The sequence below is a fragment of the Reyranella sp. genome, assembly GCF_004297265.1.
GTDB lineage: Bacteria > Pseudomonadota > Alphaproteobacteria > Reyranellales > Reyranellaceae > Reyranella.
Genome location: NZ_SCUT01000021.1, coordinates 55,676 through 161,951 on the forward strand (window position 1 = coordinate 55,676; position 106,276 = coordinate 161,951).

Genomic DNA, 106,276 nt, shown 5'->3' on the forward strand with positions numbered 1-106,276 from the left:
CGCGTAGGCGAGGTAGGTCTCGAGCAGGCGCTCGAACTTCAGGAACGGCTTGTCGTAGAAGGCGACGTAGTCGACGTCCTGGAGCTTGATGCCGGCACGGTCCAGGCAGAACTGGACCGCGTTCTGCGGGAAGCCCGCATCGTGCTTCTTGCGGGAGAAGCGCTCTTCCTGAGCCGCACTGACGAGATGACCATCCTCGATGAGCGCGGCTGCGCTGTCGTGATAGAAGGCCGAGACGCCAAGCACCCGCATGGAAGTGTCCTTACCCGCCTAGAACAGCGTGTAGATGAAGGGCGCGATCGCCGAACCCTTGGTGAGAACGATCAGGCCGCCGAAGATCACCATCATGACCAGGATCGGCAGCAGCCAGAACTTCTTGCGCTCGCGCATGAAGGCCCAGAGTTCGACGAGGATGGAGCCCATGGATCGGTCCTTTCGGAATCAGAACTGGTTTTTCATGGATTGCGGCGGCGGGCCCGGCGGGGACCGGTCGATCCAGTAGCTCTTGGCGTTCCGGTCGAGCTTCAGCCGCAGGAAATCCTTGCCGAACGCGCGCATGATGAGACCGATCGGCATGATGGTGACGAAGAACAGCAGGCCGAGGATCAGCGGGTTCATCACCTTGTAGAGGAGCAGGCCGAACTTCAGCCACAACCGGTTCAGCGGCCCGAGCGCCTTCGGATAAACGAGCGCCACGACCAGGAATGCCGCCGCAACCGGCAGCATCCATTTCCACGCCGCACCATGCTCCGTGCCGTGGTTCCACAGGTTGATCGCGCTCAGGATTCCGAAGAACCCCGCGAAAACGAACCCGAAGCTGCGGTCGGAGCCCGCCTTGACGTGCTCCTCGCGCGAAAAGTCCTCATGAAGCTGGCTGGTCGCCATTTACCGAGCGTTCTTCAGTTGATTGGGGCTCTTAACTCTCTGATCCCAAACGCCAAGTCAATCGGCGACCAGCAGGGAGTGGCTATTCCGCCGCAACCGAGGCGAAACGATGGGTCAGCAGGGCCTCGAGCGTCATGCGCCAGACGGCGGCCGCCCGGTCGAAGCTCAGCCCGTCGCGGCGGCGCAGCACGATCCAGGCGTCGAGAGACAGGGCGGCGCCAATGGCGTCCGCCAGTTCCTCCCGGGCCTGCTCGCCCAGGCTCGCGAATTCCGGGGCGAAGGCCTCGAAGGTGGACTTGCGCAGCTCCAGCTTGAAGGCATTGCCGCGCTCGATCAGGGCCGGATGGTCGACGAACTGGCCGGCGGCGACCCGCAGCGGGACGATCTTGTCGAACACTTCGGCAAGGCCCTGGACCACCGAGGCGACCCGCTCCGCCAACGGGCGGGAGTCAGAGGCCTGCTGGGGAACCACGATGTCCTGACCGATGGCGTCCAGAACAGTTACGAAAAGTGACTCAACGTCGCCGAAATGCTGGAAAACCGAGCGGACGGAGACGTCGGCCCGGCGGGCGACGGCCACCACGGTCGGCGCCGTGCTGGTCTCGGCGATCATGACCTTGGCGGCTTCGATGATCTTGCGACGGGTCTCGGCGGCGCGACGATTGCGGCCATCGGGACGGGCCGTCCCATTCGAGTCCGTTCCTGCTGCCACTACCGCCACTGCGTTGCCGCGCGGCATCACCGCTGCTTCGCTCATGTGTCTGTTCCTAATCCGGAGTTCAGGCTGAGATGGTCAAGGGACGACCGCTCGCCTATGGAGGGCGTGAGATAAGGGCCGACTGCGGCAGCAACAAGGTAAAGACGGTCGCACCATGATGAATACGAGCCATGCAAAAACCCCGCTCGCGGTCCTCTGGGACTTCGGCGGGGTGATCCTCTCCAGCCCCTTCGACGCCTTCAATCGATACGAGACCGAGGCCGGGCTTCCCAAAGATTTCCTGCGCGGGCTCAATACACGCAATCCAGACACCAATGCCTGGGCGAAAATGGAACGAAGCGAGGTTTCCCTCCAGGGTTTCGTCGACCTGTTCGAGGAGGAGGCCCGCCTCCAGGGACACCGCGTCGAGGGCTGGAAGATTCTGCAGGCACTAAGCGGCGACATTCGGCCGCAGATGGTCGAGGCCCTGCGGCGCTGCAAGGCCACGTTCCGGGTGGCCTGCATCACCAACAACATGAAGGCCGGCGAAGGGCCGGGCATGGCGCGCAGCCCGGAGAAGGCCAGGGCCGTGGCTGAAATCATGTCTCTTTTCGAGCATGTCGTGGAATCGAGCAAAGTCGGCCTGCGCAAGCCCGACCCGCGCATCTACCAGCACGCCTGCGACCTGCTGGGCGTGCCGCCGGACCGCTGCATCTACCTCGACGATCTCGGCATCAACCTGAAGCCGGCGCGGGCACTGGGCATGCGCACCATCAAGGTCGTCGATCCCGACCTCGCGATCGACGAATTGCAGGCGATGGTGGGGATTCCGCTGCGAGGCTGATGCCGTGAAACGCACCGCCTCCCCGATCACGGCGAAATATCTCCAGAACGCCGCCGTGTTCTATCTCGAGCGGTACGCCAGTTCCGCCGAGGGGCTGAGGCGCGTGCTGCGGCGTCGGGTGTCGAAGGCGCGGATGCTCGAGGCGCCCGTGATGGACAATGTCGAGGAGGCGATCGAAGCCGTCGTCCGGAAATTCGTCACGGCCGGCCTGCTCGACGACAGGGCCTTCGCGCAGACCAAGGCGCGCGCCCTGCACCGCCGCGGCGTCTCGGGCCAGCTGACACGCCAGCGCCTGCAGGTGGCCGGTGTCGGGCGCGAGGACGTCGACAGTGCCCTGGCCGCCCTCGACGACGAGCTCGGCACCGATCCCGCCCGGCGTGAAATCCAGGCTGCCGTGGCCTTCGCCCGCCGGCGCCGGCTCGGTCCCTTCCGCATGAAGGATCGCGAGGAAAAGAAAGCGCGCGACCTCGCCTCGATGGCGCGTGCGGGCTTCTCCTACGAGCTCGCCCGAAAGGTCATCGACGCGATCGATCCCGATTCTCTGGACGAAGCCTGAACGGCTCGCCATGGTTCCCGCAACGAGGCACGAATGACCGTCACGATCTGGCACAATCCGCGCTGCAGCAAATCGCGGCAGACTCTCGACCTGCTGAGGAGCAAGGGCGTGGAGCCCACGATCCGGGAGTATCTCAAGGAGCCGCCGAGCAAGGCGGAGGTGGAGAAGCTCGTCACTCTGGTCGGCGGCGATCCACGCGAGTTGATCCGTGACGGCGAGGCCGAGTTCAAGGCGCTCAAGCTCAGGAAGGCGGACCTCACCAAGGCCGGGATCGTCAATGTGATCGCCGAGCATCCCGTGCTGCTGCAACGCCCGATCGTCGTGAAGGGTGCGCATGCCGCGATCGGCCGGCCGCCCGAGGCCGTCCTCCCTCTCCTGAAATGACGCCATGACCGGACGGCTTCGCCTCTGGTCGGGCTACGTCCTCTTCTTCTACGTCGTCACCCATCTCCTCAATCACGCGCTGGGCCTCGTCTCGCTGCGCGTCCTCGAAGAAGGGCGGCACTGGTTCACCTCGGTCTGGAGCAATCCCGCCGGCCAGACGGTGCTCTACGGATCGCTGTTCGCCCACTTCTGCCTCGCATTGTGGTCGCTCTACCGACGGCGTGCGCTGAAGCTGTCCCGCTGGGAATGGACGCAATGGATCCTCGGCATCATGATCGTACCGCTTGGCGTCGTTCACGTCGTCGGCACGCGTGTCGCGCACGCACTTTACGATGTCGAACCCGGCTATCCCTGGGTCCTAGGATCGCTCGTCGCCGGCGGCTGGACGGGTATCTTGAGGCAGTTCTCGCTGCCCCTCTTCGTCTGGATGCACGCCTGCATCGGCCTGCACTTCGCGCTGCGCCTGAAACCCTGGTACCGGCGGTGGCTGCCCTTCCTCTACGGCTTCGCGCTGCTGGTGCCGGCCGCGAGTCTCGCCGGGACCGCCGTGGCCTTGCGGGACGTGGCCGAACTCGCCGAGCGTCCCGGCTTCCTGCAGATGCTGTTCGAGCGTGCGCGCGCGCCGACACCCGATCAGGTCGCCGACCTCTACATGATGGCGTCGGTCCTCCAGAACACCGCCCTCGCTTTGCTGATCGCCGTCTTCGCCGCCCGACCCTTGCGCGATCTCTGGGACCGGCGCGCCGGCGTCGTGCGTCTCGACTACGGCGAACGGCGCAGCGTGACGCAGCCGACCGGCCTGTCGATCCTGGAGATGAGTCGCGTCGCCGGCATTCCCCACGCCTCGGTCTGTGGCGGTCGCGGCCGCTGCTCGACCTGTCGCGTTCGCATCACCGGTGACGACCGCCACCGGCTGCCGCCTGCCTCTTCCGAGGAGGCGAAGGTGCTGGCGCGCATCGGCGCCCCGGCCAACGTGCGCCTCGCCTGCCAGCTGCGGCCCCCGCCCGGGCACTACCGGGTGGCGCTGCTGCTGCCGGCCGCCGCCGGACCGGTCGAGGCCTATCGTCGCCAGCCGCAGGCTCACGGCGGCGAGCGCTATATCGCCGTGCTTTTCGCAGACATCCGCGGCTTCACGACGATCTCCGAGGGCAAACTTCCCTACGATGTCGTGTTCCTGCTCAACCGCTACTTCCGGGCTACGGGTCAGGCCGTCGAAGCGGCCGGTGGGCGTCTCGACAAATTCATCGGCGATGGGGTGATGGCGATCTTCGGCCTCGACAAGGAGCCGCGGCTCGCGTGCCGTCAGGCGCTCGATGCGGCACGGCGCATGGCGCTCGCGCTCGACGATCTCAACGAAGCGATGTCCGGCGATCTCGATCTGCCGCTGCGCATTGGCATCGGCATTCATGCCGGGCCCGCGATCGTCGGCGAGATGGGCTATGCGCGCGCCGCCCAGATCACCGCGATCGGCGACACGGTGAACACCGCGAGCCGGCTCGAATCGCTCACCAAGGAGTTGGGCGTCGAGCTGGTCGTGTCGCAGGAGCTGCTGGACCGTGCCGGCATCGATCTCGGCGAGGTGCCCCGCCATGAGGTCGAGATCCGCGGCCGCCAGGGACGGCTCGCCGTGCGGGCGGTCGCCAAGGCGGCCGATCTCACGGCAATGTCATAAGATGTTCGTTGTCCAGCGTGCCGACCGGGCGAGAATCCCGCGACCTTCAGGAGGTAATTCCATGCGCGCCCTTTTCCTTGCCGTCGCGATGACTGTGACCACCATTGGCCTGTCCCTGCCCGTCCAGGCCGCGGGCGGCGGCTCGACGGATTCGACACCGGCGAAGCCGGTCGACGCGAACTTCACGCGCGCCAAGGCGATGATCCAGGCCGGGGACTACCAGGGCGCCCTGCCGTTGCTGCAGCAGGTAGTAACGAAGGATCCGAAGAATGCCGATGCCTACAACCTGATGGGCTTCGCCACGCGCAAGTCGGGCAACCCCAACGGCTCGCTGCAATACTACCAGCAGGCGCTGGCGATCGATTCCCGCCACATCGGCGCCTATGAATATCTCGGCGAGGCGTACCTGATGCTGGGCCGCCTGCCGGAGGCCGAGCAGCAGCTCGCCCGCCTCGACTCGCTCTGCACCTTCGGCTGCGCCGAATATCGCCAGCTCAAGGCCGCCGTCGCCGACTACAAGGCCGGCAAGCGCCCGACCAACTGACCCCTTGCCCGGCGTGGATTGCCAACGCCAACCCTGCGGTGTGACAATACTGTAGGGGGATACAATAGATGAAGTTTGACGGATTCAGCTTCGCCGGCCGGATCAATCGCGCCAAATACTGGCGCATCAAGGTCGGGTTGTTCTTCGCGAACTTCTTCTTCCACATCTGGGTGGCCACACAGTTCAGCCACACGGCACTTCATCGTGCCCCGACGAAGACCGGGGAGTGGATCCTGCTGGGCGGCGTCATCCTCGTGACCCTGGTCACCCTGGTGGTTTCAATCACCACCGATGTGAAGCGCTACCATGATCGAGACAAGAGCGGCTGGTGGGTCTTTATCGTTTTCCTCCCTGTCATTGGCGCGGTGTGGCTTTTGATCGAATGCGGTTTCCTGCCAGGCACCGTCGGTCCAAACAGGTTCGGCCCCGATCCGCTTTCCGGTAGAGTTGTCTAGGCAGCTCGGAGCGAAATTCGAAGTCGCGAAAGGCATCGACGGTCTTTTGCGCTGGCCGCTTCGCCCGCTATGCTGCGGCAAATAAACGCCCGTTCACGCCGCCGCATCGGAGGGCTCCCGCGATGAGCACCGTCACCCCCGTTCCTCTCGTCTTCGGCGATTACGCCCTCGAGGACCGCTACCGGCTCGGCAAGGGCCGCGTCTACATGACCGGCATCCAGGCGCTGGTACGCCTGCCGATGATGCAGCGCCAGCGCGATCTCGCCGCCGGCCTCAACACCGGAGGGTTCATCTCCGGCTATCGCGGCTCGCCGCTCGGCATGTACGACAACGCGCTGTGGGGCGCTAAACGGTACCTGAAAGACAACAACATCCACTTCCAGCCCGGCCTCAACGAGGATCTCGCAGCAACCGCCGTCTGGGGCAGCCAGCAGACCAACCTGTTCCCCGGCGCCAAGGTCGATGGCGTCTTCTCGATCTGGTACGGCAAGGGCCCGGGCGTCGACCGCTCTATGGACGTGTTGAAGCACGGCAACGCCGCCGGCACCTCGCCGCATGGCGGCGTGATCGCGCTGGCCGGCGACGACCATGGCTGCCAGTCCTCGACCCTGCCGCACCAGAGCGAGCAGGTCTTTGCCGCGGCGATGATCCCGGTCGTCAATCCGGCGACCGTCCAGGAATATCTCGACTACGGCATCCTGGGTTTTGCCCTGTCGCGCTATTCGGGCTGCTGGGTCGGCTTCAAGGCGATCTCCGAAACGGTCGAGAGCGGCGCTTCGGTCTGGGTCGATCCCGAGCGCGCCCAGATCATGATGCCGACCGACTTCCAGCTGCCGCCGGGCGGGCTGGGCATCCGCAATCCCGACCCGCCGCTGGAAGCGGAGAAGCGCCTGCACGGACCGAAGATGGCGGCGGTCGCCGCCTTCGTGCGCGCCAACGGCTTCGACCGGACCGTGATCGAGCCGACGGAGACCGGCACCAAGGCCCGCATCGGCATCATGACGACGGGCAAGGCCTATCTCGACACGCGCCAGGCGCTGGAGGATCTCGGCATCGACGACGCCCGCGCCCGCGCGCTCGGCATCCGCCTCTACAAGGTCGGCGTGACCTGGCCGCTGGAGGCCGAAGGCGCGCGCCGCTTCGCCGAAGGGCTGCAGGAAGTCATCGTCGTCGAGGAGAAGCGCTCGAACCTCGAGGACCAGCTTCTGCGCATCCTCTATCACCTGCCGGCCGACCGCCGTCCGGTGGTGATCGGCAAGGCCGACGAGAGCGGCCGCATCATCCTGCCCAGCGAGGGCGAGCTCACGCCGACCGGCGTGGCCATGGTGATTGCCGGCCGCCTGATGAAGCACGAGGGCGAATCGCCCGAGCTGCGCCAGCGCCTCGCGCGCCTCGAAGCCAAGGAGAAGCTGCTGTCGGCGCCGCCGCCCAAGGTCGCGCGCACGCCGTTCTTCTGCTCGGGCTGCCCGCACAACACCTCGACCAAGGTGCCGGAAGGCAGCCGCGCCATGGCCGGCATCGGGTGCCACGGCATGGCAATCTGGATGCCCGAGCGCCGTACCTCGCTGATCAGCCACATGGGTGGCGAGGGCGTGGGCTGGGTCGGCCAGGCGCCGTTCCATTCCGACAACCACATCTTCCAGAACCTGGGCGACGGCACCTATTACCATTCCGGCCTGATGGCGATCCGCCAGTCGGCCGCCGCCGGCGTCAACATCACCTACAAGATCCTGTTCAACGACGCGGTCGCCATGACCGGCGGCCAGCCGCACGACGGGCCGCTCACGGTTCCCGAGATCACGCGGCAGGTCGAGGCCGAGGGCGCGAAGAAGGTCGTCGTCGTCACCGACGAGCCGGACAAGTACCCGATGAATGCGGGCTTCGCTCATGGCGTCACGATCCGCCATCGCGACGAGCTCGACGCCGTGCAGCGCGAGCTGCGCGAGATCCCCGGTCTCACCGTGCTCGTCTACGACCAGACCTGCGCCGCCGAGAAGCGCCGCCGCCGCAAGCGCGGCACATTCCCCGATCCCGACCGGCGCGTCTTCATCAACGACGCGGTCTGCGAAGGCTGTGGCGACTGCTCGGAGAAGAGCAACTGCGTGTCGGTGAAGCCGCTCGAGACCGAGCTCGGCCGCAAGCGCCAGATCGACCAGAGCAATTGCAACAAGGACTTCTCCTGCGTGAACGGCTTCTGCCCGAGCTTCGTGTCGGTGCGCGGCGGCGTTCCCGCCAAGGCCCGCCGTCCGAAGCTCGAGGTGGTGAAGGACGATCCCTTCGCGTCGCTCCCGATGCCGACCTTGAGGCCGCTGAGCGAGGCCTACGGCATCCTGGTGACCGGCATCGGCGGCACCGGCGTCATCACGGTCGGCGCGCTGATCGGCATGGCCGCGCACCTCGAAGGCAAGGGTTGCACGGTGCTCGACTTCACCGGCCTCGCCCAGAAGAACGGCGCGGTGATGAGCCATGTGCGGCTGGCGCCCAAGCCCGAGGATCTCCACGCCGTGCGCATCGCCGCCGGCGGCGCCAACCTGGTGCTGGGCTGCGACATGGTCGTGGCCGCCTCGCCGGCCGCGCTGTCGCGCATCGAGCAGGGCGTGACCAAAGCGGTGATCAACGGCTACGTCCAGCCGGTCGCGGCGTTCGTCATGAACGGCGACATGGATCTCGGCGCCGAGTCGATGATGAAGGCGATCCACGACGCCGCCGGTGACGAGGCCACCTCGTTCGTCGACGGCACCGGCCTCGCTACGGCGATCCTGGGCGATTCGATCGCGACCAACCTCTTCATGCTGGGTCATGCCTGGCAGAAGGGCCTGGTGCCGCTGTCGTTCGAGGCATTGATGCGCGCCATCGAGCTGAACGGCGTCGCCGTCGAGAGCAGCAAGCGCACCTTCAACTGGGGCCGCCTCGCCGCGCACAATCTCGCCGCCGTGCAGGCCGCCGCCAAGCCCGCGTTGCGCATCGAGAAGCCGGTCGCGCGCACGCTCGCGGAGATCGTCTCCAAGAGGGTCGAGCTGCTGACCGCCTACCAGGACGCGGCCTATGCCGAACGCTATCGCAAGCTGGTCGACAGGGTCGCCAAGGTCGAGAAGGACAAGGCGCCCGGCCGCCGCGGCCTCGCCGAGGCGGTGGCCAAGTCGCTCTACAAGCTGATGGCCTACAAGGACGAGTACGAAGTCGCCCGTCTCTACAGCGACGGCGAGTTCCAGAAGAAGCTCCGCCAGCAGTTCGAGGGCAACTACAAGGTCACCTTCCATCTCGCCCCGCCCCTGTTCGCCGATCGCGATCCGGTGACGGGCGAGCTGAAGAAGAGCGAGTTCGGCGCCTGGATGATGCCGGCGTTCCGCGTCCTCGCCTCGCTGAAGCGGCTGCGCGGCGGCCGGTTCGACATCTTCGGCTACAGCGCGGAGCGCCGCATGGAGCGCCGCCTGATCGGCGAGTACGAAGCCACCGTCGAGACGCTGCTGGCCACGCTCGGCCAGGACAATCACGCCCTCGCGGTGCAGATCGCGTCCGTGCCGGAAACGATGCGCGGCTTCGGTCACGTGAAGGAGAAGAACGTGAAGATCGCGAAGGAGCGCGAAGCCTCGCTGCTCGCGGCCTACAAGAGCCCCGCCGCCCAGTCGATCGCCGCGGAGTAAAGCGCCGACGAGTAAGAAGCAGCCGACGCGAAGACGGGACGCCCGCATTCCCTGTTTGGGGTTGGGGAAGGAACGCGGACGTCCCGGTACGCACCGTCGTCCGCGAAGGGAGGCAGGCGGTCGACGTATCTGCCGCTATAAGCCCGTTCGCCTGGGGAAGATAAGCACAATCCAGGCGCGAGAACGCACACCTCATCCATCGTAATGCATGCAGACGACGACGGCGAAAGCGTCAGGCGCGACCGGACTGGGGAGAGAAAGAAGCGAGGTCGAACTTGCCGCCGGGCAGGCCGCGGCCCAGCCGGTCGAGCGCGCGCTGCCACTTGGCGGCGAAATCGGCATCGAACACCAGCTCCGCGTCGGCATCGACGACCAGCCAGGCATTGTCCTGCATCTCGCGGTCGAGCTGGCCCGGCGCCCAGCCGGAATGGCCCAGCGCCAGCCAGGCATTCTTGGGTCCGGTGCCCCCCGCCATGTCCTTCAGGATCTCGAGCGAGGCGGTGAGCGCCATGCCGCCATCGATCAGCAGGGTCTCGTCCCGCTTGTAATCGGCTGAATGCAGCACCAGCCCGCGAGAGGTCTCGACCGGACCCCCGAACAATACCGGCAAGTCCGCAGTCGTCTTGGGCACCTCGATACCGAGCTGCTTGTAGACCTGGCCGAGTGGCAGATCGTCGACCTTGTTGTTCACGATGATTCCAAGCGCGCCATCGTCATCATGCTTGCAGATGAAGACGACGCTCTTCTGGAAGCGCTCGTCCGACATGGACGGCGCTGCGACCAGGAAGCGGCCGACCAATGTGGCGGCAGGAGAGCTGGGCCCGGGCATGGCGTAATGATCTCCTATATCCATGGGGATTGTCCGGCTAAAGATCAAGGACCGGGGCCAGATGGGCCTTCCATGGACAAAAACCCCACCCCGGCCTAGGGTCCGGCAGTTCGTAAAGGCCGCGGTTGGGCGGCGTATTGGAGGAGCTAATAATGGCGAAAGTCGGAGACAAAGTCCCCAGCGCCACGCTGCGCACGATGGGCCCGGAAGGCCCCAAGGCCGTCACCACCGAGGAACTTTTCGCGCCCGGCAAGAAGGTCGTCGCCTTCGCGCTGCCGGGTGCCTTCACCCCCACTTGTTCAGCAAAGCACGTGCCCGGGTTCGTGGCCGAAGCAGCTGCTCTCAAGGCGAAGGGTGTCGACACCATCGCCTGCATTTCCGTGAACGACGCGTTCGTGATGGGCGCCTGGGGCAAGGACCAGAAGGCTGGCGATTCGGTGATGATGCTGGGCGACGGCAACGCCGAATTCACTCAGGCGATGGGTCTGACGATGGACGGGTCGAAGTTCGGCCTCGGCACGCGCAGCCAGCGCTATGCCATGGTTGTCGAGGACGGCACCATCAAGCAGCTGTTCGTCGAGAAGCCGGGTGCCTTCGAGGTTTCCTCCGCCGAGCACGTGCTCAAGAATCTCTAGCCCTGCGCGTCGCGCACGGCCAAGATCGACGGCGGAGCGCAGGCTCCGCCGTTTTCCTTTGGGGTGCCATGAACCCGACAGATCCGCAGCTCTTCAACGGCTTGTTCCAGGTCAACGGCGCCACGCGCCTCTATGGCACGATCGGCGATCCCATCCGCCAGTTGCGCCTGACCGGCGTGATGCCGCAGGTCTTCGCCGCCACCGGCGTCAATGCCGTCTGGCTGCCCTTCGAAGGCGGCCCCGAACTCCTGCCACTGATGCTCGACGCGCTGGCCAAGATGCGCAACCTCGGTGGCTTCACCGTCACCATCCCGCACAAGACCACCATGCTCGACCTGCTGGGTCGCGCCACGCCCCGCGCGACGGCGGCCGGCAGCGTTAATCTGGTGCGCCGCGACCCCGACGGGGTGCTGGCGGGCGACAATGTCGATGGCCTGGGCTTCGTGCACGGACTGGAAGCGCAGGGCCATCGCGTGAAGGGCGCCAGCGTCTGGCTGGTCGGCCTGGGCGGCGCCGGCGGCGCCATCGCGGCCGCGCTGTGCGAAGCTGGTGTCGGCCGCCTCCTGGTTACCGAGATCCAGGAAGCGCGTGCCGGCAAGGCGATCGACCGGCTGCTGAGCCACTATCCAGACGTACCGGTCGCCGAGGTCCAGTCGCCGCCCAAGGGTATCCACATCGCGATCAATGCGACACCCCTGGGGCTGCGCGCCGGCGATCCGCAATCCTTCGACCCGATGACGCTCGATCCCGACGTCTTGGTGGCCGACGTGATCATGAGCCCGGCCGAAACCCCGCTGCTCAAGCGGGCCCGCAGCCACGGACGGCGCATTCACCATGGCCGGCACATGCTCGACCACCAGGTGCCACTCTATCTCGACTGGTTCGGCATCGATGCCAAGGGCATCGACATCACCCGCCTGGTGCGCTCGATCGGCTGAGGCGTATCAAGGGAGCGCGCAACTCCAGTTGCGCTCATGCCTTGCTGAATCTTGAGCGCCACTGGAGTGGCGCGCTCCAATGAGGCTGCCTCCGCCCTACAGCGTGACGCCGCCGTTCACGTGGAGCGTCTGGCCGGTGATGTAGCCGGCGGCCGGCGAGCAGAGGAAGGCGATCAGGGCCGCCACTTCCGCAGGCTTGCCGTAGCGACCCATCGGGATCGACTGGGTCACTTTCTCCATCCCGGCGCGCGGCACGGCGGCATGGGCGTCCGGGTCCTTCTCGATGAAACCCGGCGCGACGCAGTTCACCGTGGCGCCCGAGGCGGCGATATCGACGGCGAAGGCCTTGGCGAAAGCCTCGACGCCGGCCTTGGCCGCGGCCGAGGCCGGGAAGGTCATGAGCCCGCGCGCGAAGGCATGGGCGACGAAGGACGAGACGCCGACCAGGCGGCCCGCCGTCCCGGCCTTGACCAGCCACGGCTTGGCCGCCGTCGCCAGTTCGAAGAAGGCCGCCGTCATGGCGTTCTGGCTGGCGTCCCAGGTCGCACGATCGAGTTCGCCGACCTGCGTGCGGTTCGCGAAGCCGGCGTTGCTCACGATCACGCCGAGATGGCCGAACGCCTTCACGGCCTCGTCGACGAGGCGCGCCGCCGTGCCGGATTCGGCGAGATCGCCTTCGAGGATCAATGTCTGCGCACCCGCGCCGGCGGCGAAGCCGGCGACCCGCTCCAGTCCGGCACGGTTGCGGCGCGCATGCAGGGCCAGTGCCGTGTCGGGCGCGGCCAGGGCGCGGGCGGTTGCGGCGCCGATGCCCGAGGAGGCACCGGTGATGAGGATCACGCGGGACGGAGAAGTCATGGCGACAGGAGTAGAATCCCGCACGACTAGCGGCAAGTCTCGCGCACGACCGGCGCCAGCAGCGCCGCGAAACGGCGCGCGCCCGCGGCGGAGAAGTGTCCCTCGTCGACGAAGTCGGCCGGGCCGAACGCTTCGGGCGAGAGTGCAACGTACGTATCGCCCAGCGCCCGCGCCGTGCGCTCCAGAGCCGCGTTCGACTGCTGCAGCAATTGCGGGAGATCGCGATCGCGCACGCGCGGCAGCCAGCCATAGAGGCCCTCGCCCTTCAGGCGGTCGCGATTGACGACCTGCCCGACCCAGATCGTCGGTGTGCCGCGCAGCCGGTTGATGGCGGAGATCGTGCGGACGTTTCGCTCGAAGATCGCCGACTGGGCCGGATCAGATCCGCTGGCAGGCGGCAGTGCATAAGGATCCTTGCCATAGCGTACCGTGTCGACCTCGGCGGCGACGAGGCGGGCCAGCACCGTGAGTAGCGGCGAGATCGTGACGTTGGAGCCGCCGATGCGCCGCACCTTCAGGGAGTCGACCTGGCTTGGCATGTGGAAATCGGCATAGCCGGCGTCGAGATTGGGGATGTGCGCATTGCGCAGGTCGTTCCAGCCCACGAAGTAGACCGCGCAGCGCGGCGCCTTGCCGAACTTCTCGGGATAGAAAGCCGTTTGCAGCAAGTGCTCGGCCGTCGTGTAGCCCGGAACGCCATGATTGACGACGACCAGCCTGTCCTCACGCAGCGCCTCGTCCAGCCGGTCGGGCCAGGTGTCGCCCTCGCCGTTGCCGATATCGTAGGCCGCCGATCCGCCGAAGGTCGCCACCACACCACTGTCGGCCAGGCGCGCAGGATCGGGATCGCGGCCGCGCGTGCCCTCCGAGGAGTGGCGGATGGCGAGGCCCGTCGCGCTGGTGAAGGCGAGGCCGGGCACCGGCACGGCCTGCAGCAGCGGATGCCACAGGAAGCGCGCCGGCTCGGCGACGACCGGCGGCAGCAGCGATGGCGAACCGGGCGGCGCCAGGGCCCACGAGCCCAGCCCCCAGGCGAATTCGACGCAGGCCAGCACCAGCAGCGTCCCCGAGAAACGCGGCCAGCGCACCGTCAGCACCGCCACCGCGAGCAGCGCCGCCAGATAGAGGAAATAGTCAGCGCGCGGCCCCGCGGGCTTCAGCTCGTCGATCCGGAAGAGCCAGGTCGCGGTGCCGGCGACAGCGAGGATGCCCAAGAGGCTGATGAAGCGAAGGAATTTCGACACGTGTCCAAGCCCGAGACCAGCTGCCCTTCTACGCGCCTACCGACGGATCGAGGAACTGGTTGTTCGCGGGCTACTTGTCGCCCTTCTGCCACGGCCAGCGTCCGCTGACCTCGAGCTCGAGCGCGAAGCTCAGCAGGGTGCGGATCGCGACGATCACCGCGAGGACGGCAAGATTGTACAAAGTGGGTTCTATGGCCACCGTTCCGATGATGTCGGCGATGACCAGGAACTCCAGGCCGAGCAACATGGATCGTCCGAGATCGGCCCGTAGTCCGTGATAGGCATCGTGCGGGGTCGCGCCTCTTCCAATGCGGACCAGGCAAACACCGATCGAGAGGAACGCCCCGGCCAGCAGGATGAGCACGCCGATCGATTCGACGATGTGGCCGGCGGTCGAGGCCAGCACGTCGATCGTCATCGGCATCTCAGACCGCCCCGCGCATCGTCCTCGGCAAACGGCCAGCCGGCCGCCGGGCCGGCTGGCGTCGCTCGAGAGTGCGCCGCGCTTCGTCGAACAGTTCGGCTACCACATCCTCCCTATGGCGCAGGGCATCGAGGGCGAGCGGTATGCCCACGGAGCCAATGCGCCGGATCGTTCTGCCGCCCTGCATCAGCCAGACTTCCAGACGGTCCGTCCTGTGAATGAGCCTGGGATAGGCTCGCGCCGCAGACGGGGGCGATCTGGGCTTGCCTCGTTTCATGGCGCGATCCCGGTTGGCGAAAAATGGACCGTAACCGCGGGAAGCTCGCATGCCTTGACCTGCATCAAGGTTCTTCGGCACGCCGATCTAGTCCTCCGACCGGCCCGACGATCCTCCGAGGCCCTGCAGATCCCCTTTGTTCGCGCGCCGGCGATCCTCGGGCTCGGGGAAGGAGCGGGCAACGGTCTGCTCGAGCAGCGCCAGTTCACTCTTCAACGCCGGCCCACGTGCCGGCGGCAGCCGGTCGACGAGATGTTCGAGCATCGCCCGAAGCCGACGAACGACCTGGATGCTGGTGGCGCCGTACTGGCGCACCTCGGTTACCGCCAAGTCGACGATGTCGTCCCAGTCGGGCGTCGGAAAAACCAACCGCAGCGTCCCGTGCGAATCGTAGACCCGCGCATTGTCGAGATTCTTCTGTCCTGCGTAGCGCAGCAGCCGATGGATCTGATCGAGCGCCAGCACGGCCGTGGTCGGATCGTTGACGGCCGGCGAAAGAGCGCGCGATGCCACGTCCACCATGATGCGGAAGGCGAACATCGGGTCCTGGCGCATGGTGCGTTCCGGCCCGAAGGCGACCAGCCCATTGAGCGCTTCTTCGCTCAGGCGCGCGTCGGACGGATGGATGCGCGCCAGCGGATCGCCGGTCGAGACGAAGTCCCCGATCTGTGGGATCAGTTCGATCGTACAGCCGGCTCTCGCCGCCAGGGCCATGAGCTCGCGGCTACCGAAGGCCAGGAAGGTCCCCGACGGACCGATGCGCTCGACGATGCGGCCCTCGCGCGCCGCGGGTTCCCGGACGATTCCCCGGCCCTCCGCCCGTCCGGCATCGAAGGCGCCCTGGTAGACACTGTCCATCGCCTCCTTGCCGTCGGCGAACACCTTCTGCAGCACCGTCACCGGTCGCAGCCCGAGACCGACTTCTTCCACGAACCAGAAGAAGACGGCGATGGCCAGGACGTTGCCCACGATCGCCAGGACGATCAGGCCGCCGTGACGGATCTGGTCGGTCGTGTTGGCCAGGGCGACCATGGTGATGCCGAAGGCGAAGACAAAGACGCCGGCCGCGACCTTCATCTCCCAGCGGCTGAAGGTCATCCTGATGATGCGCGGCGTGATCTGGCCGCTGGCGAGCTGAATGGCGAGCAGCAGCGCGGAAACGGCATAGACCATGAACGTCAGCATCGAGGAAGCGAACGCCGCCATGGAGACACGCATGCCCTCGACATCGCCCTCGTCGAAGCGCGGCCAATCGGGCGTGGGAACCAGCTCCAGGACGAGTTTGCCCACCAGCCAGGCGATGAGAAGCGCGAGGACGGGGAACAGCCAGAACGACGAGCGCACGAACTCACCCAGACGATAGCGCAGGCGCCAGCTCATGGTGCTTCCTTCAGGACTGCGCGGACGCCGATCGCCAGGAGGTTGTCGGCCATGAACGCGATCACCACCGGCCGGATGGCGGTCTCCGCGATTCCCAGAATGCCTTCCATGCCGCATCGTTAGCCTGCAGGGCCGACACGCGACTTGATCGTTGTCAAAGGAGCGGTACTCCTCGCAGACCCGCGAGGGACCAATTCGCCGCCCGTTCGTTGATCCAGATCAACGTGATGATCGGCGCAACGGTGTCCTAATCGTGCCTCCATAAACCGAGCCTCCGAACCCGCATGACCGTGTCACAAGCCTGGCTGTCGAGGATCGTCCTCGTCGTGCTCGTCGCGGGCGCGGCGTATGCGGGATGGCAATGGCTGCGTTCGCCGTCGCTGCCGCCCGGCTTCGCCAGTGGCAATGGCCGGATCGAGGCCGTCGACATCGACGTTTCGACCAAGCTGGCGGGGCGTGTCGAGGACATCCTGGTCAACGAGGGCGATTTCGTGCGGGTTGGGCAGGTGCTCGCAAACATGGACACGCGGGTGCTGCGGTCGCGACTCCGCGAGGTCAAGGCGGCGCTCGAACAGGCGCGGATCGAGATCGACACGGCACGCTCGCGGGTGACGCAGCGGCAGGCCGAGAAACGCGCGGCGCTGGCCCTGGTGACGCAGCGCCGCACCGAGGTCGACGCGGCGCGGCGGCGCGTGGCGCGCTCGGAGGAGCTGGCGCCGAAGGGTGCCACCGCACAGCAGGTTCTCGATGACGATCGCGCGCGTCACGACGGCGCCAAGGCCGCGCTCGCCGCCGCCGAGGCGCAGGTCGCGGCGGCCGATGCCGCCATCGGAACGGCCGACTCCCAGGTCGTGGGCGCCCAGGCCGCCTACGAGGCGGCGCTCGCCACGATCGATAGGATCCAGGCCGACATCGACGACAGCGCGCTCAAGGCACCGCGCGACGGCCGCGTGCAATATCGCGTCGCCCAGCCGGGCGAGGTCCTCGCGGCGGGCGGCAGGGTCCTGAACATGGTCGACCTTTCCGACGTCTACATGACGTTCTTCCTGCCGACCGAGGCGGCCGGCCGCATCGCCATCGGCAGCGAGGTGCGGCTGATCCTCGACACCGCCCCGCAATTCGTCCTGCCGGCCCGCGTCACCTTCGTGGCGGACGTGGCGCAATTCACGCCCAAGAGCGTCGAAACGACCGTCGAGCGCCTGAAGCTGATGTTCCGCATCAAGGCCAATATCGATCCGGCCCTGCTCAGCAAGAACCTCGACCAGGTGAAGACCGGATTGCCGGGCGTAGCCTACGTCCGGACCGACCCCAGGGTCGATTGGCCGGCCAACCTGGCGGTGAAGCTTCCCCCATGACCGACCCCGTCGCCCGGCTGCGCGGCGTCGGCCTTCGCTACGGCCCGGTGACGGCGCTGGAGGCCATCGACCTCGAGCTGCCGGCCGGAAGCATCGTCGGCCTGATCGGGCCGGACGGCGTCGGCAAGTCGAGCCTGCTGGCGCTGGTGGCCGGCGCGCGCCGCCTGCAGGCCGGCAGCGTCGAGGTGCTGGGTGGCGACATGGCGAGCGGCCGGCATCGCCGCCGCGCCTGCACGCGAATCGCCTACATGCCGCAGGGGCTGGGGCGAAACCTCTACGCCACCCTCACGGTGGCCGAGAACATCGACTTCTTCGGCCGCCTGTTCGGCCATGGCCGGCGCGAGCGCAAACGGCGCATCGACGAGCTGACGAAGGCTACCGGGCTCGCACCGTTCGTCGATCGTCCCGCCGGCAAGCTGTCGGGCGGCATGAAGCAGAAGCTCGGCCTGTGCTGCGCCCTCATTCACGATCCCGACCTTCTCATCCTCGACGAACCGACCACCGGCATCGATCCCCTGTCGCGCCGTCAGTTCTGGGACCTGATCGCCCGCATCCGCGCGGCCCGGCCCGGCATGAGCGTCATCGTGGCGACCGCCTACATGGAGGAGGCCGCCCGTTTCGACTGGCTCGTGGCAATGGATTCCGGCCGCGTGATCGCGACCGGCAGCCCGCGCGATCTGCTCGCGCGCACCGGCAGCACATCGCTCGAGGCGGCCTTCATCGCGCTGCTTCCCGGCGAGCCGGGCCGCGACCACCGGCCGGTCGAGGCGCCGCCTCCCGACAACGGGCACGACGCCGAGGCCGCCATCGAGGTGCGCGGCCTGACCAAGCGCTTCGGCGATTTCGTCGCCGTCGACCATGTCGACCTGCGCATCGCGCGGGGCGAGATCTTCGGATTTCTGGGATCCAACGGCTGCGGCAAGACCACGACCATGAAGATGCTGACCGGGCTGCTTCCGGCCAGCGAGGGCGAGGCCCGGCTGTTCGGCCAGCCGGTCGACGCCCAGGACTTCGAGATCCGCCGTCGCGTCGGCTACATGTCGCAGTCCTTCTCGCTCTACAGCGAACTGACCGTGCGGGAGAACCTCGACCTCCATGCCCGCCTGTTCCACCTGCCCGAGAAGACGATCGCGGGTCGCGTCCAGGAGGTCGCCGGACGTTTCGAGCTGCTCGACGTGCTGGACGCCCTGCCCCCGACCTTGCCGTTCGGCCAGAGGCAGCGCCTGTCGCTCGCCGTGGCGGTGATCCACGAACCCACCCTGCTGATCCTCGACGAACCCACGTCCGGCGTCGATCCGATCGCCCGCGACGCCATCTGGCGGATGTTGATCGACCTGGCGCGCCGCGAGCGGGTCACCATCTTCATCTCGACCCACCTGATGAACGAGGCCGAACGTTGCGATCGCGTGTCGCTGATGCATGCCGGGCGCGTGCTGGTCAGCGACAGCCCGGCCGCGCTCGTCGCCCGGCGCGGCGTCGCCACGCTGGAGGAAGCCTTCGTCGGCTGGCTGCAGGATGCCTCCGGCACCGACGACGCGACAACGGCGGACGTCGCACCGCCGGTCCATCCGGAAGCGTCGACGCCGCCGCCCAGTCGCTCGTTCGAACTGCGGCGCCTGCTGGCCTACTCCCGTCGCGAAGCGATCGAGCTCATGCGCGATCCGATCCGCGCCACGCTTGCCCTGCTCGGCAGCGTCATCCTGATGTTCGTCATCGGCTACGGCATCAACATGGACGTCGAGGACCTGACCTTCGCCGTGCTCGACCGCGACGGCACGACGACGAGCCGCGACTATGCCCTCAACATTGCGGGCTCGCGCTATTTCATCCAGCGCCCGCCGCTCCAGGACTACGACGACCTCGATCGCCGCATGCGCTCCGGCGAGCTCAGCCTCGCCATCGAGATCCCGCCGAACTTCGCGCGCGACATTGCCCGCGGGCGCACGGTCGAAATCGGCGCCTGGCTGGACGGCGCCATGCCGTCGCGCGCCGAGACCGCCCGCAGCTACGTCCAGGGCATGCATGCGAAATGGCTGGCGGGTACGTCACTGGCCATGCCGCTGGCCAATCTCGAAGTACGGTTCCGCTACAATCCCGACATCCTCAGCCTGGTGGCCATGGTTCCGGCCGTGATCCCGATGCTGCTGCTCCTGATCCCCGCCATGCTGACGACACTCAGCATCGTGCGCGAGAAGGAGCTGGGCTCGCTGGTCAACTTCTACGTCACCCCGGTCACCCGGCTCGAATTCCTGATCGGCAAGCAGTTTCCCTATGTCGTCCTCGGCATGGTGAATTTCCTGCTGCTGACCCTGCTCGCCGTGACCGCCTTCGGCGTGCCGTTCAAGGGCAGTTTCGCGGCCCTGGCCGGCGGTGCGCTTCTCTACATCCTCGCCGCCACCTCCATCGGCCTCCTGTTCTCGACCTTCATGCGCAGCCAATCGGCCGCGATCTTCGGCACGACCATCGGCACGATGATTCCGGCGATGGAATTCTCCGGCATGATCGACCCGGTATCGTCGCTGCAGGGCATCGGCGCGGCGATCGGACAGGCCTATCCGATGACGCATTTCCTGACGATCACGCGCGGGACCTTCTCCAAGGCGCTGGGATTCGGCGACCTGCAGGCGTCGTTCGTGCCGCTGCTGATCGCCGCGCCGCTGCTGGTCGGCCTGAGCGCCGTCCTGCTGCGCAAGCAGGAGGCCTGAACGATGCGCGCCGCCAACATCGTCCATCTCGGAATCAAGGAATTGCGCGGGCTCGCCCGCGATCCCGCGATGCTGGCGCTGATCGTCTTCGCCTTCACCTTCTCGATCTACAGCGCATCGACGGCGATGCCCGAGCAGCTCAACAAGGCGGCGATCGCCATCGTCGACGAGGACCACTCGCCGCTCTCCGCACGCATCGCCGACGCCTTCTTCCCACCCTTCTTCATGCTGCCCTCGATGATCGCGCAGCCCGAGATGGACCACCGCATGGATGCCGGGATCGACACCTTCGCCCTCGACATCCCGCCCGAATTCCAAAGGGACCTGCTGGCCGGACGCCGGCCGACCATCCAGCTCAACGTCGACGCCACGCGCATGAGCCAGGCCTTCACCGGCGCCGGCTATGTCCAGAGCATCGTGGCCAGCGAAATCGATGCTTTCGTCCGGCGCTACCGCGCCAATGTTCCGGCATCCGTCGAGCTCACCTTGCGCGCGCGCTTCAACCCGTCGCTCACGATCTCCTGGTTCGGATCCGTGATCGAGGTCGTCAACAACGTCACCATGCTGTCGATCATCCTGACCGGGGCGGCGCTGATCCGCGAGCGCGAGCACGGCACCATCGAGCATCTTCTGGTCATGCCCGTCACGCCGCTCGAGATCATGGCGGGCAAGATCTGGTCGATGGCGCTGGTGGTACTGGCGGCCTGCGCGCTTTCGCTGCTGTTCGTCGTGCAGGGGCTGCTCGCCGTACCGCTCCAGGGCTCGGTCGCCCTGTTCCTGGCCGGCGCCGCCGTGCACCTCTTCGCCACCACGTCGCTCGGCGTGTTCCTGGCGACCGTCGCGCGGTCCATGCCGCAATTCGGGCTGTTGCTCATCCTCGTGCTCTTGCCCCTGGAGATGCTGTCGGGCGGCACGACGCCGCGCGAGAGCATGCCGGAGATCGTCCAGTACCTGATGCTGGCAGCCCCAACGACGCACTTCATCATGCTCGGCCAGGCGATCCTCTTCCGCGGCGCCGGATTCGAGACGGTGTGGCCTCAGTTCATCGCGCTGGCCGTCATCGGCCTTCTCCTGTTCACCATGGCCCTCGCCCGCTTCCGCAAGGCCGTCGGCGAGACGGCCTAGCCGCCGCAACGCGGGGCGTGGGCGCTCCTGCGGCCAGGGGAGGGGCCGATTGGCGACCGCGCCGGAAGGCCTGGAACCCTCCCGCCAGGAGAGGCAAGACCCGAGGAAATCAACCAGATCCTGAGGCGCCAATCGGGAAACACACAATATCCAGTGCCGGGACCTCCTGCTTCAGGGGGCGCGACCTTCGCTTCATTTTTTGTTTATTTCGTTTATTTCGTTTGTTGGACGGGACTGCGGCGCATTCAACGGACTGCCAGGCCTCCTGCCTGGTTGCCCACGTGAAGTTATCGCCTACAGCGATCGTACGTGGCTTTTCAGAAGCCAGACCCTCTACCGCTTCCGTCCTGATCCCAGCTTGTCGTTGTAGTACAGGCCCGACTTGAAGGCCTTCTTCAGATGGTCGTCACATACAATCTGGCCTGTCGGCTTGCCCTCATGCTTCAAACGATAACGGACCTGTTCCCGCGATATCTGCCCCGACCAAGAGCAAGAGTGGGGCGCTACCTGATGGAATATCGCGCCCACACTTCATTTCGCAGGCAACGCATCCCATACGCACACACCATTATACATTGAAACCTTCAAATGCTTTGTGAACGCATTGCCGGTGATATGGGGCTGGTTGTTCAGGTTAGTAGTGAACGTGTGGTCAACAGAACCATCCGAACCTACCGTTGCGCTAGTGCGAGTCCCGCTAGGCGTGACAATTTCCAGTCGATTGCCTTTAAGTACGAAGGTGTAGACCACTGTCTTGGTCCAACCGTTACACTTGTCCTTGCTCGCCTCGGCCGTGTTGAAGGACAGCGTAGAGCGCCACCGCACTGTGTTGGGTGGCGCATTCAGCGTGGCGCCCTGCGCCCCGCTGGTGGAGGGTTGGGCGCCAGCGGGCACGGGGTCCCGCCCCATAGACAGCTCAAACCGCCGGCCGTCCTTAAGCGTGAACGTACCCTGAAGCGTGTTGCCTTTTGACGATAGCTCAACGGCCGAGCCAGCGCCGGTGACGAGCGTAATCGTGTCGGATTGGACAGTACACGCCGTCCGGTCGATGCTTTTGCCTATCTCCTGCCATGTACAAGCCAACACGCCATTCCTATCGACGACGTTGAGAATGCGCCTCGGCTCTCCAAACGGATATCCGTCGATGGCTCCATACCACCTACCCGAGAGCTTGGACTGCTGTGCGTGCGAGGCAGTAGACGCAAGGCAAGCAGCGACGATGAGAGGCCACATCTTCATAGCACGTCCCCAGAGATAGATTGCTTGTATTGCTACTGTCGGAGGTGCTTCTAGCGTCCGATACCACCGAAACTCAAGGCTCACCGTTACTGGGGCAGGCTACGGGAAGAGTTGAAGAAATGCGAAATTGTCTGCGCCAACTGCCACCGCATCCGCACACGCGCGAGACTGGGGGCTAGGGAGGGGCTAACGGCTAGTCCCGCCGAGTAGGGCGTCTATAACAGGCTGATTTTATTAGGAGAAATGGCGCGCCCGGAAGGAGTCGAACCTCCAGCCTTCTGATTCGTAGTCAGATGCTCTATCCAGTTGAGCTACGGGCGCACGGCCGATCCCCGAGGGGTCCGGCGAAGAGGGGCGCACCCTAGTGAAACTGTTCCGGCGATGCAAGCCGAGTCGACGGGGCATCGTGGGCTGCGACCGGGCGCCGCCCCAGCCCTCGAACCGGCCGCGAAACCGCCCCGGCGGAGAGGACCCGACGGCGCCAAGTCGTTCAACGGACTGGGAAAAAGCCGGTCGGTTTTGCTTGCTTTCAATCGGCATGACTGCCATCTGGATTTGGGGCATGTGCCCCGAATCGGCCCTGTTTCGTTCGGGTGCCGCATCGGAGCACCAGAACGATGATATCGGGGCGGGTTCGAGGCCGAAGATGGCGCTAAGAGTTCCACGATCCGCGCTTCTCCTGGCAGCGATCGTCCTCGGCGGATGCACGGAGGGCAGCGTCTTCGCACCGGCCGGCAGCCCTCCTCCGTCGAATACCAATCCCGCCATCACCCAGACCGGCACGCAGACGGTCCGCAAGACCATCGAGCAGCTGCGCAGCGACCAGACCGCGCTCAACAGCGGCATTGCCGCCCAGCAGGGCCAGTTCAACACGACCCGGGCACAACTGGCCACCGACGCGCGGACCTATTCCAGCCTGGTGAGCGGCATCACCTCGCGCCTCCAGGCCGGCACGACTCCGGGCAACCCGGACCTCGTGAACCAGTGGAACGCCGCGCAGGGCAGGCTCGACGCGGTGACCCTGGGCGTCGGCACGCTGAATTCCCTGGCCAGTCAGGTCACCACCCAGGCCTCGGTGGCGGGCTACCTGCTCGAGAACGTACGCCTTGCCTTGATGGTGGGCGGCGCGACCGACGCGGACCATCGCAACCTGCGCGCCATCGAGAGCGAGACGCGGCGCTCGATGCAGCAGATCGACCGGCTGATCGCCGACCTCAACGCCGAGATCGCCCGCGAGAACACGTTCCTGGGCCGCGAGCGCACCAACCTGGCCGCCCTGTCCTACAACGTGAACATCGGCCGCCTCGGCGGCGCGCCGGGCAGCGGGCAAGGCGGCACCGTCACGCCGCAGCCGACCCGGCGGCCCGTTCCGCTCCAGTAGCCCCGCGCCTGGGGCGCAGAGTGACGTCCATGGCCCTTCGCTTCCTAGCCCTTCTCGGCGCGATCTTCGCTTTGGCGCTTCCGGCGCAGGCGCAGGTGTCGCCAGCGGACCAGACCGCCATCCGCGACGTGATCGAGAGGCAGGTCGAGGCCTTTCGCCGCGACGACGGTGCCGCTGCCTTCGGGTACGCCTCGCCGAACATCCAGCACCTGTTCGGCACGGCCGAGACCTTCATGGACATGGTGCGGCAAGGCTACCAGCCGGTCTATCGGCCGCGCGTCTTCGAGTTCCGCGAGATCGTCACTCTGCAGGGGATGGTGACGCAGAAGGTCCACGTGATCGGCCCCGATGGCCGGCCGGTGACCGCCTTCTATCCGATGGCGCAGCAGCCCGACGGAAGCTGGCGCATCGAAGGCTGCACCCTGCAGGCGCCGGACGAACACCAGGCCTGATCGCCCGCATCCTTCATGTCTCGCGTTTCACCCAAGGTGCTGGCGCTGCTCGGCACCCTGACCCTCATGTGGGGTACGAACTGGCCGCTGTTCCGGATCGCGCTCGCCGAGCTGCCGGTCTTCACCTTTCGCACCCTCGTCCTGTTGGCGGGCGTCACCGTCCTGGCAGCAATCCTGCTGGCGCGGCGCGAGAACTTCGCCGTGCCGCGAGACAAGTGGCCGGCGCTCCTGCTCGCGTCGACGATGAACATCGGCATCTGGAACATCGCGACTTCGCTCGCCGTTCTCTACGTCCCCTCGGGCCATGCCTCGGTGCTGGCCTACACGATGCCGCTCTGGGTCGCGGTGTTGGGCTTCGTGGTGTTCGGCCAGAAGCTGACGGGCCGGCTGCTCGCGGCCATCCTGATCGGGGCCGCCGCCGTCGCCGCGCTGATGATTCCCAACTTCCAGAGCTACGCGACGGCGCCGGCCGGCCTGTTCTGGGGCCTGCTGGCCGGACTCTGCTGGGCCGTCGGCACCCTGGTCGTGAAGCGCACGAGCTGGCCCGGCATGGGCCTGTCGCTCACCTTCTGGCAACTCGTGCTGATGCTGCCGCCGATCGGCTTGGGCGCGCTGATCTTCGACGGGCTGCCTGAGCACCTTCCGTCGGTGAAGGTGCTGGCCGCCACGATCTATACCGGCGCCATCCCGATGGCGATCGGCACCTGTATCTGGTTCACCCTGGTGAAGCTGCTGCCCGCGCAGGTCGCCGCGATCTCCTCCATCGCCATCCCGATCGTGGCGATCGTGAGCGGCATCGTGATCCTACAGGAGCCGCTCTCCACCCTGCAGGCGATCGCCATCGGCTCGACGGCGATCTCTCTCTGGCTCGCCCTGGTGCCCGGACGACAGCGGTAGCGGACGACGGCAGTTGCCTCCGGCCGCCGCAATTCCCACATTGGGGCGGGTATTGGAGGCCCGGGCTTATGACGAGAGGCGATCCACGAGACTGGATGTGGTCGGAAGCGCTGCAGATGCTGGCGCAGGCCGAGCGGCTGCATCAGCAGGTATTCAAGCCGCAGACGGCGGGCCGCCTGCGTCCGTGCTGGGAGCCGCCGGTCGACGTGCTCGAGACCGAGCGCGAAGTCCTGATCCTCGCGGCACTGCCCGGCGTCGATGTGCAGAAGGTGGAGGCCGTCATCGAGAACGGCACGCTCGTCCTGTCCGGCGAGCGCACGGTCCCCGCCGAACTCAGGACCGCCAGGATCCATCGCATGGAGCTGCCGCAGGGCCGCTTCGAGCGTCGGGTGGCGCTTCCGCCCGGCGTGTACGGCGAGGTGCGGCGCTTCGAGGCGAACGGTTGCCTCGTCGTGACCCTGGCCAAGGCCGGCACGCGGAGGCAGCCATGAGCCCGCAGGATGACGTGGTCCAGCCCGTGAGCGCGAAGCCCGCGACCGCGCCGGACGCAAAGCCCTTGCCGTCCGATGCGCTGATCGTCGTGCCGGTGCGCGACCTCGTGCTGTTTCCCGAGATGGTGTTCCCGATCAGCGTCGGCCGCCCCTCGTCGGTCGCCGCCATCCAGCAGGCCGTGCGCGAACAGCGCCAGATCCTGCTGGTGCTGCAGCGCGATCCCGCGAAGGAAGAGCTGGCGCCCGCCGACCTCCATGCGGTCGGCACGATCGTCAACATCTTGCGCTACGTCACGACGCCCGACGGCAACCATCACATCGTCTGCCAAGGCGTGCAGCGCTTCCGCATCACCGACGTCGTCGAGGGATACCCGTTCCTGCTGGCGCGCGGCCTGCACCTTGTCGAGCCGACCGGCACCGGGCCGGAAATCGAGGCGCGCTTCCTCGTCCTGAAGCAGCAGATCCGCGACACGCTGGAACTGCTGCCGCAGGTGCCGCAGGAGCTGCGGCAGACGGTCGAGAGCACGACGTCCGCCGGCGCCCTCGCCGACCTCGCCGCCTCCTATCTCGATTCCAAGCCGGAGGAGAAGCAGGAGATCCTGGAGGCGCTCGACCTCGTGCCGCGCCTCGACAAGGTGACCCAGCTCCTGTCCAAGCGGCTCGAAGTGCTGCGCATCAGCAGCGAGATCGGCAAGCAGACCAAGAGCTCGCTCGACGCCCGCCAGCGCGAAATGGTGCTGCGCGAGCAGATGGCCGCCATCCAGCGCGAGCTGGGCGAGGACGATTCGAACAAGCAGGCGATCGCCGATCTCGACAAGGCGATCACCGAGGCGAAGATGCCGCCCGAGGCCGAGACCGCCGCCCGCAAGGAACTGCGCCGGCTGCAGCGCACGCCCGAGGCCTCGGCCGAGCACGGCATGATCCGCACCTATCTCGACACCCTGGTCGAGCTGCCCTGGGCGCTGCCCGAGACGCAGCCGATCGACATCGCCGAGGCGCGCAAGGTGCTCGACGCCGATCACTTCGGCCTGGAGAAGATCAAGAAGCGCATCGTCGAGTATCTCGCCGTGCGCAAGCTGGCGCCCGAGGGCAAGGCGCCGATCCTGTGCTTCGCCGGACCTCCGGGCGTCGGCAAGACCTCGCTCGGCCAGTCGATCGCCAGGGCGATGGGCCGCAAGTTCGCGCGCGTGAGCCTGGGCGGCGTCCATGACGAGGCCGAGATCCGTGGCCATCGGCGCACCTATATCGGCGCGCTGCCGGGCACGATCATCCAGGCGATCCGCAAGGCGGGTTCGCGCGACTGCGTGATGATGCTCGACGAGATCGACAAGATGGGCAGCGGCGTCCATGGCGATCCGTCGGCGGCGATGCTCGAGGTGCTCGACCCCGAGCAGAACGGCACGTTCCGCGACAACTATCTCGACGTGCCGTTCGACCTGAGCCGCGTCGTCTTCATCGCGACCGCCAACATGCTGGACACGATCCCCGGCCCGCTGCGCGACCGCATGGAGATCATCCAGCTCTCCGGCTACACGGCAGGCGAAAAGCTGCAGATCGCCAAGCGCTACCTCATGCGCCGGCAGCTCGAAGCGAATGGCCTCACGTCCGACCAGGCCGGCATCGACGACGAGGCGCTGCGCCTGATCATCGACGGCTATACGCGCGAGGCCGGCGTCCGCTGGCTCGAGCGCGAGATCGGCCGTGCCCTGCGCCATGTCGCGGTGCAGGTGGCCGAAGGCTCGGCGACCAAGGTGCAGATCGGCACGGCCGACATCGAGGGTCTGCTGGGACCGGTGCGCTTCGAGAACGAGGTGGCGATGCGCACCAGCGTGCCGGGCGTGGCCACGGGCCTCGCCTGGACGCCAGTGGGCGGCGACATCCTGTTCATCGAGGCGACGCGCTCGCCGGGCAACGGACGGCTGATCCTGACCGGCCAGCTCGGCGACGTGATGAAGGAGAGTGCGCAGGCGGCGCTGAGCGTCATCAAGAACAAGGCGAAGTCGATCGGCATCGACACGGCCCTGTTCGAGAAGAACGACATCCACGTGCATGTGCCGGCCGGCGCCACGCCCAAGGACGGGCCGAGCGCCGGTGTGGCGATGTTCATGGCGCTCGCGTCGCTGATGACCGGTCGCACCATCCGCAGCGACACCGCGATGACCGGCGAGATCAGCCTGCGCGGCCTCGTCCTGCCGGTCGGCGGCATCAAGGAGAAGGTCGTGGCCGCGGCCGCGGCGGGCATCACCCGCGTGATGCTGCCGGCCCGCAACAGGCGCGACTACGACGACATCCCCGAGGAAGTCCGCAACACGCTCGAGTTCATCTGGCTGGAGAAGGTCGACGATGCGGTGGCGCAAGCGCTGACGCCCGACGCGCCGGATGAGAGCAACGAGGGCTGAAACTCTTTCATGTTCCTCTCCCCCGCTAGGGGGAGAGGAACTTGATGGAATCACGAAATCCGCAGTGACAGCGGCGAGATCTCGTCGCCAGGGCGGTTGGCGTAGTCGAGCTTGACCGAATCGCGCAGCATGCGGGCCTGCGCTTCGGTGAGACGTTCCATGGCGGCCTTCGGATCGAGATGCACGGGATCGCCGTCCTTCAAGACCACCTCGCCGTCGACCAGCACGGTGCGCACCGCCCGGTCGGCGGCATGGAACACGAAGGAGCGCAGCGGATCGCGCGCCGGCTGCATCAGCGGATGCCCGAGATCCACCAGCACGATGTCGGCCATCATGCCGGGCGCGAGTGCGCCGATATCGTCGCGTCCCAGTGCGGCCGCGCCGCCGAAGGTCGCGGCCTCGAAGGCACCGGCGGTATCGAGGCTGCGGATATCCTCGCTCATCAGGCGGCCGGCGACGATCGCGAGCCGCATCTCTTCGATCAGATTGTGCGGCGCGCAGTCGGTGCCGAGACCCACGTTGACACCGTTGGCGCGATAGCGGCCGATGTGATCCATGGCCAGCCCGTAGCGCGCGAAGGGCTGCGGGCAGTGCGCCACCGATGCGCCCGATTCGGCGATCAGGTCGAGGTCCTTGCGCGTATGCCAGTTTATCTGCGGATGATCGTCGAGCAGGATGCAGTGCGCCATGATCGTGTCGCTCTTCATCAGGCCCTGCTCGGCCGCCCACTGGATGGGCGTCCTGTTGTGACGGCGGATCATCTCGCGCACTTCGACCACCGACTGGCCGATATGGGTCGAGAAGCGGCGGCCCGTTTCATCCGCATGCTTGCGTCCCGCGGCGAACAGTTCCGGCGTCACCGTGTCGATCTGCGCCGGGAAGACCACGGCGTCGAGACGCCCCGAATTGTGCGACTGGGCTTCTTCCATGACACGCTTGGCCTTCTCGAACTGGGCGAGGCCCGCCGCCTCGTCCCATTTCCACGTCACGGTCTGCGGTGAGGCCATGCCCCAGCGCGCCGAGGCGAAGGTCGGCGCCGCATGGAAGCGCATGCCGCTCTCAGCCATCGTTTCCAGCCAGCCCTCGAACGGCACGGTGACATCGCAGGCCGTCGTGGTGCCCGCGCGAAGCATCTCGGAATAGGCCATCGTAGCCGCGCCCTGGCGGCCGTCGTCACCCAGGCGAAAGGCCTGCAGGCGCTCCATGAGGCCGGTCATCTGCTGCTCAGGCACGCCATGGTCCTCGCGCACGCCGCGATAGCCGGGCTCGGTCGACGGATGGGAGTGGATGTTGATCAGGCCCGGCAGGGCCAGCATGCCGCTTCCGTCGATCACCGTCTCAGCCGGTCCCGTGGGACGCGTGCCGGCCGGCGTGATCTCGACGATGCGGCCGTCCTTCAGGTGCAGGTCGACCTCGCGTCGATAGACGTGACGCCGTTCGGCACCGTCCCGGACCACGGCCCAGGAGACGTTTCGGATCGAATCGGGCCGCACCGACATGAATTCTGCTCCCGCGAAGGCATGCCTGTTGCATAGGCAGCGCAATGGAACGATAGAATCAGGAAAACAAGAGAACAAGGAGGCAAGTCATGCGGAGTGTGAAATGGGCGCTCGCCGCCGCGACGGCAGCGCTGTTCTCGGTCACGGCCGAGGCGCAGACTCTGAAGGTCGTCATGCATTCGGACGTGAAGATCGTCGATCCGATCTGGACCACGGCCTACATCGTCCGCAACTACGGCTACATGGTCTACGACACGCTGCTGGCGGTCGACGACAAGCTCGAGGTCAAGCCGCAGATGCTGGAGAGCTGGAAGGTGAGCGACGACAAGCTCACCTATACCTTCACGCTGCGCGACGGGCTGAAGTTCCACGATGGAGCGCCGGTGAAGTCCGAAGACTGCATCGCCTCGATCAAGCGCTGGGCGTCGCGCGACGCGATGGGCCAGAAGCTGATGAGCTTCACCAAGGACCTGGCCGCCGTCGACGACAAGACCTTCACGCTGACCCTCAAGGAGCCCTACGGGCTGGTGATCGAGTCTCTCGGCAAGCCGAGCTCGAACGTGCCGTTCATCATGCCCAAGCGCATCGCCGAGACGCCGGGCAACACGCAAATCAAGGAGTTCATCGGCTCCGGTCCGTTCGTATTCCGCGCCGACCTGTGGCGGCCGGGCGAGAAGACGGTCTACGACAAGTTCAAGGACTACAAGCCGCGCGCCGAGCCGCCCTCGGCCCTCTCCGGCGGCAAGAACGTCTATGTCGACCGGGTCGAGTGGATCAACATCACCGATCCGCAGACCGCCGCCAATGCGCTGCAGACCGGCGAGATCGACATCCTCGAGCAGCCGCTGATCGAGATGCTGCCGCTGCTGGAGAAGGACAAGAACATCGAAATCAAGGATCTCAATCCGCTGGGCAGCCAGTACAGCCTGCGCTTCAACGTGCTGCACAAGCCGTTCGACAACGCCAAGATCCGCCAGGCCGCGCTCTACGCGCTGAACCAGAAGGATTTCCTTCTGGCGGCCATCAACGACCCGAAATACTTCAAGGAGTGCAAGGCGCTCTTCATCTGCGGCACGCCCTATGCGACCGACGCGGGCTTCGAGGACAAGCTCGAATCCAACTTCGCCAAGTCGAAGGAGATCCTGAAACAGGAAGGCTATGATGGAACGCCCGTCGTGCTGCTGTTCGCGACCGACACCAACACCGGCCGCCTGACGCCGATCGCGAAATCGCTGCTGGAGCGCGGCGGCTTCGTCGTCGACATGCAGGCGATGGATTGGCAGACCGTGCTGTCGCGCCGCGCCCGCAAGGAGCCGCTGAATGCCGGCGGTTGGAGTGCGTTCATGACCTCCTGGGTGTCGGCCGACCTGCTCAATCCCATCGTCTCGGCCTTCGTCGGCGCCGCCTGCGAAAAGGCCGCGATCGGCTGGCCGTGCGACGCCAGGATCGAGGAACTGCGCGACGCCTTCGCCAAGACGACCGATCCCGCCAAGCGGAAGGAGCTGGCGACCGCGGTTCAAGTTCGCGAGTCGGAGTATCCGACCTTCGCCCAGCTCGGCCAGTTCAACGTGCCGATGGCGATCCGCAAGAACGTCACCGGCAGCCTGTCGTCGCCGGCGCCGGTCTTCTGGAACATCAAGAAGACGCAGTGATTTGAGACGCAGTGAGGACAATGGAGCGCGCAACTCCAGTTGCGCTCAGACCTTCCTCACCGACAAGACATGAGCGCCACTGGAGTGGCGCGCTCCGATGAATCAGCCGAGTTCCAGGCTGGTCACGCCGAACAGGCCGGCATAGTCGACGTCGGGATCCGCGCCGGTGTACATGCGCGCGGTCTCGAAGGAGGGTTTCAGGCCGATCCGTTCGGCAAGCCTCACCGCCGGCTTGTTGCGATCGGGCACGTCGATCGCGACGGCGGTCGCGCCGAGCGTCGTTGCCAGGGCTCCCACCAGCGCAGAGGCGATCTCCGGCGTTGCGCCATAGAGTGGCCCGACGCGCGAAGCTGCCGCGCAGGCGCGCATCACGGCAAAGCCCACGATCTCCCCGTCACGCAGCGCGATCATCGCGGCGCGTTCGGGCAGCGAGATCCAGGAGGCAAGGAAAGAATCCCGCGCCTCGGGAAAGAAACGGCGGTCGTAGGCGGCCAGCCGGTCGAAGCCGATGCTGCGCGCATCGACCAATGCGACACCGGCCGGCGGTTTGGGCGACGGCGGCGCCCCTTCATGGCGGATATTGTTCCAGGCGAGCCGGAAACCCGATTTCCGATAATTGCCCTGCTGCGCGACGACGCCGTCGAGCCCGACGTTGCGTCCCGCGAGCCGCGCCATGCCGGCTCGCCAGACCTGGATACCGTAACCCTTCCCGCGCACCGGCGGCCGGGCGATGTAGAAGCCCAGGAAGCCGAATCCCGCACCGTATTTCACCACGGAAATGCAGGCCTGCGGCTCGCCGTCGAGACGGCCGATCAGGAAGGCGCCGGGGTCCGTGGTGAAGAAGGCATGGGCATCGGTGTTGCCGGGATTCCAGCCTTCGTCGTTGGCCCAGGAGGCCATGCGCTGAACGTCGTCGGCGCTGCCGACCGAGATCTCGAAACTCATGGGCGCGGAGCTTACTCCGCCGCCCGTGCCGTCGCCGCGAAAAAACGGTTCTCCGGTCGCGGCAGGCCGAGATTCTCGCGGAGCGTCGTGCCCTCGTACTCGGTGCGGAAGAGACCGCGGCGCTGCAGCTCGGGCACGACCTTGTCGACGAAATCGTCGAGCCCGCCCGGCAGGTAGGGGAACATGACGTTGAAGCCGTCGCAGGCTTCGGTCACGAGCCACTCCTCCATCTGGTCGGCGATCATCGCCGGCGTGCCCAGCATGCCGAGCCCGCCATAGCCGCCGAGACGGCCGGCGATCTGGCGCACGGTCAGGTTCTCACGCTTGCCGAGTTCGATCACCCGCTCACGACCGCTCTTGCTCGCTTCGGTCTCGGGAATGTCGTCGGGCAGCGGCTTGTCGGGATCGAACTTGCGGGCGTCGACGCCCAGCGCCATCGAGACGGCGGCGATCGAGCTGTCGTAGTTCACCAGGCTGTCGAGGCGCGCGCGCTTCTCCTTCGCCTCGTCGAGCGAATCGCCGACCACCACGAAGGCGCCGGGCAGGATCTTGATGTGATCGGGATTGCGGCCGATCTTCTTCGCACGGCCCTTCACGTCGGCATAGAAGGCGCGCGCGCCGTCGATCGGGCCGCCGGCGGCGAACACCATCTCCGCCGTCTCGGCCGCGAGCTGGCGACCGGCATCGGAGGCGCCGGCCTGCACGATGACCGGCCAGCCCTGAACCGGCCGGGCGATGTTCAGCGGCCCGCGCACCTTCAGGTACTTGCCCTTGTGGTCGAGCACATGCAGGCGCGACGGATCGAAGTAGATGCCGTTCTCGACGTCGCGCACAAAGGCGTCGTCGGCCCACGAGTCCCAAAGGCCGGTCACCACATCGAAGAACTCACGCGCGCGGGCATAGCGCTCGGCATGGGGCATCTGGTCGTCCAGGCCGAAGTTCAGCGCCGCGTCGGGATTGGACGTCGTCACCAGGTTCCATCCGGCCCGGCCCTCGCTGATATGGTCGAGCGAGGCGAAGCGGCGAGCGATCGTGTAGGCCGGCTCGAAGGTGCTGGAGGCGGTGGCGATCAGGCCGAGATGCTTCGTCGCCATCGCCAGCGCCGGCAGCAGGGTCAACGGATCGAACGATGTCACCGTGGCGCTGCGCTTGAGCGCGTCCATCGGCATGTTCAGCACGGCCAGGTGATCGGCCATGAAGAAGGCGTCGAACTTGCCGCGCTCCAGCGTCTGCGCGTACTTCACCAGCGCCTTGAGATTGAAGTTGGCGTCCGGCGTGCCGCCGGGATAGCGCCACGCGGCGGTGTGGATGCTGACAGGGCGCATGAAGGCGCCGAGGCGAAGCTTCTTCTGGGTCATGCCCAGTATGTTGCGCCCGCCGGGCGGACCGGCAAGGCCCGCTCGGACGACAAGAACTAATTCGACGGAAAATTTCTGCCGGTCAGCCGCGCGGCAGTGGCATCTTCTCCCGGCGCCTGGCCTCGCGCCGACGCGTCTCGGCGATCCCCCGATGGATCGCCTCTTCCTCGGGCTTCGGCCGCCAGATGAGCTTCGTCAGCCACAGGATGGCCGGCAGCCCGAGGACGAGGGTCACGATGGCGCCGATGATCAGGATCGTCGTCATGCCCGTCTCTCGTCACACGATCGGCGGATGCTTCTTGTCCGTCCCGGCCACGCGTTCCCAGGCGCGCGCCACCTGGAAGACCGTCGCCTCGTCGAAGTAGCGGCCGACGAACTGCACCGAGACGGGCAGGCCGCCGACCGAGAGGCCGGCCATCATGGCGAGCGCCGGATGGCCGGTGACGTTGAACGGCGTGCGGGCCTGGCGTGGATAGGTGCGCTCGACCTCGGCCGTATCCTCGATTCGGCAGGCTGGGTCCATCGAGCTGGCACAGAGCAGCACGTCGACCTCGCGCAAGGCGGCTTCGACCTCGGCGATCATCTGCAGCCGGCGACGGCTCGCCAGCATGTAGTCGCCCGCGCTCATGAAGGCGCCGGCCATCAGGCGCTGACGGCCCAGCTTCCCGTAGTCGCCGGGACGCTCGCTGAGCCACGGTCCGTGAATCGACCAGGCTTCGCTCTGCAGGATCACGCGGTTCACCGCGCCGAACTCGTTGAGCGACGGCAGGGTGATGGTGCGCACCTCGGCACCCTCGACCTGCAAGCTGCGCGCGACATGCTCCAGCGCCGCCGTGACCTCGGGATTCGCGGGCGTGTCGATCTCGTGGAAGTGGCGCACGAAACCGACGCGAAGCCCGCGCAGGCTGCGTTCGAGCGCGGCGCCGTAGTGGCCCTGCGCCGCCGCGGCGCTGCCGGGATCGAGCGGATCGTGGCCGGCGATCGCTTCCAGCATCAGGGCATTGTCGGCCACCGTGCGCGTCATCGGTCCGACATGGTCGAGCGTGAAGGACAGCGGGAAGACGCCACGGCGCGAGACCAGCCCATAGGTCGGCTTCAGGCCGACAATGCCGCAGCAGCTCGCCGGGTTGCGCACGCTGCCGCCGGTGTCGGTACCCAGCGCCATGGGGAACAAGCCGGCCGCCACACCCGAGCCCGACCCGGACGAGGAGCCACCGGGATGATGGTCGGTGTTCCACGGATTGCGCGCCGGCGGCCACGGCAGGTCGAAGCTCGGGCCGCCGATGGCGAATTCATGCGTGGAAAGCTTGCCCAGCACGATGGCCCCGGCGCCGCGCAGCTTCGCGACGCAGACCGCGTCCGCCGTCGCCATGTTGTCCTGCAGGACCTTGGAATGGCAGGTCGTCGGCAGGCCCGCGACGTCGATGATGTCCTTGATGCCGACCGGCACGCCGTGCAGTGGCCCGCGCAGCCGGCCCGACTGGGCCTCGGTTTCGGCCGCCAGGGCGGCGGCCATGGCAGCGTCGCCGTCGACACGGATGAAGGCGTTGAGCCTGGAGTCGAGCCGCTCGATGCGGTCGAGCAGAGCCTTCGTGAGATCGACGGGCGAGAGTTCCTTCGCGGCGATGGCGCGCGCGGCCGCTCCCACCGTCATCCAGTGCAGGTCGCTCATAGCGTCGTCCCCGCCTTCATCGGCGGCCACGGCTCGGCCGTCGGATCGGCCGGTCGCTTGATCTTCCGCGCCACGTCCGCCGCCTGCCTGGCGGAGATGGCCACATCCTCGGGGAATTCCGCGAGCGCCTTGGCAAGGCCGGCGGAACGCGCGAGCACTTCGATCGTTTCCTTATCCACGCGATATCTCTCCTTCAGCCCTGCAGACGTCAGCACGAGTCGTGCCAGCCGTCCATAGAGGGCATGGAGAGCACGCGCGATCGGGGGGCGCTTGGCTGCAGAGCATACGACGGCAATCTTCGTTGCCGAGCTCATTTTACTGCTCTTCTTCGGACGCCTGATCGGCGAGGCGATGAATCGAATCGGCCAGCCCGCCATCTTTGGCCAGCTCCTCGCCGGGGTGCTGTTGGGCCCCTCCGTGTTCGGGCTGCTGCTGCCAGACCTGAGGGCCATCGTCTTTCCCGACACGCCGGCGCTGAAAAGCATGATCGATGCCGTGTCGCAGATCGGCATCCTGCTCCTCCTCCTGCTCACCGGCATGGAGACGAACCTGACGCTGGTGAATCAAAGGCGGCGGGCCGTGATCTCGACGTCGCTGCTTGGCATCGCGATACCATTCGCGTGCGGCGTCGGGTTGGCCTATGCGTTGCCGATCGAGTTGATTCCCTCGCCCACCGCGCGACTCGTCACCGCCCTCTTCCTCGGTACCGCCCTGTCGATCTCCTCGGTGAAGATCGTGGCCATGGTGCTGATGGAAGTAGGAGCCATCCGGCGCGATCTCGGCCAGCTCATCCTGGCGACCGCCATCCTCGACGACACGCTGGCCTGGGTGATCATCGCCGTCATCTCGGGCATCGCCGCCCACGGGACCGTGAGCCTCGCCGACATCGGCACCAGCCTCGCGCTGACCGCAATCTTCCTGGCGGCAAGCCTGACGGTCGGGCGGCGCCTGGTGGCGCGAATCATCCTGTGGTGCAACGACAACATGACCATCGAGATGCCGGTCATCAGCGCCATCCTGGTGATCCTGCTCTCGATGGCCCTGATGACCGAGCTGATCGGCGTCCACACGGCGCTGGGGGCGTTCATCGCTGGCATGCTGATCGGGCAGTCGCCGATTCTAACCGAGCATATCGAGGGCGAGCTGCGCGGCTTCATCATTGCCTTCTTCAGCCCGGTCTTCTTCGCTGTCGCCGGCCTCGGCATGGACCTGCGCACGCTGTTCGACCCGACACTGGCGCTGTTCACTCTCGCGATCATCCTGGTCGCCAGCATCGGCAAGTTCCTGGGCGCCCTTGCCGGCGGCAAACTGGGCGGACTGACGGGACTGGAGTCGCTGGCCCTGGCGACGGGCCTCAACGCCCGCGGCTCGACCGAGGTGATCATCGCCAGCATCGGCCTGTCGATGGGCGCGCTCAGCAACCAGCTCTACACGATGATCGTCGCCATGGCGGTGGTCACCACCATGATCATGCCGCCCACCCTGCGCTACATGATGGCGCGCGTGCCGTTGCGCGAAGAGGAGTCCAGGCGCCTCGAGAAGGAAGAGGCCGAGCAGCAGCAGGCCGTTCCAAAAATGGAGCGCGCCCTCGTCCTCGCGGATGACAGCGCCAACGGCCGGTGGACGACCTCACTCGCAGGCCTCTTTGCCGGCAGTCTCCGGTTGTTGACGACGATGTTGCACCATCCGCTACCGGACCGAACGACGGAGAAGCCCCTCGCGCAGGACAGACTCACCGACGCGATGCAAATCGCAGTCGACCGCGGGCTGCCCGCCGCGGCCCAGCAGACCCGTCCGGCCGAGAGACCACCGGTCGATCAGCTGCTGCAGGCACGGACCGCAACGGCTGTGGACGGGCTCGAGAAGGAACTCGCCAAGGGCTACAGCATCGCCTTCGTGGGCATCGATCGGCCGGTTTCCCCGGAGGGGCCCCGGTTCGAGGAAAGGCTCCAGAGGATGGTCGCCGCCTTCGATGGCCCCCTTGCGATTATGGTGAACGGTGAGACGGCGGACATCGCGGCCGGCCCCCTCGACATCCTGGTGCCCACCGGCGGCAGCCCCGATGCCCGCCTTGCCACCGAGGTCGCCCTAGCCCTGGCGGCGGCAAGTCACGGAAAGCTGACGGCGCTGCATGTGTTCGATCCCGGCGACGACACGTTGCTTCTGCGCGGCCGCGCGCGGCGGGCCGGCATGTCCGTGCTCGTCGGGGTCCATCGCATGGGCAAGCGCGCAGGCGTTGCGGTCCATGGACTGACCGCGACGAACCATCACCCCGAGACGGAAATACGCCGGGCCGCTGTCCGCGGACGCTACGATCTGATCGTGATCGGCACGACACTCCGGCACGGCGATGCGAAGTTCCTGAGTCCGGGCGCGCTGGCGCTCATTCAGAAGCTGCAGTGTCCCACGCTGCTGGTGATGCGCTGATCGTCGCTCACCGCGTGGGAACGGCGGCCGGCGAGGCGAGACCCGGCGGGTGCTTGTGCCAGGCGCGGCCCTCCACGATCTCCCGCACGCCGTATTCGTAGAGTGCGTTCATGTAGGCTTGGTCGAACTCGCCCTTCTTCGGCGCCTCGAAGTCGCGTCCGATATAGGCGAGGTTGTAATCGACCTTGTCGCGCTGCGAGACGAAGTAGGTCCGCAACACGTCGTTGAAGCCGCTGGCCGCCAGCATCGCCACGATCGCCCGGCCGGCGATCGTGATGGTGCGGCGCTCGGCCATCGCATAGTCCGGATCGAGACGGGCATTGCGGATGATGTAGGCGCGGCGCTCGCGCTTGACGCTCGCAATGTCGATCGACGGCGGATAGAGGAAGAGCTGGGCGATGGCGCCGCCATCGACGTGCAGCTCCTGGTATTTCTTCCCGTCGAGTTCGACGTCGATCAGCACCGGCTGGAAGAGCCCCGGAATGGCGGCGGAGGCCCGCAGTATCTTGCGGAAGAGGTCGAGCGCTCCCGGGCGCCCGCTGGCGGCGATGGCGCCGATGTTCCAGATCACCGGCCGCTGGGCGTCGAGGTCGGTCGTGCCGATCATCAGCAGCCGGCCCTTGTTGTACTCGGCGGCAATGGCATCCAGCATCTTCTGGTCGGCATACTTCGCGATTATCTCGGCGAGCGGTCCCGTATCGGCCATGGCATCGTCGAACAGGGCTGCCGTGAGGCCGCGCATGCGAAAGACCTTGTCCGGCGTCATGTTCGTGTACACGTCGCGCAGTTGCGCATCGTAGTCCGAACCCAGGAAGGCGAAGGGCGCAATAAGGGCGCCGGTGCTGACGCCGGTGACCATCTTGAACGTCGGGCGCGTGCCGACGGCAGTCCAGCCGTTCATGATGCCGGCGCCGAAGGCGCCGTTGTCACCGCCCCCGGACACGGCAAGAAAATAGGCGGGCGGGATCTGCGTCGGCAAAGCCCCCGCGGCACGCAGCGCGGCGGCTTCCCGCGCGCCGGACTTCACGCCCTCTTCAACCATCAGCCTGGCGTCGCCATCGGCGTAGAATCGCGCATTGGGAATGCCGAGCGGCTGCGCCAGATCCGTGTGGGTCCGCGGCACCGCGTCGCCGCGATCCGGAATGGAGCAGCCCGTTCCGACCAGGCACACCAAGGCCAATACAAGAAGCAAGCGAATTGCCGACATGTCCCCTCCCCCGAGGTCTCCGATCAGTCGAGTTGTAGCACCATCGCCTTGAGATAGGCGGTTTCCGGCAGGTTCGGATGAACCGGATGATCGAGTGCCGCGCCGCTGCTCAGCAGGATGCGGCCGGTCCGCTCGGCATCGCGCAGGCCGCGCCGGACCTGCTCGGCAAACAGCGGCGGATCGACGAGATGCGAGCACGAGGCCACGAAGAAGAAGCCGCCCCTGGTGACCAGGGGGGCGGCAAGCCGCACCAGCTTGCGATAGCCCTGCGCGCCGGTCTTGAGGTCCTTGCGGCTCTTCACGAAGGCCGGCGGATCGCAGATCACGACCTCGTAGCTGCGCGGCTTCTCCTTCTCCAGGGCCTCGAACACTTCACCCTTCCGGAAGGACACGATCTTGTCGACCGCGTTCAGGGCCGCCGCCTGCTGGGCCGCGTTGAGGGCGGGCTGCGAACGATCGAGGCAGACCACGGACTTCGCCCCGCGCGTCGCCGCCAGGACACCGAAGCCGCCGCTGTAGCAGTAGGCGTCGAGGACGCGGGCGTCCTTTGCGAGGCCCGCCATGAAGCGCCGGTTGTCGCGCTGATCGTAGAACCAGCCGGTCTTCTGGCCTTCCGAAAGATCGGCCACGAAACGCGCATCGTTCTCGATCAGCTCGATGCTGCCGGCCTCTCCCTTGGCCACGACCACCTCGCGCTTCAGCCCTTCGAGCTCGCGCACCGGCGAATCGTTCTTGAGGACGATCGTCGTCGGCGAGAATTCGGCCTCCAGAGCCTCCAGCAGGACCGGCGTCAGCGCGTCCATGCCGGCGGTATTGACCTGCACCACGAAGGCATCGCCGAAGCGGTCGATGATCACGCCCGGCAGGCCGTCGGCCTCGGCGTGGATCAGCCGGTAATACGGTACGCCGACCAGCCGGTCGCGCAGCGCCGCCGCCTGGGTCAGGCGACGACCGATGAACAGCGCATCGACCTGCGCTTCAGGGTTCGTGCTGAGAACGCGCGCCGCGATCAGCGAATGCGGATTGAAGGTGACCAGTGCCAGCGCCTCGCCGCCGGGCGCGCGCAGGGTCGCCAGGCTGCCGACCGGGATTGCCTTGGCGTCGGCGTCCATCAGGATCTCGTTGGAGAAGGCCCAGGGATGGCCGGCGCGGACGCGGCGATCCTCGCCGGCGCGCAGGATGACGGTGGGGAGCTTCTTCAGGGCCAAATCTATTCTCCTCGGGCGGCGCCATCGCGCCGCGGATCGGCGCCACCCTCCCACCCGTCGCCACTGCGGCGGATGGCGGTCAGGCCGCCTTCATGCCGGCGGACTTGTACTTCATGGCCCAGCGCGCGCAAGGCGGCCGCCTGGTCGGCAATCGGCGTTCCCTCCTCCAGTTCGGTCGCGCCGTTCAGGTTGATCACCCGTGGCAAGTCGACGGCGGCCTGGGCCGACAGGTCCCAGTCGAGCAACCCGATCAGGGCCTGCAGCGTGTCGCCGATGATGCGTGCGCCGCCAGCCGAGCCCAGCGCCGCCACAAGCCTGCCGTCGCGATCGAGCACGAAGGTCGGCGACATGGAGGAGCGCGGCCGCTTGCCGGGCTGCACCCGGTTGGCCACCGGCTTGCCGTCCAGTTCGGGCCGTGGCGAGAAATCGGTGAGTTCGTTGTTCAGGAGGAAGCCGCGCACCATCATGTGGGCGCCGAACGGCGCCTCGATGGTGGTGGTGAAGCTGACGGCATTGCCCCAGCGATCGACGATACTGATGTGGCTGGTGCCGCGCTCGACATAGCCCGGCGGGATGCCTGGACCGACCGGCCCCATGCTGCGGTCCGGCGACATCAGCTTGCGGCGCTCCGCGAGATAGGCGGGCGACAGAAGGCCGGCCACCGGCACGTCCACGAAGGCGGGATCGGCGACGTAGCGGTCGCGGTCGGCGAAGGCGAGCCGGCTCGCCTCGGCGATCAGATGGACGGCGCGAAGATCGTTGGGCGCATCGCGCTGGATGTCGAAGGGCTGGATCAGGCCCAGCACCTGCAGGATCGCGATACCGCCCGACGAAGGCGGCGGCATCCCGCAGACGACCCAGGCGCGATACGGCCCGCACACGGGCTCACGCTTGATCGGCTTGTAATCGGCCAGGTCGGCGGCGGAGAGCGTGCCCGGTCGGGGATGGCTGCGCACGCGGTCGATCATCTCCGCGGCGATCGGGCCTTCGTACATCACGCGCGCGCCTCGAGAGGCGATCAAGCCCATCGTGTCAGCAAGAGCAGGATTGGTGATGCTGTCGCCCAGCTTGCGCGGCGAGCCGTCGGCATTGAAGTAGGTCTCGCGGATCGCCTGCTCTTCACGCAGGGCGGGAATCCTCTGCAGCCACGCGGCGAGACGGGACGAAACTGGAAAGCCATCGCGTGCGGCGGCGATCGCCGGTCCGAACAACTCGCTCCAGGCAAGCTTGCCCTTCTCCCTGTGCGCGAGTTCAAGCATCGCCATGACGCCCGGAACGCCGACCGACATGCCCGAGACCACCGCCTCGCGATAGCCAAGCGGCTTGCCATCGGGCGCGAGGAACATCGTCGGACTGGCACCGGCCGGCGCTGTCTCGCGGCCGTCGTAAACCGTGATGGCATGGCCCGCGCCATCGTAGTGCAGCAGGAACCCGCCGCCGCCAATGCCCGAGGCTTGCGGTTCGACGACGCCCAGCACCATCTGGACGGCGATCGCCGCGTCGACAGCCGTGCCGCCGCGTCGAAGCATCTCGAGCCCCGCGTCGACCGCCAGCGGATGAGCCGCCGCCACCATCGACTGCGGTGCCGCCTGTACGGCCGGCACGCGGACGAGCGTAAGCAGCAGCAGCGCGACACCCAGCAGGCGGCTCGACTTCATGCGCGGCGCGCCACGATGAAGAGGCGGCGGAAGGGAAACAGCGTGATACCGTCGGGACGCGTCGGGTAGGCCTTGCGCAGCAGCGCCGCGTAGGTCTCGTAGAACTCGCTGCGCTCCGGCTCCTGCAGCAGCTCGAGGTAGGGCCGCAGGCCGGTCGACGACGTGTACTGGGCCACCGGATCCTTGCCGGTCAGCGGCTGCTGGTAGATCGTCTCCCAGACTTCCAGATCCGAACAGAGCGGCTTCAGCACGTCGTAGTAGCGCTCCGGTTCCTCGACTCTCACGATCGGGCGCACTTTGGTGAGCTTGTCGCGCCACGGACCGGCCTGCGCCGCTTCATTCATCGAAGCGTGCGAGGGCGCCTCGTGATTGCGCGGCATCTGGATCGCGAGCTGGCCACCCGACGGCAGCAGCTTCACGAGGTCCGGGAACATGTCGATATGGCCGTCGAGCCACTGATAGGCCGCGTTGCTGTAGAGAATGCCGGGCGGCGGGCCGGGCTTGAAGTGGGCGAGGTCGCCCTTCTCGAACGTCACGCGCGCATCGGTCGTCTGATTGCGGGCCTTCGCGAGCATCTCCTCCGACGAATCGATGCCGATGACCGGCGCCCCGGGGAAACGCTCGGCAAGAATGCGCGAGATGTTCCCCGCGCCGCAGCCGAGATCGTAGATCGCATGGCCCGGACGCGCGCCGTTCGCCGGATCGAGCCGCCCCATCAGGTCGAGCGCCGGCCGCGTGCGATGGTCGGCGAACTTCAGGTAGAGATTGGCATCCCACACCGTGGACTTCTGTTCGCTCACGTCACTTCTCCTCGAACGCCTCGTCGATCGGCACGCAATAGGCCGTCGCGATCTTGTTGCCTTTCTGCGCGGCCAGCACGACCGCCATGAACTCCCCGAACATCTCCTCGGTCATGCCCTTCTGGCGCGCCATGTAGCCATGAGAGTTGATGCAGTAGTCGCACTGGTTGGCGACGGAGACCGCGAGATAGATCAGCTCCTTGGTGAGTCCGTCGAGCGTGCCCGGCGCCATCACCGCCTTCATCTCGGCGGCGAAGCGCTCCATCGTGTCGGGGTGGCGGGCCAGCGCCTTCCAGACATTGTTGATCTTCGCGGGATCGCTGCCGCGCGCCTTTGCGATTCCCTCGACGACCGCCTTGGCCCGCGGGTTCATGTCCTCGTACTCGGTCAGCTTGGCCATGCGTGATTGCTCCAGGAATGAAAAGGGCCGGCGGTGTGCCGGCCCCATCTTGGCGTTTTCGCGCCAATTGTCAGTATCAAGCTGGCGCCAGGTTCGGCCTCAGTACATATGCTGTCCGCCGTTGATCGACAGCGTCGAACCGGTGATGAAACCGGCATCGTCGGCGACCAGGAACATCACGCCGCGGCCGATCTCCTCGGCCTTGCCGAGGCGGCCGACAGGGATCTTGGCCACGATCTTCTCCAGCACGTTGGCCGGCACCGCCGACACCATGTCGGTGTCGGTATAGCCCGGCGCGATGGCATTCACGGTGATGCCCTTCGGCGCGCCTTCCTGGGCCAGCGCCTTGGTGAAGCCGTGGATGCCCGACTTGGCGGCGGCATAGTTCACCTGCCCGTACTGGCCGCCCTGGCCGTTGATCGAGCCGATGTTGACGATGCGGCCGAAGCCGCGCGCATTCATGCCGTCCCACACTGCCTTGCTCATGTTGAAGCAGGAGCCGAGGTTGGTGTCGATGACCGCTTCCCACATGTCGCGCGTCAGGCGGCGCATCGTGGAATCGCGGGTGATGCCGGCATTGTTCACCAGGACCTCGACCGGCCCGAGATCCTTCTCGATCTGGGCGACGGCCTTCTGGCAGGCGTCGAAGTCGCAGACGTCGAACTTGTAGACGCCGATGCCGGTCTCGGCCTTGAACTTCTGCGCCGCCTCGTCGTTTCCGGCGTAGGTCGCGGCAACCTTGTATCCCTTGTCCTTCAACATCCGGGAGATGGCACCGCCGATGCCACGTGTTCCGCCCGTCACGACTGCTACCCGTCCGGCCATTTTTTTCCTCCCTCGAGATGACGCCTCTGCAGTCTAGCCGGTTATCCCCCGTCGCGGGCAAGCGTCAGATTGCCGTCACCGGCCGGTTCGAATTGAGCGACGCCGCCGGATAGAGGGCGACGGCGGCACGGCTCTAGAAGCGGCGCCATGAAACCCTTCACCGCCCTGCTCGGCGCCGCCGCCGGGACCCATGCCGCCGACCAGATGGCGCTCGCCACCCTGCCCCTGACCGCGACCCTCGTCCTGGGCGCCGGCCCGGACCTGCTCGGCCTGCTCGTCGCCGCGCAGAGTGCGGCCTGGCTGTTGGTTTCCCTGCCCGCCGGCACCTGGATCGATCGCATGCCGCGCCGCCGCATGCTGATCGTCGCGCTGGCGCTCGGCCTCACCGCCTCCATCGCCGCTGTTGCGGCGGCCGCCACCGGCCAGGTGTTCCTGCTGGGACTCGCCGCCATCGCCGGCGCCTCGGGCACCGTCGTCTATGTGCTGACGTCGGTGTCGCTGCTGCCGAGCCTGGTAGCCGCGAACGACCTGCCCCGTTCCAACGCGCGCCTCGAGCTGGCGCGCGCCGTAGTGAGCCTTGCCGCGCCATTCGTGGCCGGCTTGCTGGCGCAACACCTGTCGCCGACCTGGGGTTATGCGCTGGCCGCCCTCGGCGCGGCCCTGGCGCTGGTCTGCGTGCTGGCGCTGCCGAAGGGGACGGCGCCGACATTCGCGGCCGGCCGCCCGACCTTCGCCAGTGCCATCCGGATCGGCGCCGTCTTCGTCGTCCGCAACGAGCTGCTGCGCGGCATCAGCCTCTGCGCGATCTTCTGGAACTTCGCCTTCTTCGCCCTGCTTGCCATCTGGGCGCCCCTGGCCCTGGGACCGCTGGGCCTCGACCCGGCGCATATGGGCCTCGCCCAATCGACCTACGGCGCCGGGCTGATCCTCGGCGCGCTGGCAGCGCCGGTCAGCGCCCGCCGGCTGCCGCCGCTCGCGACCCTGATCTTCGGGCCGGCCGTATCGATCGTCGCCGCCATCCTCTTCCTGGCAACTCCTTCGGGCAGCGGCTTCGTCCTCGCGGCCGCCGGCTACTTCCTGGTGGGCTTCGGCCCGATGCTGTGGGCGATCTGCCAGACGACGGTCCGCCAGCTCGTGACGCCTTCGCCGCTGATGGGCCGGGTCAATGCCACCGTCCAGACGGCGATCTACGGCGTCCGTCCGCTGGGCGCCCTAGCCGGCGGCTTCGTGGCAGCGCAGGCCGGCCTGCACGCCGCGCTCCTGATGATCGCCCTGGCCTTCGCGCTTTCGACCCTCGTCATCGTTCTGTCACCACTGGCCCGGATGCGCGTCCTGCCGCAGCCCGCGGCAAGCGACGCACAGGCTTGACCCGCAGGCCGGTCCGTCGGACTTTGCCGCCGGAGGTCGTTGCATGATGAAGTTTCTGGGCGCCGCGTTGCTGGCGCTTTCCCTGTCCGCCTGCCAGAACTCGCAGTCGCCTTGGTACAAGGCCTATGGCACCACGTCTTTCCCGGTTGCCAAGGAAGGCATGGCGGCACTCTACATCGTGCGCGACACAGCCCCGCCGGATGCGCCGGGCATCCTCATCTCCATGAGCCGCAATCCCGTCGGCGGACTGACGGGGTCGACCTGGATGCGTCTCGACCTGCCGCCCAATCCCTACGACCTGCGTGCCTTCGGCAGCAGCGAGAGCACCGAGGTGGTCGTTACCGTCGTGGCGGGCGAGACGCGCTTCCTGCTGGCGCAGCCCAAGGGAACCAACGACGCCGAACTCACCTGGCTGTCGCAGGAGGACGGCCGCCGCCTCGTCCGAGCCGGCACGCAGGTCGGCACCTACTACAATCCCTGAACGAAAAACGCCCGAAGGATCGCTCCTCCGGGCGTTCAACTCTGAAGCGTCGACTTGAGATCAGTCGCGCTGGACGCACATGGCGATGCCCATGCCGCCGCCGATGCACAGGGTGGCGAGACCCTTCTTGGCGTCGCGCTTCTGCATTTCATAGAGCAGCGTCGTCAGCACGCGCGCGCCCGAGGCGCCGATCGGATGGCCGAGCGCGATCGCGCCGCCGTTGACGTTGAGCTTCCCGGCATCGAGGCCGAGTTCCTTGCCGACGGCGACCGCCTGGGCGGCGAAGGCCTCGTTGGCCTCGACCAGGTCGAGATCCTTGACCGTCCAGCCGGCCTTCTTCAGCGCGGCCTGCGAGGCGGTGACCGGACCGATGCCCATGATCGATGGATCGACACCGGTGGTCGCCCACGAGACGATCTTCGCGAGCGGGGTGATGCCGCGCTTCTTGGCCTCGTCGGCGCTCATCAGCACCAGCGCCGCAGCGCCGTCGTTGATGCCCGACGCGTTGCCCGCAGTGACAGAGCCGCCTTCCTTGGTGAAGGCCGGACGCAGCTTGCCCAGCGCCTCGACCGTCGTGCCGTGACGCGGGAACTCGTCGGTATCGACGACGACGTCGCCCTTGCGGGTCTTGATCGTCACCGGAACGATCTCGTCCTTGAAGCGACCGGACTTCTGCGCCGCCTCGGCCTTGTTCTGCGACGAGGCCGCGAAGGCATCCTGCTCGGCGCGGGTGATCTGGTACTTCTGCGCCACGTTCTCGGCGGTGTTGCCCATGTGATAGCCGTGGAACGCATCCCACAGGCCGTCCTTCAGCATGGTGTCGACCATCTTGAGCTCGCCCATCTTGGTGCCGTCGCGCAGATGCGCGGCATGCGGCGCCTGGCTCATGCTCTCCTGGCCGCCGACCACCATGATGCTGGCATCGCCATTGCGGATCGCCTGCCAGCCGAAGGCAACGGCGCGCAGGCCGGAGCCGCAGAGCTGATTGATGCCGAGCGCGGTCTTCTCGACCGGGATGCCCGAGTTGACGGCCGCCTGGCGCGCCGGGTTCTGGCCCTGACCGCCGGTCAGGATCTGGCCCATGATGACTTCGTCGACTTCCTCGGGCTTCACCTTGGCACGCTCGAGCGCACCCTTGATGGCGACCTTGCCGAGATCGTGTGCCGGCACGGCGCCGAATGCGCCGTTGAACGAGCCGATTGGCGTGCGCGCTGCGCTCGCGATAACGATGTCCGTCATGAAATCCTCCTTGGCAGGCCGCCCTTGCCGATATTTATAGGCCTGCCGCGCGGCGGGGCAAGGACCGCCGCGCCTCCGGGACCAACGCCTTCATTCCGAACAGCGGCCTGATCCAGCGCCACGGGCGCACCAGACCTGCGTAAATCAACCATGTTCCGGCGAAAGTCGCCACGACCGCCGCGACGAAGCCCAGGAGAGGCGGCGCGCCGATCTGCAGCAGTCCCCAGACGGCGATCACCGTTACAGTCTGATGAATGAGGTAGAAGGGATAGACCGCCTCCGTCGCTTCCGAGAGGAAGGCCGGCCGCCGGACAAGATACCGGCGCGCGAACCCGATGATGGCGAACAACCACGCCATGACGTTGACCGCCGACAGGAGCGCGAAGACCGGCCGGGCCTCGGGCGGGATGGTCGGCCGGACGGTGCCCGCGAAGAAGCCGACATAGAGGATCGCATAGGCGATGAGTCCGACGGCCAGCGACAGGAGACGCTGGCGCTGCAATGCCTCCAACAGGTCGGGGGATCCAAAGATGAAGGCGCCGTAAAGCAGCAGCGCGCCGTAGGAGACGAGCCCGTGCCAGTCGCCGATCAGCCCGTTGATGTTCCAGGAGATCGGCGCGAGCCAGAGGGTCGAGGCGGCGAGAGGCAGGACCATCAGCCACTGCAGACCGAAGCGGGCGGCGGATCGGCCGGCCGTGCCGACGGCCGCCTGTCCCGCCGCCGACCGCGCCCACAGGAAGACCGGCAGCAGCACCAGGGTCAGCACGAGGACGTAGGCTACGAACCAGAGGTGGTGCCAGCTCAGGTTGCCCTTCGGGTAGACCCCGTCGAAGGCGTGCGGCAGCCATTGCAGGAACGAGCCGGTGAACTGCCCGCTGTAGAGCCGTTCCAGATAGACCTGCGGCGGCACGATCACGGCCATGCCGAAGGCCAGCGGCAGCAGCAGACGCTTCAGCCGGTCGCGGACGAAGGCTCCCGGTGTGCGGTTGCCCAGCGCCAGCATGACGGCCGCACCCGAGACCACGAAGATCAGCGGCATGCGCCAGCGGTTCAGGAAGCGCATGGCCTCGCGCAGCCCTTCGAGACTGTCCGGGCTGGTGACGTGCCAGGTCCAGCCCGACCAGGCCATCCCGGCGTGATAGAAAATCAGCAGGCCGAAGGCGAGGACCCGGAGCCAGTCGAGATCGGCACGACGGGTGGCAAAGGCGGCAGGTTGCATCGCGAGGCTCCCAAGGGGGCGGTTGCCACGACCTACTCTTCAACCCCGTGATTCGGTGTCGTTTTGTGACGACCGGCGCGTCCAATGGGACGACCGGCGAGAGTCGCGGGACGTTCGGTCAGGCCCTGACCGGCGCCAGCGCCTCGAAGCGCTGGCGATAGCGCCGGCTCAGGTTCACCTCGGCCCCGCTCTGAAGGCGGATACGCCAGTCGCCGCTCACCCACGGCGTCACCTCGACGACCCGGGCGATGTTGACCAGATGCGATTTGTGCACCCTCACGAACCGTTTCGGATCGAGCTCGCCTTCCAGCTTCGTGAGCGAGGAGCGGATTTCGAAGGTCTCGTCGCCGACATGCAGCACGGCGTAGTTTCCCGAAGCTTCGATCCAGTCGATGTCGGCGACCTCGACCATGATCTCCCGGCCCTTGCGGCGGACGGCAAAACGCTCGGGCCGCGGTCCCGCCGGCGGCCGCTCGGGCTCGGCGACGGAGTTCGCGGCGACGGGCAGAGCCGGTCGCGAAAGGTAATGGCGCAATGCCACCGTACCGGCGCTCAGCAGGGCGTAGGCGATGATGTCCTTGGCGAACTCGTAGAGCAGCCGGTCGAGGGTGAGCGGAAAGCTGTGCGGCTCCCCCACGATGCCGCCGAACCACAGCAGCCTGAGCGCCGCCATGCCAAATGTATGGGCGATGCTGAACGGCACCACCGCCGCGACATGGATCGCGAGGTTCCGCGGCCCGCCGGCGATCGGCCAGCGCCGGTGCAGCCAGTAGATCGCAGGCAGCAGGGCCGCGACCACCAGGTGGCTGGAAACCTGGATCGCCAGGGCGGCGCCGTACGTCATCGGAATGCCGCGCGCTGCCTCGTTCGCCAACTCGACATGGGTATGCGCGAAGACGGAGACCGTCAGCAATGCCGCCCAGATCGCCGGCACGCGCCTGTCGAAGGACCTAGCCGGTGACGACACGGGATCGCCGGACGGGAAGAGCGGAGATCCACTCGATCAGCGGCGTCCAGCAGAGCTCGCGGGCGCGGCTGCTCACCACCATGCCGATATGGCCGAGCGGCAGGTCGATCCGCCTGGTATTCTTCAGGCCCTTCTTCGGGTCCGCGAGCGCGGCGGCCGACAGCGGCGGCACGATGCGGTCGCCCGAGGGGATCATGACCAACGACGGCACCTTGATCTTCGCGGGCACGACCCGACGCCCGCCGATGACCCATTTGTTAGTGCCCGGCGTGTTGTTGCCGTACCAGTCTATGAGGCATTCGCGCGCCATCGGCCCGGCGAGCGGCGCACCGCCATTCAGCCAGTCCTCGAGCAGGACGAATTCCTTCGCATGTTCGCCCTTCGGATCCATGCCGATGAAGCGGCCGAACTTCTTCACCGCGAGCCAGGGATCGAGCGACCAGAACAGGGTCTGCAGGATATCGACCGGCAGCTCGCCCACCTTGTCGGCGACCTCGGCGAGCAACGGCCCCGTCGACAGCAGGAAAGCGTGGCCGGTGCGGTCGGCATGGAAATCCCAGGGTGCCGCCATCAGCGCGAGGCCCGCGACGCGACGCGGCCTGCGCGCCGCCAGGGCTACGGCGAGCGTGCCGCCCATGCAGTAGCCGAGGACCGCCGGCGCCCGGCGCGCGCGCTTCGCGACGAACGCGAGCGCCCGTTCGAGGCGTGCCACATAGGCGGTCGTGTCGAAACCGCGCTCCTCCGCATTGGGCGCGCCCCAATCGACGAGATAGGGCCGCAGCCCCGCCGCCGCCATGGCGCGCAACAGGCTCTTCTCTTCCGTGAGATCGAGCACTTCCCAGCGGTTGATCAGCGACGGCACGACAAAAACCGCGCGCGTACCGCGCTTGCGCGCCGCACGATTCGTGGCGCCGTAGTCCAGCAGCCGCGTATTGCCTTCGCGCCAGACGGAAGGCGGATCGATCAGGGTGCGCTGGACGTCATTGCGCTGATAGGCCAGCACGCCGTCCGCCAGCCGGCCCTGGCGCCGGCGGATCTCGCGCTGCAATGCTTGTTCGAACTGGCCGGCGCCGGCTCTGGCCTCGAGTGAGGCGATCTCGGGCAGCAGGGCCGCGAGCGATTCAGGAGCTTCGGCTGCGGGATTCGAGTTCGGCGAGCCTTGCTTCAAGAGCCTCCACGCGCTTTCGGAGCTCGCCCACGTCATCAGCGCCGTTCCCAGATGGAGCGGCAGCGGACGGGGACCTAGACGTACCTGCATGGGACGCTCCTTGGGCAACCTGCAATGCCGAGGCGACCTGGGCATTCGCGGCCGCGAACAGGCGGGCGATCTGCTCAGTCACCGCCTGATCCGAGGCGAGCCCGGACAGCTGGGCCTGCCACAGATCGAGGTAGCGCCGGGCCAGCCTGTCGAATTCGGCGCTGGAATCGATTGTACCGGCCGTGTTGTCGTCGTTTCCGGAGACCATGTCCGCACTATAACGCATAGCCGCGCCAACGCTGCCTCCATCGCGGAAGGTTGCCTTGTCGCATTGCGGCATCGGCGCTAAGGTGGCCGCCCCTGAGTAAACGAGCGTTCACGGCGCGCGGGAGCTAAAGGAGCGAAGCGCAATGGCCGACCAGGCAGTACCCGACGGCGGACCGAAGGCGGCGCCGGTGGTGATCAAGAAATACGCGAACAGACGGCTCTACAATACCGCGACCTCGGCCTATGTGACGCTGGATCATCTGTCCCAGATGGTGAAGGACAAGACCGACTTCGTTGTCTACGACGCGAAGACGGGCGACGAGATCACGCGTTCGGTGCTCACTCAGATCATCTTCGAGGAAGAGAGCAAGGGCGGCCAGACGCTGCTGCCGATCCCCTTCCTGCGTCAGCTCATCTCCTTCTACGGCGACAGCCTGCAGGGCGTGGTGCCGCAATATCTCGAGATGTCGATGACGCAGTTCGCGCGCAACCAGGACCAGATGCGCCGCTACATGCAGAATGCCTTCGGCTTCAACCCGTTCCAGCAGTTCGAGTCGATGGGCAAGCAGAACATGGCGATGTTCGAGAACGCCATGCGAATGTTCAACCCGTTCGGCACTGCGCCCAACAACCCGCTTCCCGGTGGGCAGGATTCCGCGCCGGCGGCCGCCGCCAATGGCCATGAGCCGGCCAAGCCCGCCGAGACGGCGGCGACGCCGTCCAGCGACGTGGCGATCGACGATCTGAAGCGCAAGCTCGACGAGCTGCAGAACCAGCTCGCGGAACTCGGCAAGAAGACCTGAGCCCGCGCATGGCCGCGCCCGCTTCGTCGATGACCCGCCGGGTCATGTCCCCCTGCATCGGCATCTGCAAGCTCGACCAGAAGAGCGGCTTCTGCCTGGGCTGCCGGCGCACGATCGAGGAGATCGGCCGCTGGGTCATGCTCGACGACCCCGCGCGCCAGGCGATCCTCGACCAGCTGCCGACGCGCAAGTTCTAGCTGGCTGTTGAGAACAGTATCGCAGCGATCATTTGAACATGGTTCACCGGCTACCGCATCGCACCGGCGCGACCGGCATTTGTGCGAAGCCTTCCGGCTGAAACGCCGGCGATCGCGGCGCTGGTAAGCAACATCAGGTCCATGCCGGCAATCGGCCAGAGATGCCGTTGGCCCAAGGCGCGAAAGAGATGATCGCCGGTCGTGATCCAGTTGAGCAGCACCGCGACCACAGCGAGGGCGGCAATGATCGAGCACTGCTCCACCCACGCCCTGCCCGGCCGCAGCCAGGCATGGACGAAAGACATGAGCCATACGAGATAGAAGGACCAAATCTCCAGCGCCGCGCGGTCATGGCCAAGAAAATCCACACCGGGCGGCAGCATGCGATTGGCCACGAAAAAGGATAATGTCGCGATGACGATGCCGGTCACCGAACCGACTGTAAAACCTTCGACGATCGTCACCCCGCGAAACCCCAGTTCCACATGCTTTCGACGGCGCGTCTCCAGCCAGAACAGAAACCCCGTCGCGATCAGCAGGCAGCCCGTCAGGCCCAATCCGAAATAAATCCAGCGCAATATCCAGTGATGGAACTGGATGAAGTGTAGCCCGGCAATGAAGCGCTGCACGGCCATGACGGGCTTCGTCTCGCTCTCGCTCAGGAGGACGCCCGTCACGGCGTCGAAGTAGGCGACGTCGAGGCGCTGCGGCACGCCGTCGAGATTGGTTTGGCGCACTTCCACATAGCTGTTGCGATCACCTGGATGCCAGACTCGAACGAAGGAAGGTGCGGCACCTCCCCACCGCTGCGACGCTTCACGCATCATTGCGTCGATCGGCATCGAAGCCGCTGGTTCGCCCGCCCGGGGCTGGGCGAAAATGCCAAAGCCCTCGCTCGCAAATGCAGCGACGTTCCCGCCATAGGCCGCCTGCCAGGCCGTAGGAAAATAGAGCATGAAGAAGATGATCAGCCCCGAGAGCGTGATTGCGCAATGAAACGGCAACCCCAGTACGCCGGCAACATTGTGCAGGTCGAGTAACAGGCGCCTCTGCTTGCTGTGGCGGCGCACCGTGAAGAAATCGGTGAATAGCTTGCGGTGAACCACGACACCGGACACGCAGAGCACCAGCATCGCCACTCCGGCAGCACCCACGAGCCAAATGCCCAATGACCAGGACTTGAGATGCAGACTGTAGTGAAACGGGTAGATGAAGCGCGTGCCGCCCCAGCTTCCCTCCTCGGGCAATATCCGCAGGGTTTCCGGATCGATGTTGCGCGCTATCGCCCCTCCGGCCTTCGTGCGATAGACGAGCCGTAGCATGGGTTCGCGTGGCGTCGGCAGAAACACGAACCATTGCGAGGCCCCAGAGACGAGCGACCGAAGAGCATCGGCGACAGCATCCATGGATTTTGCTTCGACATGGGGCAGCCGCGTCTGCGGCATCATCCAGCGATCGATCTCGCGATCGAAGACCGAGAGGGTTCCCATCCAGAAGACGGTGAAGAGCACCGAGCCGAACACGATGCCCGCCCATGTGTGCAGCCAGTTCATGGAAGCGCGGAAGGTCGTCTCCACGAGAGGTTCAGCTGTCCTTGCAGCGCCGCCGGATCACCTCAGAAATCCGACGTCAACGACAGCCGGAAGGTGCGCGGAGTCCCCAGCGACAGCGTGGACACGCCGCCGCCCGAGGCCCAGTAGTCGTTGTCGAGAAGATTCTCGACGGCGAAACGGACGACGGCCGGTTTGCCCGTGAAGCTGTTGGCATTGTCGATGACATAGCGCGCGCCAATGTCGAAGCGCGTCCACTCGGGCAGGAATCGCCGCGGGAGGGTCGTGTCGATATACTGCGTACCGGTATAGGTCACGCGGCCGGTCATGGTCAGTCCGCGGGCAAACGGCAGGTCCCATTCGCCACCGAAATTGAACTGCGCACCCGGGGAAAATGGCGCGGTCCACCCGTTCGTCGCTCCACCTTGCGTCTTGGTCAGGACGGCATTCAGGAACATCGCACCGCCCAGCACGCGCACGCCTTCGGCCACCTCGCCGAAGAAGTTGAGCTCGAGCCCCTGGTTGCGCTGCTCGCCCGCCAGCACCTGCGTGTTCGTTGCCACATTGGTGATGACGCTCGGCTGGGTGATCTGGAACAGGCTCGCCGTCGTGGTGAGCTTACCCCAGTCGATCTTGATTCCGGCCTCGTACTGCGTCGACTTGTACGGCGGGAAGACCTCGCCGGCGTTGGAGAAAGGCGCCGCCACCGTGATCCCGGGCTGCAGGCCCTGGATGAAGTTGCCGTAAAGCGAGACGTTAGCCCATGGCTTGAAGACCAGCGCCACCGAGGGGCTGATGACACTCTGATCGTATTCCGAAGTCTTGGCGCCCGTCACCACGTTGAAGTTGGCGGACTGCACCTGCTGGAGGCGCGCGCCAACCGTGAGCTGGATGCGCTTGTCGACGGCAGACAGCGTGTCGGCGATCGCCAGGCTGTTCAACGTCATGGATCCAGTCTTGTTAGCGACCCCCGTGGGAATGTTCGGCTTCGCGATTACGTTCGTCGCATAGATGTTGGTATTGTAGGGTGTCCCGTTGATCGTCGCGATGCCCGTCACCTGCTCGAAGGTCGTGGCCGACAGGGCGAACTCATGCCCGATCGGACCTGTGTCGACCAGGGCACGCACTCCCGCTTCTGCGGTGAGGAACTGATAGTACTGGCTGATGTTGCCGGGTGTCGCCCTGGCGGCGCCGCTGAAATTGCTGGCCGTCACGATGGGGCCGCCAGAGAGAATGCCCAAGCGCCAGTCGTGCATACCGAAGGCGGCGTAGGCCGTGACGCGCTCCGTGATGTCGAACTCGCCACGCACGACGCCGAACAGATCCTTGCGATCGATGTAGCCCCAGGGCTGTCCCCAGTTCTTGCGAGCATCCGGCGCATAGGGCAGCGGCACATTGTTGGCGAGGCCGAGATACGGAACCATGCCGCCGATATACTGGTATTGATAGCCACCATCGAAGGAAAGCCGGAAGCGTTCGCCGCGATAGTCGAGGCCAAGCGACAGCAACGCCCTCTTGTCCGAGTTTCCCCAGATCGCCGTCTCGCCGGCGCGGAACACACCGTTGAAACGTACGCCAAATTCCTTATCCGGGCCGAACCGGCGTGCAGCATCGACATGGCCGCCGAACTGCGCATTGGAATTGTAGCCTGCAGTCACTTGGGTCAGCGGATCGTCCGGGGCGCGCTTCGGAACCACATTGACGGTGCCGCCGATGGTCGATTGCGGCGCCATGCCGCTCAGCATCGCGCTGGGACCCTTGAGCACTTCAACGCGTTCGGCCATTTCGGGCATGATCGAACTGTAGGGCAGGATTCCGTAGAGGCCGTTGTAGGCCGTGCTCGCGCCCGCCACGGTGAAGCCGCGGATGCGCAACTCGTCGTTGCCGATGCTTCCGTCGGGAAAGTAAGCCCGCACGGAAGGATCGTCGGCCAGCACATCTCTCACCGACTTGGCCTGCTGCTCCTGGATTTTCTTCGCTGTGTAGCTTGTCTGGTTGAACGGCGTGTCCATGACGGGGCGATTGCCCAGCAGGCCGAGCTGGCCGCCCGTTGCGACCTGTCCGCCGGCGTAGGGCGGCGGGATATTGTCGATCAATGCCTGCGACGGCACCGGATAGAGACCTTGGACCTGCACCGGGTCCAGCTGTAGCGCGCCGGGCGTCGTCGCCGCCGTGCGTTGCAGCATCGCCGTGTTTCCGGTCACCCTGTAGGTGATGCCGGTTCCGGCGAGCAGCCTCGTCAGCGCCTGCTCCGGCGTCATCTCGCCGCTCACACCCGGCGAGGCGACGCCTCGCGCGACCTCGCCGTCGACCGTAACCTGCATGCCCGATTGCCGGCCGAAGGACGCCAGCGCATCGGTCAACGGCTGCGCCGGAATGTTGAAGGTGTATTGCCGTTGTTGGGCGATCTGCGGCGTGGTTTCGACCTGGGCCCGCGCTCCGTCCGCGACAAACATCACCAAGAACGCCGTAGCGGCCGTCGCCGCCAGACGCGCGTGCTCACGCGCATTTTCCATCGCACCCTCATCCGCAACCAACAATGGACAGGATGGCGACGTCACTCGTGAATGCGTCTCGGCATCGTGCCTATACTCAAGCAACGCCACGACATTCGCGCTTTTCGGTCCGCGACCGTGAAATAATTCAGCCGCCGCGAATCACCAGCAGCCAGGGTGTTACCTCGCTCACCGAGCCGCCATGTGTGCCGACGACAGCTCGTAGTGCCGATGCGGGATCGGCGAGATTGTAGACGCCGGTCACACGACGGCTGCCAAGGCCACTGGCCGCAAAAGCGATCGCACCGGGGAAATACCGCCGCAGCTCATCCACCACGTCGGCGAGCGGACGGTCGCGCGCAACGATTTGACCGTGCAGCCAGGGCGCCACCTCGTCCCGGGGGATGCCCCCGCGATGCATGACGCCATTCCATCCGACCTGCACCCAGTCACCCACCTCCAGCCGCTCCTGGCGGCCTTTGGTGTCGACGGCGACAAGGCCGCTGCGCACCGAGACTTCGGCGCCATCCCTCATCAAGCGCACATTGAAGGACGTGCCGAGCACCGTTGTCTCGACGTCACGTGCCACGACCCGGAAAGGCCGCTGCGGATCGGGCCGCACCTCGAAGAAGGCCTCACCCTTCAGCAGGTGAACGCGCCGTTCGCCGGCCCGGAAGGCGACATCGATAGCGCTGTCGGGGGCCAATCGCACGATGCTGCCGTCCTCAAGGCGGAGCGTCTGCACCTCGGCCGTCTGCGTCACATGATCGGCTTGGAAGCGGATGACGAGACCCGGCAGGAAAATCAGTGCCAGACAGGCTGCGATCGTTGCCGCGACGAGGCTCGCTGCCGCGCGCCGCCGCATCGACGGGCGGCGCCCTGGCGGGTTACGTCGAGCATGCGACCGGGGCCGCGTCACCGGCCTCTGCCAGTTCGCAGCATGGACTGGCGTTGTGTGAGCCATCAGATCGTAGATGTCCGACGTGCTTAACCAGGCGACCTCATGCTCCGGATCGGCGCGACGCCAGGTCTCGAAGCGAGCCAGCAAGGCTGCGTTGTCTGGGTCCTCTTCGAGCGCGACCAGCCAGCGGGCGGCTTCGGTCGCGATGCGGTCCTGTTCCTCCTGCGATCCCGTCATCTCGCTGTCCCTGTCCCCTGCGGGGCCCCTTGTCCAAAAGACGCTTGGGGACCGGGCGATTTCGGAAGGCGCACGAAATAGTGACTCATGACGGCGGCCGTACACGCTGGCGGCAAAAGGCGATTCCGCTGGCCACGATCTCATGTGCCACTGTCACCGACACTCCTAGATGAGCTGCGATTTCGCGCAACTTGAAGCCACCAAAGCGGCGCATCTCAAGGGCGATCCGAGTGCGTTCCGGCAGCTCAGCCAGCGCCTCCTGCAGCAGGACCAGTTCCTCACGCGACGCAGCTGTTGCCTCGGGCGAGGCGTGGTCATCCGCGGCCTCGGGGGCGGCGGCAAGTTCCACCGGCGCCACGATAAGCGCCTCGCGGATCAGGCGGCGCCGTCCATCGATGGCGAGGTTGCGCACGATGCGATAGAGAAAGCCCAACGGTTCGTCGAGGGTGCGGTCCTGCGTCGCCGAGCCGAAGCGCAGCCAGGCCTCCTGAACCACATCCTCTGCTCGCGCCATGTCGCCGACGATCGTGGTGGCGTACTTCACCAGCTCGACGCGATGGGCCAGGTAAAGGGCCAATATGCTTCGGTCGTGCCCCAACAAGCCCGCCCAAGAATGCGAACGATTCGCAATTACTTTATAGGTGAGGTGGTGGAACCCGGCAAGCCTTAGCCGCCGGCGTGATCAGTGCGTTCGCCTTCGATTGACTTACCGACGCCGCTTACGGGCGCCCGGCACGGCGACGACGTACCCTTCATCGTCCGCCTCCAGACTACTTCAACAGCTTGCTGGCGCTTATCTTCCCTTGAACACCGGCTTGCGCTTCTCGCGGAAGGCGGACGTGCCTTCCTTGTAGTCCTCGGTCAGGCCGGTCAGCACGTTCTGGTCGGCGTCCATGTGGCTGCCGAGATCGTCGAGCGCATGGGCGAGGCGGTTGACCGTGGTCTTGCTCATGCGCACCGGGATCGGCGGCTGGCGCGCGATGCGCTCGGCGAATGCCATCGACGCGGCCAGCGCCTGGCCATCGTCGACGACGGTCTCGACCAGCCCCCAGTCCAGCGCCTCGGCCGCGCCGATACGGTCGGACGCCAGGATTACCGCCTGCTTGGTGCGCGCAGGGCCCATCAGCGCCAGCATGCGCGGGATCGAGCCCCAGCTCATGTTCATGCCGAGCTCGATCTCGGGAATGCGGAAATGGGCCGAGCGGCCGCAGGTGCGGAAGTCGAGCGACACGACGAGCGCCGCGCCGCCGCCGATGCAATGGCCCTCGATGGCTGCAATCGTCACCTGGTCCATGTCCTGCCACGCCTTGCACATCTTCGGTCCCAGCCGCTGGCGATGGATGCGCTCGCCGATCGGCAGACCGTCGCGGGCGCGGCCGTCGCCATCCTTGAGGTCGAAGCCGGCGGAGAAGGCCCTGGCCGAACCCGTCAGGATCACGACCGAGGTTTCGAGATCGTCCTCGAATTCGCGCGGCACGTCGCGCAGCTCCCGCATCGCCTGCTGGCTCAGCGCATTGATGTTGTCGCCGCGGTCGAATCGCACGACGGCGATGCGGCCCTGTGGCCCCAGGCCCTTCTCGATCTTCACGAACTGACGGTCCATCGCGCGCATTTCCTCCGGCATTTGCCGCGACCCTAACGGGTCGCCTTTACAAGGGCGAGCCGCTTCGGTTGACTGGCCTGCATGTCGAAAGCCATCGAGTCCACCGTCTTCGAGCGCCGCGTCAACGCGTTGTTTGCCCCTTACACCAAGCCCGGTTCGCCGGGCGCCGTCGTCGGCGTGATGCGCGACGGCCAGATCGAGTTCTGCAAGGGCTTCGGCCTGGCCAGCATCGAACTCGGCGTCCCGATCCGTCCCGACACGCGCTTCCGCATCGCCTCCGTGAGCAAGCAGTTCACGGTGACTGCGGCGCTGTTGCTGGCCGCCGAAGGCAAGCTCAAGCTGTCCGATCCGCCGCACAAATACCTGCCCGAGCTGCCGCCGCTGCCGGTCACGATCGACCAGATGATGCGCAATTCGAGCGGCCTGCCCGACTTCCTCGAGCTGCTGCGGCTGGGCGGCCACGGGCTCGACAGGCCGGCGCGGCCCGAGGACCTGTTCGACGCCTGCACGCGCAACCGCCACCTCAACTTCTCAGCCGGCAGCCGCTTCCTCTACAGCAACACCAACTTCCTGCTGCTGGGCCTGATCGTCGAGAAACTGGCGAAGAAGAAACTGGGCGAGGTGCTCGCCGAGCGCATCTTCAAGCCGCTCGGTATGGCGCAGACCTCGCTGGTGGCCGAAATCGACGCGGTGATCCCGAACCTCGCCACCGGCTATCTCGGCGACCGCGAGCAGGGTTTCCGGCGCGCCGCGCATGCCTATCCGCAGGGCGGCGAGGGCGGCCTCACCTCGACCGTCGAGGACCTGCTGATCTGGAGCCGGCATTTCGACAAACCGATCCTCGGGAAGACGATCCCGGCGCAGCTCACGGCCATCGCAGCGCTAACGGGAGGCAAAGCCAATAACTACCGCCGCGGCGTCGCCGTCGAGGAACTGCGCGGCCTGCAGACGGTCGGTCACGGCGGCCTGTGGCCCGGCTTCCGCACGGAGTTCCTGCGCGTGCCGAAGGCCGGTCTCACCGTTGTCGTGATCGCCAACCTGGGCAGCATCGATCCGTGGCGGCGCGCCCGCGCCATCGCGGCGCTGGCCCTGGAAGACAGCGGGAAGATGAAGCCCGCCCTGGCGCCGATCACGCAGGCCGAGATCAAGCCACTCACCGGGACCTGGTTCAATGCGCAGGAGCCGTCGCTGTTCGACCTGGCCTGGCGCAACGGCGAGGCCACCGTGACGCAGAATGGTCTGCCCTTCGCCCTCGGCCGCCGCGCCGGCGGCTGGCTGGCCGCGGAACGTGGTTCCTACGAGTTCGCGCTGAAGCCCGGCGCGAAGGATACGGTGAAGGTGAATCTCGGCGCAGGCCGTGTGCTCACCTTCACGAAAGTGGGCAAGCGCGCCGCGGTGCCGGCCGACCTCGCCGGAACCTACGTCTCGTCCGACTGTGCCGCCGTGTGGCGCATCACCCGCGATGGCAACGACTGGAAGATGGAAGTCGGCGGACCGCTGATCTCCGGCGGCGCGCCATGGTTGGTGCGCGGTCTCGATGCCGACACGGTGGAGCTGGAATCGCCGGGCAGCTGGATCAAGGCCACCCAACTCGCCCATCTGGTGCGCGACGGCGACGGCAGGATCACGGCGCTCGAGGTCTCGACCGGCCGCATCAAGAAGATGCGGTTCGATCGCGAGGACTGAGCTTTTGGACTCTTCCCCTTTGCGGACCCCGCAAAGGGGAAGAGTTCAATCTCAGCGGAACGGGATCGCGTACATCAGGCCGCCGTTGGTCCACAGCGCGTTCTGGCCTCGCTCGAGCTTGAGCGGCGTGGCCGGGCCGACATGGCGGTCGTAGCTCTCGCCGTAGTTACCGACCTGCTTGATGACGTTGTACATCCACTTCTCGTCGACCCCGACGGCCTTGCCGAAGCCCGGCGTGACGCCGAGGAAACGCTTCACGGCGGGATCGTCGCTCTTCAGCATCTCGTCGACGTTCTTCGAGGTGATGCCCATTTCCTCGGCCTCGATCATGCCCATCAGGGTCCACTTCACGAGATCGAACCACTGGTCGTCGCCATGACGCACGATCGGGCCAAGCGGCTCCTTGGAGATGCGCTCGGGCAGGATGACATGCTCGCCCTTGCCGGCGAGCTGGCCGGCGCGCACTGCGGCAAGGCCCGACGCGTCGGTCGTGTAGGTGTCGCAGCGGCCGGCGGCATAGGCCTGCAGCAGCTCGTCGAGCTTCTCGATCAGCACCGGCTTGAAGGTCATCTTGTTCTTGCGGAAATAGTCCGCGAGGTTGAGTTCGGTCGTGGTGCCCGGCTGCACGCAGACCGTGGCGCCGTTCAGCTCCTTGGCGCTCTTGATGTTGCTCTTGGCGGGCACGATGAAGCCCTGGCCGTCGTAGAAATTGACGCCCGCGATGTTGAAGCCGAGCGAAGTGTCGCGCAGCAGCGTCTGCGTCGCGTTGCGGGTGATGACGTCGACCTCGCCCGACTGCAGGGCGACGAAGCGTTGCTGGGCGGTGGTCGGGGTGAACTTGACCTTCTCGGCGTCCCCGAACATCGCCGCGGCGATGGCCTTGCAGAGATCGACGTCGAGGCCGGTCCACTTGCCCTGGCTGTCGGCGAAGGAGAAGCCCGCCAGGCCGGTGTTCACGGCGCACTGGACGAAGCCCTTGGCCTTGACCGCGTCGAAGGTCTGGCCGGCCGAGGCTGGTCCCGCGGCGAATGCCGCTACGCCTGAAAGGGCCGCCATCGCGGCCATGGATTTGAGTGACATTGGACGCCCCCAGCTTCTTATGACTGGCGGCACTGTAGCAAAAGGCGGGCCTGTGATGGACCCTCGATCCGACGCTATTTCCGAACCGGCGGGCTGGTCCAGTGCTCCAGCGCGGCGGTGTCCGACCAGGCCGAACCGAGGGGGAGTAAGGCAATCCACGTTTCGGCCAGCTTGCCTCGCTCGACGCGATAGGACTGCAGGCCCGCACGCGAGCATTTCTCGCCGGTTGCCGCATCATTCCACACGATACTGAACCGGTACCAGGCCCGATCTTCCGTCAGTTCGTGGTCGTAAACGACGATGCGTGTGTTCGGTCTGGCCCGTTGAGCTGCCTGAAGCTCCGCCGCGTACTCGGCCGGCGTAACCGTCCGGGTTCCGGATTCGTCGTGGCGAATGTAGGACGGCGCCACACACGCCGGGACCAGGTCATACCGGCCTTCGTGCCAGACATGCTCCCATCGGTCGAACAGATCGCGTGTCGCGAGGTCAGTTGGCATCGGCCGGCTCCTGTCGTCCTTCTAGTCTCTCGGGTGCACTGTACGAGCCTCCTCCTGCCAGCGTGGTGTCAGGAGATCGTCAGGAGGCCTACGATACGACGATGCGCCGCGCCGACCGTCTCTTCGAAATCATCCAGATCCTGCGCCGGAAGAAGACCACGCGCGCCGCCGATCTGGCCGCCCGGCTGGAGGTTTCCGAACGCACGATCTATCGCGACATCAGCGACATGGTTTCCAGAGGCGTGCCGATCGACGGCGAGGCGGGTGTCGGATATGTCCTGCGTCCGGGCTTCGATCTGCCACCCCTGATGTTCAACGAGAACGAGATCGAGGCCCTGCTGCTGGGCATGCGAATCGTCCGGTCATGGGCCGATCCGGAACTGGCCGCGGCAGCCGACGCCGTCATGGACAAGGTCGCCGCCGTATCCCCCGAGGCGCTGCGCCGTCAACTCGAACTCGTACGCCTGTGGGCGCCTGCCGATCATGCGCGCGAAGCCATCACGATCGACCAGGCGGCCCTGCGCCATGCGATTCGCGACCAGCGCAAGGTCGCATTCATCTATCGGGACCTTGATGGACGATCATCCGAACGCGTGGTGCGGCCCCTGATCATGGCGTTCTACGGACCGGTCTGGCTCCTCGCCGCGTGGTGCGAACTGCGCAAAGGGTTCCGTGTCTTCCGGCTCGACCGGATGTCCAATTTCTCGACGCAGGAAGCGATATTCACAGCCGAAGCCGGAAAGACGGCTCGCGATTTCCTGGCGCAGGACGCCAAAAAAACGAACGCCCCGGAGGTTCCAGGGCGTCCCCTTCGTCGCAGGGCAGGACGGCGCGCGGACGCGCGCCCGACGCGGCGCTAGATCGTGCGTTCGACCATCAGCTTCTTGATCTCGGCGATCGCCTTCGCCGGATTGAGGCTCTTGGGGCAAGTCTTGGTGCAGTTCATAATCGTGTGGCAGCGATACAGCCGGAACGGGTCCTCGAGCTGGTCGAGACGCTCGCCCCTGGCCTCGTCGCGGCTGTCGGCGATCCAGCGATAGGCCTGCAGCAGGATGGCCGGACCCAGATAGCGGTCGCCGTTCCACCAGTAGCTGGGGCACGAGGTCGAGCAGCAGAAGCACAGGATGCACTCCCACAGGCCGTCGAGCTTGGCTCGCTCCTCCGGCGACTGCAGGCGCTCGCGCGTCGGCGGCTGGGTGGTCGACTTCAGCCACGGTTCGATCGAGCTCAACTGGGCGTAGGGCACGTTGAGGTCGGGCACCAGGTCGCGCACCACCGGCATGTGCGGCAGCGGGTAGATCTTGATGTCGCCCTTCACCTCGTCGATGAACTTGGTGCAGGCCAGCGTGTTGGTGCCGTCGATGTTCATCGCGCACGAACCGCACACGCCCTCGCGGCAGGAGCGCCGGAAGGTGAGCGAGCTGTCCATCTCGTTCTTGATCTTGATCAGCGCGTCGAGGACCATCGGCCCGCACGTGTCCATGTCGACTTCATAGGTGTCGACCGACGGGTTCTTTCCGTCTTCCGGAGTCCAGCGGTAGACCTTGAACTTCCGGATGTTCTTGGCGCCTGCCGGAGCCTTGTGGGTCTCGCCGATGCCGACCTTGGAATTGGCGGGAAGAGTGAACTCGGCCATGTCGTCCTCTCGAACTCAGTACACGCGGGCGGTTAGTACACGCGGGCTTTTGGCGGGAACGACTGGACGTCGTTGCTCATCGGCTGCAGGTTGACCGGGCGGTAGTCGATGCGGGTCTTGCCGGTCTTCTCGTCGACCCAGACGACCGTGTGCTTCAGCCAGTCCTTGTCGTTGCGGTTCGGAAAGTCCTCGTGCGCATGGGCGCCGCGGCTTTCCTGGCGGTTGGCGGCCGAGCGGATCGTGCCCTGCGCCTGGAGGATCAGGTTCTCGAACTCCAGCGTCTCCATGAGGTCGGAGTTCCAGATCATCGAGCGATCCTTGACGCGGATGTCGTCCTTGCCGGCGAATACCTTGTCCATGTTCACGCAACCCTCTTCGAGGGTCTTGGTCGTGCGGAACACCGCGCAGTCGTTCTGCATGGTCTTCTGCATCATGGCGCGAAGCTGCGCCGTCGGCGTGCCGCCGTTGGCATGGCGGGCCCTGTCGAGGCGGGCGATCGCCTCCTCGCCGGCGCGCGGCATGTCCTTGTGCGGCTGGCCCGGCGTCATCTGCTCGGCAACGCGGTTGGCGGCGGAGCGGCCGAACACGACCAACTCGAGGAGCGAGTTGGAGCCGAGACGGTTGGCGCCGTGGACGCCGATCGACGCGGCCTCGCCGAGCGCCATCAGGCCGGGGACGACGGTGTTGGGATTGCCGTCCTTCACCGTCATGACTTCGCAGTGATAGTTCGCCGGGATGCCGCCCATGTTGTAGTGGCAGGTCGGCAGGATGGGGATCGGCTGGCGGGTCACGTCGACCCCGGCGAAGATGCGCGCCGTCTCGGCGATGCCCGGCAGGCGCTCGTGGATGATCTTCGGATCGAGATGCTCGACGTGCAGCTCGATGTAATCCTTGTTCGGGCCGCAGCCGCGGCCTTCGCGGATCTCGATGGTCATCGAGCGGCTGACGACGTCGCGCGAGGCCAGGTCCTTTGCCGACGGCGCATAGCGCTCCATGAAGCGCTCGCCGCTGGCGTTGGTGACGTACCCGCCTTCGCCGCGCACGCCCTCGGTGATGAGGCAGCCCGCGCCGAACACGCCGGTCGGATGGAACTGCACGAACTCGAGATCCTGCAGCGGCAGGCCAGCGCGCAGCGCCATGGCGCCGCCGTCACCCGTGCAGGTGTGGGCCGAGGTCGCCGTCTGGTAGACGCGGCCGTAGCCGCCGGTCGCCAGCACCACCTTGTGGGCGCGGAAGCGATGGATGGTGCCGTCGTCGAGGTTCCAAGCCATGACGCCACGGCACACGCCTTCGTCCATGATCAGGTCGAGGGCGAAATACTCGATGAAGAACTCGGCGTGGTTCCGCAGCGACTGCTGGTAGAGCGTGTGCAGGATCGCATGGCCGGTACGGTCGGCCGCGGCGCAGGTGCGCTGGGCGATGCCCTTGCCGTATTCCGTCGTCATGCCGCCGAACGGGCGCTGGTAGATCTTGCCCTCGGGCGTGCGGCTGAACGGCACGCCGTAATGCTCGAGCTCGATGATCGCGCCGATGCCGTCGCGGCACATGTATTCGATCGCATCCTGGTCGCCGAGCCAGTCGGAGCCCTTGACCGTGTCGTACATGTGCCAGCGCCAGTCGTCCGGGCCCATGTTGCCCAGCGCCGCCGAGATGCCGCCCTGCGCCGCCACGGTGTGGCTGCGCGTCGGGAACACCTTGGTGATGCAGGCGGTCTTGAAGCCCTTGTTGGCCATGCCGAAGGTCGCCCGCAGGCCGGCGCCGCCGGCGCCGACGATGACCACGTCGTATTCGTGATCGATCACCTTGTAGGCGGTGTTGCCGATGTTGACCGTCCCTGCGACGGGCGGGTTGCCCTTGCCGCTGCTCGCCTCGGCCATGACTTAGCCTCCGAATCCGATACGCATGCTGGCCACGATCGCCGCCAGCCCGAAGAACACCGCAATGAACTTGATCGCCACGATCAGCGCCAGCTTGACGCCTTCATTGTGGACGTAGTCCTCGATCACGACCTGCATGCCGAGCTGGCCGTGATACAGCCCGATGCAGATCGTCAGGATCAGCAGCACCATGACGAACGGTGAGCTGAGCCACGAGCGGGCCATGCCGTAGTCGGCACCGCTCAGCATCACCAGCGAGATGGCGAACCAGACGACGAGCGGGATCAGGGCGACCGCCGTCAGGCGCTGCATCCAGAAATGATGCACGCCGCTCTTGGCCGAGCCGAGACCGCGCGCGCGGTTGAGGGGGCTTCTGAGATCGCTATTCATCGGTCGCTCCTCAGATCAGCCGCAGGCCGACGATCCACGAGATCGCGGTCGCCACCAGGGAAGCCGCCACCACGATCCAACCGCTGCGGTAGGCGTCCTTGATCTCGAAGCCGTACCCCACATCCCAGAAGAGATGCCGGATGCCGTTGAACAGATGGAAGAACATGGAGAACAGCCAGCCGCCGAGCACGAAGCGGCCGACGAACGAACCGTTGAAGGCCTGGAACTTCGCATAGACGTCGTAGCTGCCCGAGGCGCACACGACCCAGGCCGTGAGGTACAGCACGCCCACCGACAGGGCGATGCCCGTCGCGCGATGCAGGATCGAGAGAGTGGAGGTGAGCTGCGGGCGATAGACCTGCAGATGCGGAGAAAGCGGCCGATGCACCGGCCGGTTGGCGACGCTCATCCGAGATGACCTCTAGTGCCGAATATCGGCTGGCGCTGTTTTTAGCGCGCAGCCGCATCAAGTCAATGAATGTCGGCGTTGGGCGCGTGTTAAGCCCCGGATTTGCAAGCGAAAATCCGCCTGCCGAGCGGCATTTCTAGGCAATGCGCCGCGGCATGAGCAGCCAGTAGTCGAGATCGAGCACGACGGCGGGATGGTACTTGCCATCCGCGCCCTTGGCCGGAAACGAGCCGCACGGGCAATCCTTTGCCGCAATGCTTCGCATTCTCAATGCGCCGATATCCTGGCGACCCGGCAGAGGGGCCGTCTCGAGCACTTCGGACCAGGCGTAGATCGTGTCGCCGCCGAAGGTTGGCGCGACATGGCTGCCGGCGTTGATGGCCGCAACCCGGAAGCCGTTGGCCAGCCCGTCGAACGACAGGGCCCGCATCAGCGAGATGACGTGGCCGCCATAGACGAGACGGCGCCCGAAGCGCGTGCTCTTGCCGGCGAAGGCGTCGAAATGCACGCGCGCGGTGTTCTGGTAGAGGCGCGTCGAGAACATGTGGTCGGAGTCCTCGAGCGTGATGCCGCTCACATGGTCGATGCGCTCGCCCGGCGCATAATCTTCCCAGCGATGCGGGGAACCGGCGGCCCCATCGTCGTAGCCGGCGAGCGACAGGCCCTCCGGCACGATCAGGTCCTCCGGCTTCACCGATGGCGCCGTCTTCGGCACGACGGCCGGCGGCACTGCCGCGCCGGGGTCACGCTTGTGCACCATCACCCAGCGTACATAGTCGAGCACCATCTCGCCGTTCTGGTTGACGCCGGTCGAGCGCACCCAGACGACGCCGCTCGTCTTGTTGGAGTTCTCACGCAGGCCCAGCACAGTGGAGCGCGACGAAAGCGTGTCGCCCGGATAGACCGGCACGCCCCAGCGGAACTCGGCGTATCCGAGATTGGCCACGGCATTCAGCGAGATGTCCGGCACCGTCTTGCCGATGACGACGTGGAAAACGTGCAGGTCGTCGATCGGCGCCCGCGGCAGGCCGATGGCCCGCGCGAAGACGTCCGACGAATTGACGGCGAAGCGCGACCCGTAGAGCCCGATGTTGAGCGCCGCGTCGGCCTCGGTCAGTGTCCGCGGCGTGGCATGGTGGAATTCCTGCCCGACGCGGAAATCCTCGAAGAAGTTGCCGGTGCTTGTCTTGTTCGTGCTCTTGGGGGTCATGGGGCGGCCTGCAGCTCCTCGATCGCGGTGGCGAGCGCGAGCGCACGCTCGGCCTGCTCGACGTGAAGATTCTCGATCATGCGTCCATCCACGGTGACGACGCCCTTGCCTTCGGCCTGCGCCGTCTTGAAGGCGGCCACGATCTTGCCCGCCATCTCCAGCTCCGCGGCCGACGGGGCAAAGACCTCGTTGCACGGCTCGACCTGGCTGGGATGAATCAGCGTCTTGCCGTCGAAGCCCATCTCCAGCCCCTGCTGGCAAACGGCGCGGAAGCCTTCGACGTCCTGGATGTCGTTGTAGACACCGTCGAGGATGGTGAGGCCATGGGCACGGGCGGCGAGCATGCCGAGCCCCAGCGCCGTCACCATCGGCAGGCGCATCGGCGTGTGGCGTGCACGCATGTCCTTGACGAGATCGTTGGTGCCCATGACGAAGAGCGTGAGCCTCGGGTGCGAACTCGCCACCTCTTCGGCGCGCAGGATGCCCTTGGGCGTTTCCATCATCGCCCACACGGCCATCGACGAGGGTGCGCCGGCGGCGTCGAGCAGGCCGACGACGCTGGCCACCTCGGCCGCGCTCTCGACCTTCGGCACCAGAACCGCGTCGGCGCCGGATTTGGCGATCGCTTCGATGTCGGCCGCGCCCCAGGGCGTGCCGAGCCCGTTGCAGCGGATCGCGATCTCGCGCTTGCCATAAGCCCTGCTCTGCGCCGCGGCGACCACATTGGCGCGCGCCGCCTCCTTGGCATCGGGCGCCACGGCGTCCTCGAGGTCGAAGATCAGCGCATCGGCCGGCAGGGTGCGCGCCTTTTCCAGCGCACGCGTATTGGCGCCCGGCATGTAGAGCACGCTGCGGCGCGGACGGACGGACTTCGACATCTCTAGGCCTCCCCGAAAACGCGGCGGACTATAATGGCGGGCCGCCTTGTGGCAAGGTGGCGCCGGCCATGCGCTTTCTCTCCCTCCAGAGCCATGTCGCCTACGGCTACGTCGGCAATCGTGCAGCAGCCTTCCCCCTGCAACGATTGGGCCACGAGGTCTGGGCGGTGAACACGGTCGAGTTCTCGAATCACACGGGCTACGGCGCCTGGCGCGGCCGCGCGGCTTCGGCGGAGCAGGTTGCCGAGATCGTCCAGGGCGTCGAGGCGCTGGGCCAGTTCGCGCGGTGCGACGGCCTGCTGACCGGCTATGTGGGCGATGCAGCCCTGGCCGACGTCGTTCTCGACACCGCACGCCGCGTGCGCGCAGCCAACCCGCGCGCCGTCTGGTGCTGCGATCCGGTGCTGGGCGACATCGACACCGGCATCTACGTCAAGCCGGGGATCGACGCCTTTTTCCGCGACCGCGCGATCCCGGCCGCGGATCTCGTGACACCCAACCACTTCGAGCTCGAACACCTGACCGGCCGGACCGTCTCGACCATGGGCGAGGCACTGGCAGCGGCACGCACCCTGCTCAAGGGTCCGCGGCTTGCGCTCATCACCAGCCTGCGCCGCGCCGATGCATCGGCGGACACGATCGAGATGGTCGCGGTGACGCCCGACGCTGCCTGGCGCGTGGCGACGCCAATGATCGGCTTCGAGATCGCGCCGAACGGCACCGGCGATGCCGTCGCCGCCCTCTTCACGGCGCACTGGATCGCCGGCGACGATGTCGCCGACGCGCTGGGCAGGGCCGCTTCGTCGATCTTCGCGGTCCTGGAAGCCACCGAGGCGATGGGCGAGCGCGAGCTTCAGCTCGTGGCGGCGCAGGACCGGCTAGTCGCACCACCGCGCCTGTTCGCGGCCGAGAAGCTGTAGCCGCGCGATGGCCGTGCCGGGTTTCGTCTTCGATCCCCTCTCGCTCGCCATCGAGGGCGCAGCCATCGGCTTCCTGATCGCCGTGCCGGTCGGGCCGGCGGCCGCGCTCTGCATCCGGCGCTCCATCACCGTCGGCGCGATGGCGGGCTACATGACCGGCATCGGCGCCGCCCTCGGCGACGCCGTGTTCGGCGCCGTCGCGGCCTTCGGCCTGTCCTTCGTGCAGCAGTTCGTGATCGAGCGCGAGGCATGGCTGCTCGGGATCGGCGGTCTCGTGCTGGTCGTCATGGGCTGGACGACGATGCGCCACCGGCCGCGCAACGTCGGCGATCCCGTCGCCGACGACCGCGAGCACCAGTTCTCGACGCACTTCCACTATGCCAGCTCGAGCTTCTTCATCACCGTGTTCAATCCGCTGACGGTGATGGCCTTCGGCGCGGCCTTCGCCGGCCGCAACCTGGCCGGCGTGGGCGCCAGCCTGCCCGACGCCACTCTGCTGGTGGCGGCGGTATTCTGCGGCGCGCTCGCCTGGTGGACGATCATCTGCACGGCGTCAGTATCGCTGCGAGCCCGCTTCACCGGCGCCGGCCTGCTGTGGCTCAATCGCGGTTCCGGCGCCGTCATCCTGGGTTTCGGGCTGGTGGCGCTGATCTCGCTCCTGCCGCTGCCCTGGAAGCAGATCGGCCGCGCCCTCGGTCTCTAAGCTCAGACGATCTTGCAGACCTCGTCGAACTCGAAGCGCGGGCTGCGGGCGAAGATCTTGGAGTGATCGCCGTAGCCGATGTTGCACAGGAAGTTCGTCTTGAACTTGCCGTCGGGAAAGAAGGCCGCGTCGACCTTGGCGTTGTCGAAGCCGCTCATGGCGCCACAATCGAGGCCAAGCGCGCGGGCGGCGATGATCAGGTAGGCGCCCTGCAGGGTGCCGTTGCGGAAGGCCGTTGGTTCGGCCGCGGGCTTGCCTTTGAACCAGTGGATGGCCGTCTTGTCGTGCGGGAACATCCGCGGCAGGTGCTCGAAGAATTCCGGGTCGTAGGCGAGGATAGCCGTCACCGGCGCGGTCATCGTCTTCTCGGTGTTGCCTGCGCTGAGCGCCGGCTTGAGCTTCTCCTTGCCCTCTTTCGTGCGCACGAAGACGATGCGCGCCGGCTGGCAATTGGCCGAGGTCGGACCCCACTTCATGAGGTCGTAGATCTCGTGAAGTTTTTCGTCGGTCACCGGCTTGTCGAGCCAGCCATTGTGCGTACGGGCATCGCGGAAGATCGTGGCAAGCGCCTTGTCGTCGAGCATTCAATTCCCCTTGGATCGTTGACGAACCGTAGCGAAGCGCCGTCGCGCGGTCGAGGCGCGGTGACGTGAGCGAGTTACGGTTTCGGAACCCGCCCTTTCGCAGCCACCATTCCGTTGCACGAATTGTGCTAGCCTCCGCCGCCGATGCCTATGCAGGATTCATGGATGCTGGCCGTTCTGCTCGATCCCGCGAAATTCAAGGATGCCCGGACCACCGCCCGGGGCGAGACGCGCGCGCATGTCGGCCTGAAGGCGCTCGAGACGCTGTGGTTCAATACCGGCACCCTTTGCAACCTCACCTGCCGCAACTGCTACATCGAATCCTCGCCGCGCAACGACCGGCTCGTCTATCTCACGGCAACTGAAGTCTCGGCCTATCTCGATGAGATCGAACGCGACGGCCATGCGACGAAGCTGATCGGCTTCACGGGCGGCGAGCCGTTCATGAATTCCGACCTGCCGGCAATGCTGGACGATGTGCTTTCGCGTGGCTTCAAGGCGATCGTGCTGACCAACGCCATGAAGCCGATGCACAAGATGAAGCCGGCGCTGCTCGACCTGCTGGCGCGGCATGGTCGCGACAATCTCGCGATCCGCGTCTCGGTCGATCACCACGAGAGATCGCTGCACGAGGAGGAGCGCGGCGCGAGAAGCTGGAAGCCGACCATCGACGGGCTGGTCTGGCTCGCCGAAGCAGGTTTCGACGTGCACGTGGCCGGCCGCCATTTCTCGAGCGAAACCGACGACGAAGTCCGGGCCGGCTACGCTCGATTGTTCGCGCGGCTCGGCGTACCGATCGACGCGCACGATCCGGCGACGCTGGTCCTTTTTCCCGAGATGGATCCGACCGTCGATGTGCCGGAGATCACCACCGCCTGCTGGGGCATCCTGAAGAAGTCGCCGGACAGCGTGATGTGCGCGTCCGCCCGCATGGTGGTGAAGCGGAAGGGTGCGAGACGGCCCGCGGTCGTGGCCTGCACGCTGCTGCCCTACGATCCGCAGTTCGAACTGGGTGAAACGCTGGCCGAAAGCGTGGGCGAGGTGCGACTCAACCATCCGCACTGCGCCAAGTTCTGCGTCCTGGGCGGGGCCGCCTGCAGCGCGTGACGACGGCGGTCGACATCGTCATTCCGACGCTGAATGCAGGCCCTTCCCTGAGCCGCACCCTGGAAGCGCTTCCCACGCACGCTGATCTCGCTTTCTCCACGACGATCTGCGACGGCGGTTCGCACGATGACACGGTCGCCCTTGCGCGACGGGCGGGCGCTGCGGTGGTGACGGCAGCACCAGGACGCGGCGGCCAGCTCGCCACCGGGGCCGCGGCCGGTCGCGCGCCCTGGATCCTGTTCCTGCACGCCGATACGCGGCTGCAGGGCGGCGCAGGCACCGTCATCGCCCGCTTCGTCCAATCGATCGACGGCAAAGCCGGCTACTTCCGACTGCGCTTCGATGCGGAGGAGGCCGGCGCCCGAAGAGTCGAGCGCCTGGCAGCCTGGCGCTGCCGCACCTTCGGCCTTCCCTATGGCGATCAGGGCCTGTTGATCTCGCGCGCGCACTATGAACGTCTCGGCGGATTCCGGCCGCTGCCGCTCATGGAAGATGTCGACCTGGTTCGGCGCATCGGCCGCAACAATCTGGTTCCCCTCGGTGCCGACGCGCTCACCTCGGCCACCCGCTATCGGCGGGATGGCTGGCGGCTCCGCCCCCTGCGAAACCTGACTTGCCTCACGCTCTATTTCGCCGGCGTCCCGCCGCGGACCCTGCGGCGGCTCTACGGATGATGCAGCGCCATCTCGTCATCTTCGCGCGCGCACCGCAGCCTGGCCGTGTGAAACGCCGGCTCGGCACGGAGATCGGCATGATGGAAGCCGCCCGCTTCTATCGCCGCATCCTCGACCGGCAGATCCGACGAATGACACGCGATCCGCGCTGGACGGTCTGGCTGTTCGTGACGCCCGATACGGCACTGCGCCATCCCGCCTGGCATCTCGTGCCCCTCTCGCGGCGAGAACCACAGCGGCGGGGCGATCTCGGCCGGCGCATGAAACTGCCCTTCGCGACCTTGCCACCGGGACCGGTCGTGCTGGTCGGCAGTGACATCCCAGCCATGCGCGAGTCCCACATCGCGCGGACCTTCGCATTGCTTGGCCGGCACGATCTCGTCTTCGGCCCGGCACGCGACGGCGGCTTCTGGCTGGTCGGCGCACGGCGCGTGCGGCCTCTACCGTTCACCCTTTTCGATAATGTGCGCTGGTCGACATCAACGGCTCTAACCGACACGCTGACCGGTATCCCGCGCCACGTCACGGTGGCGCTGGCCGATACGCTCGACGATGTCGACGATGCCGATTCCCTGCGGCGGCTTTCGGTCTAGGCCGGAGTCACTTTCTTGAGCGCGTCAAGTTCGCGCCGCACGGCGGCAAAGACATCGTTCCAGTTTCCGGGAACCGTCTGCTGGAAGATCCGGGCCGACGGATACCACGGCGCCTCGGCGCCACCGAGTTGCCAGCGCCAGTCGGCGACCGAAGGCAGCAGCACCCAGGTCTTCACGCCCATCGCGGCAGCGAGATGCGCCACCGGCGCGTCGATCGAGATCAGCAGGTCGAGTTGCGAGAGCGCCGTGGCGGCCTCGGCGAAATCGAAGATGCCGCGGCCGACATCGTGCACCAGCCCACCGGCGCCGAACGCCTGGATGTCCTTCTGGTGGACGCCGCCCTGCAGGCTGAAGAACAGCAGCTCCGGATCACCGGAAAGGGTCAGGAACTGCTCGAACGATACCGACCGCTGCCGGTCCTGCGCCTGGCCCGGCATCGCCGCCCAGTAGATGCCAATGCGCACCTTCGCCCGCTCCAGCCGGCCGAGCTTGATGCGGCTTTCCTTGGGTGCCCCGAGATAGGGCGGTTCGGTCGAGAGCGCCGCGAAATCGATGCGACAGAGATACGGCAGCGACACCAGGGAGGCGTGGATGTCGAACTCAGGGACCTTCTCGCCCTCGGCCACGACCTCGTCGATGTAGTCGGCCGAGCGCAGCAATTCCTTCAGCAGCGCCTGGCACAGCACGATCACTGTGGCGCCGCGCCTCTTCAGCTCGCGGGCGAAGCGCACGAACAGCAGCACGTCGCTCAAGCCCTGTTCCGGATAGAGCAGGATCCGCCTGCCGTGGACCGGCTCTCCGGCCCAGGCCGGCTGCGCGAAATCGGGCGTCGGCGTCTCGGGCAGGCGCTTGCGGATCTCGTAGGCGTCGAACCCCGCCTCGAGCTCACCGCGCATCAGGAGCGTGATAGCGAACTCGACGCGCGCACGTCGATTGTCGGGATGGATCGTCAGCGCCCGGCCGAAGCAGCCGATGGCTTCATCGAGCCGGCCGAGGTCGCGCAGGCAGAGCGCCAGATTGAAGAAGCCTTCGGCGTAGTCGCGGCTGAGGGCGATCGACCGGTAGTGATGCTTCACCGCCTCGTCGAGGCGATGAACGGCGCGCAGCGCGTTGCCGAGATTGGAATGCAGGGCCGGGTTCTCCGGGTCGGCCGCCAGCGACAGGCGATGATGCGACACCGAGGCTTCGAGCTTGCCGGCGAGGCGCAGGGCGACACCGAGATTGTTGTGCAGCTCGGCATGATCGGGACGAACGGCCAGCAGCCGCAGATAGGAGGAGATCGCCTCGTCGAGACGCCCCGCACGATGGGCCTGCGACGCCAGGCGCAGTTGCTGGACGAAGCTGTCGGCCGCGCTGCCGAACAAGGGCGTCGGCGCGCCGGAAGCCGCGGATTCGCGCTTCGTCGGATGAATGTGGGGCGTGTCGTTCACGCTCACACTCTACCTCAGCAGCCCCTCACAAGCATCCGCCCTCAAACGAAAACGGCGCGGACCAACTGACAAGATCCGCTCGCTGACGCTCGCTTCGGTCGAGACGACGGGCTGAAATCAGATGTAGCCCTTGATCAGCTCCTCGGCGATCTGGACGGCATTCAGCGCCGCGCCCTTGCGCAGGTTGTCGCTGACGACCCACATCGCCAGGCCGTTTTCGACCGTGGGATCGGAGCGGATGCGGCTCACGAACACACCGTCCTGCCCGGTGACTTCCTTCGGCGTCACGTAGCCGCCGGGCTCGCGCTGGTCGACCACCAGCACGCCGGGCGCCGCCGCGAGGATGCGCCGCGCTTCGTGATCGTCGAGCGGCCGCTCGAGCTCTAGGTTCACCGCCTCGGCATGGCCGATGAAGGTCGGCACGCGCACACAGGTCGCGTGGACCTTGATCTTCGGGTCGAGGATCTTCTTGGTCTCGACCACCATCTTCCATTCTTCCTTGGTCGAGCCGTCATCCATGAAGACGTCGATCTGGGGAATGACGTTGAAGGCGATGTTCTTGGTGAATTTCACCGGGTCGAGCGTCTGGTTGACGAAGAAGCTCTTGGTCTGGCTGACCAGCTCGTCCATCGCTTCCTTGCCGGCGCCCGACGTCGACTGATAGGTCGACACGACGACGCGCTTGATGCCGGCCGCCTCGTGGATCGGCTTCAGCGCCACGACCATCTGGATGGTGGAGCAGTTGGGGTTGGCGATGATGCCGCGGCCCTTGTAGCCGGCGATCGCCTGCGGATTGACCTCGGGCACGACCAGCGGCACGTCGGGGTCCATGCGCCAGTAGGAGGTGTTGTCGATCACCACAGCGCCGGCCTTGGCCGCGCGCGGGCTGTGCTCGGCCGAGACCTTGGCGCCGGGCGAGCTCAGCACGATGTCGATGCCCTTGAAGTCGAACTTGGCGAGGTCCTGGACCTTCAGGACCGATTTGTCGCCGAACGACGCCTTCAGGCCCACCGAACGGGAGGAGGCCAGCGCGACGACCTCATCGACCGGGAAGTTCCTCTCGGCCAGGATCTGCAACATTTCGCGACCGACATTACCGGTCGCGCCGACGACAGCGACTCTGTAGCCCATGACTATATGCGCCCAGCGTGCGCGCACCCCTGATTGAAGGACAGCGGGAGATACGCGCAAGGGCAGCGCTTTGCAAGAAACCCGTCGGAATAGCCCCTTCCCTAGACCCGCCGGCCTTCCGTGGTCGCGATCCAGATGCCCGCGAAGACCGCGACCAAGCCTATCGCCAGATCCAGCGTGAAAGGCTCGCCGACAAGTTGGGTTGCCAGCAGCGCGGCGGCGACCGGATTGACGGTCATGGTCGTCGCCACGCGGGTCGGCGTCGTTCGCTGGAGTGCCATGACCCACAGAATGAACGCGAGGGCCCCGCCACAAACACCGAGATAGACGCCGGCGACCCATTGCGGTGCACCGAAGCCGGCCACGACGGCAAGGCAGCCGGTCACCATTCCGACGAGGAGAAGCGCCGCAGCGCCCGCGCCCATGCCGACGGCGAGGAAGCCGAGCGCGCTGGAGCGCTGGATGAACGGCCGCGACCAGACATTGTAGGCCGACATGCACAGCACCGCGCCCAGCATGATCAGCTCGCCCCGCCAGGCTCCGACGGGTGCCGCCGCAAGGCCGGAGGCAAGGGCGGCGAAGACGCCAAGCACCGCGATGCCGACCCCCAGGGACTTGCGAGCCGTGAGCGGCTCGACGCCGAACATGGCGCCGATCAGCATGGTCTGCAGCGGCAGGGTCGAAAGTGCGAGGCTGGCCCGCGCCGCCGTCGTGTAGCCGATCGCGATGTTATAGAGGACGAAGAACACGCCGAAGAAGCTGAAGCCAAGGGCTGCGACCGGAAGCCAGTCGCCGCGCTGCGGCCACCGCACCCGCAGGATCAGCGCCGCCGGCAGCACACACAGGAAGCCGATGCCCCATCGCTGGATGCCGAGCGTAACCGGATCGGCATCGGTGACGAGATAGCGCGTCACAGCAGCGGCCGTGCCGCCAAGCATGCTCGAGATCACAGCAAGCAGTACGCCCAGCCATTCACCCATACGCCGCTCCAACGCCGGCATCTTCGTGTACGCGTCTCGCCGGCCTGTGCCATCGTGGACAATCGATTCGGTGCGGCAACTACCTGGAAGGTACAGCTTTATGCCCAAGCAACCCGGCTTCGCGTCGCGGCTCCGCTGGTGGCGCGACCACAAGGGCCTGTCGCAGCTCGAACTCGCCGCGCGCGCCGACATTTCCCAGCGCCATCTCAGCTTCCTCGAGTTGGAACGCGCCACGCCCAGCCGCGAGATGGTGCTACGCCTGTCGGAAGCGCTCGATATCCCGTTGAGACAGCAGAACGCGCTGCTGGTCGCCGCCGGATACGCGGCGATCTGGCGACAGACCGACCTGGGGGCTCCGGAACTCGCCCAGGTCCAGCTGGCACTCGACTACATGCTGAACCAGCAGGAGCCGTTTCCGGCCGTCGCCGTTGACCGTCACTGGAATCTGCTGAAGGCCAATGCCGGTGCGGCACGTCTCGTCGAATTCCTCGTGGGGCCGGTGGCGCCCGACACGGCGATCAATATGGCCGACGCCCTGGTGGCGCCCGATGTTCTACGGCCGCATCTCCTGAACTGGGCCGAAGTGACCCGCTACTTCATCCGCAGCGTGGAGGCGGACGCCGCCGCCGACGGCACTGCGGAGACCGCAGCCCTTCTCGAAAGACTGATGGCCTATGACGGCGTGCGTGCGGCGTTGAAGGCGCCTGCTTCCGAACCCTCGGCGATCCCGATTCTTCCCATGCATTTCCGCAAGGCCGGCACCGAACTCCGCCTGTTCACGACGCTGGCCACACTCGGCACGCCCCACGACATCACGCTGCAGGAGCTTCGCGTCGAATCCTTCTTCCCGATGGACGACAGCACCGCGAAGACGTTGCGGTCCTGGGCCTCTAATCCGCCGAGGCGCCCGAGGCCTGGATGATGGGCAGCCACAGCGCGAGGTCGTCGCGGACCAGCTTCTGCGCTGCCGCCGGCGAGCCCGGCGGCAGCATCTCGATGCCCTGTCCCATCATCTTCTCGCGCACCTGCGGCAACTGGCCGATGCGGTTGATCTCGGCGTTGAGACGCGTGATCACCGGCTCGGGCACGCCGGCCGGGACGGCGAAGCCCATCCATGTGTTCACGACGTATTCCTTGACCCCGGCCTCGATCATCGTCGGCGCGTCGGGCAGGAGGGTGGAGCGCTGCTCGCTGGTCACGGCCAGTGCCTTGAGCTTGCCGCCCTTGATCAGGCCGATGACCGTCGGCGTGTTGAAGAGGCCCATCGCCACCTCGCCGTTGGCGACGGCCTGGATGCCGGCCGGCGTCGCGCGATAGGGCACGTGCTGCAGCTTCACGCCGGTCCGCAACTCCAGCAGCACGCCGGACATGTGGTGGCTGGTGCCGACGCCGCCCGACGAGTAGGTGAGCTCGCCAGGCTTGGCGCGGGCCTGCGCCAGCAGGTCGGCCACGGTTCTGGCCGGATTGTCGGGTGAAACGATCAGGACGTTGGAGACCCCGCCGGTCACCGCGACCATCGCGAGATCCTTCAGCGGATCGTAGCCCGGAGTCTTGTAGAGGCCGATGTTGAACACCATCGTGCCCTGCGAGACCAGGCCCATCGTGTAGCCATCGGCCGGGGCGCGGGCCAGCTCGGCGGTGGCAATCGTCCCGCCTGCACCGGTCTTGTTGTCGACCACGATGGTCTGTCCCAGAGACTTGCCCAGCTCCTCGGCGAAGACGCGCGCGACGATGTCGGCCGTGGCGCCGGGCGCCAGCGGCACGATCATGCGGATCGGCTTGGAAGGCCAGGCCTGCGCCATGCTCCTCGTCGAAACGACGGCCAGCCCGGCTGCCAGAAGGCTTCTCTTCGTCAGGACCATGGCTTTCGGTCTCCTATAGGCCGACGGACTTCGCGACCAGGGAAGCGAGCTGCTTGCGCAGGCGCGCGACCAGCCCCTGCTCCGACCGCTTGCCGATCAGGTTCTTCATTTCGTAGGGATCGCTCTTCAGGTCGTAGAGTTCGTCGCACGCGACGCCGTCGAGCGATTTCTGCGTCCAGTGGATGTACTTGTGACGCTTCGTGCGGATCGCCTTGTAGCTCATGCCGACGAGCCACGGCATGGCGTTCTCGCTGAAGTATTCGCACATGAACGACGTGCGCCAGCCCTTGGGCTTGGCACCCTTGGCGAGCGGCTTGAGGGACGTCCCCTGCATCGTCTTGAAGTCGGCCGCCTTTCCGCCCGCGAGGTCGACCAGGGTCGGCGCGATGTCCAGCGCCAGCACCAGCTCGTCGTTCACCGTGCCCGGCTTGAACCAGGCCGGGTAGCGGATGAGGAACGGCGACTTGATGCCCTCCTCGTAGGCAAAGCGCCGCTCGGGGCCGAGCCCATGCTCGCCGAAGAAGTAGCCATTGTCGCCGAGGAACAGGATGAAGGTGTTGTCGAGCTCGCCATTCTCCTCGAGCAGCTTGAAGATGTCGCCCATGCCCTCGTCGACCGAGGCCATCATCGCGGCGCGCAGGCGGATTTCCTCGTCCGTGCCGGCGAGGATCCCGTCCAGCACCTTGCGGGAGGCGTCGTTGACCCTCATCGCATGGGCTTCCGTCCAGGCCGGCTTGTCCTTGACCACATCGGCAGCCGGTAGTGCATTGGGCCGGCGCGGAAAGTGTTCGCCCTTGTAGAGGTCGGCATGGCGCGGTGCCGGGCGGTAGCCGCCATCGGTGAAATCGATCGTGCCGTCGGCCGCCTGGAAGGCATCGGGATGCACGGCCTTGTGCGCAAAGAACAGCGCGAAGGGCTTGTCGCGCTTCTTCTTCAGGAAGTTGACGGCGTGCCCGTTCAGCAGGTCGGTGATGTAGCCTTCGTACTTCTTCTCCTTGCCGTCGATGTTCAGCACGGGATCGATGATCGAGCCGTGACCGGGAAAGCTCACCCACTTGTCATAGCCCGGCCGCGGACCGCCGGAATTGCCCATGTGCCATTTGCCGATATGGGCGGTCTCGTAGCCCAGGCGCTGCAGGATGACGTGGTAGTTCGGCAGGCGATGGCTGTGGGCGTCGCGCGCCACGTTGTCGATGATGCCGTGGCGGCTGGCATACTGGCCGGTCAGGATCGAGGCGCGGTTGGGCGAGCAGAGCGGCGTCGTGTGGAACGCCGAGGTGAACATCGCGCCTTCATGGCCGATGCGGTCGATATGCGGCGTCTTCATGTAGGGATGGCCGCAGATCCCCAACTCGTCGAACCGCAGGTCGTCGATCAGCACGATCAGGAAATTGGGCTTACGCTTCTTTGCCACGATGAGGTCCCCACACTGGATTTCCGGCAAGCACACCGCGTGCCGAAATCAAACTAGCGAGCGGTGTTGACGGCGACCAGAGCGTCGCGCCCATATCGGCCGCGAAAGGGAAAATCCATGACCGAGACTGCCCTGCCGCTGGCGGGATTGCGCGTATTGGACATCAGCTCATTCATCGCCGCACCGGCCGCGGCCGTCGTGCTGGGCGACTGGGGCGCCGACGTCATCAAGGTCGAAGGGCCGGACGGCGATCCCAACCGCCGGATCATGCAGGATTCGGCGAACTATCCGAAAAGCGAGGTCAACTATCCCTGGCAGATGGATTCGCGAAACAAGCGGTCCATCGTGCTGGACCTCAAGCAGGCGGACGCCCGCGCCGCCCTCGACCGGCTGATCGCGGTCTCCGACATCCTGATCTGCAACTTCCCGCCGCCGGTGCGCGACAAGCTGAAGCTCGCCTACGAGGACGTGAAGCAGGTCAACCCGAAACTGATCTACGCCTCCCTCACCGGCTACGGCGAGAGCGGCCCCGATCGCGACCGGCCCGGTTTCGACGCGACCGCCTACTTCGCCCGCTCGGGCCTGCTCGATGCGCAGCGCTACGAGGGCGGGCCGCCGGGTGTGCCCGGCCCCGCGCAGGGCGATCGCGCCACGGCAATGGCGCTCGTCTCGTCCATTCTCATGGCGCTCATCCACCGCATGAAGACCGGCGAAGGCTCCTGGGTCGGCACGTCGCTGCTCGGAAACGGCCTGTGGTCGTGCGGCGTGATCGCCCAGGCCGCACTGGTCGGCGCCTTCCTGCCGCACCGGCCACCGCCCGACCGGCCCCGGTCGGCGCTGGGCAACATCTATCGCACCGCCGACGACCGCTGGCTGCAGCTCACCATCGTGCGCACCGACAAGCTCTGGGCGCCGCTCTGCCGGGCGATGGGACTGGAGTCCCTGATCGACGATTCGCGATTCGCCACCGAGCCCGAGCGTCGCCTCAGAGCCGGCGAACTGGCCGGCATCCTCGGCGACACCTTCGCCACGCAACCGTACGAGCATTGGCGCGAGGCGCTGGCGGCGCACAGCGTCACCTTCGGCGTCATCAGCCGCCCGCAGGACGTGCCCGACGATCCGCAGGCCGTGGCCTGCGGCGCCGTGGTGGACACCGCGATCCCCGACATGCCGCGCACCCTGGCCGATCCGATTCGCCTCGGCTTCGCCCGCCAGCGTATCGCGCATCCCGCCCCGGCACTCGGCGAGCACAGCGAGCAGGTGCTGCGCGAGGCCGGCATGAGTGCGCAGGAGGTGGCGGCTCTCAAGGCGAGCGGAGCGCTGCGATGACGGCGGACGAACCGCTGCCGCTGGCCGGCCTCACCGTCCTCGACATCAGTTCCTTCATTGCCGCGCCCGCCGCGGCGGCCGCGCTGGGCGACTACGGCGCCGACGTCATCAAGATCGAGCCGCCGGGCGATGGCGACCCGCACCGCAACAGCTTCCGCAACGCCAGCTACCCGCAGAGCGACCGGAACTTCCCGTGGCAGCTCGACGGCCGTCACAAGCGCTCGCTGGCGCTCGATCTCAAGACCGAGGGCGCCCGCACCATCCTCGAGCGGCTGCTGAAGCGGGCCGACGTGATGATCGTGAATTTCCCGCCGCCGGCGCGCGAACGGCTGAAGCTGCGCTGGGAAGACATCGAGCCGATCAACCCGCGCCTCGTCTACTGCTCGCTCACCGGCTACGGCGAGACCGGCCCCGATCGCGACCGGCCGGGCTTCGACATCACCGCCTATTTCGGCCGCTCCGGCATCCTCGATGCGGCGCGCTACGATGGCGGGCCGCCGGGCGTCTCGCTGCCGGCGCAGGGCGACCGCGCCACCGCCATGACCCTGGTCGCGGCAATCCTGATGGGCCTGCGGCGGCGCGATCAGACCGGCAAGGGCGGCTGGGTTGGGACCTCGCTCTACGCCAACGGCGTCTGGGCCAACGGCACCACCGCCGCCGGTGCGCTGGTCGGCGCGCAGCTGCCGGTGCGCCCGCCACCCGACAAGCCGCGCAATGCACTGACCAACCTCTACCGCACGAAGGACGATCGCTGGCTGCAGCTCTTGATGGTCCGCGACGACCGGCTGTGGGCGACCTTCTGCGACATCGTCGAGCGTCCCGAACTGACGGCCGATCCGAGATTCGCCGGACGGCCGGAGCGGCGGGCCCATGCCCAGGAGCTGCACGACCTGCTGGCACCGGTCTTCGCCAGCCGTACCTACGCGGAGTGGGAAAAGCTCCTCTCCGGAACCGGCATTCCCTTCGGCGTCATCGGTTTGCTAGCCGACGTGATCGGCGACGAGCAGGCCGAACATGCCGGCATCTTCGCCGACACGGCCAATCCGGCGATCCCGCGCACCGTCAACACGCCGATTCGCCTCGGCTTCGCGGCACCGCGCACCGCCGGCCCGCCGCCCGAAGTCGGCCAGCACAATGACGAGGTGCTGCGCGAGACCGGCTTCAGCGAGGCCGAGATCGACGCCCTCAAAAAGTCCGGCGCTTTGGGGTAGCCTCTCCGGATGGCCTCCCGCTTCCGGACCTACGCCGAGTTCTGGCCCTTCTACCTGCGCGAGCACGCGAAGCCGTCCACGCGGGCGGTCCACTATGTCGGCACCATCGCGTCCGCTGTCCTTCTGGTCTGGGCGATCGCGTCGCAGAACTGGTGGTGGCTGCTGGGCGTGCCGGCGTTCGGCTACGGGCCGGCCTGGTTCGGTCATTTCTTCATCGAGAAGAACAGGCCCGCCACCTTCGAGGCCCCCGTCTGGTCGCTGATCAGCGACTACAAGATGTGCGGCCTCTTCCTCACAGGCCGCCTCGGTGACGAGTTGATGAAACACCAGATCCGCGCGCCGTAGAACGAGCCCGATTCGGAGGTGCGCTGGCCCCTTGCTTCCCGGGGGGGCCGACGCCACATTGCGGTCGAACCCTCCCATTCCGCTCGAGGACCCATGGAAACGATGCTGCAGGGCGCCACACCGCAGGCTGCCCCCGCCGACCTGATCAAGGACAGCGACCAGACGAAGTTCGCCAAGGACGTGCTCGAAGCCTCGCGTACGGTGCCGGTCATCGTCGATTTCTGGGCGCCGTGGTGTGGCCCGTGCAAGACGCTCCAGCCGATGATCGAGAAGGTCGTCAAGGAGGCGAAGGGCGCGGTCAAGCTGGTCAAGATCGACATCGACAAGAACCAGATGCTGGCCCAGCAGCTGCGCATCCAGTCGATCCCGGCCGTCTACGCCTTCTTCGGCGGCCGCCCGGTCGACGGCTTCATGGGCGCCGTTCCTGAGAGCCAGCTCAAGGAATTCGTCGGTCGCCTCATCCAGGCGTCGGGGGGCGCTGGCGATCCGGCCGCCGCGGAGCTCGCGGAACTGCTCGAGCAGGCCAAGGCCGCGGTCGCGCAGAACGACATGGACACCGCGGCGCAGATCTACAGCGAGATCCTGGGCGTCGAGCCGACCAACGTCGTCGCGCTCGCCGGCCTCGCGCGCTATCAGGTCTCGATCGGCGACATTGAACAGGCCAAGGAACTGCTCGAGCAGATCCCCGCCAAGGAGCGCACCGGCGCCGACGTCGTGGCCGCGCAGGCCGCGATCGACCTCGCCGAGAAGGCCAAGGATGCCGGCCCGATCGCCGACCTCAAGGCCAAGGCCGAGGCCGATCCGAAGGATTTCCAGGCCCGTCTCGACCTCGCCATGGCCTATTGGGCCGGCAACCAGAAGCTGGAAGCCGTGGACGAGCTTCTCGCCATGATCAAGGCGGATCGCAACTGGAACGAGGCCGCCGCGCGCCAGCAGCTGCTGAAGTTCTTCGAGGCGCTGGGCTTCACCGATCCCATTTCCGTCGACGGCCGCAAGCGGCTTTCGACCATCCTGTTCTCATGAGTGACGAGCAGCGCTCCTCACAGAGGCCGGCGCGCAATCCCTTCGAGCCGACCTTCGAGCAGCTGCCCGAGACGCTGCCGATCTTCCCCCTGTCGGGCGTGCTGCTGCTGCCCGGCGGCAAGCTGCCGCTCAACATCTTCGAGCCGCGCTACCTCGCGATGATCTCCGACGCGCTGGCGGGTTCGCGCATGATCGGCATGGTACAGCCGGTCCAGCCCGGCGGCTTCGCCGGCGACGGGCTGCCGACGGAGGCAGGACCGCCCAAGGTACACCGGGTCGGCTGCGCCGGGCGCATCACCAACTTCAACGAGACCGAGGACGGGCGGCTGATGCTGGTGCTGAGCGGCGTCTGCCGCTTCGACATCGTGCGCGAACTCGACCTCGCCCACGGCGGCTACCGCCGCGTCTCATCGGTCTTCTCGCCCTATCGCGCCGATCTCGACCATGCCGACGACGTCGTCGAACTCGACCGCGAGCGTCTGATGGCGGCGCTGGCCGCCTTCTTCCGCGGGCGCCAGCTCTCGACCGACTGGGATGCCGTGAACAAGGCGGCCGACGCCAACCTCGTCACCTCCCTGTCGATGGTGCTGCCCTTCGGCCCGGCCGAGAAGCAGGCACTGCTCGAAGCCGCCGACAGCACGGCGCGCGCCAAGCTGCTGATCGCCTTCCTCGAAATGAACGCCTTCGGCGAGCCGTCCGACACGCCGCCCAGCCGCAGGAACTGATCGTCAGTCGGCGTAAGGCACCGAGGTGGACATCGCCGGCTCCTCGTGTCGCGCCCAGTAGAGTTCCTCGATGCGACGGGTCAGCCGGCCGGGCCGGCCATCACCGACGGGACGGCCTTCGTAGTTCACGACCGGCATGATGCCGCCCGCCGTGCTGCTGATGAAGATCTCCTCCGCCTCGGCCACCTCGTGCGCGTGCACGGACCGTACTTCGCAACGCAGCTGGAGCGTCTCGGCGATCTCGATTACGGTGCGGCGCGTGATGCCCTCGAACAGGCCGCGCGCCGGTGTGGCGAGCGCGCCGTTGCGGACGACGAAGACGTTGAAGCCCGGCCCCTCCGTCACGGTGCCGTCGGCGGCCGGCATCAGCGCGATGGTCGCATCGCGGTCGTAGGCCTCGAAGATCCCCATCGTCAGGTCGAGCCAGTGGAAGTTCTTGATCCGCTGGTCGAGCGATTCCGGCGGGATTCGCTGGGTATGCGACAGGATCATGCGCAGGCCCTCTTGCCGCTGGGCCTCGTCGGCGATCCACACGAAAGGCTGCGCGAAGGCATAGAGGCGGTTGCGGCACAGGCGCGGGTCGCGTGTACCCGCCGGCGGCAACCCGCGGGTACAGGTCACCTGCACGTAGGCGTCGCGCAGGCCCGACCGGCTGGCACACTCGATCATGATGTCCGCGATCTGCTGCCCCGTCAGCGGCAGCGACATGCGGAGACCGGCCATCGATGCCTGGAAGCGTTCGACATGGTCCATGAGCCGGAAGAAGCGTCCCTTCCAGACATGAGCGACATCGTAGGTCGCATCGGAGCGAACGAAGCCGCGGTCGAGAATCGGGACCGCAGCCTCCGACAGCTTCATCCAGCGCCCGTCCATGTAGGCCACACCCTTGATGCCGGCGGTCTCGCTGTCATGGTCCATTGTCGGGCCTCGATCCTTTTCGGGTTTGCAGACCCGACCATGCCTCATCGGGTTTCGATCGTCACATGCGCCAGCTCGTGCACCGGCATGAGGCGCTCGCGAATGGCCTCGCGGTCCGCGGTGCCGGCGACACTGAGGATCGCGGCATGGGCGCCGGGGCCGATCTGCCAGATGTGCAGATCCGTGATGCGCGCGTCGCCCGGCCCCTCGACCTGTTCCCGCACCTCGGCCTCGAGATGCGGATCGCTCGTGTCGAGCAGGACGGCGGCCGTGTCGCGCAGCAGGCTCCACGCCCAGACGGCGATCACGCCGCCGCCGACAATGCCCATGACGGGATCGAGCCAGATCCATCCGAGGTAGCGGCCGGTCAACAGGGCGACGATCGCCAGAACGGAGGTCAGCGCATCGGCCGCGACATGCGCGAATGCCGAGCGGAGATTGTTGTCGTGATGGCCGTGCCTGTGCCCATGCTCGTGCTCATGCTCATGGTCATGGTCATGGTCATGGTCATGGTCATGATGATGGTCGTGATGGTGTTCATGGCCGTGACCGCCCGACAGCAGGAAGACGCTGGCGATGTTGACGACCAGACCCACGATCGCAACGAGTGTCGCTTCGCCGAAGGCCACGGGTGAAGGATCGAAGAGGCGGCCGATGGACTCGGCGGCGATCCCCAGCGCGACCATCGCCAGGACCAGCGCCGACGCGAAGCCCGAAAGGTCGCCGACCTTGCCCGTGCCGAAGGTGAACCGGCGATCGGCGGCATGCCGCCGCGCGAAGGCGTAGGCGACGGCCGCCACGGCAAGCGCCCCGGCATGGGTCGCCATGTGGAAGCCGTCGGCCAGCAGGGCCATCGAATTGAAGACGATGCCGGCGGCGATCTCGCCCACCATCATCGACGCCGTCAGCATCACGACCCACAGCGTGCGCCGCGCATTTTCATCATGCCGCTCGCCGAGGAACACGTGATCGTGCGCAGGCGACTCCTTATCCCGCATGGTCATGGCGCCCCCTCACTTGGCGTAACGGCGAACCACGGCGATGAGCTCCTCGGCGCCCGCCGCGCGCGCCGCCGCGTCGAGCCCCGGCCGGGCGACATGCTCGCGCACATGATCCTCGATCAGCTCGCCCATCAGGCCGTTGAGCGCACCGCGTGCACCGGCGACCTGCTGCAGGATCGCGGAACAATCCGCGTCCTGCTCGATCGCCTTCTCGATCGCCGCCATTTGACCGGCGATCCGGCGGATCCGCGCGACCAGCTGCGCCTTCTTCTTCTGGAGATGTGCCATAGTATACCCCCCTATACTAAACTCACGAGCCTGGATACCCGCATGCGGCATCGTCGGCGCGCGGGCTAGGGGGGCCGCTGGGCGCCGTGCTATAAGAGCGGCACAAGAATCAGGGAATCACTGCACGATGAGCCCTCCATCGGACGAACCTGCAGCTCCCCGCCGCGCCGGCGTGGACCCCAAGCTGCTCGAGATCCTCGTCTGTCCCGCGACGCACGGCCCGCTGGAATACGACGCCGCGGCCGGTGAACTGATCAGCCGCAAGGCCGGCCTCGCCTACCCGATCCGCGACGGCATCCCCATCATGCTGGTGAGCGAGGCACGCCCACTGCGGGACGTGCCATGACCGCGGATTTCCCCAAGGCGGTACCCGACGGCGGCAGCTACGAATCGGACGGCGCGCCGTGGCCCACCGAATTGCGCGTCTTCAAGGAAGAGGGCCGGCTCGAGATCGACTTCTCCGACGGCCATGCCTGCGCGCTTTCCGCCGAGTATCTGAGGGTCGAGAGTCCCTCGGCCGAAGTGCAGGGTCACGGTCCGAACCAGAAGAAGATCGTCGGCGGTCGCCGCCATGTGAAGATCGCATCGGTCGAGCCCGTCGGCCACTACGCGATCCGCATCGTGTTCGACGATCGGCACGACAGCGGCATCTACAGCTGGGCTTATTTGCGGGAGCTCAGCGAAACGCGGGCCGAGCGCTGGGCCGCCTACGAAGCCGCCCTCGCCCAGCGCGGCCTGAGCCGGGACACCTGACGAAACCTGACGAGCCACCCATGAAGATCATCATTGCCGGCGCCGGAATCGGCGGATTGACCGCAGCAATGTGCCTGCATCGTGCAGGACACGACGTGCAGGTGTACGAGGCCGTGTCGGAGATGCGGCCGCTGGGGGTCGGCATCAACATCCAGGCCGGCGCGGTGCGGATTCTGTGCAGCCTGGGCCTCGAGCCGGCCCTCGCCGCCACCGCCATCGAGACCCGCGAGCTGCGCTACGCCAACCGCCACGGCCAGACGATCTGGGCCGACCCGCGCGGCCGCCATGCCGGCCTTCCCTGGCCGCAATTCTCGATCCATCGCGGCGAGCTGCAGATGATCCTGGTCCACGCCGCGCAGGAAATGCTGGGTGCAGAGCGCATCCGGATGGGGCGGCGTATCGCCGATTTCGCGCAGCACGGCACCACGGTGACGGCACGCTTCGCGGGCCGCGAGGGCGCGATCGTCGAGGAAGCGACGGCCGATCTCCTGATCGCCGCCGACGGCATCCACTCGGCTGTGCGCGCGCGCTACTACCCGAACGAGGGTCCGCCCAAGTGGCAGGGCATCCTGATGTGGCGCGGCGTCACCGTGGGCAAGCCCTATCTCGGCGGCGCCACGATGGTGCAGGCAGGGCATCACAACCAGAAATTCGTCTGCTATCCAATCAGCCGAGCCCACGCCGAACGCGGCGAGGCGCTGATCAACTGGATCTGCGATCTCCACATGGGCGATGGCGCCCTGCCCTCGCGAGAGGACTGGAACAAGCCCGGGCGGCTGGAGGACTTCCTGCCGCGCTTCGCCGACTGGAACTTCGGCTGGCTCGACGTGCCGGAAGTCATCCGCAACGCGCATACGATCCTGGAATTCCCCATGGTCGACCGCGATCCGCTGCCGCGCTGGAGCCACGGCCGCATCACCCTGCTGGGCGATGCTGCGCATCCCATGTACCCGATCGGCTCGAACGGCGCCTCGCAGGCGATCCTCGACGGCGAGGCGATCACGCAGGAGCTGGCCGTCGGCGACGATCCCGAGGCCGCGCTCAAGCGCTACGAGGAGCGGCGCCTGCCGCCGACCGCATGCATCGTCGAGAGCAACCGGCGCAAGGGGATCGACGTGATGCTCGACATCGTCGAACAGCGCGCGCCGCAGGGATTCACCGATCTCGAAAGCGTGCTGCCGGCGGACGAGCTCGAGAAGATCGTCGGCGACTACAAGAAACTCGTCACGCAGGACCGCGAGACGCTGCTGAAGCTCGCCGCCGCCTCGCCGTGACAGCCCCAAAAGAAAACCGGCCCCTCTCGGGACCGGCCGTGGTGGCGGTTTAGTCCGGCCATCACATCGCCGGCCACCACCGGGAGAGAATGTGCCAGAGTGCGATGACAGAATTATGGCTGTGAATTCGGACGACGCCCCGCCATACGCGGCACTTCCGTGAGTCTCGCCCGGGCCATCGCGACGGTCGGCGGGTTTACGCTGCTGAGCCGGATCGTGGGTTTCGTGCGCGACATCGTGCTGTCGGCGGTGCTGGGCTCCGGCGCCGTGGCGGACGCCTTCTTCGTCGCCTTCAAGCTTCCCAACTTCTTCCGCCGGCTGTTCGCCGAGGGCGCCTTCTCGGCCGCCTTCGTGCCGCTGTTCGCCCGCGAACTGACGGGCGGCGGCCGTGAGGAGGCGATGACCTTCGCGCGCCAGGCCCAGGCCGCGCTGCTGCTGGTGCTGGTTCCGTTCACCGCGCTGCTAATTCTGGCGATGCCCTGGGTAATGGCCCTGCTCGCCCCCGGCATGCGCGACGATGCGCCGACCTTCGCCATGGCAGTCGAGTTCGGACGCATCGCCTTTCCCTACCTGCTGTTCATTTCGTTGACCTCGCTCTATGGCGGCGTGCTGAACGGCATCGACCGGTTCGCCCATGTCGCCGCGACGCCGGTGCTCCTCAACCTCGCGCTGATCGCCGCCGTGCTGGGGCTGACGCCGCTGCTTCCCAACGCGGGCTATGCCGCCTCGATCGGCGTGGCGATCGCTGGCGTGCTGCAGTGGGTCTGGCTGCTGGTCGCCTGCGGTCGCGAAGACGTCCGCATGGCGCTGGTAAGGCCGCGCTGGACACCGCGGGTGGCGCGGCTGGTGAAGCTCGCGACGCCGGTCGCGATCGGCGGCGGGGTGCAGCAGATCAGCGTCGTGCTCGACGTGGTGTGGGCTTCGCTGCTCCCCGTGGGCACGATCTCCGCCCTCTATTATGCCGACCGCATCGCCCAGCTGCCGCTCGGGGTCGTCGGCATCGCCATCGGCACGGCACTGCTGCCGCTGCTAGCGCGCGAGCTGCGTGCCGGCAACACGCAGTCGGCCATGACCAACCAGAACCGCGCGCTCGAGTTCGGCCTGCTGTTCAGCCTGCCGGCTGCCGTGGCGCTTTGGTTCCTCGCCGATCCGATCATCCGCGTGCTGTTCGAGCGCGGCCGGTTCCTGCCCGAGGATACGCTGCGCTCCGCGAGCGCTCTGGCCGCCTTTGCCGTCGGCCTGCCGGCCTTCGTGCTGGTCAAGGCGCTGGCGCCGGGCTTCTTCGCCCGCGAGGACACGCGCACGCCGCTCTACATCGCGCTGGCGGCAATCACCACCAACATCCTGTTCAACGTCTGGTTCCTGTTCGCCACGTCGATCGGCCTGGTCGGCATCGCGCTCGCCTCCTCGCTGTCGGGCTGGCTGAACGCGGCGCTGCTGGCCGGGGTGCTGCGCCGGCGCGGCCAGTGGATCCCGGACGGGCGATTGATCTCGCGCGGCATCCGTATCGCTGGCGCCAGCGCCGGCATGGGGGGCGCACTTTGGCTCGGACTCCTGTGGCTCGCACGGCCCCTGTCGCGCGCCGACGTCGAGGGCGGCGTGGCGCTGGCCGGCATCTGCCTGATCGGAATCGCAGCCTATGCGCTGCTGGGCGCAGCGCTGGGCGTGGTGAGGATCTCCGAGCTGCGCTACGTGATGCGCCGGCAACCCGGCCTCAGGTCAGCCGACCCAGGCGAACAACCGTGACGCCTGGCCGCAACGGCCGGCTCGACGAGGGCATGACCAGCACGCAATCGTCGTAGGGCGTCGTCACCGGCTCGTCGTCGTCATGGCCCAGCACGGTGCCCGCCTTGGGGATCACGTCCTGGCCCTCGAAGCGCTGCGCCGGCGTGAAGTTGCCGCGCTTCGTCGCGACCGCATGCGTCACCTCGACGACGCGCTGGCTGGCAGGCGTCGGCTGCCGCCAGCCGGCCGGCAGGTCGGCCTCTTCCAGGATTCCGGTCTCCACGAGGAAGCGGGCCGTCACGTCCTTGGCGACGACGACCGACGAGGCGCGCCAGTGCTGGCCGGTTTCGATCAGCAGAGCGTTCTTCGGGCTGTTGGGATCGCCGAACCCGCCATAGTCGCGCATGCGCATGCCGGCGGCGTGGCCGGCATCGCGGACGATGTCGACCGGCGTGCCGATCTTCCTGGCGAAGGCCACACCCTTGTCGAGCGGACCGGACAGCATGAGCGGCACGCAATCGTCGTGCATGGAATGGAGGTCGAGCAACAGGTCAGCGCGCTCGACGAAGGGCTTCAGCACCTGCGCGCGCCTGGTCTCCACGGTGGTTGCCGGCTCGTCGATCCGGCCCCACACGCGGTTGAAATCCTCGTCGACCAGTCGCGACTTGAACGGCGTCCGCGGATCGAACGAGTGATAGGCCTCGATGTTGTTGAAGGTGAGGATCAGCGTGCCCTTGCGCGGCTTCACCTTGGCGCTCAGCAGCGCATCGACCACGATGGCGCCCGAGACCTCGTTGCCGTGCGTCAGCGACGCCACCATCACCGTCGGTCCCGGCTTGCCGCTCTCGATGACGTGGATGTAGGGCGCGGCGCCCTTCTCCCATTGGCGCAGGTCGGGGAAGGCAAATTCGATCGGCGGCGTGTCGGGCATGTTCTCGACCATGTGCAGGTTGCACCGTTCCTTCGCATGCTAGTTTATCGCCGACAAGGAGAAGCCTATGGCGCGCAGCCGGTATCGTTGGTTCATCGTCGTCCTGCTGTTCGCGATCACCGTCGTCAACTACATCGACCGCGCCGCCCTCTCCTACGCCATTCCCCTGATCCACCGGGATCTCGGCCTGTCGCCGGCCGAGACCGGCGCGATCCTCGGCGCCTTTGGCCTGGGCTATGCCGTCACGACCCTGCTCGGCGGCTTCGCCGTCGACCGCTATGGCGCCCGACTGGTGCTGACGGTTGCGGCCGTGCTGTGGAGCCTGTCCATCGGGGCGACAGCGCTCGCCACCAGTGTCGCCATCCTCTATGCAGCCCGCGTGCTGCTGGGGGTCGCGGAAGGACCCAACTTTCCCGCCCTCACCGGCGCGGTCAGCCGCTGGCTGTCACCCCACGAGCGGGCGACGGCGCTGGCGAATGCGCTGCTGGCGGTTCCCCTGGCGCTCGCCATCGGCGGTCCGCTGGTCACGGCGCTCCTCGGATGGCTCGACTGGCGTCTGACCTTCGTGGCGCTGTTCGCGCTCTCCGCCGCCTGGATTCCGCTCTGGTACTTCTGCTTCCGGGACGACCCGTCGCAATCGCGCTTCGTGAATGCGGCCGAGCTCGCCCATATCCGCAAGGTCGATTCCGGCGTCACCGCCGCGCCACACGCCGCGCTGAAATCCTGGCCCGAATCCGGCGTGCTGAAGGCGCTCCTGACCAACCGCACCCTGCTCGCCAACTACTGGGCCTTCTTCGTCTTCGGCTACTTCCTGTTCTTCTTCATGACCTGGCTGCCGAGCTACCTGGAGCGCAAGTACGGGCTGAACCTCGGCGCCATCGGCCTGTTCTCGGTCCTGCCCTGGCTGTCGGCCGCCATCCTGCTGGGGGCGCTGGGACGTTGGTCGGATCATCTGCTGAAGACCACCGGCAGCCTGCGCATCTCGCGCTCTTACCTGATCGCCGGCAGTCAGCTGGTCGCGGCCCTTGCCGTCGTGCCGGTGGCCCTCACCGACAATCTCACCGTCGCCGTCGCCGGCATCACCGTGGCCGTCGCGGCTTCGATGGGCGCCAACGCCGCCTACTTCGCGGTAAACGTCGACATCGTGCCGCAGCGCGCCGCGACGGCACTCGGCCTCATGGATCTCGCCTTCGCCATCGCCGGCTTCCTGGCGCCGGTCATCACGGGCTGGGTGCTGCATCTCCGCGGCTCCTTCGCCGACGGCTTCCTGCTGATGACGGCGCTCGCCCTCTCCTCGGTGATGGTGGTCCTGCTGTTCCACCATCCCGACAAGGATCGCGAAAAGCCCTGACGCCTAGCTTTCGCGATACCAGTTCGCGAGGTCCCAGGTGTTGTTGTCCCAGCCGCTGATGTTGGCGACGAGGCCGTGGATCAACGCGACGGCGCCCGGCCTCGCGACCAGCGGTATGACCACCTGGTTGTTGACCACCAGCTCGTTGCATTTGATCAGCAGGGCTGCGCGCTTGACCGGATCGAGCTCGACCTGGGCTGCCTTGTAGGTCTCGTCATACTCCTTGCTCTGCCAGCGCGTGATGTTGCGGCCCTGCCACTTGTTCTCCTTCTGCGCCGCTTCCCAGGAGCAGAACTGGCGCAGGAACACCTCCGGGTCAGGGGCATTCATGCCGTTGTTGTACATCTGCAGGTCGGCATAGAAGTGCGGATAGGTGTCGGGATTGGCGACGTCGGACGAGAAGAACACCGACGCCGTCACGGCCTTCAGGTCGACGTCGATGCCGGCCTTCTGGAACGCCTGCTTGATGATCTGCTGCGTCTTCTGGCGCGGCTGGTTGATCGAGGTCTGGTAGACCCATTTCAGCTTCTTGCCGTCCTTGGCGCGGATGCCGTCCGGACCGCGCGCATAGCCCGCTCTGTCGAGCAGAGCGTTGGCCTTGTCGACGTTGAACTCGTACTTCGTAGTCTTCGAGCGGAATTTCTCGGGATTGTTGATGTAGTTGGGCGTCGCGATCCCGATGCGGCCGTAGATATGCTTCTCGATCGAATCGCGGTCGATCAGCAGCGCCAGCGCCTGTCGCACCGCCGGATCGGTCAGCGTCGGATGCCTGGCCTTGAGGCTCGACCGCTCACCGTCGATCTCGACGTTCGGGTCGGTGTTGTTGACCTGCATGTGCTCGATGCCGCCGCCGGGCGAGATGACGACACGCCCCTTGCCGCCCTTCTCCATGCGCACGAGGATCTCGTCCTCGACCTGCAGGTTCCAGGCGAAGTGGTACTCGCCGGTCTGCAGCACGGCGCGCGCCGCCGAGACGGCATCGCCACCGCCCTTCATCTCGATCGCGTCGAAATACGGCCGGTTGGGCACGTGATAGTCGAGGTTGATCTCGCCGACGACGAGGTCGCCCGGCTTGAAGTCCTTGAACTTGTAGGGGCCGGTGCCGACCGGCTTGAGATTGGCCGGCGCCTCGCGCGACCTGGCGCCGATATAGTCACCGAACAGGTGCTTGGGGATGATGCCGCCGGCCCAGCCGACGAAGGCGTCGGCCCAGAAGGGCGTGGGCTGCTTGAACTTCACGACGACGGTGAAATCGTCGATCTTCTCGACCACCACATCCTTGTAGGAGCCGCTGCTGACGGCCGCGGTCGCGGGATCACCGGCATAGGCCCAGGTGAAGACGACATCGTCGGCGGTGAAGGGCTTGCCGTCATGCCATTTGACGCCGCGCTTCAGCTTCCAGGTCACCGACTTGCCGTCGGCGGCGATGCCGTCCTCGCGGGTTGGGATCGACGCGGCGAGCTTGGGCTGGAGATTGCCGTCACGGTCCCAGGCGCCCAGCGGCTCGTAGAACAGGCGCGACGCGTCCTGGTCCTTGGTACCGACGGCAAAATGCGGATTGAGGAGCGTCGGACCCTGCCACCACATGACCTTGAGCAGGCCACCGCCGCCGCGCTTGGTCGGTTTGTAGGGCGCATTCGACTGCGCCATCGCCACGCCCGAGAAGGCGAGGAGCTGATTCGCCAGTGGCGCGGTCAATCCGACCGCCGCCATCCGCTTCACGAAGGCGCGTCGGGACAGCCCGCCCGCCTTCACCTTGTCGATGAGACCACGCAAGCCACGCTCGTCCATTGGATGCCTCCAATCAGAGTGTCGAAGCCATTTCCCTGACGCTCCTGCTATCTTGCAAGATGCGTGCAATTCGATGGGAACAGCCGGGACCGGCGCCGTCAACGGCTCTGCCTTGATTAACGAGGCGACCTGCGCGATACCCGCGCGCCCCTGGCCTTCCACCGGCGGGGTGCGCGGAGGTCCAAACCCCGCGCCATCGACCTCTAGCGGAGTCCACATCCATGCCTGACGCGATCCCCGCCGCCACCGGCGCGCCCAACCTGCATCTCGCTCCTTACGAAGCGCGCGGCCTCAAGGGCCGCATCCTCTCGGGCGTGCAGCCGACGGGCAACCTCCATCTCGGCAACTATCTCGGCGCGATCCGCAACTTCGCGCGGCTGCAAAACGACTACGAGTGCCTCTACTGCGTCGTCGACCAGCACGCGATCACCGTCTGGCAGGAACCCGCCCAGCTCGCCGCGCAGACGCGCGAGATCGCCTCGGCCTTCCTCGCGGCCGGCGTCGACGGCGCGAAACAGATCGTCTTCAACCAGTCGATGGTGCCCGAGCACGCGCAGCTCGCCTGGATCTTCAATTGCGTGGCGCGCATGGGCTGGATGAGCCGCATGACGCAGTTCAAGGAGAAGGCCGGAAAGGACCGCGAGAACGTCTCGCTGGGCCTCTTCGCCTATCCGGCGCTGATGGCGGCCGACATCCTGATCTACAAGGCCACGCACGTGCCGGTGGGCGAGGACCAGAAGCAGCATCTCGAGCTGACGCGCGACATCGCCATCAAGTTCAACAACGATTTCAAGGCGCCGGACTTCTTCCCGATCACCGAGCCGCTGATCTTCGGCGCGGCAACGCGCGTCATGAGCCTGCGCGATGGCACCAAGAAGATGAGCAAGTCCGACCCGTCGGACTATTCGCGCATCAACCTCACCGACGATTCCGACGCGATCGCCCAGAAGATCCGCCGCGCCAAGACCGACCCGCTGCCGATGCCCGATACGCTTGAGGATGCCGAGAAGCGGCCCGACGCCGACAACCTGCTGGGCATCTACGCCGCCCTCGCCGACCAGGAGAAGGACGCCGTCGTCGCCCAGTTCGCGGGCAGGCAGTTCTCCGAATTCAAGACGGCGCTGACCGAGCTGGCCGTCGCCAAGCTCGGCCCGATCGGCGCGGAGATGCAGCGGCTGATGAAGGACCCCGGCCATGTCGACGGCGTGCTGCGCGACGGCGCCCAGCGCGCCCGCGCCATCGCCGCGCCGATCCTCGACGAAGTTTACAGGACCGTGGGCTTTCTAAAGCCGTAACCAATGGAGCGCGCCACTCCAGTGGCGCTCATGATTGCGCCACTGGAGTGGCGCGCTCCAATGACTAGCCTTCCATGCGCGTGAGGGCCCATTTCACGGTGGTGCCCTCCGCCGGAACCTGGCCGACCAACACGATCTGCTCGGTGCGGCGCACGCGGCCTTCCTCGCCGAGATAGATGCTCTCGGCCAGGCCGATGCCGGCGCCGGTCGCGCGCAGGCGCCAGCCGCGGCCGCTCGGCAGCCGCATCAGCACGGCCTGCCCGCTCTGCGCCAGGGTCGCCTTCACCGTCGGATGCAGGTGGAAGCGCACGATGTATCGCCGGTCCGGCACGGTGACCGGCCTGCCTTCGTAGCCGAGGAACGAATCCTCGCCGCGCAGGTCGCCGCCGTCGGGCGACAGCCAAAGGCGCCTGCGGTGGATGATGCCATAGAGCGAGCGGTAGCCGTCGTGGCACATGTCGAGCCACTGGGCGCCGCCATCGTCGGCGCGATCGATCAGCACGTTGCCGGCGCGATATTCCAGCGCCCCATGGTTGGTGATCTCGGTCGAATTGACGTCGTCGACCACCGCCGTCGAATGGGCCGCCGTGAAGCGCATGAAATGCTGCCAGTCGCGCGGCGCACCGGGATAGGTGCCGCAGTTCACGACCAGCCGCTCGTGCGCGGCGCTCATCTCGAAACTCAGGGTGCCGGCATGCGCGATGCCGTCCATGCCGCGGCCGGGCGGGCTTCCGGCGTCGGCGATCACCAGCGAGGTCCCCGCGGACAGCCGCTGGAAGCCGCTGGCCAGCGCCATCGTCGGCGCGACCTCTCCCGAACCGGTGCGCGCCAGCACGAGGTCGATCAGGCGGCGGTCGCCTTCCCATGTGCCGTTGAACAGCGCCAGCCCGCCGTCGCCATGGCGGAAGAAGCGCAGCATCGGCGCCATGCGATCGATCGCAGCCACCAGCTCGGCCGGCGCCCGGCGCTCGGCCGAAGCGAGGGCCGCGCGCACGTCGATCAGGTGGCGCAGCACGGTGAGCTGCAGGTGCGGCGCTCGCTCCGACACGATGCCGTCGTGCAGCACGTAGCGCTTCAGGAATTTCGAGAGCCGCGCCATCGTCTGCTCGAGGCTCTTCTCGAAGTATTTGCCGTCGCGGATGAAGGCGAGGTCGGCGAAGATCAGCGCCTTGTAGACGGACACAGCCTCGTGTCCGACCATGCCACGGCGCGCGACGCGGCGCAGATGCACCCTCTGCCGGCCGAGCGAGAACACGAAGCGCGCCGAGAAACCGGGATCGGCTGCCGCGGCCATCCATTCATAGTGCCGGATCCAGGCAACCATGCGCGCCGCCAGCACGTCGCGCTTCCACGTCACCGGAGACCAGCGCCATTCACGGTTGGTCCAGTCGTCGACCAGTTTCGCGGCAAGCAGCGCGCCGTTCGGATCGCCGTTGTCACGCAGGTCGCGCAGCCAGGCGAAGCCGTTCAGCGCATCGAGCCAGAGTGGCGCGGCGCCGGCACGCTGCCACGGCGGATCGTCCGAATCGGGCAGCACCACGCCGGCGGAGCCGCAAGCGGCGAATTCGCCGGCCAGCAACAGCCGCTGCCCGAGCACCGGATCGCCCGGCCAGGAATCCGCCGCCACCGCGAAGAAACTGTGCGGCGTGGCCTGGCCCAGAGTCAGAGAATAGAGCGACGAGCCAAGGAGCCAGCGGCCGAAGGCGCGACGCTCTCCCTTTGCCGCGGCAGAGGGGCGTGTCGGAACGGAACGGATGGGCCGGGCGCCGGAAACCAAAGGTTCCCCGGGCCGTCTTGTGTCAGCGACCAACGTCATCTTTTCGTTCTTTGGCCCGGGAGGCTCGAGTGGCCGGGCGGTGGAGGGATTTTGCAAGTTTACCCCAGCCGGAGCCCTCTGGCGATGGGTGGACGCGGTCTGGTCCGCCCCTTGAACGGCGACCGTCGCACCCCAGATTCATTCCAAGGGAAGGCCCTCAGGGATTCCCCGCCACTCGCTCCACGGAGGGGGGTTCAGAATGAGTCGCGTTTCCATGTTTAGTTCGCCCTTGCTGCTAGGCTTCGACCAGTTCGAGCGGACGTTCGACCGGCTCGCCAAGAATGCCGAGGGCTATCCGCCCTACAATATCGAGCGGATCGGCGAGAACGGGCTGCGCATCACCCTTGCGGTTGCCGGCTTCACGAGCGGCGAACTTGCCATCGAACTCGTCGAAAACCAGCTTACCGTGCGCGGCAAGCAGGTCGAGGATGGCGATCGGGTCTATCTTCATCGCGGCATCGCCGCGCGGCAATTCCAGCGGGCCTTCATGCTCGCCGACGGCATCGAGGTGATGGGCGCCCGTCTCGACAATGGCTTGTTGTCGATCGACTTGGTGCGACCGGTCCTGGAGCCCCGCATTCGAACCATCCGCATCGACTCCGGCAATGCCGCCGACAGCGCGGACCATATGATCGATATCACCGCACGTCGCAGCCGTTGAGGCGGGGCGCGTTGATGCTGCCAAGGAGGTAGCCATGGAAAACGAAAACAACGTCGTCATGTTCACCCCCCTCGCCGAGGAGGCGTTTCTGAGTCTCGGTGCCGAGCACATCGCCTACGTGAAGGAAGTCAGCCTTCCCGATGGCGCACATGCCGTCGGCATATTCTCGGCCGATGGCAAGCCGATGGCCTCGGCGCCATCGATCGAGATCGCCCAGGCGCTGATCCGCCAGCATGAGCTCGAGCCCGCGCTGGTGCACTGAGGACATTCGGCCGCGAAGGCTCGGATAGGGCGGTTCAGGCGGCGCTTTGCGCCTCCACCGTTTCGACGAGCAGCGCGTAGAGTGCTTCGGCATTCTCGGTCGCGCGCAACTTCTCCACGAGGCTGCGGTCACGCAACAGGCGTGACACACGCGCCAGCGCCTTGAGATGATCGGCGCCCGCACCCTCGGGCGTGACCAGCAAGAATACGATATCCACGGGGCGTTCGTCGATCGCGTCGAAATCGACGGGATGGGCCATGCGGGCAAAGACGCCCATGGGCTTCGTCATGGTCGACAGCCGGCCGTGCGGAATGGCGATGCCGCCGCCGATGCCGGTCGATCCAAGGCGTTCCCTCTCGAGCAGGCGGTCGAACAGCTTGCGCTCATCGATGTTGAAGAGACCGGATGCACGGTTGGCGAGTTCCGCCAGCAGCGCCTTCTTCCCGGTCGCCTTGGCGCTGGCCAGAACGGCGTCCGGACCGGTCAGCAAATCGGCGATTTCCACAATGTCACCAATGGGTTAGCGAGCGCAAACTTTGGTCGCCCCTGCGAAGGGTGCGCCCCTATAGGCGCGTCCCCCGGTCGGGTCAAGCCATGGTTCGCAGGCACCCCGCGCCCCGCCGGCAGCCCGCCTCAGTCGGCCGACCCGCTCATCGCCTGAGCGGCGGCGGCGGCGGCATGCGACAGAACTGAGGGCATCTGGCGGCTCATGCCCAACCGGCCCAGGCGACGACGCTCCGCCGACGACGGTATGCGCATGGCCTCGCGATACTTGGCCACGGTGCGGCGTGCGATCTCGATGCCCTCGCCCTTCAGCAGGTCGACGATGCGGTCGTCGCTGAGCGGCTGGTGTGCATTCTCGCCCCCCACGAGCAGCCTGATTCGGGAGCGCACCGATTCGGAGGAGACGACGACGCCCGGCGTCCGCGCCGGCAGCGCCGAGGTGAAGAAGTACTTCAGCTCGAAGATGCCGCGCGGGGTGTTGATGTACTTGTTCGAGGTGACGCGGCTCACCGTGCTCTCGTGCAGCTCGGTGGCGATGGCGATGTCGCGCAGCACCAGCGGCTTCAGCGCGCTGACGCCGTGGCGGAAGAAGCCGTCCTGCTGGCGCACGATCTCGCGCGCGACCTTGAGGATCGTGGTGGCGCGCTGCTCCAGCGTCTTGACCAGCCAGTTGGCCGACTGGAACCGCTCGGCGACGAAGTCGCGATCGGGCTTGGCGCGCGCCCCCTTCATCAGCGTTGCGTGATAATTGCGATCGACCAGGACCTTGGGCAACGCATCGGTGTTGAGCTCGATGTGCCAGCCATCCTCGCCGGTCTCGGGATCCTTCGCGGGCGTCAGGTAGAGATCGGGCTGCACCGGCTGAATCGGTTCGAACTCGAAGCCCTGGCCCGGACGCGGGTCGAGCGTGCGCAGCTCGGCCAGCATGTCGCGCAGATCCTCGTCATCGACACCGCAGCGACGGCGGAGCTGGCCCAGTTCGCCGGCGGCGACGAGGTCGAGATTGTCGAGCAGCGCCTTCATCGCCGGATCGAGACGGTTGCGTTCGGCGAGCTGCGCGCCCAGGCACTCGGCGACGGTGCGGGAGAAGAGACCGGCAGGCTCCATCTGACGCAACCGCGTCCAGATCTTTTCGACGAGCGCGATGTCGGTGGCGACGGCCTCGGCGACGGCGGCCGCGTCGAGGCGGCAGTAACCGGCCTCATCGAGGCCCTCCGCGATCTTCAGCGCGATGCGGCGCTCCGCCGGACGCTCGAACATGAGTTCGATCTGCTCGAGCACATGAACGGCCAGCGATTGCGGACGCTCGGCCACGAAATCGAGCGCCTCGGGCGCGTCCTCACGCTGGCCGGAGCGGCTCGCGGCGGCATCGCCGCCGCGATCGGCATGTTCGCGGGTCCAGCGATCGTCGGCGTCGGCGAGGGCCGGCGCCGCCGCTGAGAGGGCTTCGGCCGTATCCCGTGGGGCCTCGATGGCGGGGCCTTCGTAGTCGGCCGAAGGACCGTCTTCCGAGGAGCCCTCGGCCAGCAGCGGATTCTTTTCCAGTTCCTGTTGGATGAAAGCGGCAAGCTCGAGGTGCGAGAACTGCAGCAGCTTGATGGCCTGCTGGAGCTGCGGCGTCATCGCCAAAGTCTGGCGTGACGCGAGGATTAGACTCGGACCGATACGCATGGCACCCCACCCCTGAAGGTCTGTGGACCTCCCCGTGAGGAATTTAAAGCAAAAACCGTGCCAAAGTCAGCGCGACTGTGTTTTCAGTGCGCGAAAATATCCGTCTCCGGCCAGCCGGCAATGTCGAGACGCGCACGGGTGGGCAAAAAGGCGAAGGCGGCGTCGGCCAGCTCGCGGCGACCTTCGCGTTCCAGGAGCAGGTCGAGCCTGGCCTTGAGGGCGTGCAGATGCAGCACATCTGAAGCGGCGTAGGCAAGCTGCTCATCGGTCAGGCTGTCCGCCCCCCAGTCCGAGGTCTGCTGGTGCTTGGAGAGATCGACGCCCAGCAGCTCCCGGCACAGGTCCTTCAGCCCGAAGCGATCGGTGAAGGTGCGCACCAGTTTGGCGGCGATCTTGGTGCAATAGACCGGCTCGCAGCGCACACCGAGCGAATGCTCGAGCACGGCGATGTCGAAGCGACCGAAATGGAAGAGCTTCAGCACCTTGGGATCGGCGATCAGGGCGGCGAGCCGCGGCGCCTTGGCCGGGCCCTTCGGCGCTCCCCGCGGAATCTGGACCAGATGGGCGTTGCCGTCGCCCGCCGAGAGCTGAACGAGGCAGAGCCGGTCGCGATGGGGGTTGAGTCCCATGGTCTCGGTGTCGATGGCGACGACGGAGCCGAACGAAATATCCGCGGGAAGATCGCCACGGTGAAGGCTGATCGCCATCTAGAAATGCTCCGGCTGGCCAGTACGCTGCCCGGGTGCATAGTGCTCGGGCGACGCCTAAAGTGTTGATATTCCACATGAAGATGCGGGCGCGCGCTCAGTATGTACGCCAGTCCGGAGGCGCAGTCCATCTTGCCGGGATGGACGACAACGCGCGGCATGAACTTTGGTCTTGAGCGGTCGGCGCCGGCTTTGTCGCGCGACCGTTATCGATCCATGCGAGAAGAAATTGCTATAGTGGATCGTCGGCATCGGACCGGGGCCTAGAGTACAGATGCAATGAATTACATAGTATTGGCGATCGTCGGGTTGTTTTCCGTCGTCGGCGCCCTCGTCGGGTGGCGGCGCGCGACAGCCAACATCGAGAACCCTCCCGGCAAGTATGATTTCCCGGGTGGCATGAGCCGCCGCGACCATCTGCGCATTCTCGCCCGAAAGCACCGGCGGTGGCGGATTCCGATCACCCTGGCCTATGCCGCCGCGAGTGGCGCGGCAGGCTTCGCCCTCTTGATGGTCTATGCTGTTTTCATCCGGCGTTGATCCGCGGGCGACGTCGCTGCCGCCGGCCGCTGAAGCGGCTCGAATAGCTGGCTACGAATGAGAAACCAGCCGCATGGTGCCCAGGAGAAGACTCGAACTTCCACGCCTCGCGGCGCTAGTACCTGAAACTAGTGCGTCTACCAATTCCGCCACCTGGGCACGGCATGCGGTCTAGTGCGGGCGCTGAGTTAGGGCCGCGTCGCGCTATTGTCAACCGCGGCCCGCTACGCCCCTTGCACTGTCATGGGTTTGGGCTATAGGCAGCTTCCATGAGTATCAAGCAGGTCACGGTCTTTGGCGGCAGCGGCTTCGTCGGCCGCGCCATCGTGCGGGCGCTGGCGCACGAGGGTTACCAGGTCCGCGTGGCCTGCCGACGTATCGAGCTTGCAGAGCCGATCAAGACCGCAGGCGATGTCGGCCAGATCACCATCCTGCGCACCAACCTGCGCAATCCCGCTTCGGTCGCGGCCGCCATCTCCGGCAGCCAGGCGGTGGTCAATGCCTCCGGCATCGCCTTCCAGCGCGGCCGCCAGAGTTACCGGACCGTCCATGTCGAGGGCTCCCGGGCCATGGCGGAGGCCGCCAGGGCCGCCGGCGTGCAGCGCCTGGTGCATATGTCCGGCATCGGGGCGGACCAGCGCAATTCAACGAACAAGTACATACGCTCCAAGGTCGACGCCGAGGACGCGATCGTCGCCGGCTTCGCGGACGCCACGATCCTGCGTCCGAGCGTGGTCTTCGGACCCGAGGACGCGATGTTCAACCGCATGGCCCAGATCGCCCGTCAGGCGCCGTTCCTGCCGGTGGTGGGCGACGGTTCGGCCAAGGTCCAGCCGGTGTTCGTGGGCGATGTCGGCTCCGCTGTGGCAGCCGTGCTGGCGCGGCCCGACACGGCCAGAACCGTGTTCGAGCTGGGCGGCCCGCGGATCTACACGTATCGCGAGGTCGCCGCCCTGGTGCTGCGCGAGATCGGCCGCGACAAGCGGATCGTCGGCGTTCCGGCTGGCCTGATGCGGATCGCGGGCTTCTTTGCCGAATTCCTGCCCGTGCCGCCGCTGACGCACGATCAGGTCGACCTGCTGGTGACCGACAACGTCGCCCGCCCCGGCGCTCCCGGTCTTGCCGCGCTCGGCATCGAGCCGACCGCCGCCGAGGCCATCCTGCCGATGTACCTCGACCGCTACCGCGTCGGCGGCCGCTACAACCAGCACGCGCCAGCCTGATTGACCAACAAAGGCGTCACGGAAGGCGCTTATGCTTGCCCAGAGCATTTGGTCCTAAAACGGAACCAAATAGGGATTGATAGAATCGCCCCGCGCGAAAATAAGAGAAGGGACCTGATCTATTCTCTAAATTAGGTCAGCACCATTGACTATCGGCGAGGCGCATGGTTAAAGGCCTCCAACAAAGCAGCAATGGCGCGATCGGCGCGCTTCTTGCGTAATAAAATTTCACAATCAATCCGAGGAGGCCGGAGATGGCCGAGAGGATGCTGAAGTTCGTCGGAACGCCGCAAGCCATGCCCGACAAGCGGCCGGCAGCCGAACGCCGTCGCGACTTCGACGAGATCTACGAGAGCTTCGCCAAGGACAGGGCGGCCGAACAGGCCGCGCGCTGCTCGCAATGTGGCGTGCCCTTCTGTCAGATCCATTGTCCGCTTCACAACAACATCCCCGACTGGCTGAAGCTCACAGCCGAGGGCCGGCTCGAGGAGGCCTACGAACTCTCCTCCGCGACCAACAACTTCCCGGAGATCTGCGGCCGCATCTGCCCGCAGGACCGGCTGTGCGAAGGCAACTGCGTCATCGAGAAGGGGTTCGAATCCGTCACGATCGGCTCGGTCGAGAAGTACATCACCGACACCGCCTGGCAGCGCAGCTGGGTGAAGCCGATCCGGCCGCGGCGCGAGCGGCCCGAGAGCGTCGGCATCGTCGGCGCCGGCCCCGCCGGCCTCGCCGCCGCCGAGCAGCTGCGCCGCAAGGGCTACCAGGTGGCGGTCTACGACCGCTACGACCGGGTCGGCGGCCTGCTGATCTACGGCATCCCGAACTTCAAGCTCGAGAAGGAGATCGTGCAGCGCCGCGAGAAGCTGCTGCGCGATTCGAAGGTCATCTTCCACCTGAACTGCGAGGTCGGCCGCGACGTCTCGCTTGACGAGCTGCGCGCGCGTCACGGCGCCGTGCTGATCGCGACCGGCGTCTACAAGGCGCGCGACATCGCCGCCCCCGGCGTCGGCCTGCCCGGCATCGCGCCGGCGCTCGACTATCTCACCGCCTCCAACCGGCAGGGGCTGGGCGACACCGTCCCCGGGTTCGAATCCGGCGTGCTGAACGCGGAAGGCAAGAACGTCGTGGTGATCGGCGGCGGCGACACGGCGATGGACTGCGTGCGCACGGCCGTGCGCCAGGGCGCGAAGTCCGTGAAGTGCCTCTACCGCCGCGACCGCGCCAACATGCCGGGCTCCCAGCGCGAGGTGAAGCACGCGGAAGAGGAAGGCGTCGAGTTCGTGTGGCTGGCCGCCCCGCAGGCCTTCCTCGGCCAGGAGACGGTGAGCCACGTCCGCACCGTGCGCATCCATCTCGGCATGCCCGATGCGTCGGGCCGCCAGACGCCGCAGGAGATTCCCAACAGCCATGTGAACATCGAGGCCGATCTCGTGCTGAAGGCGCTGGGCTTCGATCCCGAGGACCTGCCGGCCGCGATGAGCGCGCCGGATCTCGGCGTCACCGGCTGGAACACGCTCAAGATCGACTGGAAGAGCATGATGACCAGTCTCGACGGCGTCTTCGCCGCCGGTGACATCGTGCGCGGCGCGTCGCTGGTCGTATGGGCGGTGCGCGACGGCCGCGATGCCGCCGAGCGCATCCACACCCATCTGACCACCAAGGCGCTGGCCGCCCAGAGCATCGCGGCGGAGTAGACCATGCTGACGGTCTATGACTTCACCGGGTCAGGCAACGGCTACAAGGTGTGGCTGCTGATGTCGCAGCTCGGGGTGCCGTTCGAGCGCATCGAGCGCGACATCCTGAAGGGCGAGTCGCGCACGCCTGAGTTCCTGAAGAAGAACCCGAACGGCCGCATCCCGACGCTCGAACTCGAGGACGGCACCTTCCTCTTCGAGTCCGGCGCGATCCTCTGGTACCTCGCCGAGGGCACGCCGTTCGCACCTTCCGATCGCCTGTCCCGTGCGCAGACGCTTCAATGGATGTTCTTCGAGCAGTACAGCCACGAGCCCTATATCGCCGTGGCGCGCTTCTGGAAGCATTTCCTCGACAAGCTCTCACCTCAGCAGGAAGCCAATCTGCCGGACATCATGAAGAAGGGCTACGCGGCCCTCGACGTGATGGAGAAGCATCTCGCGACGCGGCCGTTCTTCGTCGACGACCGCTACGGCCTCGCCGACGTTGCGCTCTATGCCTACACGCACGTCGCCGACGAGGGCGGGTTCGACCTGTCGCGCTATCCGAACATCACGGCGTGGATGGCCCGCGTGAAGGCGCAGCCCGGCCATGTCGCGATCGATCACACGTTCTGACCAGGGAGAAGAAGAAGATGCCGATGATCAACGTCCAGATGTTCGAGGGCCGTACCATCGAACAGCGTCGCGCGCTGGCGAAGGAGCTGACCGAGGGCACCTGCCGCGCGCTGGGCTGCACGCCCGACGCCGTGCAGATCATCCTGACCGACATCAAGAAAGAGAACTGGGCCGAAGCCGGCAAGCTGTTCTCCGACACATGACCTCACTCGATTAGGCAGCCGCCGCGTTGCTCACCCCCTCCCGTCCTCCCCCGTCATACGGGGGAGGTGGCCGAAGGCCGGAGGGGGAAAGCCACAGGAAGGATCAAGACCATGACCACACGTCCCTTCGATGCCGAGCAGTTCGTCCGCGACTACAAGAGCGGGACCGAGAAGCTCACCGCCGCCTACGGCTACAACCCCGCCCAGGAGCTGGACTCCTGCGGCGTCGGTCTCGTGGTCGCGCTGGACGGCAAGCGACGCCGCGACGTGGTCGCGGCCGGCATCGATGCGCTGAAGGCGGTGTGGCACCGCGGCGCGGTCGACGCCGACGGCAAGACGGGCGACGGCGCGGGCCTCCACGTCGAGATCCCGCAGGACTTCTTCAAGGAATATGTCCGCGATTCGAGCGGCGAGGTCCCGCAGGTCGGGCGCATCGCGGTCGGCATGGTGTTCCTGCCGCGCACCGATCTCGGTGCGCAGGAGCGTTGCCGCACCATCGTCGAGACCGAGATCCTGCGCTTCGGCCACACCATCCTGGGCTGGCGGCAGGTGCCGGTCGACATTTCGGTCATCGGCGCCAAGGCCAACGAGACGCGGCCAGAGATCGAACAGATCCTGATCGGCCGCGGCGATGCGAAGCTCGATAATCGCGAATTCGAGAAGCAGCTCTACATCCTGCGCCGGCGCATGGAGAAGGCGGCGCTCGCCGAGAACATCGCCGAGTTCTACGTCTGCTCGCTCAGCTGCCGTTCGGTCGTCTACAAGGGCATGTTCCTCGCCGAGCATCTGTCGGCCTTCTATCCCGACCTGCTCGACGAGCGCTTCGTCTCGCGCTTCGCGATCTTCCATCAGCGCTATTCGACCAACACC

At 66.6% G+C, this 106,276-nt stretch carries 104 protein-coding genes, 2 tRNA genes and 2 pseudogenes (1 of these 108 only partly in view); 51 read left to right on the top strand and 57 right to left on the bottom strand.

Annotation, left to right across the window (positions count from 1 at the left end):
- The 4 genes from EPO41_RS07810 to EPO41_RS07825 all read right to left on the bottom strand — a co-directional run.
- Positions 1–252, bottom strand: partial view of a carbamoyltransferase gene (locus tag EPO41_RS07810; protein ID WP_296322839.1) — the start only. Its footprint begins 1,584 nt before the window's first position; 252 of the gene's 1,836 nt are visible here — the first part of the coding sequence; it begins with the start codon at positions 250–252; its stop codon lies off the left edge, out of view.
- Positions 253–270: 18 nt separating this feature from the next.
- A complete protein-coding gene (locus EPO41_RS07815; protein WP_216957152.1) occupies positions 271–423 on the bottom strand; it encodes a DUF5989 family protein in 153 nt (50 codons plus the stop codon).
- 18 nt (positions 424–441) lie between these two features.
- Positions 442–885, bottom strand: coding sequence for an SxtJ family membrane protein (locus tag EPO41_RS07820; RefSeq protein WP_296322842.1), 444 nt, complete (start codon positions 883–885; stop codon positions 442–444).
- Between the two features lie 82 nt (positions 886–967).
- A complete protein-coding gene (locus EPO41_RS07825; protein ID WP_296322845.1) occupies positions 968–1,642 on the bottom strand; it encodes a TetR/AcrR family transcriptional regulator in 675 nt (224 codons plus the stop codon).
- Positions 1,643–1,757: 115 nt separating this feature from the next.
- On the opposite strand from EPO41_RS07825, the gene EPO41_RS07830 reads away from it, so the two are divergent.
- The 7 genes from EPO41_RS07830 to EPO41_RS07860 all read left to right on the top strand — a co-directional run bounded on the left by EPO41_RS07830 (position 1,758) and on the right by EPO41_RS07860 (position 9,681).
- The gene (locus tag EPO41_RS07830) at positions 1,758–2,426 is read left to right on the top strand and encodes an HAD-IA family hydrolase (protein WP_296322848.1); all 669 of its coding nucleotides are present in this window, start codon (positions 1,758–1,760) and stop codon (positions 2,424–2,426) included.
- A 4-nt stretch (positions 2,427–2,430) separates the two neighbouring features.
- Positions 2,431–2,982: a RecX family transcriptional regulator gene (locus EPO41_RS07835; RefSeq protein WP_296322852.1), complete on the top strand. Its 552-nt coding sequence runs from the start codon at positions 2,431–2,433 to the stop codon at positions 2,980–2,982.
- Between the two features lie 33 nt (positions 2,983–3,015).
- Positions 3,016–3,366 carry an arsenate reductase (glutaredoxin) gene (gene arsC / locus EPO41_RS07840; protein ID WP_296322854.1) on the top strand — a complete coding sequence of 117 codons (351 nt, stop codon included), beginning with the start codon at positions 3,016–3,018 and terminating at the stop codon, positions 3,364–3,366.
- Positions 3,367–3,370: 4 nt separating this feature from the next.
- The gene (locus tag EPO41_RS07845; RefSeq protein ID WP_296322857.1) at positions 3,371–5,038 is read left to right on the top strand and encodes an adenylate/guanylate cyclase domain-containing protein; all 1,668 of its coding nucleotides are present in this window, start codon (positions 3,371–3,373) and stop codon (positions 5,036–5,038) included.
- Between the two features lie 61 nt (positions 5,039–5,099).
- Positions 5,100–5,582, top strand: coding sequence for a tetratricopeptide repeat protein (locus tag EPO41_RS07850; protein ID WP_296322860.1), 483 nt, complete (start codon positions 5,100–5,102; stop codon positions 5,580–5,582).
- 68 nt (positions 5,583–5,650) lie between these two features.
- Positions 5,651–6,037 carry a DUF805 domain-containing protein gene (locus EPO41_RS07855; protein WP_296322863.1) on the top strand — a complete coding sequence of 129 codons (387 nt, stop codon included), beginning with the start codon at positions 5,651–5,653 and terminating at the stop codon, positions 6,035–6,037.
- Between the two features lie 122 nt (positions 6,038–6,159).
- Entirely contained in the window at positions 6,160–9,681 is a 3,522-nt protein-coding gene (locus tag EPO41_RS07860) for an indolepyruvate ferredoxin oxidoreductase family protein (RefSeq protein ID WP_296322866.1), read from the top strand.
- Positions 9,682–9,913: 232 nt separating this feature from the next.
- Here EPO41_RS07860 and EPO41_RS07865 read toward each other — a convergent pair whose 3' ends face one another.
- Entirely contained in the window at positions 9,914–10,510 is a 597-nt protein-coding gene (locus tag EPO41_RS07865) for a YqgE/AlgH family protein (RefSeq protein WP_296322868.1), read from the bottom strand.
- 152 nt (positions 10,511–10,662) lie between these two features.
- Here EPO41_RS07865 and EPO41_RS07870 point away from each other — a divergent pair, with 152 nt between their 5' ends.
- From EPO41_RS07870 to EPO41_RS29745, 3 genes and pseudogenes are all read left to right on the top strand, one after another.
- The gene (locus EPO41_RS07870) at positions 10,663–11,145 is read left to right on the top strand and encodes a peroxiredoxin (protein ID WP_363246954.1); all 483 of its coding nucleotides are present in this window, start codon (positions 10,663–10,665) and stop codon (positions 11,143–11,145) included.
- 68 nt (positions 11,146–11,213) lie between these two features.
- Positions 11,214–11,522 (top strand): annotated as a pseudogene (locus EPO41_RS29740) (hypothetical protein); the annotation flags it as partial.
- A 457-nt stretch (positions 11,523–11,979) separates the two neighbouring features.
- On the top strand, positions 11,980–12,138 hold the full coding sequence (locus tag EPO41_RS29745) for a CxxxxCH/CxxCH domain-containing protein (RefSeq protein ID WP_363246955.1): 159 nt from the start codon (positions 11,980–11,982) through the stop codon (positions 12,136–12,138).
- Positions 12,139–12,179: 41 nt separating this feature from the next.
- On the opposite strand, the gene EPO41_RS07880 is transcribed toward EPO41_RS29745, so the two are convergent.
- The 4 genes from EPO41_RS07880 to EPO41_RS07895 form a co-directional block, all read right to left on the bottom strand.
- Complete coding sequence (locus tag EPO41_RS07880; RefSeq protein ID WP_296322875.1) at positions 12,180–12,941, bottom strand: SDR family oxidoreductase; 762 nt, start codon at positions 12,939–12,941, stop codon at positions 12,180–12,182.
- A 26-nt stretch (positions 12,942–12,967) separates the two neighbouring features.
- Positions 12,968–14,185, bottom strand: coding sequence for a GDSL-type esterase/lipase family protein (locus EPO41_RS07885; protein WP_296322877.1), 1,218 nt, complete (start codon positions 14,183–14,185; stop codon positions 12,968–12,970).
- Between the two features lie 70 nt (positions 14,186–14,255).
- A complete protein-coding gene (locus tag EPO41_RS07890; RefSeq protein ID WP_296322880.1) occupies positions 14,256–14,609 on the bottom strand; it encodes a DUF1622 domain-containing protein in 354 nt (117 codons plus the stop codon).
- Positions 14,610–14,973: 364 nt separating this feature from the next.
- Complete coding sequence (locus EPO41_RS07895) at positions 14,974–16,266, bottom strand: DUF2254 domain-containing protein (RefSeq protein ID WP_296322882.1); 1,293 nt, start codon at positions 16,264–16,266, stop codon at positions 14,974–14,976.
- A 284-nt stretch (positions 16,267–16,550) separates the two neighbouring features.
- On the opposite strand from EPO41_RS07895, the gene EPO41_RS07900 reads away from it, so the two are divergent.
- From EPO41_RS07900 to EPO41_RS07910, 3 genes are read left to right on the top strand one after another with little or no spacing between them, the layout of a single operon-like run.
- On the top strand, positions 16,551–17,621 hold the full coding sequence (locus EPO41_RS07900) for an HlyD family efflux transporter periplasmic adaptor subunit (RefSeq protein WP_296322884.1): 1,071 nt from the start codon (positions 16,551–16,553) through the stop codon (positions 17,619–17,621).
- The gene (rbbA, locus tag EPO41_RS07905; RefSeq protein WP_296322886.1) at positions 17,618–20,326 is read left to right on the top strand and encodes a ribosome-associated ATPase/putative transporter RbbA; all 2,709 of its coding nucleotides are present in this window, start codon (positions 17,618–17,620) and stop codon (positions 20,324–20,326) included. The genes EPO41_RS07900 and rbbA overlap by 4 nt, the downstream gene beginning before the upstream one ends.
- Before the next feature lie 3 nt (positions 20,327–20,329).
- The gene (locus EPO41_RS07910; protein WP_296322888.1) at positions 20,330–21,451 is read left to right on the top strand and encodes an ABC transporter permease; all 1,122 of its coding nucleotides are present in this window, start codon (positions 20,330–20,332) and stop codon (positions 21,449–21,451) included.
- A gap of 531 nt (positions 21,452–21,982) precedes the next feature.
- Here the strand turns inward: EPO41_RS07910 and EPO41_RS07915 are convergent.
- Positions 21,983–22,690, bottom strand: coding sequence for a hypothetical protein (locus tag EPO41_RS07915; RefSeq protein ID WP_296322891.1), 708 nt, complete (start codon positions 22,688–22,690; stop codon positions 21,983–21,985).
- A gap of 244 nt (positions 22,691–22,934) precedes the next feature.
- Positions 22,935–23,011: transfer RNA gene (locus EPO41_RS07920), tRNA-Arg, on the bottom strand.
- Positions 23,012–23,336: 325 nt separating this feature from the next.
- Between EPO41_RS07920 and EPO41_RS07925 the strand changes: the two genes are divergently transcribed.
- From EPO41_RS07925 to lon, 5 genes are all read left to right on the top strand, one after another.
- Entirely contained in the window at positions 23,337–24,071 is a 735-nt protein-coding gene (locus EPO41_RS07925; RefSeq protein ID WP_296322894.1) for a hypothetical protein, read from the top strand.
- Between the two features lie 29 nt (positions 24,072–24,100).
- Entirely contained in the window at positions 24,101–24,523 is a 423-nt protein-coding gene (locus EPO41_RS07930; RefSeq protein WP_296322896.1) for a DUF4864 domain-containing protein, read from the top strand.
- 15 nt (positions 24,524–24,538) lie between these two features.
- Positions 24,539–25,420, top strand: coding sequence for a DMT family transporter (locus EPO41_RS07935; protein ID WP_296322899.1), 882 nt, complete (start codon positions 24,539–24,541; stop codon positions 25,418–25,420).
- Between the two features lie 68 nt (positions 25,421–25,488).
- Positions 25,489–25,911 (top strand): Hsp20/alpha crystallin family protein, encoded by a 423-nt coding sequence (locus EPO41_RS07940; protein WP_296322902.1) that lies wholly within the window; start codon positions 25,489–25,491, stop codon positions 25,909–25,911.
- Positions 25,908–28,310 (top strand): endopeptidase La, encoded by a 2,403-nt coding sequence (gene lon / locus EPO41_RS07945; RefSeq protein WP_296322905.1) that lies wholly within the window; start codon positions 25,908–25,910, stop codon positions 28,308–28,310. The genes EPO41_RS07940 and lon overlap by 4 nt, the downstream gene beginning before the upstream one ends.
- Positions 28,311–28,360: 50 nt before the next feature.
- Here lon and EPO41_RS07950 read toward each other — a convergent pair whose 3' ends face one another.
- On the bottom strand, positions 28,361–29,809 hold the full coding sequence (locus EPO41_RS07950; protein WP_296322908.1) for an amidohydrolase family protein: 1,449 nt from the start codon (positions 29,807–29,809) through the stop codon (positions 28,361–28,363).
- 89 nt (positions 29,810–29,898) lie between these two features.
- Here EPO41_RS07950 and EPO41_RS07955 point away from each other — a divergent pair, with 89 nt between their 5' ends.
- Complete coding sequence (locus EPO41_RS07955) at positions 29,899–31,461, top strand: ABC transporter substrate-binding protein (protein WP_296322911.1); 1,563 nt, start codon at positions 29,899–29,901, stop codon at positions 31,459–31,461.
- A gap of 102 nt (positions 31,462–31,563) precedes the next feature.
- On the opposite strand, the gene EPO41_RS07960 is transcribed toward EPO41_RS07955, so the two are convergent.
- The 5 genes from EPO41_RS07960 to EPO41_RS07980 form a co-directional block, all read right to left on the bottom strand.
- On the bottom strand, positions 31,564–32,406 hold the full coding sequence (locus EPO41_RS07960) for a GNAT family N-acetyltransferase (protein ID WP_296322914.1): 843 nt from the start codon (positions 32,404–32,406) through the stop codon (positions 31,564–31,566).
- Between the two features lie 11 nt (positions 32,407–32,417).
- Entirely contained in the window at positions 32,418–33,764 is a 1,347-nt protein-coding gene (locus EPO41_RS07965; RefSeq protein WP_296322918.1) for an LLM class flavin-dependent oxidoreductase, read from the bottom strand.
- Positions 33,765–33,846: 82 nt separating this feature from the next.
- Positions 33,847–34,029, bottom strand: a complete 183-nt coding sequence (locus EPO41_RS07970) for a hypothetical protein (protein WP_296322921.1) — start codon at positions 34,027–34,029, stop codon at positions 33,847–33,849.
- Between the two features lie 12 nt (positions 34,030–34,041).
- Positions 34,042–35,436: an amidase gene (locus EPO41_RS07975; protein ID WP_296322924.1), complete on the bottom strand. Its 1,395-nt coding sequence runs from the start codon at positions 35,434–35,436 to the stop codon at positions 34,042–34,044.
- A complete protein-coding gene (locus tag EPO41_RS07980; RefSeq protein WP_296322926.1) occupies positions 35,433–35,615 on the bottom strand; it encodes a hypothetical protein in 183 nt (60 codons plus the stop codon). Before EPO41_RS07980 ends, EPO41_RS07975 begins: the two co-directional genes overlap by 4 nt.
- A gap of 91 nt (positions 35,616–35,706) precedes the next feature.
- On the opposite strand from EPO41_RS07980, the gene EPO41_RS07985 reads away from it, so the two are divergent.
- The gene (locus tag EPO41_RS07985) at positions 35,707–37,863 is read left to right on the top strand and encodes a cation:proton antiporter (RefSeq protein ID WP_296322929.1); all 2,157 of its coding nucleotides are present in this window, start codon (positions 35,707–35,709) and stop codon (positions 37,861–37,863) included.
- Positions 37,864–37,870: 7 nt separating this feature from the next.
- On the opposite strand, the gene EPO41_RS07990 is transcribed toward EPO41_RS07985, so the two are convergent.
- The 6 genes from EPO41_RS07990 to phbB all read right to left on the bottom strand — a co-directional run bounded on the left by EPO41_RS07990 (position 37,871) and on the right by phbB (position 43,961).
- A complete protein-coding gene (locus EPO41_RS07990; protein ID WP_296322931.1) occupies positions 37,871–39,070 on the bottom strand; it encodes a patatin-like phospholipase family protein in 1,200 nt (399 codons plus the stop codon).
- Between the two features lie 23 nt (positions 39,071–39,093).
- Complete coding sequence (locus EPO41_RS07995) at positions 39,094–40,278, bottom strand: class I SAM-dependent rRNA methyltransferase (RefSeq protein ID WP_296322935.1); 1,185 nt, start codon at positions 40,276–40,278, stop codon at positions 39,094–39,096.
- A 2-nt stretch (positions 40,279–40,280) separates the two neighbouring features.
- Positions 40,281–41,936 (bottom strand): gamma-glutamyltransferase, encoded by a 1,656-nt coding sequence (gene ggt / locus EPO41_RS08000; protein ID WP_296322938.1) that lies wholly within the window; start codon positions 41,934–41,936, stop codon positions 40,281–40,283.
- The gene (locus tag EPO41_RS08005) at positions 41,933–42,736 is read right to left on the bottom strand and encodes a methyltransferase domain-containing protein (RefSeq protein ID WP_296322941.1); all 804 of its coding nucleotides are present in this window, start codon (positions 42,734–42,736) and stop codon (positions 41,933–41,935) included. Before EPO41_RS08005 ends, ggt begins: the two co-directional genes overlap by 4 nt.
- Position 42,737: 1 nt before the next feature.
- Complete coding sequence (locus EPO41_RS08010) at positions 42,738–43,136, bottom strand: carboxymuconolactone decarboxylase family protein (RefSeq protein ID WP_296322943.1); 399 nt, start codon at positions 43,134–43,136, stop codon at positions 42,738–42,740.
- A gap of 99 nt (positions 43,137–43,235) precedes the next feature.
- Positions 43,236–43,961: an acetoacetyl-CoA reductase gene (gene phbB / locus EPO41_RS08015; RefSeq protein ID WP_296322947.1), complete on the bottom strand. Its 726-nt coding sequence runs from the start codon at positions 43,959–43,961 to the stop codon at positions 43,236–43,238.
- Between the two features lie 147 nt (positions 43,962–44,108).
- On the opposite strand from phbB, the gene EPO41_RS08020 reads away from it, so the two are divergent.
- Together EPO41_RS08020 and EPO41_RS08025 are read left to right on the top strand one after the other, a co-directional pair.
- A complete protein-coding gene (locus tag EPO41_RS08020) occupies positions 44,109–45,329 on the top strand; it encodes an MFS transporter (RefSeq protein WP_296322949.1) in 1,221 nt (406 codons plus the stop codon).
- Between the two features lie 43 nt (positions 45,330–45,372).
- Positions 45,373–45,810 carry a hypothetical protein gene (locus EPO41_RS08025; RefSeq protein WP_296322952.1) on the top strand — a complete coding sequence of 146 codons (438 nt, stop codon included), beginning with the start codon at positions 45,373–45,375 and terminating at the stop codon, positions 45,808–45,810.
- Between the two features lie 60 nt (positions 45,811–45,870).
- On the opposite strand, the gene EPO41_RS08030 is transcribed toward EPO41_RS08025, so the two are convergent.
- The 5 genes from EPO41_RS08030 to EPO41_RS08050 all read right to left on the bottom strand — a co-directional run bounded on the left by EPO41_RS08030 (position 45,871) and on the right by EPO41_RS08050 (position 50,701).
- Positions 45,871–47,049 (bottom strand): acetyl-CoA C-acetyltransferase, encoded by a 1,179-nt coding sequence (locus EPO41_RS08030; protein WP_296322955.1) that lies wholly within the window; start codon positions 47,047–47,049, stop codon positions 45,871–45,873.
- Between the two features lie 34 nt (positions 47,050–47,083).
- Positions 47,084–48,268 carry an acyltransferase family protein gene (locus tag EPO41_RS08035; RefSeq protein WP_296322959.1) on the bottom strand — a complete coding sequence of 395 codons (1,185 nt, stop codon included), beginning with the start codon at positions 48,266–48,268 and terminating at the stop codon, positions 47,084–47,086.
- 118 nt (positions 48,269–48,386) lie between these two features.
- Complete coding sequence (locus tag EPO41_RS08040) at positions 48,387–49,235, bottom strand: LytTR family DNA-binding domain-containing protein (RefSeq protein ID WP_296322964.1); 849 nt, start codon at positions 49,233–49,235, stop codon at positions 48,387–48,389.
- Positions 49,219–50,403, bottom strand: coding sequence for an alpha/beta fold hydrolase (locus EPO41_RS08045; protein WP_296322967.1), 1,185 nt, complete (start codon positions 50,401–50,403; stop codon positions 49,219–49,221). Before EPO41_RS08045 ends, EPO41_RS08040 begins: the two co-directional genes overlap by 17 nt.
- Positions 50,357–50,701 carry a hypothetical protein gene (locus EPO41_RS08050; protein WP_296322970.1) on the bottom strand — a complete coding sequence of 115 codons (345 nt, stop codon included), beginning with the start codon at positions 50,699–50,701 and terminating at the stop codon, positions 50,357–50,359. Before EPO41_RS08050 ends, EPO41_RS08045 begins: the two co-directional genes overlap by 47 nt.
- 142 nt (positions 50,702–50,843) lie before the next feature.
- Here EPO41_RS08050 and phaR point away from each other — a divergent pair, with 142 nt between their 5' ends.
- Positions 50,844–51,503, top strand: coding sequence for a polyhydroxyalkanoate synthesis repressor PhaR (gene phaR / locus EPO41_RS08055; RefSeq protein ID WP_296322973.1), 660 nt, complete (start codon positions 50,844–50,846; stop codon positions 51,501–51,503).
- Between the two features lie 8 nt (positions 51,504–51,511).
- A complete protein-coding gene (locus EPO41_RS08060; protein WP_296322975.1) occupies positions 51,512–51,700 on the top strand; it encodes a DUF1289 domain-containing protein in 189 nt (62 codons plus the stop codon).
- Between the two features lie 50 nt (positions 51,701–51,750).
- Here EPO41_RS08060 and EPO41_RS08065 read toward each other — a convergent pair whose 3' ends face one another.
- The 5 genes from EPO41_RS08065 to EPO41_RS08085 all read right to left on the bottom strand — a co-directional run bounded on the left by EPO41_RS08065 (position 51,751) and on the right by EPO41_RS08085 (position 58,486).
- On the bottom strand, positions 51,751–53,253 hold the full coding sequence (locus tag EPO41_RS08065) for a PepSY-associated TM helix domain-containing protein (RefSeq protein ID WP_296322978.1): 1,503 nt from the start codon (positions 53,251–53,253) through the stop codon (positions 51,751–51,753).
- Positions 53,254–53,315: 62 nt separating this feature from the next.
- Positions 53,316–55,766: a TonB-dependent receptor gene (locus EPO41_RS08070; RefSeq protein ID WP_296322981.1), complete on the bottom strand. Its 2,451-nt coding sequence runs from the start codon at positions 55,764–55,766 to the stop codon at positions 53,316–53,318.
- 127 nt (positions 55,767–55,893) lie between these two features.
- A complete protein-coding gene (locus tag EPO41_RS08075; protein WP_296322982.1) occupies positions 55,894–56,883 on the bottom strand; it encodes a FecR family protein in 990 nt (329 codons plus the stop codon).
- 85 nt (positions 56,884–56,968) lie between these two features.
- Complete coding sequence (locus EPO41_RS08080) at positions 56,969–57,460, bottom strand: sigma-70 family RNA polymerase sigma factor (protein WP_296322987.1); 492 nt, start codon at positions 57,458–57,460, stop codon at positions 56,969–56,971.
- Positions 57,461–57,676: 216 nt separating this feature from the next.
- Positions 57,677–58,486 (bottom strand): enoyl-CoA hydratase/isomerase family protein, encoded by an 810-nt coding sequence (locus EPO41_RS08085; RefSeq protein ID WP_296322990.1) that lies wholly within the window; start codon positions 58,484–58,486, stop codon positions 57,677–57,679.
- Positions 58,487–58,567: 81 nt separating this feature from the next.
- On the opposite strand from EPO41_RS08085, the gene EPO41_RS08090 reads away from it, so the two are divergent.
- A complete protein-coding gene (locus tag EPO41_RS08090; RefSeq protein WP_296322993.1) occupies positions 58,568–60,172 on the top strand; it encodes a serine hydrolase domain-containing protein in 1,605 nt (534 codons plus the stop codon).
- A gap of 51 nt (positions 60,173–60,223) precedes the next feature.
- Here the strand turns inward: EPO41_RS08090 and EPO41_RS08095 are convergent, their stop codons facing one another.
- Both EPO41_RS08095 and EPO41_RS08100 read right to left on the bottom strand, forming a co-directional pair.
- The gene (locus tag EPO41_RS08095) at positions 60,224–61,252 is read right to left on the bottom strand and encodes an amino acid ABC transporter substrate-binding protein (protein ID WP_296322996.1); all 1,029 of its coding nucleotides are present in this window, start codon (positions 61,250–61,252) and stop codon (positions 60,224–60,226) included.
- Between the two features lie 74 nt (positions 61,253–61,326).
- Entirely contained in the window at positions 61,327–61,749 is a 423-nt protein-coding gene (locus EPO41_RS08100; RefSeq protein WP_296322999.1) for an ester cyclase, read from the bottom strand.
- Positions 61,750–61,850: 101 nt separating this feature from the next.
- On the opposite strand from EPO41_RS08100, the gene EPO41_RS08105 reads away from it, so the two are divergent.
- A complete protein-coding gene (locus EPO41_RS08105) occupies positions 61,851–62,609 on the top strand; it encodes a YafY family protein (protein WP_296323002.1) in 759 nt (252 codons plus the stop codon).
- Here EPO41_RS08105 and EPO41_RS08110 read toward each other — a convergent pair.
- From EPO41_RS08110 to EPO41_RS08135, 6 genes are all read right to left on the bottom strand, one after another.
- Positions 62,606–63,385 carry a succinate dehydrogenase iron-sulfur subunit gene (locus EPO41_RS08110; protein ID WP_296323003.1) on the bottom strand — a complete coding sequence of 260 codons (780 nt, stop codon included), beginning with the start codon at positions 63,383–63,385 and terminating at the stop codon, positions 62,606–62,608. The two genes, EPO41_RS08105 and EPO41_RS08110, sit on opposite strands and share 4 nt — an antisense overlap.
- Before the next feature lie 32 nt (positions 63,386–63,417).
- Entirely contained in the window at positions 63,418–65,262 is a 1,845-nt protein-coding gene (gene sdhA, locus EPO41_RS08115; protein WP_296323006.1) for a succinate dehydrogenase flavoprotein subunit, read from the bottom strand.
- A 3-nt stretch (positions 65,263–65,265) separates the two neighbouring features.
- A complete protein-coding gene (gene sdhD, locus EPO41_RS08120; RefSeq protein WP_296323011.1) occupies positions 65,266–65,652 on the bottom strand; it encodes a succinate dehydrogenase, hydrophobic membrane anchor protein in 387 nt (128 codons plus the stop codon).
- 10 nt (positions 65,653–65,662) lie between these two features.
- Complete coding sequence (gene sdhC / locus EPO41_RS08125; RefSeq protein WP_296323014.1) at positions 65,663–66,061, bottom strand: succinate dehydrogenase, cytochrome b556 subunit; 399 nt, start codon at positions 66,059–66,061, stop codon at positions 65,663–65,665.
- Between the two features lie 136 nt (positions 66,062–66,197).
- The gene (locus EPO41_RS08130) at positions 66,198–67,271 is read right to left on the bottom strand and encodes a MaoC family dehydratase (protein ID WP_296323016.1); all 1,074 of its coding nucleotides are present in this window, start codon (positions 67,269–67,271) and stop codon (positions 66,198–66,200) included.
- The gene (locus tag EPO41_RS08135; RefSeq protein WP_296323019.1) at positions 67,268–68,149 is read right to left on the bottom strand and encodes a CoA ester lyase; all 882 of its coding nucleotides are present in this window, start codon (positions 68,147–68,149) and stop codon (positions 67,268–67,270) included. Before EPO41_RS08135 ends, EPO41_RS08130 begins: the two co-directional genes overlap by 4 nt.
- 68 nt (positions 68,150–68,217) lie before the next feature.
- Here EPO41_RS08135 and pdxY point away from each other — a divergent pair, with 68 nt between their 5' ends.
- The gene (pdxY, locus tag EPO41_RS08140) at positions 68,218–69,069 is read left to right on the top strand and encodes a pyridoxal kinase PdxY (RefSeq protein ID WP_296323022.1); all 852 of its coding nucleotides are present in this window, start codon (positions 68,218–68,220) and stop codon (positions 69,067–69,069) included.
- A gap of 7 nt (positions 69,070–69,076) precedes the next feature.
- Entirely contained in the window at positions 69,077–69,772 is a 696-nt protein-coding gene (locus EPO41_RS08145; RefSeq protein ID WP_296323025.1) for a LysE family transporter, read from the top strand.
- A 2-nt stretch (positions 69,773–69,774) separates the two neighbouring features.
- Here the strand turns inward: EPO41_RS08145 and EPO41_RS08150 are convergent, their stop codons facing one another.
- Entirely contained in the window at positions 69,775–70,356 is a 582-nt protein-coding gene (locus tag EPO41_RS08150; RefSeq protein ID WP_296323027.1) for a malonic semialdehyde reductase, read from the bottom strand.
- Between the two features lie 165 nt (positions 70,357–70,521).
- On the opposite strand from EPO41_RS08150, the gene EPO41_RS08155 reads away from it, so the two are divergent.
- The 3 genes from EPO41_RS08155 to EPO41_RS08165 are packed head-to-tail and all read left to right on the top strand — an operon-like array spanning position 70,522 to position 72,730.
- Positions 70,522–71,463, top strand: a complete 942-nt coding sequence (locus tag EPO41_RS08155) for a radical SAM protein (protein ID WP_296323030.1) — start codon at positions 70,522–70,524, stop codon at positions 71,461–71,463.
- Positions 71,460–72,137, top strand: coding sequence for a TIGR04283 family arsenosugar biosynthesis glycosyltransferase (locus tag EPO41_RS08160; protein ID WP_296323033.1), 678 nt, complete (start codon positions 71,460–71,462; stop codon positions 72,135–72,137). The genes EPO41_RS08155 and EPO41_RS08160 overlap by 4 nt, the downstream gene beginning before the upstream one ends.
- Positions 72,134–72,730, top strand: a complete 597-nt coding sequence (locus EPO41_RS08165) for a TIGR04282 family arsenosugar biosynthesis glycosyltransferase (protein WP_296323036.1) — start codon at positions 72,134–72,136, stop codon at positions 72,728–72,730. Before EPO41_RS08160 ends, EPO41_RS08165 begins: the two co-directional genes overlap by 4 nt.
- Here the strand turns inward: EPO41_RS08165 and EPO41_RS08170 are convergent.
- The 3 genes from EPO41_RS08170 to EPO41_RS08180 all read right to left on the bottom strand — a co-directional run bounded on the left by EPO41_RS08170 (position 72,727) and on the right by EPO41_RS08180 (position 76,271).
- Positions 72,727–74,160, bottom strand: a complete 1,434-nt coding sequence (locus tag EPO41_RS08170; protein WP_296323038.1) for a tetratricopeptide repeat-containing glycosyltransferase family protein — start codon at positions 74,158–74,160, stop codon at positions 72,727–72,729. The two genes, EPO41_RS08165 and EPO41_RS08170, sit on opposite strands and share 4 nt — an antisense overlap.
- Before the next feature lie 117 nt (positions 74,161–74,277).
- Positions 74,278–75,291, bottom strand: coding sequence for an aspartate-semialdehyde dehydrogenase (locus tag EPO41_RS08175; RefSeq protein WP_296323041.1), 1,014 nt, complete (start codon positions 75,289–75,291; stop codon positions 74,278–74,280).
- Positions 75,292–75,392: 101 nt separating this feature from the next.
- The gene (locus EPO41_RS08180; protein WP_296323044.1) at positions 75,393–76,271 is read right to left on the bottom strand and encodes a DMT family transporter; all 879 of its coding nucleotides are present in this window, start codon (positions 76,269–76,271) and stop codon (positions 75,393–75,395) included.
- Positions 76,272–76,371: 100 nt separating this feature from the next.
- Here EPO41_RS08180 and EPO41_RS08185 point away from each other — a divergent pair, with 100 nt between their 5' ends.
- Complete coding sequence (locus EPO41_RS08185) at positions 76,372–77,193, top strand: helix-turn-helix transcriptional regulator (protein WP_296323046.1); 822 nt, start codon at positions 76,372–76,374, stop codon at positions 77,191–77,193.
- Here EPO41_RS08185 and EPO41_RS08190 read toward each other — a convergent pair.
- Positions 77,162–78,133 carry a tripartite tricarboxylate transporter substrate binding protein gene (locus EPO41_RS08190; RefSeq protein ID WP_296323048.1) on the bottom strand — a complete coding sequence of 324 codons (972 nt, stop codon included), beginning with the start codon at positions 78,131–78,133 and terminating at the stop codon, positions 77,162–77,164. The genes EPO41_RS08185 and EPO41_RS08190 overlap by 32 nt on opposite strands.
- 13 nt (positions 78,134–78,146) lie before the next feature.
- The gene (locus EPO41_RS08195) at positions 78,147–79,547 is read right to left on the bottom strand and encodes a sulfatase-like hydrolase/transferase (protein WP_296323050.1); all 1,401 of its coding nucleotides are present in this window, start codon (positions 79,545–79,547) and stop codon (positions 78,147–78,149) included.
- Between the two features lie 117 nt (positions 79,548–79,664).
- Between EPO41_RS08195 and EPO41_RS08200 the strand changes: the two genes are divergently transcribed.
- The 5 genes from EPO41_RS08200 to EPO41_RS08220 all read left to right on the top strand — a co-directional run bounded on the left by EPO41_RS08200 (position 79,665) and on the right by EPO41_RS08220 (position 84,180).
- The gene (locus tag EPO41_RS08200; protein WP_296323052.1) at positions 79,665–80,876 is read left to right on the top strand and encodes a CoA transferase; all 1,212 of its coding nucleotides are present in this window, start codon (positions 79,665–79,667) and stop codon (positions 80,874–80,876) included.
- A complete protein-coding gene (locus EPO41_RS08205) occupies positions 80,873–82,087 on the top strand; it encodes a CaiB/BaiF CoA-transferase family protein (RefSeq protein WP_296323055.1) in 1,215 nt (404 codons plus the stop codon). The genes EPO41_RS08200 and EPO41_RS08205 overlap by 4 nt, the downstream gene beginning before the upstream one ends.
- Before the next feature lie 9 nt (positions 82,088–82,096).
- The gene (locus tag EPO41_RS08210; protein WP_296323056.1) at positions 82,097–82,432 is read left to right on the top strand and encodes a DUF962 domain-containing protein; all 336 of its coding nucleotides are present in this window, start codon (positions 82,097–82,099) and stop codon (positions 82,430–82,432) included.
- A gap of 93 nt (positions 82,433–82,525) precedes the next feature.
- Positions 82,526–83,455, top strand: coding sequence for a thioredoxin (gene trxA, locus EPO41_RS08215; RefSeq protein WP_296323058.1), 930 nt, complete (start codon positions 82,526–82,528; stop codon positions 83,453–83,455).
- Positions 83,452–84,180 carry an LON peptidase substrate-binding domain-containing protein gene (locus EPO41_RS08220; RefSeq protein ID WP_296323061.1) on the top strand — a complete coding sequence of 243 codons (729 nt, stop codon included), beginning with the start codon at positions 83,452–83,454 and terminating at the stop codon, positions 84,178–84,180. The genes trxA and EPO41_RS08220 overlap by 4 nt, the downstream gene beginning before the upstream one ends.
- A 3-nt stretch (positions 84,181–84,183) precedes the next feature.
- Here EPO41_RS08220 and EPO41_RS08225 read toward each other — a convergent pair whose 3' ends face one another.
- The 3 genes from EPO41_RS08225 to EPO41_RS08235 are packed head-to-tail and all read right to left on the bottom strand — an operon-like array spanning position 84,184 to position 86,387.
- Positions 84,184–85,098 carry an aminotransferase class IV gene (locus tag EPO41_RS08225; RefSeq protein ID WP_296323064.1) on the bottom strand — a complete coding sequence of 305 codons (915 nt, stop codon included), beginning with the start codon at positions 85,096–85,098 and terminating at the stop codon, positions 84,184–84,186.
- Between the two features lie 44 nt (positions 85,099–85,142).
- Positions 85,143–86,102, bottom strand: coding sequence for a CDF family Co(II)/Ni(II) efflux transporter DmeF (gene dmeF / locus EPO41_RS08230; RefSeq protein ID WP_296323067.1), 960 nt, complete (start codon positions 86,100–86,102; stop codon positions 85,143–85,145).
- 9 nt (positions 86,103–86,111) lie between these two features.
- Positions 86,112–86,387 carry a metal/formaldehyde-sensitive transcriptional repressor gene (locus EPO41_RS08235; RefSeq protein WP_296323070.1) on the bottom strand — a complete coding sequence of 92 codons (276 nt, stop codon included), beginning with the start codon at positions 86,385–86,387 and terminating at the stop codon, positions 86,112–86,114.
- Positions 86,388–86,514: 127 nt separating this feature from the next.
- On the opposite strand from EPO41_RS08235, the gene EPO41_RS08240 reads away from it, so the two are divergent.
- The 4 genes from EPO41_RS08240 (at position 86,515) to murJ (ending at position 90,160) form a co-directional block, all read left to right on the top strand.
- A complete protein-coding gene (locus tag EPO41_RS08240) occupies positions 86,515–86,733 on the top strand; it encodes a Trm112 family protein (protein WP_295134850.1) in 219 nt (72 codons plus the stop codon).
- The gene (locus EPO41_RS08245; protein ID WP_296323073.1) at positions 86,730–87,140 is read left to right on the top strand and encodes a DUF971 domain-containing protein; all 411 of its coding nucleotides are present in this window, start codon (positions 86,730–86,732) and stop codon (positions 87,138–87,140) included. Before EPO41_RS08240 ends, EPO41_RS08245 begins: the two co-directional genes overlap by 4 nt.
- A 20-nt stretch (positions 87,141–87,160) precedes the next feature.
- Positions 87,161–88,414, top strand: a complete 1,254-nt coding sequence (locus tag EPO41_RS08250) for a flavin-dependent oxidoreductase (protein WP_296323076.1) — start codon at positions 87,161–87,163, stop codon at positions 88,412–88,414.
- Between the two features lie 159 nt (positions 88,415–88,573).
- Positions 88,574–90,160, top strand: coding sequence for a murein biosynthesis integral membrane protein MurJ (murJ, locus tag EPO41_RS08255; RefSeq protein WP_296323079.1), 1,587 nt, complete (start codon positions 88,574–88,576; stop codon positions 90,158–90,160).
- On the opposite strand, the gene EPO41_RS08260 is transcribed toward murJ, so the two are convergent.
- Positions 90,129–91,082, bottom strand: coding sequence for a succinylglutamate desuccinylase/aspartoacylase family protein (locus EPO41_RS08260; RefSeq protein WP_296323082.1), 954 nt, complete (start codon positions 91,080–91,082; stop codon positions 90,129–90,131). The genes murJ and EPO41_RS08260 overlap by 32 nt on opposite strands.
- A 55-nt stretch (positions 91,083–91,137) precedes the next feature.
- On the opposite strand from EPO41_RS08260, the gene EPO41_RS08265 reads away from it, so the two are divergent.
- Positions 91,138–92,421: an MFS transporter gene (locus tag EPO41_RS08265; protein WP_296323087.1), complete on the top strand. Its 1,284-nt coding sequence runs from the start codon at positions 91,138–91,140 to the stop codon at positions 92,419–92,421.
- Between the two features lie 3 nt (positions 92,422–92,424).
- Here the strand turns inward: EPO41_RS08265 and EPO41_RS08270 are convergent, their stop codons facing one another.
- Positions 92,425–94,212 carry a peptide ABC transporter substrate-binding protein gene (locus tag EPO41_RS08270; protein WP_296323090.1) on the bottom strand — a complete coding sequence of 596 codons (1,788 nt, stop codon included), beginning with the start codon at positions 94,210–94,212 and terminating at the stop codon, positions 92,425–92,427.
- 221 nt (positions 94,213–94,433) lie between these two features.
- Between EPO41_RS08270 and trpS the strand changes: the two genes are divergently transcribed.
- Complete coding sequence (gene trpS / locus EPO41_RS08275) at positions 94,434–95,507, top strand: tryptophan--tRNA ligase (RefSeq protein WP_296323094.1); 1,074 nt, start codon at positions 94,434–94,436, stop codon at positions 95,505–95,507.
- 64 nt (positions 95,508–95,571) lie between these two features.
- On the opposite strand, the gene EPO41_RS08280 is transcribed toward trpS, so the two are convergent.
- Positions 95,572–97,134: a heparinase II/III family protein gene (locus tag EPO41_RS08280; RefSeq protein ID WP_296323097.1), complete on the bottom strand. Its 1,563-nt coding sequence runs from the start codon at positions 97,132–97,134 to the stop codon at positions 95,572–95,574.
- A gap of 388 nt (positions 97,135–97,522) precedes the next feature.
- On the opposite strand from EPO41_RS08280, the gene EPO41_RS08285 reads away from it, so the two are divergent.
- Both EPO41_RS08285 and EPO41_RS08290 read left to right on the top strand, forming a co-directional pair.
- Positions 97,523–97,984, top strand: coding sequence for an Hsp20 family protein (locus tag EPO41_RS08285; RefSeq protein ID WP_296323099.1), 462 nt, complete (start codon positions 97,523–97,525; stop codon positions 97,982–97,984).
- Between the two features lie 34 nt (positions 97,985–98,018).
- Positions 98,019–98,246 (top strand): DUF1150 family protein, encoded by a 228-nt coding sequence (locus EPO41_RS08290; RefSeq protein WP_296323101.1) that lies wholly within the window; start codon positions 98,019–98,021, stop codon positions 98,244–98,246.
- Positions 98,247–98,280: 34 nt separating this feature from the next.
- Here EPO41_RS08290 and EPO41_RS08295 read toward each other — a convergent pair whose 3' ends face one another.
- The 3 genes from EPO41_RS08295 to EPO41_RS08305 form a co-directional block, all read right to left on the bottom strand.
- The gene (locus tag EPO41_RS08295) at positions 98,281–98,751 is read right to left on the bottom strand and encodes a PTS sugar transporter subunit IIA (RefSeq protein ID WP_296323103.1); all 471 of its coding nucleotides are present in this window, start codon (positions 98,749–98,751) and stop codon (positions 98,281–98,283) included.
- Between the two features lie 128 nt (positions 98,752–98,879).
- Positions 98,880–100,421: an RNA polymerase factor sigma-54 gene (gene rpoN, locus EPO41_RS08300; RefSeq protein WP_296323105.1), complete on the bottom strand. Its 1,542-nt coding sequence runs from the start codon at positions 100,419–100,421 to the stop codon at positions 98,880–98,882.
- An 83-nt stretch (positions 100,422–100,504) separates the two neighbouring features.
- Positions 100,505–101,128 (bottom strand): ribonuclease H-like domain-containing protein, encoded by a 624-nt coding sequence (locus EPO41_RS08305; RefSeq protein WP_296323107.1) that lies wholly within the window; start codon positions 101,126–101,128, stop codon positions 100,505–100,507.
- A gap of 294 nt (positions 101,129–101,422) precedes the next feature.
- Between EPO41_RS08305 and EPO41_RS08310 the strand changes: the two genes are divergently transcribed.
- Positions 101,423–101,668 carry a hypothetical protein gene (locus EPO41_RS08310; protein WP_296323110.1) on the top strand — a complete coding sequence of 82 codons (246 nt, stop codon included), beginning with the start codon at positions 101,423–101,425 and terminating at the stop codon, positions 101,666–101,668.
- Between the two features lie 74 nt (positions 101,669–101,742).
- Here EPO41_RS08310 and EPO41_RS08315 read toward each other — a convergent pair.
- Positions 101,743–101,827 (bottom strand) — tRNA-Leu (locus EPO41_RS08315).
- A 110-nt stretch (positions 101,828–101,937) separates the two neighbouring features.
- Between EPO41_RS08315 and EPO41_RS08320 the strand changes: the two genes are divergently transcribed.
- The 5 genes and pseudogenes from EPO41_RS08320 to EPO41_RS08340 all read left to right on the top strand — a co-directional run.
- The gene (locus tag EPO41_RS08320) at positions 101,938–102,891 is read left to right on the top strand and encodes a complex I NDUFA9 subunit family protein (protein ID WP_296323112.1); all 954 of its coding nucleotides are present in this window, start codon (positions 101,938–101,940) and stop codon (positions 102,889–102,891) included.
- A gap of 254 nt (positions 102,892–103,145) precedes the next feature.
- Entirely contained in the window at positions 103,146–104,588 is a 1,443-nt protein-coding gene (locus tag EPO41_RS08325) for an NAD(P)-dependent oxidoreductase (protein ID WP_296323114.1), read from the top strand.
- 3 nt (positions 104,589–104,591) lie between these two features.
- Entirely contained in the window at positions 104,592–105,203 is a 612-nt protein-coding gene (locus tag EPO41_RS08330) for a glutathione S-transferase family protein (RefSeq protein WP_296323116.1), read from the top strand.
- Positions 105,146–105,406: a 4-oxalocrotonate tautomerase gene (locus EPO41_RS08335; protein ID WP_363246956.1), complete on the top strand. Its 261-nt coding sequence runs from the start codon at positions 105,146–105,148 to the stop codon at positions 105,404–105,406. Before EPO41_RS08330 ends, EPO41_RS08335 begins: the two co-directional genes overlap by 58 nt.
- A gap of 111 nt (positions 105,407–105,517) precedes the next feature.
- Positions 105,518–106,276 (top strand): annotated as a pseudogene (locus EPO41_RS08340) (glutamate synthase subunit alpha); the annotation flags it as partial.

Excerpts from the sequence above, each read along its gene's own strand:
- EPO41_RS07855 (WP_296322863.1), top strand. The coding sequence starts at position 5,651 with ATGAAGTTTGACGGATTCAGCTTCGCCGGCCGGATCAATCGCGCCAAA.
- EPO41_RS07815 (WP_216957152.1), bottom strand. The coding sequence starts at position 423 with ATGGGCTCCATCCTCGTCGAACTCTGGGCCTTCATGCGCGAGCGCAAG.
- EPO41_RS08225 (WP_296323064.1), bottom strand. The coding sequence starts at position 85,098 with ATGGACCATGACAGCGAGACCGCCGGCATCAAGGGTGTGGCCTACATG.
- EPO41_RS08205 (WP_296323055.1), top strand. The coding sequence starts at position 80,873 with ATGACGGCGGACGAACCGCTGCCGCTGGCCGGCCTCACCGTCCTCGAC.
- EPO41_RS08265 (WP_296323087.1), top strand. The coding sequence starts at position 91,138 with ATGGCGCGCAGCCGGTATCGTTGGTTCATCGTCGTCCTGCTGTTCGCG.
- pdxY (WP_296323022.1), top strand. The coding sequence starts at position 68,218 with ATGCGCTTTCTCTCCCTCCAGAGCCATGTCGCCTACGGCTACGTCGGC.
- EPO41_RS07820 (WP_296322842.1), bottom strand. The coding sequence starts at position 885 with ATGGCGACCAGCCAGCTTCATGAGGACTTTTCGCGCGAGGAGCACGTC.
- EPO41_RS07865 (WP_296322868.1), bottom strand. The coding sequence starts at position 10,510 with ATGCCCGGGCCCAGCTCTCCTGCCGCCACATTGGTCGGCCGCTTCCTG.
- EPO41_RS08035 (WP_296322959.1), bottom strand. The coding sequence starts at position 48,268 with ATGCAACCTGCCGCCTTTGCCACCCGTCGTGCCGATCTCGACTGGCTC.
- EPO41_RS08240 (WP_295134850.1), top strand. The coding sequence starts at position 86,515 with ATGAGCCCTCCATCGGACGAACCTGCAGCTCCCCGCCGCGCCGGCGTG.
- EPO41_RS08200 (WP_296323052.1), top strand. The coding sequence starts at position 79,665 with ATGACCGAGACTGCCCTGCCGCTGGCGGGATTGCGCGTATTGGACATC.
- EPO41_RS08245 (WP_296323073.1), top strand. The coding sequence starts at position 86,730 with ATGACCGCGGATTTCCCCAAGGCGGTACCCGACGGCGGCAGCTACGAA.
- EPO41_RS08110 (WP_296323003.1), bottom strand. The coding sequence starts at position 63,385 with ATGGCCGAGTTCACTCTTCCCGCCAATTCCAAGGTCGGCATCGGCGAG.
- ggt (WP_296322938.1), bottom strand. The coding sequence starts at position 41,936 with ATGAAGTCGAGCCGCCTGCTGGGTGTCGCGCTGCTGCTGCTTACGCTC.
- arsC (WP_296322854.1), top strand. The coding sequence starts at position 3,016 with ATGACCGTCACGATCTGGCACAATCCGCGCTGCAGCAAATCGCGGCAG.
- EPO41_RS08010 (WP_296322943.1), bottom strand. The coding sequence starts at position 43,136 with ATGGCCAAGCTGACCGAGTACGAGGACATGAACCCGCGGGCCAAGGCG.
- EPO41_RS07970 (WP_296322921.1), bottom strand. The coding sequence starts at position 34,029 with ATGACGACGATCCTGATCATCGGCGCCATCGTGACCCTCGTCCTCGGG.
- EPO41_RS08095 (WP_296322996.1), bottom strand. The coding sequence starts at position 61,252 with ATGTCACTCAAATCCATGGCCGCGATGGCGGCCCTTTCAGGCGTAGCG.
- sdhC (WP_296323014.1), bottom strand. The coding sequence starts at position 66,061 with ATGAGCGTCGCCAACCGGCCGGTGCATCGGCCGCTTTCTCCGCATCTG.
- rbbA (WP_296322886.1), top strand. The coding sequence starts at position 17,618 with ATGACCGACCCCGTCGCCCGGCTGCGCGGCGTCGGCCTTCGCTACGGC.
- EPO41_RS08260 (WP_296323082.1), bottom strand. The coding sequence starts at position 91,082 with ATGGTCGAGAACATGCCCGACACGCCGCCGATCGAATTTGCCTTCCCC.
- EPO41_RS08190 (WP_296323048.1), bottom strand. The coding sequence starts at position 78,133 with ATGGTCCTGACGAAGAGAAGCCTTCTGGCAGCCGGGCTGGCCGTCGTT.
- EPO41_RS08135 (WP_296323019.1), bottom strand. The coding sequence starts at position 68,149 with ATGTCGAAGTCCGTCCGTCCGCGCCGCAGCGTGCTCTACATGCCGGGC.
- EPO41_RS08290 (WP_296323101.1), top strand. The coding sequence starts at position 98,019 with ATGGAAAACGAAAACAACGTCGTCATGTTCACCCCCCTCGCCGAGGAG.
- EPO41_RS08050 (WP_296322970.1), bottom strand. The coding sequence starts at position 50,701 with ATGGTCTCCGGAAACGACGACAACACGGCCGGTACAATCGATTCCAGC.
- EPO41_RS08175 (WP_296323041.1), bottom strand. The coding sequence starts at position 75,291 with ATGGGCTACAGAGTCGCTGTCGTCGGCGCGACCGGTAATGTCGGTCGC.
- EPO41_RS08075 (WP_296322982.1), bottom strand. The coding sequence starts at position 56,883 with ATGACGGGATCGCAGGAGGAACAGGACCGCATCGCGACCGAAGCCGCC.
- EPO41_RS08305 (WP_296323107.1), bottom strand. The coding sequence starts at position 101,128 with ATGGCGATCAGCCTTCACCGTGGCGATCTTCCCGCGGATATTTCGTTC.
- EPO41_RS08100 (WP_296322999.1), bottom strand. The coding sequence starts at position 61,749 with ATGCCAACTGACCTCGCGACACGCGATCTGTTCGACCGATGGGAGCAT.
- EPO41_RS07900 (WP_296322884.1), top strand. The coding sequence starts at position 16,551 with ATGACCGTGTCACAAGCCTGGCTGTCGAGGATCGTCCTCGTCGTGCTC.
- EPO41_RS07930 (WP_296322896.1), top strand. The coding sequence starts at position 24,101 with ATGGCCCTTCGCTTCCTAGCCCTTCTCGGCGCGATCTTCGCTTTGGCG.
- EPO41_RS07845 (WP_296322857.1), top strand. The coding sequence starts at position 3,371 with ATGACCGGACGGCTTCGCCTCTGGTCGGGCTACGTCCTCTTCTTCTAC.
- EPO41_RS07880 (WP_296322875.1), bottom strand. The coding sequence starts at position 12,941 with ATGACTTCTCCGTCCCGCGTGATCCTCATCACCGGTGCCTCCTCGGGC.
- EPO41_RS07960 (WP_296322914.1), bottom strand. The coding sequence starts at position 32,406 with ATGAGTTTCGAGATCTCGGTCGGCAGCGCCGACGACGTTCAGCGCATG.
- EPO41_RS07870 (WP_363246954.1), top strand. The coding sequence starts at position 10,663 with ATGGCGAAAGTCGGAGACAAAGTCCCCAGCGCCACGCTGCGCACGATG.
- EPO41_RS08285 (WP_296323099.1), top strand. The coding sequence starts at position 97,523 with ATGAGTCGCGTTTCCATGTTTAGTTCGCCCTTGCTGCTAGGCTTCGAC.
- EPO41_RS08020 (WP_296322949.1), top strand. The coding sequence starts at position 44,109 with ATGAAACCCTTCACCGCCCTGCTCGGCGCCGCCGCCGGGACCCATGCC.
- EPO41_RS07915 (WP_296322891.1), bottom strand. The coding sequence starts at position 22,690 with ATGAAGATGTGGCCTCTCATCGTCGCTGCTTGCCTTGCGTCTACTGCC.
- EPO41_RS08145 (WP_296323025.1), top strand. The coding sequence starts at position 69,077 with ATGGCCGTGCCGGGTTTCGTCTTCGATCCCCTCTCGCTCGCCATCGAG.
- dmeF (WP_296323067.1), bottom strand. The coding sequence starts at position 86,102 with ATGACCATGCGGGATAAGGAGTCGCCTGCGCACGATCACGTGTTCCTC.
- EPO41_RS08070 (WP_296322981.1), bottom strand. The coding sequence starts at position 55,766 with ATGGAAAATGCGCGTGAGCACGCGCGTCTGGCGGCGACGGCCGCTACG.
- EPO41_RS07975 (WP_296322924.1), bottom strand. The coding sequence starts at position 35,436 with ATGAGCGACCTGCACTGGATGACGGTGGGAGCGGCCGCGCGCGCCATC.
- EPO41_RS07950 (WP_296322908.1), bottom strand. The coding sequence starts at position 29,809 with ATGTCGGTGCGGCCCGATTCGATCCGAAACGTCTCCTGGGCCGTGGTC.
- EPO41_RS08185 (WP_296323046.1), top strand. The coding sequence starts at position 76,372 with ATGCCCAAGCAACCCGGCTTCGCGTCGCGGCTCCGCTGGTGGCGCGAC.
- sdhA (WP_296323006.1), bottom strand. The coding sequence starts at position 65,262 with ATGGCCGAGGCGAGCAGCGGCAAGGGCAACCCGCCCGTCGCAGGGACG.
- EPO41_RS08270 (WP_296323090.1), bottom strand. The coding sequence starts at position 94,212 with ATGGACGAGCGTGGCTTGCGTGGTCTCATCGACAAGGTGAAGGCGGGC.
- EPO41_RS29745 (WP_363246955.1), top strand. The coding sequence starts at position 11,980 with ATGGCCGGCACATGCTCGACCACCAGGTGCCACTCTATCTCGACTGGT.
- EPO41_RS07890 (WP_296322880.1), bottom strand. The coding sequence starts at position 14,609 with ATGCCGATGACGATCGACGTGCTGGCCTCGACCGCCGGCCACATCGTC.
- EPO41_RS07910 (WP_296322888.1), top strand. The coding sequence starts at position 20,330 with ATGCGCGCCGCCAACATCGTCCATCTCGGAATCAAGGAATTGCGCGGG.
- EPO41_RS08155 (WP_296323030.1), top strand. The coding sequence starts at position 70,522 with ATGCTGGCCGTTCTGCTCGATCCCGCGAAATTCAAGGATGCCCGGACC.
- EPO41_RS07850 (WP_296322860.1), top strand. The coding sequence starts at position 5,100 with ATGCGCGCCCTTTTCCTTGCCGTCGCGATGACTGTGACCACCATTGGC.
- lon (WP_296322905.1), top strand. The coding sequence starts at position 25,908 with ATGAGCCCGCAGGATGACGTGGTCCAGCCCGTGAGCGCGAAGCCCGCG.
- EPO41_RS08150 (WP_296323027.1), bottom strand. The coding sequence starts at position 70,356 with ATGCTCGACGACAAGGCGCTTGCCACGATCTTCCGCGATGCCCGTACG.
- EPO41_RS07990 (WP_296322931.1), bottom strand. The coding sequence starts at position 39,070 with ATGTCGGCAATTCGCTTGCTTCTTGTATTGGCCTTGGTGTGCCTGGTC.
- EPO41_RS08085 (WP_296322990.1), bottom strand. The coding sequence starts at position 58,486 with ATGGACCGTCAGTTCGTGAAGATCGAGAAGGGCCTGGGGCCACAGGGC.
- EPO41_RS07895 (WP_296322882.1), bottom strand. The coding sequence starts at position 16,266 with ATGAGCTGGCGCCTGCGCTATCGTCTGGGTGAGTTCGTGCGCTCGTCG.
- sdhD (WP_296323011.1), bottom strand. The coding sequence starts at position 65,652 with ATGAATAGCGATCTCAGAAGCCCCCTCAACCGCGCGCGCGGTCTCGGC.
- EPO41_RS07965 (WP_296322918.1), bottom strand. The coding sequence starts at position 33,764 with ATGACCCAGAAGAAGCTTCGCCTCGGCGCCTTCATGCGCCCTGTCAGC.
- EPO41_RS08220 (WP_296323061.1), top strand. The coding sequence starts at position 83,452 with ATGAGTGACGAGCAGCGCTCCTCACAGAGGCCGGCGCGCAATCCCTTC.
- EPO41_RS08210 (WP_296323056.1), top strand. The coding sequence starts at position 82,097 with ATGGCCTCCCGCTTCCGGACCTACGCCGAGTTCTGGCCCTTCTACCTG.
- EPO41_RS08330 (WP_296323116.1), top strand. The coding sequence starts at position 104,592 with ATGCTGACGGTCTATGACTTCACCGGGTCAGGCAACGGCTACAAGGTG.
- EPO41_RS08130 (WP_296323016.1), bottom strand. The coding sequence starts at position 67,271 with ATGACCCCCAAGAGCACGAACAAGACAAGCACCGGCAACTTCTTCGAG.
- EPO41_RS08325 (WP_296323114.1), top strand. The coding sequence starts at position 103,146 with ATGGCCGAGAGGATGCTGAAGTTCGTCGGAACGCCGCAAGCCATGCCC.
- EPO41_RS07935 (WP_296322899.1), top strand. The coding sequence starts at position 24,539 with ATGTCTCGCGTTTCACCCAAGGTGCTGGCGCTGCTCGGCACCCTGACC.
- trpS (WP_296323094.1), top strand. The coding sequence starts at position 94,434 with ATGCCTGACGCGATCCCCGCCGCCACCGGCGCGCCCAACCTGCATCTC.
- EPO41_RS08320 (WP_296323112.1), top strand. The coding sequence starts at position 101,938 with ATGAGTATCAAGCAGGTCACGGTCTTTGGCGGCAGCGGCTTCGTCGGC.
- EPO41_RS07940 (WP_296322902.1), top strand. The coding sequence starts at position 25,489 with ATGACGAGAGGCGATCCACGAGACTGGATGTGGTCGGAAGCGCTGCAG.
- EPO41_RS08090 (WP_296322993.1), top strand. The coding sequence starts at position 58,568 with ATGTCGAAAGCCATCGAGTCCACCGTCTTCGAGCGCCGCGTCAACGCG.
- EPO41_RS07860 (WP_296322866.1), top strand. The coding sequence starts at position 6,160 with ATGAGCACCGTCACCCCCGTTCCTCTCGTCTTCGGCGATTACGCCCTC.
- phbB (WP_296322947.1), bottom strand. The coding sequence starts at position 43,961 with ATGGCCGGACGGGTAGCAGTCGTGACGGGCGGAACACGTGGCATCGGC.
- EPO41_RS07830 (WP_296322848.1), top strand. The coding sequence starts at position 1,758 with ATGATGAATACGAGCCATGCAAAAACCCCGCTCGCGGTCCTCTGGGAC.
- EPO41_RS08105 (WP_296323002.1), top strand. The coding sequence starts at position 61,851 with ATGCGCCGCGCCGACCGTCTCTTCGAAATCATCCAGATCCTGCGCCGG.
- EPO41_RS07925 (WP_296322894.1), top strand. The coding sequence starts at position 23,337 with ATGGCGCTAAGAGTTCCACGATCCGCGCTTCTCCTGGCAGCGATCGTC.
- EPO41_RS08030 (WP_296322955.1), bottom strand. The coding sequence starts at position 47,049 with ATGACGGACATCGTTATCGCGAGCGCAGCGCGCACGCCAATCGGCTCG.
- EPO41_RS07825 (WP_296322845.1), bottom strand. The coding sequence starts at position 1,642 with ATGAGCGAAGCAGCGGTGATGCCGCGCGGCAACGCAGTGGCGGTAGTG.
- EPO41_RS08065 (WP_296322978.1), bottom strand. The coding sequence starts at position 53,253 with ATGAACTGGCTGCACACATGGGCGGGCATCGTGTTCGGCTCGGTGCTC.
- trxA (WP_296323058.1), top strand. The coding sequence starts at position 82,526 with ATGGAAACGATGCTGCAGGGCGCCACACCGCAGGCTGCCCCCGCCGAC.
- EPO41_RS08250 (WP_296323076.1), top strand. The coding sequence starts at position 87,161 with ATGAAGATCATCATTGCCGGCGCCGGAATCGGCGGATTGACCGCAGCA.
- EPO41_RS08180 (WP_296323044.1), bottom strand. The coding sequence starts at position 76,271 with ATGGGTGAATGGCTGGGCGTACTGCTTGCTGTGATCTCGAGCATGCTT.
- EPO41_RS08060 (WP_296322975.1), top strand. The coding sequence starts at position 51,512 with ATGGCCGCGCCCGCTTCGTCGATGACCCGCCGGGTCATGTCCCCCTGC.
- EPO41_RS08165 (WP_296323036.1), top strand. The coding sequence starts at position 72,134 with ATGATGCAGCGCCATCTCGTCATCTTCGCGCGCGCACCGCAGCCTGGC.
- rpoN (WP_296323105.1), bottom strand. The coding sequence starts at position 100,421 with ATGCGTATCGGTCCGAGTCTAATCCTCGCGTCACGCCAGACTTTGGCG.
- phaR (WP_296322973.1), top strand. The coding sequence starts at position 50,844 with ATGGCCGACCAGGCAGTACCCGACGGCGGACCGAAGGCGGCGCCGGTG.
- EPO41_RS08235 (WP_296323070.1), bottom strand. The coding sequence starts at position 86,387 with ATGGCACATCTCCAGAAGAAGAAGGCGCAGCTGGTCGCGCGGATCCGC.
- EPO41_RS07955 (WP_296322911.1), top strand. The coding sequence starts at position 29,899 with ATGCGGAGTGTGAAATGGGCGCTCGCCGCCGCGACGGCAGCGCTGTTC.
- EPO41_RS08025 (WP_296322952.1), top strand. The coding sequence starts at position 45,373 with ATGATGAAGTTTCTGGGCGCCGCGTTGCTGGCGCTTTCCCTGTCCGCC.